The sequence below is a fragment of the Kribbella sp. CA-245084 genome (genome assembly GCF_050942355.1).
Taxonomy (GTDB): Bacteria; Actinomycetota; Actinomycetes; order Propionibacteriales; family Kribbellaceae; genus Kribbella.
Window position 1 is genome coordinate 2,197,754 of the sequence record NZ_CP192053.1, and the last position, 111,528, is coordinate 2,309,281.

The 111,528-nt window shown below is 67.4% G+C and carries 114 protein-coding genes (2 of these 114 only partly in view); 47 read left to right on the forward strand and 67 right to left on the reverse strand.

All coding sequences use genetic code 11. The features are described from left to right. From ACQPYH_RS10750 to ACQPYH_RS10770, 5 genes are all read left to right on the forward strand, one after another. A protein-coding gene (locus ACQPYH_RS10750; RefSeq protein ID WP_432889616.1) for a response regulator crosses the window boundary here: on the forward strand, positions 1–70 show its 3' end. Its footprint begins 563 nt before the window's first position; 70 of the gene's 633 nt are visible here — the last part of the coding sequence; its start codon lies off the left edge, out of view; the stop codon is at positions 68–70. 103 nt (positions 71–173) lie between these two features. After that, a complete protein-coding gene (locus ACQPYH_RS10755) occupies positions 174–1,226 on the forward strand; it encodes a HoxN/HupN/NixA family nickel/cobalt transporter (protein WP_432889618.1) in 1,053 nt (350 codons plus the stop codon). A gap of 121 nt (positions 1,227–1,347) precedes the next feature. Next, entirely contained in the window at positions 1,348–4,488 is a 3,141-nt protein-coding gene (locus tag ACQPYH_RS10760) for a sugar-binding protein (protein WP_432889620.1), read from the forward strand. Positions 4,489–4,524: 36 nt separating this feature from the next. Further along, positions 4,525–4,929 carry an ArsR/SmtB family transcription factor gene (locus ACQPYH_RS10765; protein ID WP_130445030.1) on the forward strand — a complete coding sequence of 135 codons (405 nt, stop codon included), beginning with the start codon at positions 4,525–4,527 and terminating at the stop codon, positions 4,927–4,929. A gap of 32 nt (positions 4,930–4,961) precedes the next feature. Then, the gene (locus ACQPYH_RS10770) at positions 4,962–5,909 is read left to right on the forward strand and encodes a cation diffusion facilitator family transporter (protein WP_432889622.1); all 948 of its coding nucleotides are present in this window, start codon (positions 4,962–4,964) and stop codon (positions 5,907–5,909) included. Here ACQPYH_RS10770 and ACQPYH_RS10775 read toward each other — a convergent pair. Beyond that, positions 5,860–6,369: a GNAT family N-acetyltransferase gene (locus ACQPYH_RS10775; RefSeq protein ID WP_432894374.1), complete on the reverse strand. Its 510-nt coding sequence runs from the start codon at positions 6,367–6,369 to the stop codon at positions 5,860–5,862. The two genes, ACQPYH_RS10770 and ACQPYH_RS10775, sit on opposite strands and share 50 nt — an antisense overlap. 85 nt (positions 6,370–6,454) lie before the next feature. Here ACQPYH_RS10775 and ACQPYH_RS10780 point away from each other — a divergent pair, with 85 nt between their 5' ends. Then, positions 6,455–6,742: a DUF1905 domain-containing protein gene (locus tag ACQPYH_RS10780; protein ID WP_130445032.1), complete on the forward strand. Its 288-nt coding sequence runs from the start codon at positions 6,455–6,457 to the stop codon at positions 6,740–6,742. Here the strand turns inward: ACQPYH_RS10780 and ACQPYH_RS10785 are convergent. From ACQPYH_RS10785 to ACQPYH_RS10810, 6 genes are all read right to left on the reverse strand, one after another. Further along, entirely contained in the window at positions 6,711–8,870 is a 2,160-nt protein-coding gene (locus tag ACQPYH_RS10785) for a TIM-barrel domain-containing protein (RefSeq protein WP_432889624.1), read from the reverse strand. The two genes, ACQPYH_RS10780 and ACQPYH_RS10785, sit on opposite strands and share 32 nt — an antisense overlap. Continuing rightward, complete coding sequence (locus ACQPYH_RS10790; RefSeq protein ID WP_432889626.1) at positions 8,871–9,962, reverse strand: glycoside hydrolase family 15 protein; 1,092 nt, start codon at positions 9,960–9,962, stop codon at positions 8,871–8,873. Between the two features lie 158 nt (positions 9,963–10,120). Then, positions 10,121–11,371: an ABC transporter substrate-binding protein gene (locus tag ACQPYH_RS10795; RefSeq protein WP_432889628.1), complete on the reverse strand. Its 1,251-nt coding sequence runs from the start codon at positions 11,369–11,371 to the stop codon at positions 10,121–10,123. Positions 11,372–11,387: 16 nt separating this feature from the next. After that, positions 11,388–12,191, reverse strand: a complete 804-nt coding sequence (locus ACQPYH_RS10800) for a carbohydrate ABC transporter permease (protein WP_432889630.1) — start codon at positions 12,189–12,191, stop codon at positions 11,388–11,390. After that, a complete protein-coding gene (locus ACQPYH_RS10805; protein ID WP_130445037.1) occupies positions 12,184–13,053 on the reverse strand; it encodes a carbohydrate ABC transporter permease in 870 nt (289 codons plus the stop codon). Before ACQPYH_RS10805 ends, ACQPYH_RS10800 begins: the two co-directional genes overlap by 8 nt. Continuing rightward, entirely contained in the window at positions 13,050–14,249 is a 1,200-nt protein-coding gene (locus ACQPYH_RS10810) for an ROK family protein (RefSeq protein WP_432889632.1), read from the reverse strand. The genes ACQPYH_RS10805 and ACQPYH_RS10810 overlap by 4 nt, the downstream gene beginning before the upstream one ends. Before the next feature lie 297 nt (positions 14,250–14,546). Between ACQPYH_RS10810 and ACQPYH_RS10815 the strand changes: the two genes are divergently transcribed. Then, positions 14,547–14,849 (forward strand): hypothetical protein, encoded by a 303-nt coding sequence (locus ACQPYH_RS10815; RefSeq protein ID WP_432889634.1) that lies wholly within the window; start codon positions 14,547–14,549, stop codon positions 14,847–14,849. A gap of 32 nt (positions 14,850–14,881) precedes the next feature. Continuing rightward, the gene (locus ACQPYH_RS10820; protein ID WP_432889636.1) at positions 14,882–16,000 is read left to right on the forward strand and encodes an epoxide hydrolase family protein; all 1,119 of its coding nucleotides are present in this window, start codon (positions 14,882–14,884) and stop codon (positions 15,998–16,000) included. Here the strand turns inward: ACQPYH_RS10820 and ACQPYH_RS10825 are convergent. Beyond that, a complete protein-coding gene (locus tag ACQPYH_RS10825; protein WP_432889638.1) occupies positions 15,990–16,937 on the reverse strand; it encodes a quinone oxidoreductase family protein in 948 nt (315 codons plus the stop codon). The genes ACQPYH_RS10820 and ACQPYH_RS10825 overlap by 11 nt on opposite strands. Positions 16,938–16,979: 42 nt before the next feature. Between ACQPYH_RS10825 and ACQPYH_RS10830 the strand changes: the two genes are divergently transcribed. From ACQPYH_RS10830 to ACQPYH_RS10840, 3 genes are all read left to right on the forward strand, one after another. Beyond that, the gene (locus tag ACQPYH_RS10830) at positions 16,980–17,606 is read left to right on the forward strand and encodes a DUF2461 domain-containing protein (RefSeq protein ID WP_432889640.1); all 627 of its coding nucleotides are present in this window, start codon (positions 16,980–16,982) and stop codon (positions 17,604–17,606) included. 93 nt (positions 17,607–17,699) lie between these two features. Continuing rightward, the gene (locus ACQPYH_RS10835; RefSeq protein ID WP_432889642.1) at positions 17,700–18,560 is read left to right on the forward strand and encodes a helix-turn-helix domain-containing protein; all 861 of its coding nucleotides are present in this window, start codon (positions 17,700–17,702) and stop codon (positions 18,558–18,560) included. Between the two features lie 129 nt (positions 18,561–18,689). After that, the gene (locus ACQPYH_RS10840; RefSeq protein WP_432889644.1) at positions 18,690–19,067 is read left to right on the forward strand and encodes a hypothetical protein; all 378 of its coding nucleotides are present in this window, start codon (positions 18,690–18,692) and stop codon (positions 19,065–19,067) included. Positions 19,068–19,218: 151 nt separating this feature from the next. On the opposite strand, the gene ACQPYH_RS10845 is transcribed toward ACQPYH_RS10840, so the two are convergent. Then, positions 19,219–20,091: a helix-turn-helix domain-containing protein gene (locus ACQPYH_RS10845; RefSeq protein ID WP_432889646.1), complete on the reverse strand. Its 873-nt coding sequence runs from the start codon at positions 20,089–20,091 to the stop codon at positions 19,219–19,221. Positions 20,092–20,553: 462 nt separating this feature from the next. Between ACQPYH_RS10845 and ACQPYH_RS10850 the strand changes: the two genes are divergently transcribed. Further along, entirely contained in the window at positions 20,554–20,748 is a 195-nt protein-coding gene (locus ACQPYH_RS10850; RefSeq protein ID WP_130445044.1) for a hypothetical protein, read from the forward strand. Positions 20,749–20,777: 29 nt separating this feature from the next. Further along, positions 20,778–20,963, forward strand: coding sequence for a hypothetical protein (locus ACQPYH_RS10855; protein ID WP_130383591.1), 186 nt, complete (start codon positions 20,778–20,780; stop codon positions 20,961–20,963). A 239-nt stretch (positions 20,964–21,202) separates the two neighbouring features. Here the strand turns inward: ACQPYH_RS10855 and ACQPYH_RS10860 are convergent, their stop codons facing one another. Continuing rightward, positions 21,203–21,436 (reverse strand): DUF397 domain-containing protein, encoded by a 234-nt coding sequence (locus tag ACQPYH_RS10860; protein WP_130445045.1) that lies wholly within the window; start codon positions 21,434–21,436, stop codon positions 21,203–21,205. Positions 21,437–21,706: 270 nt separating this feature from the next. On the opposite strand from ACQPYH_RS10860, the gene ACQPYH_RS10865 reads away from it, so the two are divergent. The 3 genes from ACQPYH_RS10865 to ACQPYH_RS10875 all read left to right on the forward strand — a co-directional run bounded on the left by ACQPYH_RS10865 (position 21,707) and on the right by ACQPYH_RS10875 (position 24,639). Continuing rightward, positions 21,707–22,528: a SigB/SigF/SigG family RNA polymerase sigma factor gene (locus ACQPYH_RS10865; RefSeq protein WP_432889649.1), complete on the forward strand. Its 822-nt coding sequence runs from the start codon at positions 21,707–21,709 to the stop codon at positions 22,526–22,528. 255 nt (positions 22,529–22,783) lie between these two features. Next, positions 22,784–23,515 carry a hypothetical protein gene (locus tag ACQPYH_RS10870; RefSeq protein ID WP_432889651.1) on the forward strand — a complete coding sequence of 244 codons (732 nt, stop codon included), beginning with the start codon at positions 22,784–22,786 and terminating at the stop codon, positions 23,513–23,515. 17 nt (positions 23,516–23,532) lie between these two features. Continuing rightward, complete coding sequence (locus tag ACQPYH_RS10875; protein WP_432889653.1) at positions 23,533–24,639, forward strand: NAD(P)/FAD-dependent oxidoreductase; 1,107 nt, start codon at positions 23,533–23,535, stop codon at positions 24,637–24,639. Here the strand turns inward: ACQPYH_RS10875 and ACQPYH_RS10880 are convergent. Continuing rightward, complete coding sequence (locus ACQPYH_RS10880) at positions 24,605–25,432, reverse strand: helix-turn-helix domain-containing protein (protein ID WP_432889655.1); 828 nt, start codon at positions 25,430–25,432, stop codon at positions 24,605–24,607. The genes ACQPYH_RS10875 and ACQPYH_RS10880 overlap by 35 nt on opposite strands. Before the next feature lie 154 nt (positions 25,433–25,586). On the opposite strand from ACQPYH_RS10880, the gene ACQPYH_RS10885 reads away from it, so the two are divergent. From ACQPYH_RS10885 to ACQPYH_RS10900, 4 genes are all read left to right on the forward strand, one after another. Further along, a complete protein-coding gene (locus tag ACQPYH_RS10885) occupies positions 25,587–26,312 on the forward strand; it encodes an ABC transporter ATP-binding protein (RefSeq protein WP_432889657.1) in 726 nt (241 codons plus the stop codon). Beyond that, on the forward strand, positions 26,309–27,139 hold the full coding sequence (locus ACQPYH_RS10890; RefSeq protein ID WP_432889659.1) for an ABC transporter permease: 831 nt from the start codon (positions 26,309–26,311) through the stop codon (positions 27,137–27,139). The genes ACQPYH_RS10885 and ACQPYH_RS10890 overlap by 4 nt, the downstream gene beginning before the upstream one ends. A gap of 7 nt (positions 27,140–27,146) precedes the next feature. Then, positions 27,147–28,340, forward strand: coding sequence for a zinc-binding alcohol dehydrogenase family protein (locus ACQPYH_RS10895; protein ID WP_432889661.1), 1,194 nt, complete (start codon positions 27,147–27,149; stop codon positions 28,338–28,340). A gap of 182 nt (positions 28,341–28,522) precedes the next feature. Next, positions 28,523–28,786, forward strand: a complete 264-nt coding sequence (locus ACQPYH_RS10900) for a hypothetical protein (protein ID WP_432889663.1) — start codon at positions 28,523–28,525, stop codon at positions 28,784–28,786. A 96-nt stretch (positions 28,787–28,882) separates the two neighbouring features. Here the strand turns inward: ACQPYH_RS10900 and ACQPYH_RS10905 are convergent, their stop codons facing one another. Continuing rightward, positions 28,883–30,241 (reverse strand): FAD-dependent oxidoreductase, encoded by a 1,359-nt coding sequence (locus ACQPYH_RS10905; RefSeq protein WP_432889665.1) that lies wholly within the window; start codon positions 30,239–30,241, stop codon positions 28,883–28,885. A 71-nt stretch (positions 30,242–30,312) separates the two neighbouring features. Here ACQPYH_RS10905 and ACQPYH_RS10910 point away from each other — a divergent pair, with 71 nt between their 5' ends. Both ACQPYH_RS10910 and ACQPYH_RS10915 read left to right on the forward strand, forming a co-directional pair. Further along, complete coding sequence (locus tag ACQPYH_RS10910) at positions 30,313–31,206, forward strand: AraC family transcriptional regulator (RefSeq protein ID WP_432889667.1); 894 nt, start codon at positions 30,313–30,315, stop codon at positions 31,204–31,206. Positions 31,207–31,239: 33 nt separating this feature from the next. Next, on the forward strand, positions 31,240–32,070 hold the full coding sequence (locus tag ACQPYH_RS10915) for a MerR family transcriptional regulator (protein WP_432889669.1): 831 nt from the start codon (positions 31,240–31,242) through the stop codon (positions 32,068–32,070). Here the strand turns inward: ACQPYH_RS10915 and ACQPYH_RS10920 are convergent. Genes ACQPYH_RS10920 through ACQPYH_RS10940 form a run of 5 tightly spaced genes read right to left on the reverse strand, consistent with a single transcriptional unit; the run spans position 32,054 to position 37,473 of the window. After that, positions 32,054–33,562, reverse strand: coding sequence for an alpha-N-arabinofuranosidase (locus tag ACQPYH_RS10920; RefSeq protein ID WP_432889671.1), 1,509 nt, complete (start codon positions 33,560–33,562; stop codon positions 32,054–32,056). The two genes, ACQPYH_RS10915 and ACQPYH_RS10920, sit on opposite strands and share 17 nt — an antisense overlap. Then, the gene (locus tag ACQPYH_RS10925; protein WP_432889673.1) at positions 33,553–34,467 is read right to left on the reverse strand and encodes a hypothetical protein; all 915 of its coding nucleotides are present in this window, start codon (positions 34,465–34,467) and stop codon (positions 33,553–33,555) included. The genes ACQPYH_RS10920 and ACQPYH_RS10925 overlap by 10 nt, the downstream gene beginning before the upstream one ends. Continuing rightward, complete coding sequence (locus ACQPYH_RS10930) at positions 34,464–35,282, reverse strand: carbohydrate ABC transporter permease (RefSeq protein WP_432889675.1); 819 nt, start codon at positions 35,280–35,282, stop codon at positions 34,464–34,466. Before ACQPYH_RS10930 ends, ACQPYH_RS10925 begins: the two co-directional genes overlap by 4 nt. Then, positions 35,279–36,232, reverse strand: a complete 954-nt coding sequence (locus ACQPYH_RS10935) for a carbohydrate ABC transporter permease (protein WP_432889677.1) — start codon at positions 36,230–36,232, stop codon at positions 35,279–35,281. Before ACQPYH_RS10935 ends, ACQPYH_RS10930 begins: the two co-directional genes overlap by 4 nt. Next, positions 36,229–37,473 (reverse strand): ABC transporter substrate-binding protein, encoded by a 1,245-nt coding sequence (locus ACQPYH_RS10940; protein WP_432889679.1) that lies wholly within the window; start codon positions 37,471–37,473, stop codon positions 36,229–36,231. The genes ACQPYH_RS10935 and ACQPYH_RS10940 overlap by 4 nt, the downstream gene beginning before the upstream one ends. Positions 37,474–37,503: 30 nt before the next feature. On the opposite strand from ACQPYH_RS10940, the gene ACQPYH_RS10945 reads away from it, so the two are divergent. After that, positions 37,504–38,529 carry a LacI family DNA-binding transcriptional regulator gene (locus tag ACQPYH_RS10945; protein WP_432889681.1) on the forward strand — a complete coding sequence of 342 codons (1,026 nt, stop codon included), beginning with the start codon at positions 37,504–37,506 and terminating at the stop codon, positions 38,527–38,529. Between the two features lie 126 nt (positions 38,530–38,655). Here ACQPYH_RS10945 and ACQPYH_RS10950 read toward each other — a convergent pair whose 3' ends face one another. Beyond that, positions 38,656–39,633 carry an aldo/keto reductase gene (locus tag ACQPYH_RS10950; protein WP_432889683.1) on the reverse strand — a complete coding sequence of 326 codons (978 nt, stop codon included), beginning with the start codon at positions 39,631–39,633 and terminating at the stop codon, positions 38,656–38,658. Positions 39,634–39,787: 154 nt separating this feature from the next. Here ACQPYH_RS10950 and ACQPYH_RS10955 point away from each other — a divergent pair, with 154 nt between their 5' ends. Genes ACQPYH_RS10955 through ACQPYH_RS10965 form a run of 3 tightly spaced genes read left to right on the forward strand, consistent with a single transcriptional unit; the run spans position 39,788 to position 43,553 of the window. After that, positions 39,788–41,374, forward strand: coding sequence for a discoidin domain-containing protein (locus tag ACQPYH_RS10955; protein ID WP_432889685.1), 1,587 nt, complete (start codon positions 39,788–39,790; stop codon positions 41,372–41,374). Next, positions 41,374–42,576, forward strand: a complete 1,203-nt coding sequence (locus ACQPYH_RS10960; protein WP_432889687.1) for an MFS transporter — start codon at positions 41,374–41,376, stop codon at positions 42,574–42,576. The genes ACQPYH_RS10955 and ACQPYH_RS10960 overlap by 1 nt, the downstream gene beginning before the upstream one ends. Beyond that, positions 42,573–43,553 carry a TolB family protein gene (locus tag ACQPYH_RS10965; RefSeq protein WP_432889689.1) on the forward strand — a complete coding sequence of 327 codons (981 nt, stop codon included), beginning with the start codon at positions 42,573–42,575 and terminating at the stop codon, positions 43,551–43,553. The genes ACQPYH_RS10960 and ACQPYH_RS10965 overlap by 4 nt, the downstream gene beginning before the upstream one ends. Here ACQPYH_RS10965 and ACQPYH_RS10970 read toward each other — a convergent pair. Beyond that, a complete protein-coding gene (locus ACQPYH_RS10970) occupies positions 43,550–44,059 on the reverse strand; it encodes an SRPBCC family protein (RefSeq protein WP_432889691.1) in 510 nt (169 codons plus the stop codon). The two genes, ACQPYH_RS10965 and ACQPYH_RS10970, sit on opposite strands and share 4 nt — an antisense overlap. Beyond that, a complete protein-coding gene (locus tag ACQPYH_RS10975) occupies positions 44,056–44,625 on the reverse strand; it encodes a TetR/AcrR family transcriptional regulator (protein WP_432889693.1) in 570 nt (189 codons plus the stop codon). Before ACQPYH_RS10975 ends, ACQPYH_RS10970 begins: the two co-directional genes overlap by 4 nt. Positions 44,626–44,752: 127 nt before the next feature. Here ACQPYH_RS10975 and ACQPYH_RS10980 point away from each other — a divergent pair, with 127 nt between their 5' ends. The 3 genes from ACQPYH_RS10980 to ACQPYH_RS10990 are packed head-to-tail and all read left to right on the forward strand — an operon-like array spanning position 44,753 to position 47,656. After that, positions 44,753–45,934 carry an MFS transporter gene (locus tag ACQPYH_RS10980; protein ID WP_432889695.1) on the forward strand — a complete coding sequence of 394 codons (1,182 nt, stop codon included), beginning with the start codon at positions 44,753–44,755 and terminating at the stop codon, positions 45,932–45,934. A gap of 19 nt (positions 45,935–45,953) precedes the next feature. Then, entirely contained in the window at positions 45,954–46,433 is a 480-nt protein-coding gene (locus ACQPYH_RS10985) for a MarR family winged helix-turn-helix transcriptional regulator (protein WP_432889697.1), read from the forward strand. Beyond that, positions 46,430–47,656, forward strand: a complete 1,227-nt coding sequence (locus ACQPYH_RS10990; protein WP_432889699.1) for an MFS transporter — start codon at positions 46,430–46,432, stop codon at positions 47,654–47,656. Before ACQPYH_RS10985 ends, ACQPYH_RS10990 begins: the two co-directional genes overlap by 4 nt. Here the strand turns inward: ACQPYH_RS10990 and ACQPYH_RS10995 are convergent. Continuing rightward, positions 47,640–48,584, reverse strand: coding sequence for a formylglycine-generating enzyme family protein (locus ACQPYH_RS10995; protein ID WP_432889701.1), 945 nt, complete (start codon positions 48,582–48,584; stop codon positions 47,640–47,642). The genes ACQPYH_RS10990 and ACQPYH_RS10995 overlap by 17 nt on opposite strands. A gap of 18 nt (positions 48,585–48,602) precedes the next feature. After that, complete coding sequence (locus ACQPYH_RS11000; RefSeq protein ID WP_432889703.1) at positions 48,603–48,992, reverse strand: hypothetical protein; 390 nt, start codon at positions 48,990–48,992, stop codon at positions 48,603–48,605. Positions 48,993–49,067: 75 nt separating this feature from the next. Between ACQPYH_RS11000 and ACQPYH_RS11005 the strand changes: the two genes are divergently transcribed. Then, a complete protein-coding gene (locus ACQPYH_RS11005; RefSeq protein WP_432889705.1) occupies positions 49,068–49,493 on the forward strand; it encodes a MarR family winged helix-turn-helix transcriptional regulator in 426 nt (141 codons plus the stop codon). Here the strand turns inward: ACQPYH_RS11005 and ACQPYH_RS11010 are convergent. Together ACQPYH_RS11010 and ACQPYH_RS11015 are read right to left on the reverse strand one after the other, a co-directional pair. Continuing rightward, positions 49,486–50,355, reverse strand: coding sequence for an LLM class flavin-dependent oxidoreductase (locus ACQPYH_RS11010; protein ID WP_432894376.1), 870 nt, complete (start codon positions 50,353–50,355; stop codon positions 49,486–49,488). The two genes, ACQPYH_RS11005 and ACQPYH_RS11010, sit on opposite strands and share 8 nt — an antisense overlap. Positions 50,356–50,357: 2 nt before the next feature. Then, complete coding sequence (locus ACQPYH_RS11015; protein WP_432889707.1) at positions 50,358–50,801, reverse strand: N-acetyltransferase family protein; 444 nt, start codon at positions 50,799–50,801, stop codon at positions 50,358–50,360. Positions 50,802–50,825: 24 nt separating this feature from the next. Here ACQPYH_RS11015 and ACQPYH_RS11020 point away from each other — a divergent pair, with 24 nt between their 5' ends. The 3 genes from ACQPYH_RS11020 (at position 50,826) to ACQPYH_RS11030 (ending at position 52,880) form a co-directional block, all read left to right on the forward strand. Next, on the forward strand, positions 50,826–51,458 hold the full coding sequence (locus tag ACQPYH_RS11020; RefSeq protein ID WP_432889709.1) for a hypothetical protein: 633 nt from the start codon (positions 50,826–50,828) through the stop codon (positions 51,456–51,458). Between the two features lie 158 nt (positions 51,459–51,616). Beyond that, positions 51,617–52,198, forward strand: a complete 582-nt coding sequence (locus tag ACQPYH_RS11025) for a dihydrofolate reductase family protein (protein ID WP_432889711.1) — start codon at positions 51,617–51,619, stop codon at positions 52,196–52,198. Positions 52,199–52,337: 139 nt separating this feature from the next. Beyond that, a complete protein-coding gene (locus ACQPYH_RS11030) occupies positions 52,338–52,880 on the forward strand; it encodes a hypothetical protein (protein ID WP_432889713.1) in 543 nt (180 codons plus the stop codon). 509 nt (positions 52,881–53,389) lie between these two features. Here ACQPYH_RS11030 and ACQPYH_RS11035 read toward each other — a convergent pair. The 6 genes from ACQPYH_RS11035 to ACQPYH_RS11060 are packed head-to-tail and all read right to left on the reverse strand — an operon-like array spanning position 53,390 to position 59,004. Continuing rightward, positions 53,390–54,100 carry a 2OG-Fe(II) oxygenase gene (locus tag ACQPYH_RS11035; RefSeq protein WP_432889715.1) on the reverse strand — a complete coding sequence of 237 codons (711 nt, stop codon included), beginning with the start codon at positions 54,098–54,100 and terminating at the stop codon, positions 53,390–53,392. 36 nt (positions 54,101–54,136) lie between these two features. Beyond that, entirely contained in the window at positions 54,137–55,162 is a 1,026-nt protein-coding gene (locus ACQPYH_RS11040; RefSeq protein ID WP_432889717.1) for a hypothetical protein, read from the reverse strand. Continuing rightward, complete coding sequence (locus tag ACQPYH_RS11045) at positions 55,159–55,971, reverse strand: Gfo/Idh/MocA family oxidoreductase (protein ID WP_432889719.1); 813 nt, start codon at positions 55,969–55,971, stop codon at positions 55,159–55,161. Before ACQPYH_RS11045 ends, ACQPYH_RS11040 begins: the two co-directional genes overlap by 4 nt. Then, a complete protein-coding gene (locus ACQPYH_RS11050; RefSeq protein ID WP_432889721.1) occupies positions 55,971–56,984 on the reverse strand; it encodes a Gfo/Idh/MocA family protein in 1,014 nt (337 codons plus the stop codon). Before ACQPYH_RS11050 ends, ACQPYH_RS11045 begins: the two co-directional genes overlap by 1 nt. A gap of 33 nt (positions 56,985–57,017) precedes the next feature. Beyond that, positions 57,018–57,980, reverse strand: a complete 963-nt coding sequence (locus ACQPYH_RS11055) for a Gfo/Idh/MocA family protein (protein WP_432889723.1) — start codon at positions 57,978–57,980, stop codon at positions 57,018–57,020. 31 nt (positions 57,981–58,011) lie between these two features. Continuing rightward, complete coding sequence (locus ACQPYH_RS11060; protein WP_432889725.1) at positions 58,012–59,004, reverse strand: LacI family DNA-binding transcriptional regulator; 993 nt, start codon at positions 59,002–59,004, stop codon at positions 58,012–58,014. 172 nt (positions 59,005–59,176) lie between these two features. Here ACQPYH_RS11060 and ACQPYH_RS11065 point away from each other — a divergent pair, with 172 nt between their 5' ends. Then, positions 59,177–59,905, forward strand: coding sequence for a hypothetical protein (locus tag ACQPYH_RS11065; RefSeq protein WP_432889727.1), 729 nt, complete (start codon positions 59,177–59,179; stop codon positions 59,903–59,905). A gap of 39 nt (positions 59,906–59,944) precedes the next feature. Further along, a complete protein-coding gene (locus ACQPYH_RS11070; protein WP_432889729.1) occupies positions 59,945–61,402 on the forward strand; it encodes a peptide MFS transporter in 1,458 nt (485 codons plus the stop codon). On the opposite strand, the gene ACQPYH_RS11075 is transcribed toward ACQPYH_RS11070, so the two are convergent. From ACQPYH_RS11075 to ACQPYH_RS11085, 3 genes are read right to left on the reverse strand one after another with little or no spacing between them, the layout of a single operon-like run. Continuing rightward, positions 61,383–62,291, reverse strand: a complete 909-nt coding sequence (locus ACQPYH_RS11075) for an alpha/beta hydrolase (RefSeq protein ID WP_432889731.1) — start codon at positions 62,289–62,291, stop codon at positions 61,383–61,385. The genes ACQPYH_RS11070 and ACQPYH_RS11075 overlap by 20 nt on opposite strands. Then, positions 62,288–62,815 (reverse strand): hypothetical protein, encoded by a 528-nt coding sequence (locus ACQPYH_RS11080; RefSeq protein WP_432889733.1) that lies wholly within the window; start codon positions 62,813–62,815, stop codon positions 62,288–62,290. The genes ACQPYH_RS11075 and ACQPYH_RS11080 overlap by 4 nt, the downstream gene beginning before the upstream one ends. 53 nt (positions 62,816–62,868) lie before the next feature. After that, positions 62,869–63,396, reverse strand: coding sequence for a CGNR zinc finger domain-containing protein (locus tag ACQPYH_RS11085; protein WP_432889735.1), 528 nt, complete (start codon positions 63,394–63,396; stop codon positions 62,869–62,871). A gap of 54 nt (positions 63,397–63,450) precedes the next feature. Here ACQPYH_RS11085 and ACQPYH_RS11090 point away from each other — a divergent pair, with 54 nt between their 5' ends. Continuing rightward, positions 63,451–64,368, forward strand: a complete 918-nt coding sequence (locus ACQPYH_RS11090) for a 2-dehydropantoate 2-reductase (RefSeq protein ID WP_432889737.1) — start codon at positions 63,451–63,453, stop codon at positions 64,366–64,368. A 111-nt stretch (positions 64,369–64,479) separates the two neighbouring features. On the opposite strand, the gene ACQPYH_RS11095 is transcribed toward ACQPYH_RS11090, so the two are convergent. Continuing rightward, a complete protein-coding gene (locus tag ACQPYH_RS11095) occupies positions 64,480–65,175 on the reverse strand; it encodes a TetR/AcrR family transcriptional regulator (protein ID WP_432889739.1) in 696 nt (231 codons plus the stop codon). A 104-nt stretch (positions 65,176–65,279) separates the two neighbouring features. Between ACQPYH_RS11095 and ACQPYH_RS11100 the strand changes: the two genes are divergently transcribed. Next, complete coding sequence (locus ACQPYH_RS11100; protein WP_432889741.1) at positions 65,280–66,260, forward strand: alpha/beta hydrolase; 981 nt, start codon at positions 65,280–65,282, stop codon at positions 66,258–66,260. Positions 66,261–66,306: 46 nt separating this feature from the next. Here ACQPYH_RS11100 and ACQPYH_RS11105 read toward each other — a convergent pair whose 3' ends face one another. Next, a complete protein-coding gene (locus tag ACQPYH_RS11105) occupies positions 66,307–66,732 on the reverse strand; it encodes a MarR family winged helix-turn-helix transcriptional regulator (RefSeq protein ID WP_432889743.1) in 426 nt (141 codons plus the stop codon). A gap of 177 nt (positions 66,733–66,909) precedes the next feature. Between ACQPYH_RS11105 and ACQPYH_RS11110 the strand changes: the two genes are divergently transcribed. Then, positions 66,910–68,751, forward strand: a complete 1,842-nt coding sequence (locus ACQPYH_RS11110) for an ABC transporter ATP-binding protein (protein ID WP_432889745.1) — start codon at positions 66,910–66,912, stop codon at positions 68,749–68,751. 66 nt (positions 68,752–68,817) lie between these two features. Next, positions 68,818–71,151: a glycosyl hydrolase family 95 catalytic domain-containing protein gene (locus tag ACQPYH_RS11115; RefSeq protein WP_432889747.1), complete on the forward strand. Its 2,334-nt coding sequence runs from the start codon at positions 68,818–68,820 to the stop codon at positions 71,149–71,151. Here the strand turns inward: ACQPYH_RS11115 and ACQPYH_RS11120 are convergent. Continuing rightward, positions 71,136–71,873, reverse strand: coding sequence for an SDR family NAD(P)-dependent oxidoreductase (locus tag ACQPYH_RS11120; RefSeq protein WP_432889749.1), 738 nt, complete (start codon positions 71,871–71,873; stop codon positions 71,136–71,138). The two genes, ACQPYH_RS11115 and ACQPYH_RS11120, sit on opposite strands and share 16 nt — an antisense overlap. 158 nt (positions 71,874–72,031) lie before the next feature. After that, positions 72,032–72,796 (reverse strand): maleate cis-trans isomerase family protein, encoded by a 765-nt coding sequence (locus tag ACQPYH_RS11125; protein ID WP_432889751.1) that lies wholly within the window; start codon positions 72,794–72,796, stop codon positions 72,032–72,034. A gap of 64 nt (positions 72,797–72,860) precedes the next feature. On the opposite strand from ACQPYH_RS11125, the gene ACQPYH_RS11130 reads away from it, so the two are divergent. Beyond that, positions 72,861–73,697, forward strand: coding sequence for a class I SAM-dependent methyltransferase (locus ACQPYH_RS11130; RefSeq protein WP_432889753.1), 837 nt, complete (start codon positions 72,861–72,863; stop codon positions 73,695–73,697). A 45-nt stretch (positions 73,698–73,742) separates the two neighbouring features. On the opposite strand, the gene ACQPYH_RS11135 is transcribed toward ACQPYH_RS11130, so the two are convergent. The 8 genes from ACQPYH_RS11135 to ACQPYH_RS11170 all read right to left on the reverse strand — a co-directional run bounded on the left by ACQPYH_RS11135 (position 73,743) and on the right by ACQPYH_RS11170 (position 80,453). Continuing rightward, on the reverse strand, positions 73,743–73,958 hold the full coding sequence (locus tag ACQPYH_RS11135; RefSeq protein ID WP_432889755.1) for an antitoxin: 216 nt from the start codon (positions 73,956–73,958) through the stop codon (positions 73,743–73,745). 83 nt (positions 73,959–74,041) lie between these two features. Continuing rightward, complete coding sequence (locus ACQPYH_RS11140) at positions 74,042–74,797, reverse strand: isocitrate lyase/PEP mutase family protein (protein ID WP_432889757.1); 756 nt, start codon at positions 74,795–74,797, stop codon at positions 74,042–74,044. Between the two features lie 5 nt (positions 74,798–74,802). Then, positions 74,803–75,750 (reverse strand): sigma-70 family RNA polymerase sigma factor, encoded by a 948-nt coding sequence (locus ACQPYH_RS11145; RefSeq protein WP_432889759.1) that lies wholly within the window; start codon positions 75,748–75,750, stop codon positions 74,803–74,805. Continuing rightward, positions 75,750–77,084 carry a DHA2 family efflux MFS transporter permease subunit gene (locus ACQPYH_RS11150; RefSeq protein WP_432889761.1) on the reverse strand — a complete coding sequence of 445 codons (1,335 nt, stop codon included), beginning with the start codon at positions 77,082–77,084 and terminating at the stop codon, positions 75,750–75,752. Before ACQPYH_RS11150 ends, ACQPYH_RS11145 begins: the two co-directional genes overlap by 1 nt. 127 nt (positions 77,085–77,211) lie before the next feature. Next, positions 77,212–77,652, reverse strand: coding sequence for a PaaI family thioesterase (locus ACQPYH_RS11155; protein ID WP_432889763.1), 441 nt, complete (start codon positions 77,650–77,652; stop codon positions 77,212–77,214). An 819-nt stretch (positions 77,653–78,471) separates the two neighbouring features. Then, the gene (locus ACQPYH_RS11160; protein ID WP_432889765.1) at positions 78,472–79,191 is read right to left on the reverse strand and encodes an anti-sigma factor; all 720 of its coding nucleotides are present in this window, start codon (positions 79,189–79,191) and stop codon (positions 78,472–78,474) included. Beyond that, complete coding sequence (gene sigK / locus ACQPYH_RS11165; protein ID WP_432889767.1) at positions 79,188–79,745, reverse strand: ECF RNA polymerase sigma factor SigK; 558 nt, start codon at positions 79,743–79,745, stop codon at positions 79,188–79,190. Before sigK ends, ACQPYH_RS11160 begins: the two co-directional genes overlap by 4 nt. Positions 79,746–79,790: 45 nt before the next feature. Then, positions 79,791–80,453 carry a fasciclin domain-containing protein gene (locus ACQPYH_RS11170; RefSeq protein ID WP_432889769.1) on the reverse strand — a complete coding sequence of 221 codons (663 nt, stop codon included), beginning with the start codon at positions 80,451–80,453 and terminating at the stop codon, positions 79,791–79,793. Between the two features lie 159 nt (positions 80,454–80,612). On the opposite strand from ACQPYH_RS11170, the gene aroQ reads away from it, so the two are divergent. After that, positions 80,613–81,233, forward strand: coding sequence for a gamma subclass chorismate mutase AroQ (aroQ, locus tag ACQPYH_RS11175; RefSeq protein ID WP_432889771.1), 621 nt, complete (start codon positions 80,613–80,615; stop codon positions 81,231–81,233). Here the strand turns inward: aroQ and ACQPYH_RS11180 are convergent. From ACQPYH_RS11180 to ACQPYH_RS11190, 3 genes are read right to left on the reverse strand one after another with little or no spacing between them, the layout of a single operon-like run. Continuing rightward, positions 81,230–82,225: a hydroxyacid dehydrogenase gene (locus ACQPYH_RS11180; RefSeq protein ID WP_432889773.1), complete on the reverse strand. Its 996-nt coding sequence runs from the start codon at positions 82,223–82,225 to the stop codon at positions 81,230–81,232. The two genes, aroQ and ACQPYH_RS11180, sit on opposite strands and share 4 nt — an antisense overlap. Before the next feature lie 9 nt (positions 82,226–82,234). Continuing rightward, complete coding sequence (locus ACQPYH_RS11185; RefSeq protein WP_432889775.1) at positions 82,235–84,124, reverse strand: putative Ig domain-containing protein; 1,890 nt, start codon at positions 84,122–84,124, stop codon at positions 82,235–82,237. Between the two features lie 25 nt (positions 84,125–84,149). Beyond that, positions 84,150–85,301, reverse strand: coding sequence for a WD40/YVTN/BNR-like repeat-containing protein (locus tag ACQPYH_RS11190; protein ID WP_432889777.1), 1,152 nt, complete (start codon positions 85,299–85,301; stop codon positions 84,150–84,152). A 109-nt stretch (positions 85,302–85,410) separates the two neighbouring features. Between ACQPYH_RS11190 and ACQPYH_RS11195 the strand changes: the two genes are divergently transcribed. After that, complete coding sequence (locus ACQPYH_RS11195; RefSeq protein ID WP_432889779.1) at positions 85,411–86,364, forward strand: MarR family transcriptional regulator; 954 nt, start codon at positions 85,411–85,413, stop codon at positions 86,362–86,364. A 194-nt stretch (positions 86,365–86,558) separates the two neighbouring features. Here ACQPYH_RS11195 and ACQPYH_RS11200 read toward each other — a convergent pair whose 3' ends face one another. The 3 genes from ACQPYH_RS11200 to ACQPYH_RS11210 all read right to left on the reverse strand — a co-directional run bounded on the left by ACQPYH_RS11200 (position 86,559) and on the right by ACQPYH_RS11210 (position 89,336). Further along, entirely contained in the window at positions 86,559–87,770 is a 1,212-nt protein-coding gene (locus ACQPYH_RS11200) for an MFS transporter (RefSeq protein WP_432889781.1), read from the reverse strand. Positions 87,771–87,858: 88 nt separating this feature from the next. Continuing rightward, on the reverse strand, positions 87,859–88,767 hold the full coding sequence (locus ACQPYH_RS11205; RefSeq protein ID WP_432889783.1) for a hypothetical protein: 909 nt from the start codon (positions 88,765–88,767) through the stop codon (positions 87,859–87,861). After that, a complete protein-coding gene (locus ACQPYH_RS11210) occupies positions 88,764–89,336 on the reverse strand; it encodes an RNA polymerase sigma factor (RefSeq protein WP_432889785.1) in 573 nt (190 codons plus the stop codon). The genes ACQPYH_RS11205 and ACQPYH_RS11210 overlap by 4 nt, the downstream gene beginning before the upstream one ends. A 143-nt stretch (positions 89,337–89,479) precedes the next feature. Here ACQPYH_RS11210 and ACQPYH_RS11215 point away from each other — a divergent pair, with 143 nt between their 5' ends. Beyond that, positions 89,480–89,623 (forward strand): GPGG-motif small membrane protein, encoded by a 144-nt coding sequence (locus tag ACQPYH_RS11215; RefSeq protein ID WP_170989620.1) that lies wholly within the window; start codon positions 89,480–89,482, stop codon positions 89,621–89,623. Between the two features lie 48 nt (positions 89,624–89,671). On the opposite strand, the gene groL is transcribed toward ACQPYH_RS11215, so the two are convergent. The 9 genes from groL to ACQPYH_RS11260 form a co-directional block, all read right to left on the reverse strand. Further along, positions 89,672–91,366 (reverse strand): chaperonin GroEL, encoded by a 1,695-nt coding sequence (gene groL, locus ACQPYH_RS11220; RefSeq protein WP_432894378.1) that lies wholly within the window; start codon positions 91,364–91,366, stop codon positions 89,672–89,674. An 83-nt stretch (positions 91,367–91,449) separates the two neighbouring features. Further along, entirely contained in the window at positions 91,450–92,475 is a 1,026-nt protein-coding gene (locus tag ACQPYH_RS11225) for an NAD(P)-dependent alcohol dehydrogenase (RefSeq protein ID WP_432889787.1), read from the reverse strand. Continuing rightward, positions 92,472–93,185, reverse strand: a complete 714-nt coding sequence (locus ACQPYH_RS11230) for an iron-sulfur cluster assembly protein (RefSeq protein WP_432889789.1) — start codon at positions 93,183–93,185, stop codon at positions 92,472–92,474. The genes ACQPYH_RS11225 and ACQPYH_RS11230 overlap by 4 nt, the downstream gene beginning before the upstream one ends. Continuing rightward, positions 93,185–94,228, reverse strand: coding sequence for an amidohydrolase family protein (locus ACQPYH_RS11235; protein WP_432889791.1), 1,044 nt, complete (start codon positions 94,226–94,228; stop codon positions 93,185–93,187). The genes ACQPYH_RS11230 and ACQPYH_RS11235 overlap by 1 nt, the downstream gene beginning before the upstream one ends. Before the next feature lie 16 nt (positions 94,229–94,244). Next, entirely contained in the window at positions 94,245–94,619 is a 375-nt protein-coding gene (mimD, locus tag ACQPYH_RS11240) for a propane 2-monooxygenase effector subunit MimD (RefSeq protein ID WP_432889793.1), read from the reverse strand. Beyond that, the gene (locus tag ACQPYH_RS11245) at positions 94,616–95,776 is read right to left on the reverse strand and encodes a hypothetical protein (protein ID WP_432889795.1); all 1,161 of its coding nucleotides are present in this window, start codon (positions 95,774–95,776) and stop codon (positions 94,616–94,618) included. The genes mimD and ACQPYH_RS11245 overlap by 4 nt, the downstream gene beginning before the upstream one ends. Before the next feature lie 23 nt (positions 95,777–95,799). Beyond that, positions 95,800–96,858, reverse strand: coding sequence for an FAD-binding oxidoreductase (locus tag ACQPYH_RS11250; RefSeq protein WP_432889797.1), 1,059 nt, complete (start codon positions 96,856–96,858; stop codon positions 95,800–95,802). Between the two features lie 23 nt (positions 96,859–96,881). Beyond that, complete coding sequence (locus ACQPYH_RS11255; RefSeq protein ID WP_432889799.1) at positions 96,882–98,534, reverse strand: hypothetical protein; 1,653 nt, start codon at positions 98,532–98,534, stop codon at positions 96,882–96,884. Between the two features lie 85 nt (positions 98,535–98,619). Further along, the gene (locus ACQPYH_RS11260; protein ID WP_363873024.1) at positions 98,620–98,868 is read right to left on the reverse strand and encodes a hypothetical protein; all 249 of its coding nucleotides are present in this window, start codon (positions 98,866–98,868) and stop codon (positions 98,620–98,622) included. Between the two features lie 128 nt (positions 98,869–98,996). Here ACQPYH_RS11260 and ACQPYH_RS11265 point away from each other — a divergent pair, with 128 nt between their 5' ends. Next, the gene (locus ACQPYH_RS11265; RefSeq protein ID WP_432889802.1) at positions 98,997–100,805 is read left to right on the forward strand and encodes a sigma-54-dependent Fis family transcriptional regulator; all 1,809 of its coding nucleotides are present in this window, start codon (positions 98,997–98,999) and stop codon (positions 100,803–100,805) included. Here the strand turns inward: ACQPYH_RS11265 and ACQPYH_RS11270 are convergent, their stop codons facing one another. Next, positions 100,806–101,270, reverse strand: coding sequence for a GNAT family N-acetyltransferase (locus ACQPYH_RS11270; RefSeq protein WP_432889804.1), 465 nt, complete (start codon positions 101,268–101,270; stop codon positions 100,806–100,808). It abuts the gene before it with no gap. Between the two features lie 132 nt (positions 101,271–101,402). Here ACQPYH_RS11270 and ACQPYH_RS11275 point away from each other — a divergent pair, with 132 nt between their 5' ends. After that, complete coding sequence (locus ACQPYH_RS11275) at positions 101,403–101,966, forward strand: DinB family protein (RefSeq protein WP_432889806.1); 564 nt, start codon at positions 101,403–101,405, stop codon at positions 101,964–101,966. On the opposite strand, the gene ACQPYH_RS11280 is transcribed toward ACQPYH_RS11275, so the two are convergent. From ACQPYH_RS11280 to ACQPYH_RS11300, 5 genes are all read right to left on the reverse strand, one after another. Further along, positions 101,957–103,711 (reverse strand): ABC transporter ATP-binding protein, encoded by a 1,755-nt coding sequence (locus ACQPYH_RS11280; RefSeq protein ID WP_432889808.1) that lies wholly within the window; start codon positions 103,709–103,711, stop codon positions 101,957–101,959. The two genes, ACQPYH_RS11275 and ACQPYH_RS11280, sit on opposite strands and share 10 nt — an antisense overlap. Continuing rightward, positions 103,704–105,437, reverse strand: coding sequence for an ABC transporter ATP-binding protein (locus ACQPYH_RS11285; RefSeq protein WP_432889810.1), 1,734 nt, complete (start codon positions 105,435–105,437; stop codon positions 103,704–103,706). Before ACQPYH_RS11285 ends, ACQPYH_RS11280 begins: the two co-directional genes overlap by 8 nt. Before the next feature lie 65 nt (positions 105,438–105,502). After that, positions 105,503–106,579, reverse strand: a complete 1,077-nt coding sequence (locus tag ACQPYH_RS11290; protein WP_432889812.1) for an RNA polymerase sigma factor — start codon at positions 106,577–106,579, stop codon at positions 105,503–105,505. Positions 106,580–106,630: 51 nt separating this feature from the next. Next, entirely contained in the window at positions 106,631–107,419 is a 789-nt protein-coding gene (locus ACQPYH_RS11295; protein ID WP_432889814.1) for a class I SAM-dependent methyltransferase, read from the reverse strand. Positions 107,420–107,517: 98 nt separating this feature from the next. Continuing rightward, positions 107,518–107,856 (reverse strand): hypothetical protein, encoded by a 339-nt coding sequence (locus tag ACQPYH_RS11300; RefSeq protein ID WP_130445114.1) that lies wholly within the window; start codon positions 107,854–107,856, stop codon positions 107,518–107,520. Positions 107,857–108,005: 149 nt separating this feature from the next. On the opposite strand from ACQPYH_RS11300, the gene ACQPYH_RS11305 reads away from it, so the two are divergent. Continuing rightward, a complete protein-coding gene (locus tag ACQPYH_RS11305; RefSeq protein WP_432889816.1) occupies positions 108,006–109,340 on the forward strand; it encodes an FAD-dependent oxidoreductase in 1,335 nt (444 codons plus the stop codon). Here the strand turns inward: ACQPYH_RS11305 and ACQPYH_RS11310 are convergent. Continuing rightward, the gene (locus ACQPYH_RS11310; protein ID WP_432889818.1) at positions 109,318–110,115 is read right to left on the reverse strand and encodes an ABC transporter substrate-binding protein; all 798 of its coding nucleotides are present in this window, start codon (positions 110,113–110,115) and stop codon (positions 109,318–109,320) included. The two genes, ACQPYH_RS11305 and ACQPYH_RS11310, sit on opposite strands and share 23 nt — an antisense overlap. A 925-nt stretch (positions 110,116–111,040) precedes the next feature. Here ACQPYH_RS11310 and ACQPYH_RS11315 point away from each other — a divergent pair. Next, positions 111,041–111,528, forward strand: partial view of a patatin-like protein gene (locus tag ACQPYH_RS11315; protein ID WP_432889820.1) — the 5' end (the start) only. 3,670 nt of this gene lie beyond the right edge of the window; the window shows 488 of its 4,158 coding nt (coding positions 1–488); it begins with the start codon at positions 111,041–111,043; its stop codon lies beyond the right edge, outside the window.

The following is a 111,528-nucleotide window of genomic DNA, read 5'->3' on the forward strand; positions in this document are numbered from 1 at the left end:
GTTCGCCAAAGCCAACCTCCGCGACCGAGCCCAGGCCGTCGCCTACGCCTACCGCCTCGGCCTCGCCTGACCCATCCGCTCGCCTTCACGGTCCGAACACCGGTTGTTCTTGCGACTGGGTTGCATCTGCTGAGCCCGGCGGCGTTTACTGGCGGATTGTGAGGCGATGGGAAGTGACTCGGCGGGAGTGGGTGTCGGTCCTGGGGATGGCAGCGTTCGTGCTGCTGTTGCATCTGGCCGGTTGGGGTGTGCTGGCGCTGATCGTGGCGCCGCGGCATTACCTGCTCGGATCGGCCGGCGTGTTCGGGGTCGGGCTCGGCGTGACGGCGTACACGCTCGGGATGCGGCATGCGTTCGACGCGGACCATATCGCCGCGATCGACAACACGACCCGGAAGCTGATGGCGGACGGGCGGCGGCCGTTGTCGGTCGGGTTCTGGTTCTCGCTCGGGCACTCGACCGTGGTGTTCGTGCTCTGCTTCCTGCTCGGGATCGGCGTCCGTACGCTCGCCGGACAGGTCGCCGACGACTCGTCCCGCCTGCAGCAGATCACCGGCGTCATCGGTACGGCGGTCTCGGGTGTCTTCCTGTACCTGATCGCCGCGCTCAACCTCGCCGTACTGGTAGCCGTCGTCAAGGTGTTCCGCCGGATGCGCACCGGCGAGTACGACGAGGCGTCGCTCGAGCAGCACCTCGACAAGCGCGGCCTGATGAACCGCATCCTGGCCGGCGTCACCAAGGCGGTCACCCGTCCGTGGCAGATGTACCCGATCGGCTTCCTGTTCGGTCTCGGCTTCGACACCGCGACCGAGGTCAGCCTGCTGGTGCTGGCCGGCGGCGCGGCCGCGTTCAGCCTGCCGTGGTACGCCGTCCTGACGCTGCCGATCCTGTTCGCGGCCGGGATGAGCCTGCTCGACACCATCGACGGCTGCCTGATGAACTTCGCCTACGGCTGGGCGTTCGCGAAACCGGTCCGCAAGGTCTACTACAACATCACGATCACCGGCCTGTCGGTCGCAGTCGCGCTGGTGATCGGCAGCATCGAGCTGATCTCGATCCTCACCGACAAACTGCACATCGATCACGGCCCGCTGGCCGCGATCGCCGGCGTCGACCTGAACTACGTCGGCTACGCGATCGTCGGCCTGTTCGTCCTCACCTGGATCACCGCCCAGGCGATCTGGAAGTACGCCCGGATCGAAGAGAAGTGGTCGGCCGCCCGCTGACTCTCGGTTGAGGCGTCGGTCGACTGTTCGGGCACCGAACCGTTGACAGCCGGCCGGGGTTCGGTGTGTGATCTGCGAAAGCGCTTTCGCCTACTCGTGTAGATTCGGAATGAGGCCGCCAATGCACGGTTCGATTCGGAAGCTCGTGGCAGGGCTGGCGGTCGGGCTGCTCGCCGCCACCCAGCTCGCCGTACCTGCGCAGGCCGCGGGTGATCCCGGGATCGTCTTCAGCAATCCGGTCGCCGCCGACGGCATCGCCGCCTGGCCCGGCGACGCGGACAAGACTCCGGAGCACGCCGCGTCGACCAGGCTCGGAGTGCCGTGCTGGCAGACGAGCAACGACCCCAAGGACCAGTACATCTACCTGAACATCGACGCGGCGCGGATCCCGGCCGGCGCAACGGACGCGGTGCTCACGGTCAACTACTTCGACACCCCGGGCCAGCAGCTGACAGCGCAGTACGACAGCGTCAGCGCCGCCTTCACCCCGCTGCCGTGGTTCACGTTTCCAGGCAGTGGGGCATGGGCGAGCACGCAGTTCCGGATGTCCAACGTCAACTTCCAGAACCGCGCGAACGGCGCCGACATCCGGCTGATGGCGAATGCGCCTGGTGGCGTCATCAACTCGGTCTGCATCAGTTCGGTGAGCATCTCGTTCGCGGACACGACCGGCATCACGGTGACCAACCAGAGCCTGGTCTTCCAGCAGGGGACCGGTAGCGTCGCGCTCACCTCGACCGCGTCGTCAGTTGCCTGGAGCATCACCGACGACCAGTACCTGCCCGTTGCCTCAGGCAACACCACGAACGGCTCGGTCAACGTCGCAAACCTCGGGCCGGGCTTCTACAACCTCCGCCTCACCGCGGGTGACACGGTCGTCGGTACGACGCTGGCCGTCATCCCACCGCTCCCGGCCGGAACCCAATCCCCACAGGGCAAGTGGGGTGTCAACACCCACATGAACCACTACTACAACCTCAGCAGCGCCCTGATCCGCACCCTCGCTCTCGCCGGCTTCTCGCACATCCGGGAAAGCCTCGAGTGGCCGCGGATCGAGTCCGGCTCACCGGGCAACTACGCGGTCGATCCGCAGGAGGACGCGGTGATCGCGGACGCCAAGGCGAACGGTCTGACTCCGCTGCTGGGCACCGGCTACCGCAACCCGCTCTACGACGGCGGTCACACGCCGAGCACACCGGAAGGCCTCGCGGCATACGGCCGCTACCAGAGCTGGTGGCTGAAGCACTTCGCAGGCACGACCAACGACATCGGGACGTACAACGAGTACTACCAGCCCGGCTTCAACGACAGCGCCTGCGGTATCACGGGTGCGTGCTTCGTCCAGCTGATGAAGGCGGCGTACGAACAGACCCATGCCGACAACCCGAACGCGAACGTCCTCGCGGACATCGGCCCGAACAAGGGCGACACGTCGTTCCGTGACCAGATCCTGTCGCTGGGCGGGCTGGCCTACGTGGACACGATCGACGCGCACATCTACACGTTCGGCGGCCCCGAAGGCGATCTGGACACCCAGATCCAGAGCCTGCGTACCCAGTCCGACGCGCACGGGGGCGCCGGCAAGCCGATCTGGATCAGCGAGGAGGGCTACCCGACCGCGGCGAGCTTCGGCGGCTCGATGCTCGACCAGGCCCGCAAGTCGATCCGCAACGACACGATCATGATCGCGAACAACGTCAGCCAGTTCTACTGGTACGACGCGCTCAACGACGGCACGAACCTCGACGACAAGGAGAGCACATTCGGCCTTCTGCAGGCACCGGCCGGACCGATCGCCGGCATGGCGCCGAAGCCGGGCCTGGTCGCGAAGGCGACCACGATCCGCGCCCTGACCGGCCTCGCCTACAGCGGCCGCGACACGTTGGCAGCGCCGCTCTACTCGTACCGCTTCGGCTCCGGTACGTCGACCACCCGCGTGCTCTGGTCGACCGGCACCGGAACGTCCACGGTGCAGCTCAATACCACCGTCCCGCTCGCGGTCACCGACATGTACGGCCACAAGACCACGCTGACGCCGACCGCGGGCGTGGTCACGATGACCGTCGACCAGGACCCGGTCTTCGTGAAGGGTGCGGCCACGGGCGTCGCCGTCACCGCGACGCCCCAGGCAACGGTCGCCGCCGCCGACCCGTCGAACTCCCAGGAGCCGACGGCGGTCACGGTGACGATCAAGGGCTCCGTACACAACGCCGGCCCGGCAACGGTGACGGTCGCTGGTCAGACCAAGCAGGCGCTGGTGCTGCCCGGGAAGAAGACCACCGTCACGATCCCGGTCCCGGCGAGCGACACGCTCGGTCTGCGGCATGTCGTCGCGACCGTCTCCCGGCTCGGCAAGACGACCGCTCGCCTGGTTGCCTGGACCAGTGTCGAACCGGCGACGAAGGTCCGGGTCGTCCCGCAGCTCACAGCCTCCGCGCCGACCGGTCTCGGCGTAGAGCTGACCAACACGAGAGCCAGTTCGTCGGCGACGATCCAGGACCTGAGCTGGACCATCGCCGGCCAGCACGGTACGGCGGGCGCGGGACAATCGATCGCACCGGGGCAGAAGGCAACGATCAGCATCCCGGTCACAGGACTCGCGCCGTGGAAGGCCTACGCGTACACGGTCGACCTGACCACGTCCGACGGCAACAAAGTCTCCGCGAAGGGCACCACGGCGTTCGACCCGATCGTGCCTTCGGCAACAACTCCGGCGAGCTCGATCAACCTCGCCACCGACGCCAGCTGGATCGCCTTCACCCGACCCTGGGGCGGCGCCGCCGACCTCTCCGGTTCGGCCAACTTCCAGTACGACGCAACTGGTCTGACCATCAACGCCGCCGTCACGGACGACGTCTTCTCGCAGACTGAAACCGCCCCGAACCTGTGGCGCGGCGACAGCCTGCAGTTCGCGATCAGCAACGGCCTGCCCGGCGAGAATGCGACCGCGACGGAGCTCGGCACCGCGTTGCTGCCAACCGGTCCCGCCGTCTATACGTTCGGTACGTCGGACGGCAGCCCGACCGGGACCACACCCGGCGCGACCGCGGCGATCACGCGCGCAGACGGCGTCACGTCGTACCGCGTGAAGGTGCCGTGGACGTCGCTCGGGTTCGCGAGTCAGCCGGCTGGCCCGGTCGCGCTCTCGCTTGCACTGAACGAGAACGACGGCGCCGGGCGGGTCGGGGCGCTCCAGTGGGCGAGCGGCATCGTCACCGGGAAGACCACGACCCTGTTCCTGCCCGGGACGTTCACCAGTTAGTTGTGCGGGGGGCGGTCGATCCTCTAATCTCGACGTATGAACAAGTCTGCAGATGTGCAGGGTATCGACGATTGTCGGGTTCGCCTGGTCAATCCTGAGCGCGTGGCCAGCGTCAACGCCAGGATGCCCGGCGAGGACGACATCGTCGATACCGCTGACGTCTTCGGGCTGCTCGGCGACCCGCGGCGGCTGAAGCTGCTGGTCGCCCTGCTCGACGGGGAGCTGTGCGTCTGCGATCTCGCCGCGATCACCGGTCTCAGCGAGTCCGCGACCTCGCATGCCCTGCGCCTGCTCCGCGCCCACCGAGTGGTCTCGGTACGGCGTGACGGCCGGAACGCGTTCTACCGCCTCGACGACGCGCACGTCCGGATGCTCGTCGACCTGGCCGTCGCGCACACCGAACACACGGACGCCATCCACCCGGAGAGGTCCGAGTCGTGAGCGCGGGCCACGGGCACGGACACGGACACTCGGTGGGCGCTGCCGCGGACAAGAAGCTGCTCGGCGGAGCGCTCGCGCTGATCCTCGGCTTCATGATCGCCGAGGTGATCGTCGGGTTCGCGGCCGGTTCGCTGGCCCTGGTCACCGACGCGGCGCACATGCTGACCGACGCGATCGCCATCGCGCTCGCACTGCTCGCGATCCGGCTGGCTGCGAAGCCGCCGGCGGGCGGATTCACGTACGGCTTCAAGCGGGTCGAGATCCTGTCCGCGCAGGCCAACGGCATCACGCTGCTGCTGCTCGCGGCGTACTTCGTGTACGAGGCCGTCAGCCGGATGATTCATCCGCCCGAGGTCAAGGGCGCGCTGGTGCTGATCACCGGCGTGGTCGGCATCGCGGTGAACCTGCTCGCCACCTGGCTGATCAGCAAGGCGAACCGGTCCAGCCTGAACGTCGAGGGCGCGTTCCAGCACATCCTCAACGACCTGTTCGCGTTCATCGCCACCGCGATCGCCGGTCTCGTCGTACTGCTGACCGGGTTTGCCCGGGCGGACGCGATCGCCGCGCTCGTGGTCGCCGTACTGATGCTGAAAGCCGGCATCGGGCTGGTCCGCGACTCCGGCCGGATCTTCCTCGAGGCAGCGCCGAGCGCGATCGATCCGCAGGCGCTCGGCACCGAGCTGTGCGCGATCGAGGGCGTCGTCGAGGTCCACGACCTGCACGTCTGGGAGATCACTTCCGGCGAGCCGGCCGCGTCCGCGCACATTTTGGTTGCCGAGGGCCTCGACTGTCACCAGATCAGGATCCAGATCGAGCAGGTGCTGGCCGAGCGGCACCACCTGACGCACTCCACGCTCCAGGTCGATCACGCGACCGCGGCCGCCGATGAGGCGCACTGCAGCGACGCGCACGGCGTCGTACATCGGTCGATCACAACCGCTGGGCGAGCACCTGGCCCCGCCATTCCTCCGACCCACTGACCTCGGTGAAGGGCTCGGTGCGGGTGAAGCCCTGCCGCTCGTAGTACCGGACCAGAGCGCCGTCGCCGCCCGCGAAACAGTCGACCCGGAGCAGGCCCACGCCGGACTCACGGGCCAGCTTCCGGGCATGGTCGAGCAGGATTCCGCCGATGTTCTGGCCCGCGGACGCGCGGTCGGACACCAGGAGCCGCACGTACAGCTCGGGCTCGTCGACCGGCGGGATGTGCGCGTGCGCCGTACCGACCGCAACGGCACCGACCACGCGGCCGTCGGTCTCGCCCACCCAGAGCCCGCCGTCGTCGGCGAACCCGGTGATCTGCGCGACCCGTCGCGGGCTGGTCGAATGCCGCCTCGTACCCCACTGGTCGGTTCGCCCGCGCGCGACCAACCACTCGGTCGCCCCGTCGAGGAGGGCCAGCACCGCCGGTACGTCGTCCCGCCCGGCCCGGCGGATCGTCATCTGCACAGTCCCCAGAATAGGTTGGCCGGTGGATGTCGAAAGCCCGTCCGCAGTCTCTACCAAGAGGTGTAGAGAGGAGCTCACCATGAGCCAGAAGACCGGAAAGCTGGACAAGACCTTCACCGCGCCGCTGCTCAAGAGCGACGCCAAGGGCGGCTGGACCTACGTGCAGATGCCGGGTTCGGCCGAGTACTTCGGGACGCGCGGCCTGGTCAAGGTCCGCGGAACCATGGATGGCCATCCGTTCGAGAGCTCGTTCATGGCCCTCGGCGACGGCACCCACAAACTGCCCGTCAAGGGCGACCTGCGCACCCTCCTCGGCAAGGAGCCGGGCGACGAGATCACGGTCTACCTGGAAGAACGCCTCGGCTGAGGTTCACTCCGGGTGTTCGCGTGTACACCGGCACGACATCGAGTGGCACGTCGCGGGTGACCAGTCCGCAGGCCACCGGCTCGCCGGTCCAGGCGTCGTACCAGCTGCCCTCGGGCAGGTACGTCGTCCAGGTAGTGACGCCCGGCTCCAGGACCGGGTTGACCAGCAGATCGTCACCCAGCCGGTATTGGTACGGGTGGTTCCAGATCTCCGGGTCGTCCGCGTGGTCGAAGAAGAGCGGACGGAGCAGCGGACGGTCGGTGGCGATGGTCCGTGCAGCCTGCTCGGCCAGATAGGGGACGAGCTGCTCGCGGAGTACGGCGTACTCGCGGAAGATCGGGATGACACGGTCGTCGCCGGTGGTCTCGGCGACGTGCCACGGCGTCCGATCGCGGAGAGGACGCTGGTGGTGGTTGAACTCCGAGTGGTATTGCATGATCGGCAGGAAGGTCGACGCGGCTGTCGCGCGGAGGTACAGCTCCGCGTCCGGGACCGGGCCGGAGAAGCCGGCCAGGTCCCAACCCCAGTAGACGATGCCGCACGACGCCGCGGTCAGACCGGCTGTGATCGACGACCGGAACGCCTCCCAGGTCGAGTCCTCGTCGCCGGCCCAGAAGATGCCGTGCGCCTGCGAACCGGTGAAACCGGCCCGCGAAAACGTCACCGGCGCCTTGCCCGCCGACCGCAGCAGGTCGCCGAAGGCACGGGCGTAGTGCACCGGGAACACATTGTTTCCCTCGCCGCCACGGCGACCGTCGGCGTATCTCAGGTCGTGACCCCAGGCGTGCTCGCCGCCGTCGGTCTTGAACCCGTCGACGTCGAACTCCTCGACCAGGTAGCGGCGCTTCTCGGTCCACCAGTCCCGGGTGCGTTGCACGGACAGGTCGGGCATCAGCGCCTTCGGGAACCACCATCCGCGGTTGTGGTACGGCGTACCGTCGGTCTCCAGGACCGCGTGCCCCGCACGCACCATCGCGGCGGCGTCGGCGGCGACCTGCCCGGTGTCGAACTCGCTCTTCTGCAACGGGATCTGCCAGAGCACGACCTTGATGCCCCGCCGGTGCAACTCGTCGATCATCGCCCCGGGATCCGGCCAGGCGCCGTCCTTCGGGTAGCTGAAGTCCGCGGCCTTGTGAGCGGTGCCGTCCGACGTGACGGCGTACTGCGCGTCGCGCCAGATCGTGATGCCTTCCTCGTCGCTCCAGGCCTCGATCACCACCGTGCCCACCGGGATCTCCAGCTCCCGGTGCGTGTCCATCCGGGCCATCACCAGGTCCTGGGTGTTCCACTCGTTGCCGGAGGCCCACAACCGGAAGATCCAGTCCGGCAGCTCCTCCGCCCGGCCGACCTCGTCCAGGAAAGCGGTCAGCACCTCGGTCGGCGATCCCTGGTAGATGCCGAGGTCAACCACCGGTTCGTCGCCCAGGGCAACCTCTACGGTGAGTCCCGAGTCGTCGGAGCTGAACCACGCCCGGCGGGAGGTCCTCAAGTGGAATCCCCAGCCGCCGTTGACGACGTGGGCGAACGGCATCGGCAGGTACGTTCGCCCGTGCACACCCTGGGCCTTGTACTGCTCGAACACCATCGCGTCGAGCTGCTTCCCGCGCTGATCCAGCTGGTCGTACCGCTCGCCGAAGCCGACCAGGTGATCGCCGGCGCTCAACGGCAGCCTGAACCGGGCCCGATGGACACCTTCCGCGGACACGAGCCACTCGACGCCGGTCACGCGACCCTCGCCGCCGCGCAGCTCGCCACCTTCGTGTGTCCACCGCGCCGGTGAGACCTCGAACCAGGCAGTCGTCCCGGCCGAGCTCCGGAACCGGTAGCGCACCGGTTCGGTCACCGGCGGAGTCACCACCGACCAACCGTCATCCGCGCCGAGCGACTTCGCCTGCGCCTCGCTGAGATGGCCTTCGCCACCGGCCAGCGCCGCCGCGTCGGCCGTCGCCGTCTCGGCTCGTGACATGTCGAGCGTCAGCGAACCCCACTCGCACACGACAGCGGTGACGTCAGGTGGAGCGACCACCCCCAGGCGGACCTGTTCCCCGACGAGCGGGAGCACCGGCACCCGCTGGTCGGGCGAGTTGGCGTAGGGATGTTCGATGCCGTACGGGCGATGGATGAGCATTCAGACCTTCTCGGGGAGCACGCCGAGCTCGTCGGCGAGGATCAAGTACATGCCATGGGACCAGAGCAGGGGAGTGGCGACAGTGCCCCAGCGGGCGATCCACTCGTCCCGGGAGCCGGGGTGGAGCAGGTGATGGGGGACCTGCTCGGGGAGCTCGCCGTCCGGCGTGGCCTGCTCGGCGATCCAGCGGAGGTGTCGCCACGCGCCGGCGGTGTCGCCGGCGGCAGCCAGATTCCAGCCGAGCAGTGCGGACAGCAAGATCCACTGGCCGCCGCCGTAGAAGACATCCGCCGTGAAGCGGTGCACACCGCCGTCCGCGTCGAGGTCGTCGGCCACCGCGGCCAGCGTTGCCGCGCCGACCTCGCCCTGGACCAGTCCGAACGGGACGACACAGGCCGGCAGCGAACCGTCGACCGCCGACGTCCCGAGCCACTTGGTCAGCCGACCGTCATAGATGCCTTCAGCAAGCACTAGTGAACGGATGCGCTCGGCAACATCCAGTACGGCGACGTCGGTGTACGGCGCAATGGCAACCAATCCGCCGTAGATCGCACCGAGTGTGGAGACGTGCCGCTGCTCGACGTGCTCCTCCCACCAGTCGTAACAAGGGCGGTCCCAGAACGCGACCAGGTAATCGACCGCGACATCGATGCCGCCCCGCCACCGGTCGAGCTCCAGCCCGTGCCGCGCCGCATGGTTGACCAGCGACCACAGCCAGATCCCGTAGCCGTCGGTCTGGAAGTCCCACCACGGATCCGACCCGTCGGCGCCGTCGAACGTGAACCGGGTCGGCAACATCGCGGCATCGTCCGGCCTCTCCCCGCGTGCGTGCGCCGCACACAGCACATCCACCTGGCGACGGCGGCTCCGCAGTACGCCGTCCACCCAGTCGTGGAAGCGCCCCGCCGACCTGACGTCGCCGTACCGCGAGATCCCCTCCGCGGTAAACGATCCGTCCCGCAACCACGCATACCCCCGGTACGCCGAGAAGGCAGGCGCAGCCGGGTACGCCCCACCAACATGCTGATGCTTGGTGATGACCGCGTGGCTGTACTCGGCCAACTCACGCAGCCTTTCCACATCCGCCGGCACCGCCCCTCCCTCGTGCAGGACGGGCTGGCGGCCTGGCATGCCCGCCCCCGAGCGGAGGGGCGCCGCCCCTCCCCCCGCCCCCGAGCGCAGGGGCGCCACCCCTCCCCCCGCCCCCGAGCGGAGCGAGGGGGCGGGGGCTTCTTTCCCTGTTCTTTCTTTCACTTCTTCAGTAGACCGTTCACCTTGGATTGCGCGTCAGCCAGAGCCTTCTCCACCGTCTTGCGACCAGCCGCGGCAGCGGTTAGTTCCTGGGTGACGGTGTCCTGCATCTCCTGCTGACGTTCGACGACCGGAGGCAGGATCGGCTGCTCGAGCGCGGTGAAGACCGCCTCGCGGTTGGCCGGCTTGGGCTGGTCGAGGTAGCTCTTCAGCTTGCTTTCGTCGGCGATCGGCGGCAGTTCCCACGACGACGCGAGCCGCGTCTTCGTGGTCTCGTCGGACGACGACAGATACGTGATCCACTTCTGCGCCGCGTCCGCGTTCTTCGATGCCGCGTTCACCACCAGGCCGTTCGCGAACATCGCTGACGCCTTCTGTGTGTTCCCGGGCTCGACCACCACATCCCAGTCGAACTTCGCGCCGGCCAGCCCGGAGAACATCCAGATCCCGGTGTGCCACATCGCGAGCTTCCCGGATGTGAACAGCTTCGTATCGAAGTCCGGCGTACCGGCGCCGTCGGCCTCGGTCGGCATCGTCTTGCCGACCTTGTCCACCAGGAACTTCGCCGCCTCGACGCCCTGCGGAGAGTTGAACGTCGCCTCGGTGCGATCGGAGTTCAGGAACGCGCCGCCGTTCTGCGCGAGCACCTTGTAGAACTCGTTGTACGACACAGGCTGGTAGTCGCCCCACACCTTGGTCGCCTTGTTGGTGAGCTTGGCAGCCGCGGCCTGTTCGTCCTTCCAGGTCCAGTCGGCCGTCGGCTCGGCCACCCCGGCCTGCTTGAACAGGGCCTTGTTGTAGAACAGGACCACGTTGGAGAACGACTCCGGTACGCCGTACTGCTTGCCGTCGGAGTTGAAGGCGTCGTACAGCGACTTCTTGTAGACCGACGCGTCGACGCTCTTCAGCTCGCCCAGCGAGCCGTTCTTCGCGTACGTCACGAAGTTCTCGTAGTTGAGCTCGAACGCGTCGGCCGCGGTGCCGCCGGCGACCGCCGTCTGCAGCTTGGTGAAGTAGTCGGCGTACGGCACAGTCTCGACCTGCACGGTGATGTTCGGGTTGGCTGCCTGGAAGGCGTTGACGATCGCGGTCAGGTCCTTCTCGTGACCGTCGTTCGACGAGAAGTTCATGTACCGCACGACCGACTTGCCCTCCGGCGCGGCGGCCTGCTTGGTCGCGGATCCCTGCCCGCAGGCGGTCAGCGCGAGCGCGGCGGTCAGTCCGACGGCCGCGAATTTGATGAGGCGCATGGTGGTGTTTCCCCTCCTACTTGATACCGGTGTGTGCGACACCGGCGATGATGTGGCGCTGCGCGAGCAGGTAGATGACGGCGATCGGCAGGATCGAGACGACCGACCCCGCCATCACGACGTTCCATTGCGTGGTGAATTGGCCTTGCAGCGTGGACAGACCGAGCGGCAGCGTCATGAACTCCGGTGACCGGATCACCACCAGCGGCCAGAGGAAGCTGTTCCAGCTGCCCATGAAGGCGAAGACCGCGACCGTCGCGAGAGCCGGCCGGATCAGCGGCAGCACGATCGTGGTGAAGATGCGCAGATGCCCAGCGCCGTCGATGGTGGCCGCCTCGTCCAGTTCGGCCGGTACGGCGCTGACGGCCTGCCGGAGCAGGAACACGCCGAACGCGGACGCGATGGTCGGCGCGAGCAGGGCGAAGTACGTGTCCTGCAGGTTCAGCGTCTTCATCTCGATGAACAGCGGTACGACGAGCACCTGCAGCGGGACCATCAACGTGGCCAGGTAGCAGCCGAAGACCACGTTCTTCAACGGGAAGTGCAGGCGGGCGAACCCGTACGCCGCCATCGATCCGGTGATCAGCTGGAACCCGGTCGAGGCGATCGCGATCAGCAGCGAGTTGACCAGGATCCGCCAGATCGGCATCGCGTCGAGCAGCGTCCGGTACGCGTCCACGGTCGGGTTGTGCACGATCAGCTTCGGCCCGTCGGCCAGGGAACCGTCCGGGGTGATCGAGGTGATCACGGTCCACAGGAACGGGAAGAGCATCACGGCGGCGCCGACCACGACCGCGGCGTACAGCCAGAACCTACGCATAGTGCACCCACTTCCGCTGGCCACGGACCTGGAGCACGGTGATCAGGAGGATCACCGCGAACAGGATCCAGGACAGCGCGGAGGCTTCACCCGCGCGTCCGTACCGGAACGTCAGGTCGTAGATGTGCCCGACGACCACCTGGCTGCTGCCCGACGGGCCGCCGCCGGTCATCACGTACACCTGGTCGAAGACCTGGAAGCCGTTGATCAGCGAGATGACCACGACGAAGAACGTCGACGGCGACAGCAGCGGCAGGGTGATCCGCCAGAACCGTTGCCACGCGTTCGCGCCGTCCACCAGCGCGGCCTCGTACACGTCGGACGGTATGGACTGCAGCCCGGCGAGCAGGATCACCATGACGAAGCCGAGATCCTTCCAGGCCGAGGACAGGATCACCGCCGGCAGCGCCCAGTGCGGGTCCGTCCACCAGCCGGGCCCGGGTACGCCGAAGAATCCGAGGATCTGGTTGACCAGTCCGTTCGCGGGGTTCAGCAGCCATTTCCAGACCAGTGCCACGACCACCCAACTGGTCACGACCGGCAGGAAGTACGTCGCCCGCAGGAAGGCGCGGCCCTTCAACCGCTGGTTCAGCACCAGCGCCAGCGCGAGCCCCCCGGCGTACACCAGGGGGAGGTAGCCGACGACGTAGACGAGCGTGTGCAGGAAGACCTGGCGCGTCGTCGGGTCGGTCAGCAGGTTGGTGTAGTTGTCGAGGCCGACCCACTGCATCGGTGAGATCAGGTTCCACTTGTGCAGGCTGACCCACAGGCTGGACACCATCGGCACCAACGTGAACGCGACCAGCGGGATCGCGCTCGGCAGCAGGAAGAACAGCACCCAACCCAGTTTCTTCGCCCTCACGAGGCTCCCAGCCGGGCGCGGACCAGTCGGCTCTGCTCGCCCCCGTTCCCGGCGGCGTCGAACGGTGACGCCAGTACCAGTGACGCCGCCCCGCGGGCCCACTGGTCCTCCGTCCACGGCTCGACCAGCACGGGCACGCTTTTGCGTGCCGGTAGCAACGACCGCCGGAAGGACGGCTCGAACCCGCTCTGCCAGAACTCCCATCCGTCCACCCCTTCACCGAGCAGTACGACGACCTCCGGGTCGACCGTGTGAATCACGCCGGCCAGTGCCCGGCCGAGCAGCTCGCCGGCCTCGGCGAAGACCGCCCGGGCCGGCCCGTCCCCAGTTGTTGCCGCGCGCAACAGTCCGGCGAGGGTTCCGCGTGGACCGATCACGCCGCGGTCGCGCGCCGTCCGGGCGAGACCGTCGGCGCCGATATAGGCCTCGAGGCAACCGGTCGAGCCGCAGGTGCAGACCGGTTCGTCGGCAGCGGCCCATACCGGGATGTGGCCGATCTCGCCGGCCCCGCCGTTGGCGCCGCGGTAGATCGCACCGTCGACGACGATCCCGCAGCCGATCCCGCGCCCGATCGTGACCACCAGGTACGACGAGTGCTCGCGACCGATCCCGTACAGGCGTTCGGCCGCGGCGAGCGTGTTCACGTCGTTGTCGACGAGCACCGGCGTACCGACGGCTTGTCGCAGGATCGGCCCGACCTGCATCGCTCGCCAGCCGAGGGTCGGCGCGTCGACGATCCCGGATGCCTGCGAGTCGACGGACCCGGGTACGCCGACGCCGACACCGAGCAGCTCGTCGTCGAGCCCGGCGACCTCCGAGGTCAGGATCCGGCCGAGCCGGTCGAGCGCGTCGGTGGCCGCCGGATCGTAGTCGTGCGACCGGCTCGACCGAACGGTGCCGTCGAGCTCGACGGTCACAACCGCGACGTGGTCCGCGGTGACCTTCGCGCCGAGTGCGACGCCGGCCCGGCTGGCCAGACCGAGAAGTCGCCTCGGCCGGCCGCCGTTCGACGGGACCGACTCGAGCTCCTCGACGACCCCACGTGCGATCAGATCCTTCGTCACCTGCGTGACGGTCGCCGGGCTCAGGTCCAGGCTGCGGGCGATCGCGGTCCGGGACGTGGGACCACGGGTGCCGAGCAGTACGACGATGCCGGACGGCACCAGCTCACCACCGCGAGGGCTCTGACCGCTCACCGAATCACTTCCTTCAGGACTAAATTTAGTCCGAAAGTAAGCCGCCCGGACGCGGCTGTCAAGAGTTCTCTGCGGCCGGCCGATGGAAGAAGATTCCGAGTGACAGTGACTTTCATTTGATCTGAGATCACCGTCACAGCCGGTCATGTTCTGAGTAAGGACTCTGTGAAGAATCGGTCCTGACGGCCTGCTCGGGTGGGGATCATCGCGGGCCTGACCGTAAGTTCGATTCTTGGGTGGTCCGTCGAAGTCAGGAGTGATCGAAGTGCTACGGGGCTCACGGGGCGTGCCGTCGGCATGCCCACAACCAGCGGATCCGGTCTGACCGTGATCACGCTGAACAAGATTCTCGGCGCGGCCGGGGTGGTGCTGCTGCTCGTCGGCGGCCTGCTCGGGTTCCGCTCGGTCTCGGCCAGTGGCACCCGCTGCGGTTCGGCGTTCCAGCCGGCCGGCGGGATCACGCCGATGGCCTGCGACAACGCGCTGAACGGTGCGAGCACGCTGGTCACGATCGTGATCAGCGTCGGCGTGCTGTGCCTGATCGCCGCCGTAGCGGTCAAGGTGGTCCGCGATCGGACTCACGCGAAGGTCGTCGCCTGAAGCAATCTGCTCGGCTGTGGCAGGGTGCCGGGATGACGATCGAACCGTTCCGGCTGGATGTGCCGGAGAGCGAGCTGGACGACCTCCGTCGGCGTTTGGACCTAGTGCGTTGGCCCGCTGAGCTGCCCGGCGCGGAGTGGTCTCGCGGCGTCCCGTTGGCGTATCTCCAAGACCTGGTTGCCTATTGGCGGGACGGGTACGACTGGCGCGCCGCTGAAGCGCGGTTGAACGAGTGGCCGCAGTACACGACTGTGATCGACGGGGCTCAGGTCCATTTCGCGCATGTTCCGTCGTCGGACCCGGCGGCGGTCCCGCTCGTTCTCACCCACGGGTGGCCGGGGTCGGTCGTCGAGTTCACCGAGGTCGCGAAGCTGCTGACCGACTTCCACCTGGTGATCCCGACGATCCCGGGGTTCACGCTGTCCGGGCCGGTGGGCGAGCCGGGATGGGAGTTCAAGCGCGTCGCCCGCGCGTGGACCGAGCTGATGACACGGCTCGGCTATGAGCGGTACGGCGTACAGGGCGGCGACTGGGGTGCGGCGATTTCGCGCGAGGTCGGGCGCATCGACCCCGAGCGCGTGATCGGCGTACACCTCAATCTCATCCCTGGTGCGGGCGCTACGTCAGAGCCGACGCCGGAGGAGCTTGCGCCGCTCGATCAGGCTGAGCAGGAACGCACGTGGGCGTCGTGGCGTCGTCAGCAAGCGTTCGCTTCGGAGCAGCAGGGGTACGCCGATCTGCAGTCGACGCGACCGCAGACGCTGGCTTATGCGTTGACGGATTCGCCGGTCGGGCAGCTGGCGTGGATCGCGGAGAAGTTCGCGACCTGGTCGGATCCGGCGTCACCGATCGACCGCGACGCGCTGCTCACCAACGTGATGCTCTACTGGCTCACCCGGACCGCGGGATCGGCGGGCGCGATCTACTACGAGCGCGCGCACGCGTCGTACTGGGGTCAGCCGGCCGAGCCATCCCGTACGCCGACGGCGCTGCTCGACCTCGCGCACGAGAACTTCATCCCGCTGCGGCACAAGGTCGCTCGCACCGACAACGTCGTCCGCTGGACAAGCCATCCGCACGGCGGCCACTTCGCTGCTCTCGAACAGCCCTCCGTGCTGGCCGCCGACATCGGGGCGTTCTTCAGGGCTTGAGGATCAGCTTGCCGGTGGTACGGCGGGCCAGGAGGTCCTCGTGGGACCGACGCGCCTCTTCGAGCGGGTACTCCGCGCCGACGAGCGGGCTGAGCTTCTTGGCAGCGGTCAGGGCGAGGAGCTCGGTCAGCGGTTCGGCGTACCCGCCGGGGAGATCCATCGCCGGGACGAGCCAGAAGCCGGCGACCGATAGGTTGCGCTGGGCAAGCGCACTGGGATCGACGGACGGTCGTCCTTCGCGGCCGGCGTTGCCGTAGTTCACCAATCGGCCGAACCCGTTGAGGCATTCGAGTCCGGCCAGCATCGTTGCCCCACCGGTCGAATCCAGTACGACGTCGACGCCATCGGTTGCCTTGAGCACTCTTTCGGCGTAACCGTCGGGGTTGTTGTCCACGGCAACATCCGCGCCGAGCTCCAGGGCGAGCTCCCGCTTGGCGTCGGTCGATGCCGTCGCGATGACGTGCCCGGCTCCGAAGTACTTCGCGAGCTGAACGGCCAGCGACCCGACGCCACCTGCGGCTGCGTTGACCAGGACAGTCTCGCCGGGGCTCAGCCGCGCGCTGTTCTTCAGCGCGTGCCAGGCGGTCAGTCCTTGGATAAGCAGCGCGAGCGCCTGCCCGTCGCTGACTGCATCCGGTACGTCGACTGCGCGATCGACCGGCGCGACGGCGTACTCGGCGTACCCGCCACCGGTCTCGAAGATGGGGGAGAGGATGCGGCGACCCGCGTCGGTGCGTCCGACGATCTCGACACCGGGGACGAACGGCAGCTTGACGCCGCCGCGGTACGAACCGTCCGTGCGATGCGTATCCGCGAAGTTCACGCCGGCGGCGGTCACCTCGACGAGGAGCTGGTCCGGTCCGGCGACCGGTGGGTCGAGCTCGGTCGGGACGAGGACCTCGGGACCGCCGAACTGGGTGACCTGGATCGCGCGCATGGGGGTGTCTGTCCGTTCTGTCGGGCGAACTATCGTTGCCGCATGAGTTTTACCGGTTTTCCGGCGGCGGCGCTGGATTTCTACGACGATCTCGAAATGGACAACACCAAGTCGTTCTGGACGGCGCACAAGCAGGTGTACGAGGAGTCGGTCCGCGCACCGATGACCGCGCTGCTCGCGGAGCTCGAGGAGGAGTTCGGTACGGCGAAGCTGTTCCGCCCGTACCGCGACGTCCGCTTCGCGAAGGACAAGACGCCGTACAAGACCCACCAGGGCGCGTTCATCGACCTGGCTCCCGCGACGGGCTGGTATGTCCAGGTCTCCGCCCCCGGCGTACGAGTAGCCGCCGGCTTCTACGACGCAACCTCCGAGCGCCTCGCGAGGGTCCGCACCGCCATCGACGACGACCGCCGAGGCAAACAACTCGAGAAACTCCTCGCCAAACTAACCCGAGCCGGCTGGACCGTAGGCGGCGACAAACTGAAAACCAGCCCCCGAGGCTACGACCCGGACCACCCCCGCATAGACCTACTCCGCCACAAGTCCCTCACAGTCTCCAAGTCCTACGGCTTCGAGCCCATCATCCACACCCCCGACCTAGCCACCCAGATCCGCACCGACTGGCAATCCACCAAACCCCTCCTAACCTGGCTAACCGACAACACCTGACGGAACGTGAGGGTGCTTGTACGGTGCGAATCCGACCAGCGATAATGGCGGTGATCTTGAATCCATGAGGTCGGAAACGCGAGGTTGTGGAAAATGCCGAGGGCTGCTGGTCCGCCGACTGTTCGGCTTCGTCGGCTTGCGGCTGAGTTGAAGAGCCTTCGCGCCGAGGCGCAGCTGACCCGCGAACAGGTGCAGGAACAGACCGGTGTCAACCAGGGCACCCTCTGGCGCATCGAGAAGGGCCAGGCCAAACCCCACACCGGCACCCTCGAAACCCTCTTCGACCTGTACGACGTCCCGGAAGCTCGCCGCGTCGAACTGCTCGAGCTGGCGCGTGGCGGGAAGCAACCCTGGTGGCTTCGCCAGCTCAAGGACCTGATGCCGCAGAGCTATGCGGCGTACATCAGCTTCGAGTCGGAGGCCAAGGTCGCGCACAACTACGAATCGCTGTTCGTGCCGGGTCTGCTGCAGACCGAGGAGTATGCCCGTGCGGCTCTCGTCGACGGCCTTCCGAGAGACTCGGGCAAGTTCGAGTTGAGCGTGCAGACCAGGATGGAGCGCCAGCGCGTTCTCGGTCGGCGGGAGGACGGACGCGATCCTCTGGAGCTCTGGGCGGTGCTCGACGAGGCCGCCTTGCGCAGAGAGGTAGGCGGTCGTTCAGTGATGCGCGCCCAACTCGGCCGACTGCTGGAAGTGAGCGAGCGCCCGAACGTCACGCTGCAGGTGATCCCGTTCGATCGCGGGACGCATCCCGGCATGCTCGGCGCCTTCGTCCAGCTGAAGTTCGGTTCGGTCGCACCCGACATCGTCTACGTGGAGAGCGTGGCCGGTGACATCTTCCTGGAGGCAGAAGCCGAGATCGACCGGCACAGCCTGGTCTTCGATCACCTGCGGGCGACAGCGCTCAGCCCGCGCGACACCAGCACGTTCATCGCCACGCTGATCGCCCAGTGAGGTTATCCACAACCTCGCATTTCAGCTTTCCGACGGTACTGCGCCACCCGGATCCGACCCCCGGCCCGCCCCTCCAGCCCGCAGAGATTCGGATGGTGCGACCCGTACCGGTCTCCGTACGGTCGTTGCATGACGACCGCAGCGACGAGCCTGGCCATCTCGGCCGGCAACTCGATGGGGCCGAGGTCGGGCGCACACCGCGTGCTCTATTGCTACGCCCACGAACGCCTCGCCCCTAAGCTGCGAGATCTCGTCGCAGTTCAGGAAGCCGCAGGCCGGGCGGCGATCGAACGCGGCTTCGTCCTCGGCGCGCTGTTCGTCGAGGAGGACAGCTCAGGTACGGCGATGCAGGCACTCATCGATGCCGTGTCGTCCCAGCCTGGCGGCACCGCGGTCGCGGTACCCCACCGCGGGCACCTGATCCCGCTCGGCCGCCCGTATGAATGGCAACTGTTCCTCGAAGAGATCACCCGTCATCCACTCGTCTTCACAGGACGCACTCCCTGAGCAGCGGGGCGGGCATGCCGGATCCCTGTCGCCCGTGCCCGTCCCGCTTTCCACACCTTGCAGATCGGAAGGACCGACTATGCCCAACAGGTCGACCGGGCGGCCGCAAGCGATCGTCGACCAGTCTCAGAGAGTCTGGGACTGGCGTTTGTCAGCGTTCGAAGTCTTTGCGGATGTCGGTGAGGATGTCGCGGGTTTTGTTCGGGGGCGGGGCTGCGACGCAGAGGGCTTCCATGGTGGCCGTGTACTGGTCGAGGTCTTCCAGCTTGTCCAGGTACAGGGCGCTGGTGAGGTGCTCGATGTAGACCATGTCGGGCAGGTCCTGCTCCGGGAAACGGAGGATGCTGTAGGCGCCGCCGGTGGCTGCGTGGCCGCCGACGCTGAACGGCATCACCTGGAGGGTGACGTTCGGCAGCTGGGAGGCGTCGATCAGGTGGTTGAGCTGCTCGATCATGCTCTTGACGCCACCGATCGGCCGGCGCAGGACAGCCTCGTCCACCACGGCCCACAGGCGAACCGGCTCCGGGCGGGTCAGGACGCCCTGGCGGTTGGTCCGCAGCGTCACGCGACGCTCGACCTCATCGCCCGGGATCATGCCGCGACCCAGCTGGACCACCGCACGGATGTAGTCGGGCGTCTGCAGCAATCCGGGAATGAACTGCAGCTCGTACACACGGATCAGCTGCGCCGCGGCTTCGAGGTCCAGATAAGAGTGGAACCAGCTCGGCAGCACGTCGCCGTACCGATGCCACCAGCCCGGGTTGTTCGCTTCGCGCGCGAGACGAAGGAGCCGCTCGCGCTCTTCCTCGTCGTCGAGCCCGTAAAGACTGAGCAGGTCGCCGACGTCGCGTTCCTTCAGGCCGACGCGGCCCAGCTCCATCCGGCTGATCTTGGACTCCGACGAGCGGATCTCCCAGCCGGCGTCGGACCGGCTGATACCGGCGGCCGCCCGCATGCGGCGAAGGTGCGCTCCGAGAATGACGCGCAGCGCGGTCGGTCCGCTTTGCGCGCCCGACTCCGTCACCCCAACCTCCCAGCGGCCCCAGCGGTCTCCATCAACATCAACCTCACCCGCAAGTGCACATCATCGCACGGCAGGGCTCTGATCTGCCGAAGTTCTTACAAAAGAGCGGCGAATCCGCAGCAGCGATCACGGAGCGTAAGAGTAGCCGATCCGCATCACGCCTGATTTGTCAGTACATAGTAGCCGTCAAGCGTGTCGTCGAACACCGTTCGGCGACGGTCGATCCAGCCTGGTTCAGGCGTAACAGGGGCCGAATGGGGTTCGTTGTGGTCTCGAATTGGAAAACGTGCGGATGCACGTGCATCGGGCGCTTGCATTCGTCGCGTGCCGACGCCATGATTGCTTCATGCACAGAAGGTGAGCTGAATCTCGCGAAAAGTGACATCGCGTGATCCGGCAGGCCGGTCCTTACAGAGCGCCAATGGCCCCCCGTTGGCTTGACTGGTTGGGGAACCCGAGTCGATGAACGACAACGACAGTGAAGTTGTGGAGCAGACCGCCGGCATGGTCGACGGCCGCGCGCCCGAGGAGCTGACGGAGCGGGAGATCCAGGATCTGGTTGCGCGTTGCCCCGAGCAACAGCGCTGGGCCTTCGAGGGCTGGTTGCGCGGCGTTCGCCAACTCGACGGCGACCCCATCGTGAGCCTGGCTCCATGACCACCGATAGAGCAGTAGGAGGACGGAAAATGGTGCGGATCTGGCTGGGCGACCACCTGATCGCCGAGTACGTCGCCGAGCCGGACCGTGCATCGCGGTACCAGCGGGTGATGACGCCGAAGTTCACCGGATTGCGAATCACCGTTGACAATGCGGCCACCGGGAAGGCATCCGAACTGCCGAGCGAACAGCTCTGGCCGCTCACCGTCCAGTAGTTCCGTACTCGCCCCTCAGACACGCCAGGGCTGACTCTCGCCGGAGAGTCGGCCCTGGCGTTTCCATGTCTTGTGCGGTCCGCGCAGAGCCGGATCTGCCGGCCGCCGATCGACCTTGCGTCCACACTCGCGTTACCGGCCTTCGAGGCCGATCTCAGGGCACACGAAAGGGCCCCTTCGTCACTCGCCTGGCGAAGGGGCCCTTGCTTTTCGTGTTGCCCTGTACTGCTGTGTGAAGCTCAGGCGAGGTAGTCGAACTCGCCGTCCTGAACGCCGCCGAGGAACGCCTCGATCTCGGCCTTGGTGAAGACCAGGGCCGGGCCGTCGGTGAAGCGCGAGTTGCGCACCGCCACACCGCCGTCCGAGAGCTTCGCAACCTCGACACAGTTGCCGTTAGGGCCGCTGCGCTGGCTCTTCTTCCAGATCAGCTCACTGTTCGAGTCGCCGGGCATGCCGTTGTAGATCGCAGTCATCAGCTGCACCTTCCATACGTCCTTGGCATATGCACGTGCATTTGGCCTTGCATCTGCATCGTACACACTTTTGGCACGCGTGTCCGCTCCCTTACTTCCAGTGATGGTGTCGGGGTCAAACGCCCGTTCTCCGGCGTGTCCGGTCGCGATCAGTGACGATTTCGGGGCCCATGCATGAGATCCCGGCAGCTGGGTACGACTTCTCTTGCAGGCATGACCGTGGTTCAGCGAAGTGCCACGCCGTGACTAGACAGTCGCGAGGTCATACCAATGGTTACGAGCATCATGGAGCGGGTTTCCACCCGCTGCGCCACTCCGGCCGATCGGGCCGCACGTGAAGCAGCCACCCGGGAGCTGATGGAACGCCGGGCTGCCAGTACCGCCGAAGGCGAACGGCAGGAACTTCTCGAACAGGTCGTCGAACTCAACCTGGAAATGGCACAGGGCATCGCGCGCCGTTTTCGCGGGCGAGGCGCCGAGGCGGACGATCTGGAGCAGGTCGCGTACCTGGGGCTGGTGAAAGCAGCCCACCACTACCGGCTCGAGGCGGAGACCCCGTTCATCGGGTTCGCCATCCCGACCATCCGCGGCGAGGTCAAGCGGTACTTCCGCGACTGCGCCTGGACGGTCCGGATCCCGCGCCGGCTGCAGGAGATGCAGGGCACGATCGCAACCAAGCTGCCGGAGCTCGAGCAGCAGCTGAACCGCGAGCCGACGCCGAGCGAGATCGCTGAGCACCTCCAGGTCGAGGTGGTCGAGGTCGAGCAGGCACTTGCGGCGAAGGGCTGTTTCAACGTGTTGTCGCTCGACCGTCCCGCCGAGGCCGACGCCGAACTGACGCTGGCCGACGTGGTCGCCGACGACGATGACGCGAGCATCGACCAGCTGGAAACGGTCGAGATGCTCGAGCCTGTGCTCGCCGATCTGGGCGAGCGTGACCGCCGGATCCTTCAACTGCGCTTCATCGAAGGCTGGACGCAGTCGGAGATCGGCAACGACATCGGCGTCAGCCAGATGCAGGTATCCCGGGTCCTGCGCCGGATCCTCGACGACCTGCGGGACAAACTCGCCCCGGTCCAGGCCGCGGCCTAAGAGTTGCCCGCAGCAACCGTGCCCTGGTGGTAGTAGAGACGCCAGGTGCCGTCGGTCCGTCGCCACAGAGAACTGCGGCGGACCGACGCACCACCTGTACGACGGGACACGTACGTCGGTCCCATCGCCCGCCCGACGCGCCCACCTCCACAGCGTCAACCCTAGACTCGCGGGTCGCTGGACCTCACCGTCGGTGGCGGGTGGCGGCACAATGGGGGAGGACGAGGGGATACGTAGTTGCTGTTGGCCTTGCGCATGTTCAAGACCGTGCCTGCGGACGCGGTCTCGGTAGTGCGCGCGTACCCGCCGATGATCGTGTGTTTCGCGGCCGCGCTGGCCGGCACCGCAGTCGTGTTCGACGTCTTCTATCTCGTCGCCAGCCCCGGCCTCACACTAGCGCTTGTTTATACGGTGCCGGTGCTCGCCGGTCTGATCGCGGGCCTCGTGGCCGCGGCCGACGATGTCGGCCTGGAGCGGCGAGTACTTCTTTGTACGGTCGGTCTGGCGATCGCACTCGGCATCACCAACTCGATCGTGGTCGCGATGATCGCCGCGATGTCCCGCACCGACCCGTCGAACTGGTCGTCCGGCGGCCAGTCCGTCCTCTTCGCCGGGTGCTCGGTGCTCGCCGTCGCGCTCTCGATCGTTGCCTGCAGCAAACTGATCGATGCGCTCGGCATCGAACTACGCACCGAGTTGCCGCATCGCCGCCGACCCGTTCCGGCTCCGACTGTCTTACTCGCACCGCGGCCGCGAGTGAGCAAGGAGTCGGCCGCGCGCGCCCGGCCCGCCCCACCGCCTCCTCCACCGGTGGTCCCGCAGGATGAGGAAGAGACCATCCCGGTCTTCGTCCCGCCACCCCTCAAGGTGGTGGATCCGGACGAGGCCCGCCCGGTGACCACGTCCGGCCAGATCGCACCCCACACCCCGCGCATGCGCCGTACTCCTCGCCGCAGCAACAAGCCGGGCCGTCGCCCCGGGACGTAAGCTGCGAGACTGGTCCTGTGTGGGATCTGGTGATTGTTGGGGCCGGCCCGGCGGGAGCCGCGGCCGCGCTCGGGGCGTTGGGGGCGGATCCGACTCTGTCGGTGCTGCTGGTCGATCGGCACGACTTTCCGCGGGACAAGGCATGTGGTGACGGGATCGCGCCGCACGTACTCGATCTGCTCGCGGACGTCGGCGTCAAGGGGATCCTCGACGACTGGACCCCGGTACGGCGGTTCGTGCTGAACCGCGGGTCCGCCGGCGTGGATCGGGAGATGTCTCGCCCGACCTGGGTGGTGCCGCGGATGGTGTTCGACCAGCGGCTCGTCGAGGCTGCGCAAGCGGCCGGGGCTCAGTTGATCCGGCGACGGGTCCGCGGCCTCGCGATCCAGCGGCAGTCCGTCACGGTCGACGACGACCTGCACGGCCGGTTCGTGGTCGGCGCGGACGGCGCCCATTCCGTCGTACGGCAGGAGCTCGGGACCAAGCCCGGTCCGGTCGCGCTCGCGATCCGCGGATATGCACCGACGCCGACTGCGCGGGCAGCGAGTCAGGTGATCGCGTACGGTCCGGGCCGGCAGCCGTCGTACGCGTGGTCCTTCGATCGCGGCGACGGCTGGTCGAACGTCGGGTACGGCGAACTCCTCGCCGGCACCCGTCCGACGCGAGCCGACCTGCTCAAGAACCTCGAGACACTCCTGCCGGGAGCGACCAACGGCGGCGAGTCGTGGTGGGGCCATCATCTGCCGCTCGCAGGCTGGTCCTGGCGACCGCAGAGCGGACCGGTGCTGCTCGCCGGCGACGCGGCCGGTCTCATCAACCCGATGACCGGTGAAGGCATCTACTACGCGGTCGCAACCGGGCTGCTCGCGGGCCGCTCGATCGCGGACGCACTGCGGACAGGCGACTCGGACGCGGGTACGCCGTACCGTCGCCGGACGTCCCGCCTGCTGTCGAGGCACCTGCGCCATACCGCAATCGTTGCCCAGCTCAGCCGCTCCGATCGGATCCTCGACGCGGGTATCCGCGCGGCCGACGCCGACCAGGGCATCTTCGACGACCTCGTCGAGCTGGGCCTCGCCGACGGCTACCTCACTCGCCGCCTGCTCCGGAAGCTGCTGCCTTGACGGCATAGTCGACCGCATCAGTCACGCGCTCGACAAGCCAGTCCAACTTGGTCGCCAGCTCGTCGGGGCTGAGTAGCCGATCGGCCTTCCAGAGGACGGCGAGAACAGAGAGGCAGTCCTGGAAGCCCGCGCCACCAGACATGTCCTCGCTGAGTCGCTGGAAGAACTCGGCCATCTGTGTCAGCCGCTCGCCCGCCGGGGTGTCGCGCCCGACCAGGTCGACGCCCTCGGCCGCGGTCTCGGCCCAGTTGAAGTTGGTCCGCGCGCTGATCTCCCACGCCTTCAGCCAGACGTCCTCGGCGATCACGTAGTGCTGGAGCCGGCGCTCCGGGTCGGGCTCGCGATGAACCATGCCCACCCGCTCGAGGTATCCGATCGCCTTCGAGATCGACGCCGGGCTTACCCACAACTCCCGGACGAGATCGGCGGCGGTGAGCGTGCGCGAGTCCGACGTATAGAGCAGTGCGAGCACGCGCGACGCCATCCGCGGCAACCCGCCGTCGACCATCATCTCCGCGAACCGCTCGACGTACGCCGCTCGCGGATCGCCGAGCCGGCTCGTGCCCGCCGTACGACGACCCTCGTCCGGCCGCCGTCGGCGTGCCCGCGAGGCCGTCGCGTAGTGCGCATGGTCCGCCCGATAGCCACCCGCGCCGCCGTTGCGCGCGACCTCGCGGCTGATCGTCGACGTCGGTCGCTGCAGTTGCCGCGCGATCTCGGCGTACCCGAATCCGTCGGCGAGTCCGGCCGCGATGTCGAGCCGGTCCTGATGGCTCAGCCTGCCTCCGGGCATCCGGCACCTCCGCGCGTTTATCGTCAGGTCATTGCAACGCATTGCATTCTCTTGCAGTCTCATTGCACAGAATGCCATGTATTACAGGGTTTTGCGAGCTGGGGTCTGTCAATGACGATTGCCGGTTCGGTGAACGCAACGTAGTTTCCAGGTCATGGTTCTAACAGTTGATGGCCTGCGGATGCGGTACGGCGACACCGAGGTCCTGCATGATGTTTCGTTCGACGCGGGCGCCGGCGAGGTGGTCGCCTTGCTCGGCCCCAACGGCGCGGGCAAGAGCACGACCATCGAGATCCTCGAAGGCTTCCGGCTTCGTTCGGCGGGCCGGGTCGAGGTGCTCGGCGTCGACCCAGCCGCGGGCGACGAACGGTGGCGGTCGCGGATCGGCATCGTGCTGCAGTCCTGGCGCGACCACGGCAACTGGCGGGTGCGCGAGCTGCTGCATCACCTCGGCTCGTACTACGCGCCGTACGCGACACCGTGGCCGGCGGACGAACTGCTCGACGCGGTCGGGCTCGCCGGGCAGGCGAAACAGAAGATCAGGACGCTGTCGGGAGGCCAGCGCCGGCGGCTCGACGTCGCGATCGGGATCGTTGGTCGCCCCGACGTACTGTTCCTCGACGAGCCGACGGCCGGGTTCGATCCGGAGGCGCGGTACGAGTTCCACGAGCTGGTCCGGGGGCTCGCGGTCGATCAGGGTACGACGATCCTGCTCACCACTCACGATCTCGACGAGGCGAGCAAGCTCGCGCACCGCATCCTCGTCCTCGCCGCGGGCCGCATCATCGCGTCCGGTACTGCCTCCCATCTGATCGCGGCGGCCGACGCGGGATCACTAGAAGACACCTATCTGGCCTTGGTTCGACAGGAGCACCGATGAGATTCCGACCCGGTTGGCAGCGCGGACTGATCGAACTACGGCAGTCGTTCACGAACCCGGCCGAGCTGACCAGCCATTTCCTCTGGCCGGTCCTGATGCTGATCGCGCTGTTCTTCCTCAGACATCGCGACTTCGGCTCGACCGGCCTGCTGCTCGGCGCGATCGCATTGCCGAGCATCCTCGGGATGAACGCCGCGATGGGCATGGTCAGCATGAGCCAACTCCTCACGGCCGATCGTGCCGATGGCACGCTGCTCCGCGCGAAGGCCATACCAAACGGTATGGTCTGCTACCTCATCGGCAAGGTCGTGTCGGTCGCGGGCGGGCTGCTGGTCGATCTGGCGATCCTGTTGATCCCCGGCCTGATCATCGTCGACGGAGTCGCGCTCGGGTCGGCCCACTGGTTCACGTTGCTGTGGGTCCTGCTGCTGGGCCTGGTCGCAACGCTGCCGATCGGCGCGGTTCTCGGCTCGCTGCTGACCACCGCGCGTTCCCAGGGCTTGATCCAACTGCCGATGCTGGCCCTGATCGCCATCTCCGGCATCTTCTACCCGATCACCGCCCTGCCCGCCTGGCTGCAGTCCATCGGCCAGCTCACCCCCATCTACTGGATGGGCCTCGGCATGCGCTCGGCACTCCTCCCGTCCGAAGCGGTCGTGGTCGAGGTCGGCGAGTCCTGGCGGCACCTCGAGACGGCCGCGGTCCTCGGCGTCTGGGCGGTCGTCGGTTTGCTGCTCGCCCCCGTCGTACTGCGGCGGATGGCGCGCCGCGAGTCCGGCTCGAAGGTCGCCGAACGCCGCGAGCAAGCCCTCCGCCGCGTCGCATGATGGACAGATGATGCAGGCGTGGGTCGTCGAACATCCCGGTCCGATCGACAGCGGTCCGCTCCGCCAGGTACGGCGTACCGTCCCGGAACCCGGACCAGGTGAGGTCCTCGTCAAGGTCGAGGCCTGCGGGATCTGCCGCACCGACCTGCACCTCGCCGAAGGCGACCTCCAGCCGAAACGCCCCGGCGTCATACCCGGCCACCAGGCCGTCGGCACAGTGGTCGCCCGAGGCACGACGGACCGCCGAGGCGCGACGGCCCACGACGCGATGACCGGCCAGGTCGCGGCGACCGACCGCCCCGCGACCGGCGACCGCTTCGCGACTGGCGAGGGCTTCGCGGGCGGTGAGCGCGTCGGGGCTGGTGGGCGGTTTGGAGTTGGGGAGCGGGTGGGGATCGCCTGGCTGCGGGGGACGTGTGGGGTTTGTGAGTTCTGTCGGGTAGGTAGGGAGAACCTCTGCGCTCGCTCGGCGTACACCGGGTGGGATGCCGATGGTGGGCTTGCGGAGTACGCCGTGGTGCCTGAGGAGTATGCGTACGCGCTGCCGACCGATCGGCCCGCGGAGGAGCTTGCGCCGTTTCTGTGCGCTGGGATTATCGGCTACCGGTCCCTGGTTCGTGCGAGTCTGCCGCCTGGCGGGCGGCTTGGGATCTACGGGTTTGGGTCCAGCGCGCACCTGACCGCGCAGCTCGCAATCGCGCAGGGTGCCGAGCTGTTCGTGGTGACACGTGGCGAGAGGAACCGCGCGCTTGCCCGCGAGCTGGGTGCGGCCTACGTCGGCGACCGCCCGCCGGTGCCGCTTGATTCGGCGATCGTGTTCGCGCCGGCCGGTGACGTAGTCCCGCAGGCACTCGAAGCGCTCAAGCCCGGCGGTACGGTCGCGGTCGCCGGCATCTACCTGTCCGACGTACCCGTGCTGAACTACGAGCGGCATCTCTTCCACGAGCGCGACCTCCGCAGCGTCACCTCCAACACCCGTCGCGACGGCGAAGAGCTGGCGGACAGCTCTTCGCCGTCGCGACGGCGAAGAGCTGTTCCGCCTAGTGGCCCGCCTGCCGGTCCGACCGCACACGACGGTCGTCCCGTTCGACCAGGTCGACCAAGCTCTCGCAGACGTCGCCCACGGTCGCGCGAGCGGCTCTCTGGTTGCTGTCCTCGACGGTTGAACCGGTTCGTCGCGTGGGACGTTTCAACTAGATAGGTGAGCGTTAGAACTGGGTGAAGATTCCACCAGGCGGGGCGGCTGAACTTCAGAGCTGACTGCTAGCTGCGTTAGATTTGATCAAATCTTACCGAGCTGTCAGGGAGCGTGAGCATGCATAGACAGGATCCGGCCAGGCAACAGTGGTCGATCCTTGCTGCCGCGACCCGAGAGGACGGCCGGTGCTGAGCAAGGTCCTCGGCGCGGTGGGTCTTCTCCTACTGGTCGTCGGGGCGGTGTTCGCTGTTCGGCCGGTGCACATCGGCGGGGACGGCTGCGGCTCGGTCTTCCAGCCCGACAAGGGCATCACGCCGATGCAGTGCGACGCCCGGCTGAGCAGCCGCGGCAACCTGGTCACCGGCTTCGGCGCCGGCGGCGCAGCCCTCATCGTCACGGCTGTCGCAGTCGCCGCCATCCGCGACCGCCGCACCGTCGCCCGCTCCTGAGCGACCGCCGCACCGTCGCCCGCTCCTGAGCCTCACGTTGAGCACCCACCAACCGTTTCCGACGCCGATCGATGGTTGATGGGTGCTCAAAGACGATCAGCGGACGATCGTCGCGAGGACCTCGTTGAAGGCCTCGGTCGAGGACGGGTGCGTGTAGATCGAGTCGCGGAGTTCGGTGGCGGTGATGCGGTGCCGCATGGCGAGCGTGACCACGTTGATCAGCTCCTGCGCGTCCACACTCAGCAGCGCCGCCCCGAGGATCTCGTCGGTCTCGGCGTCGATCACGAACTTCATCGCGCCGCGGGTCTCCTCGACGATGTACGCGCGCGGCATCGCGACGATGTCCGCGACGTTCTCCATCCCGATCCGGACCCGGTACCCGGCTTCGCGCGCGGCCTTCTCGGTCAACCCGACGGTCGCGAGCGGCGGCGACATGAACAGCGTCTGCGGTACGGCGACGCGATCGGCCGTCGACCGCTTCCCGCTCCCGAGCAACTGGTCCACCACGATCCGGCTGTCGTCCAGCGAGATGTAGGTGAACTGCGGTCCGCCGTTCACATCGCCCAGCGCGAAGATGTGCGGCTGGCTGGTCCGCAAATACGAGTCGACCTCGACCGCGCCGCCCGCCGTCGTACGGACGCCAGCGTTCTCGAGCTTCAACTCAGCGCTGGCAGGCGCCCGTCCGGTCGCGGCCAGGATCGCGTCGACCTTGAGCGTGTGCTCGCGCCCGCCCTTGCGATAGACGACGGTGTCTTCGTCACGGATCTCCAGTACTTCGGCGCCGGCAACGATCTCCACGCCCTCGCCGGTCAGGATGTCCGCCGCCACGGCCGCGACGTCGTCGTCCTCGCGGCCGAGGATCCGGTCCGACGACTCGAGCACGGTGACCTGCGTTCCGAACCGGCGGTAGATCGAGGCGAACTCGATGCCCTGGTACCCGCCGCCGATCACGGCCAGCCGACCGGGCAGGTGCGCGGTGTGGATCAGGTCCACGTTGGTCACGGTCCGCGGGCTCTCGCGCAGACCGGGGATGTTCGGGATCACCGACTCCGAACCGGTGTTGATCAGGATGGTCTCAGCGACGATCCGTACGTCGCCGACCGCGACGGTGTGCTCGTCGACGAAGGACGCGGTACCGGTGAGGACGGTGATGTTCTCGGCCTCGTTCAGCGCGTTGTAGTTGCCGGCCCGGAACGTCGACGTCAGGGCCTGCACCTCGGCGATCGACCGCTCGAACCACTCTTCGGCCGAGTCGTCCGGCCGCCGCTTGCTGGAGTGGTGGACCAGTTGCTTGGTCGGCACACAGCCGACGTTCGGGCAGGTCCCGCCGTACATCTGGTCGGAGCGTTCGATCAGGATCACCCGACGACCGGCCCGGCCGAGCGCGGCGGCCGTCACCTTCCCGCCCTTGCCGAAACCGATCACGACGACATCTGCCGTCAGGTTGGAAGTCATGTCTTTGAGTCTGCGACCTACTCTTGAGACGGAACAGTCGATAAGAGCTCAATTTCCTGCTGAGGCGTCTCATGGATCTGATCAGCCATCTCGTCGGCCTGGCCCGTATCGGGGCAAGGGTCGACAAGCGCTGTCTGTTCGCGGCCGACACCGAGATGAAGGTTCCCGCGTACGCCGACGACGAGGCCGCGTTCCACTTCATTCTCGACGGCGAGTGCACGCTGGAGTTGCCCGACCGCTCGATCCAGCTGACCGCAGGCGACGCGGTCCTGCTGTCCGACAGCCCGGCGCACATCATCCGTACGCCGGGCGCGGACCAGCCGCGGGCGTCCGTCGAGACACCGGGTACGGCGTTCGACACCGTGAACAGCCCGTCCGGAGACGTGACCACCGACATCTTCTGCGGCCACTACACGGTCGGATCCGGCTCCGGCGTACTGCTCCTGCGCAGCCTGCCCGATCCACTGCTCGTGTCCTTCGGCACCGATGAGTCGGTCCGGACGGTCGCCGAGCTGCTGCGCGCCGAGGCCCGCGAAGAAGGCCCGGGTACGGCGGCGATCCTGGATTCACTGTGTGCCGCGCTGCTCGCGATGATGCTCCGCCGCGGCGGCCTGCCCGGCGCAGCGCCCTGGACCGCACTGGCCGACCCGCGCATCGCGACCGCGGTCGAAGCCGTACTGCGGGATCCCGGCGCCGACTGGACCCTGGAGCGGCTGGCCGCGACCGCGTCGATGTCCAGGGCAACCTTCGTCAGGCACTTCGCCCGACTGACCCCGACCAGCGTCGCTGCTTTCGTGACGCAGTTGCGGATGATGGTGGCCGCCGATCTGCTGACCGACGCCGACCAGACGGTGGCAACGGTCGCCGGCCGGGTCGGGTACCGCTCGGAGTCGGCGTTCAGCAAGGCGTTCCGGTCGGCCACGGGCAGCACGCCCGGGAGGTACCGCCGTACGCTCGGGGCTTGACCTTGACACTGTGTCAAGCCGGAAGGTCGTGGCATGTTCACTATCGGAGACTTCGCCGCGTTCGGTCAGGTGTCGGCGCGGATGCTTCGGCACTACGACGCGCTCGGGCTGTTGCGCCCGGCCGTCGTCGACGAGGTGACCGGCTACCGGTTCTACTCGGCCGAGCAGTTCGGCCGGCTGAACCGGATCGTCGCGCTCAAGGACCTCGGGTTCACCCTGCAGCAGGTCGGCGAGATCGTCGACGCCAAGCTGTCGGCCGAGGAACTGCGCGGCATGCTGCGGTTGCGGCAGGCCCAGCTCGAGGACGAGCTCGCCCGCAGCACCGCCCGGTTGACCAGCGTCGAGGCGAGGCTCCGACTCATCGAGAGGGAAGGTCACATGCCTACCGACGACGTCGTCCTCAAACGCATCGCCCCGACACAGGTCGCCGAGCTGTCCGCGATCTCACCGAGCTACGACGGTGAGGACATCGGTCCCGTCCTGCAACCGCTGTTCGGCCAGCTCTTCGAGCGCCTCGGCGCAGCTGGTCTGAATCCGTGCGGCTCACCGGTTGCGTACTACGAAGCCGCCGACGGCGAGGCGGTTCGGGTCCACGCCGCCGTACCGGTCGACGCCGGCACCAGCTCAGGGACTGGTGCCGACGTCGACGTCCTCGAGCTGCCCGAGATCACGCAGGCGGCCACCATCGTCCACAAGGGCGACATGATGGAGGCCGAGCGCAGCATGCAGACGCTGGCGCAATGGATCGAGGACAACGGCTATCGCAGCCAGGGGTACGCGCGCGAGGTCACGCTCCAGTTCGACCCGGACAACCCGGCGAACTGGGTGCACGAGTTCCAGATCCCGGTCACAAAGCCAAGCTGACCGTCGCGAAGGAATGCGGCGGCAGCGTCACCCGTAGCCCGCGGGGCTCCGGTTCCACAGTGAGCGGAGCCGGAGCCACCGCGTCCGGATCGCTGACCGTGTTGTACGACTGCGGCTTCGATGCCGTCAGCAACCGTCCGACCGACTCCCGCACGTCGGCACCGCGCAGATCCAGTACGACGTCCAGCGGCCCGCTCGGATCGAGATTGCTGACCGAAACCAGCGCCCGGCCGTCCTTCACCGACGCGGACGCCGACACCAGCTCCATCGACTCGTACGTCGGCTGCTCGACCACATGCACCGGTACGGCGGTCGCGTCGTGATGCCCCTTGTTCATCTCGAACACGTGGTACGTCGGCGTCCGCACCAGCCCGCCTTCGTCGTCGGTGAGCAGCATCGCCTGCAGGACATTCACGGTCTGCGCGATGTTCGCCATCACCAACCGCTCCGCGTGCTTGTGGAACACGTCGAAATGCAGGCTGGCGACCAGCGCGTCCCGCATCGCGTTCTGCTGGTACAGGAAGCCCGGGTTCGTGCCCGGCTCGACGTCCCACCACGTGCCCCACTCGTCCAGCACCAGACCGAGCTTGCGTTCCGGGTCGTACGCGTCCATCAGCGCGGAGTGCCCGCGGATGACCCGGTCGATGTCCTGCGCCTTGCGGATCGTGTCGTAGTACTCGTCGAGACCGAAGTCGGTCGCGCTGCCCTTCTGATCCCACGTTCCCGCGACCGTGTAGTAGTGGAACGAGATCGCCTGGAACAGGTTCTTCGGACCACGCTCGCAGCCGAGGCAGCTGACCGCCTTGAGCAGCGCCTCGGTCCACGCCAGGTCGTCGTCGGACGCACCGGCCGCGATCCGGTACAGCTTGTTGTCGCCGTGGTCCCGCAGGAACGTCGCGTACTGCCGGGCCAGATCGGCGTACGCGTCGGCCCGCATGTTGCCGCCGCAGCCCCAGGTCTCGTTGCCGATACCCCAGAACGGGACCTTCCACGGCTCGTCCCGGCCGTTCGCCTTGCGCTCGCGGACCATCGGGCTGTCGCCGTTGCGGGTCAGGTACTCGACCCACTCGCTCATCTCCCGCACGGTCCCGCTGCCGACGTTCCCGTTCACGTACGGCTCCGCGCCGAGCAGGTCGCACAACGCCATGAACTCGTGGGTGCCGAAGTGGTTGTTCTCCTCGACGTTGCCCCAATGCGTGTTGACCATCGACGGCCGGTCCGCCTTCGGCCCGATCCCGTCCTTCCAGTGGTACTCGTCCGCGAAACACCCGCCCGGCCAGCGCAGGTTCGGGATGTCGAGCGCCCGCAGCGCGTCGACCACGTCGAGCCGGATACCGCCCTCGTTCGGGATCGGGGAGTCCTCGCCGACGTAGAAACCGCCGTAGATACATCGCCCGAGATGCTCGGCGAAGTGCCCGTACAGGTGCCGGCTGATGGTCGGACCGGGTACGTCGAGATCGATGACGACCCGGGCAGTAGATGCTATGGACAACGGATTTCTCCTTGAGCTAGATAGTTCGGTGCGACCGGAGCGTTGCGGTCGCACACGAGTTGGTTGCCTTCAGCCCGCAGTACGGCGACGTGGACGTCGGTCAGCCGGTGCGGATCCACCACACCGTCGGCGAATCCGAAGCGCCGATGGGTGAAGTAGAAGATCCATCCCTCGTCCCGCCCCACGACGACATCGGCATGGTGGCCGAAGCCGAGGGCGGTCTCGTCAAGAATCCGCCCGGCCCGCTCCCAGTTCGTCAGGTCCAGCGACCGATGCACCGCCTGTCCACGCCAGTCGTCGGTGATCATCCAGTAGAACTCACCGAGCCGGAACACGTTCGGTCCTTCATGCGGGTCCCCGGCGATCGCCTGCACCGGCGCCGACCAGTGGGTCAGATCAGGCGAGTCGACAGACCAGGTGGTCGAGCCGGCCGCCTCGTCCTTGTACCAGAGCCGCCAGCCACCCTCGGGCAGTTCATACGCACACGCATCGATGACCCGGTCCGACGACAGCGGCAGCACACCGTCGTACCGCCAGTCGGTCAGGTCCGTCGAGGTGTGATGCAGGATCGTCCGTGAATGGCCTGCCCATTGGTCCGGTACGCCGGGGATGTAGCTGGTGAACATGTGGAACCGATCGCCGGCGCGGATCACCTCGGGCGCCCAGAGCGTGTTCCGTCCCGGATGCGGATCGATGCCCTCGGCAACGCCGGCGTACTCCCAGGTCAGGCCTCCGTCGTACGAGCGCGCGACGCCGATATCGGTGCCGTGCACCCAGCGGTTGCCACCGTCGGGCTCGCGGGCCCGGCGCTGGGTGTAGAACATCCACCAGAACCCGTCCGGCCCGGCGATCAACGTCGGATCTGTCGGCGCGAGATGCACCGGGTCGGTGTAGAGAAGGGTCACGATTTCACGCTTCCTGCCAGCAGGCCGCTGACGATATGGCGTTGGGTGAGGACGAAGAACACGACCATCGGGACCAGCACGAGCACGCTCATCGTCATGAAGGCCGGCCAGTCGGTGGAGAACTCGCCGACCGAGCGGTAGACCTGCAGGACGAGCGTGGACTTCTCCGGCGAGCTGAGGAAGACGTTCGGGGTGATGAAGTCGTTCCAGATCCCCATCGTCTGGAAGATCCCGACCGTGACCAGGATCGGCCGGATCAACGGCAGCACGATCCGCCAGTAGATCTGGAACGGCCCGGCGCCGTCGATCCGGGCAGCCTCGATGATCTCGAACGGCAGCCGGCTGATGTACGCCTGGATCAGGAAGTAGCAGAAGATCGCGCCGCCGGAGTAGATGATGACCAGACCGCGCAGGGTGTCGACCAGTTCGGCGCCGACGAGCAGCCGGTACAGCGGGATCAACGTCGACTGTCCGGGCACGATGAACCCGAGCAGCAGCAGTGCGCCGAAGATCCGGTTGAAGCGACTCGCCCGCATCGCCATCGCGTACGCCGCAGTCGAGCCGACGAACAGCTGCACCAGCAGCGCGGCGATCGTAACGGCCAGCGTGTTCAGGAAGCTGCGCCCGAGCGGCACGGTCTCGAAGATCCGCTGGTAGTTGTCCAGGAACAGGCTCGTTGGCAGCGCCAACGGAGACTTAGCCATCTCCTGCTGCGTCTTGAACGTGTTGACGACGATGTAGTACAGCGGCACGCCGACCAGACACGCGAGCGCGATCATCACCACACTCGTGACCGGGGAACGTCGTTGCTTCACAACACCCTCCGTTCGATTCGGCGTGAGGCCCACAGTTGCGCGACGGCCACCAGCGCGACCGCGAAGGTGAACAGCACCGCCAGTGCCGAGGCCAATCCGTACCGGCCCTGCGCGACACCGCTGGTGATGATCGACTGGGTGATCGTGTACGTCGAGTACCCCGGCCCGCCCTTGGTCAGCGTGAACGGGAGATCGAACACCTTGAGACCGCCGGTCATCAGCAAGAAGTTGCTGATGACAATGGCCGGGGTGAGCAACGGCAGCGTCAGATGGAAGAACTGTTGCCGTGCCGACGCACCGTCGATGGTTGCCACCTCGTAGTAATCCGCCGGTATCGACTGCAGATAAGCGAGATACAACATCGCGTGCCATCCCGCGCCGCCCCAGACCGCGACCACGATCACCGACAGCCGCGCGAGCGTGTCGTCCGACAGCCACGGGTACGGCCCGGCGTGGAACAGACTCTGCAACACCGAGTTCAGTACGCCGGAGCCGAGCGGCGACAGGATGTAGCCCCAGACCAGACCGAGGATCGCGATACTCGGGATCGCCGGGAAGAAGAACACCGACCGGACGAAGTTCCGGCCGAAGAACTTCTTGTTCAGTACGACGGCCAGCGGGATCGCGCAGGCCGTGATGAGCACCGCCGTACCGATCGTGTACGCCAGCGTGAACCCGAGACCCGCCAGCATCGACGGGTCCGTGAGCACCTTGTGGTAATTGGACAGCCCGACGAACTTCACGTCCGCGGAGTAGCCGGTGAAGTCGGTGAAACTCCAGTAGAACGTCTGCGTCAGCGGGATCACCAGGAGCACGATGAACACCAGTGCGACCGGCACGAGGAACAGCTGGTTCGCGGACGTATCGCGCGCCCGCGCCCAGGTCGAGCGTTCAGCTCGGACCGGAGCCGGTGAGGCGGCCTCGGTCCGAGTGAGCAGGGGAGTGCTCACGACGTACTCGCGAGCTTGGTGTCGAGGGCGTTCGCGACCTGCTCAGGGGTCGCCTTGCCCTGGACCAGCAGCTGCAGCTGCGCGGTCGCTTCGACGTTCAGGATGTCCTCCGCCCGTTTCCAGGCGATCTGCGGCAGGTAGATGTTTCCGGCCCGGACGTCCTTCACGATCGGCTGCAGCGCCGGGTCGAGTGCGGGCTGGAAGTCGGTCGTCACCGTGATCGCGCCGGTGGCCTTCTGGTACAGGGCCATCGCCTCCGGCGTGTCGAGGAACGCGAGGAACTTCTCCGCGGCCGCCGGGTTCTTCGCCTTCGAGTTGATCGCGTAGCCCGGGCTGGCCGCACCCGCCAGGTACGCCGGACGACCGGCGATCCCGGGGATCGGCGCCATCTCGATCTTCAGCTTCGGCGCGGCCTTGCGTACGCCGGGGATGTCCCACGGGCCGGCGATCATCATCGCGACCTTGCCGTTGGCGAACTCGGTCCGGACCTGGTCACCGGTCAGGCCGACGACCGCGGGGGTCACCAGGCCCTCGGTCCACAGCCGCGACCACTGCGTCAGCGGCTCGACCCAGTAGTCCTTGAACTTCGCGGACCCGTCGAAGATCTTGCTGTCCATGGAGTTGCCGTCCGCCGCGCTCTCGGCGCCGAGGAAGGCGGACAGCGGCGTCGACATCGCCTGAACGGACTCGAGGTACGGCGTGACGCCGGCGTTCTTCAGCTTGTGGCACAGGGCAAGGAACTCGTCCCAGGTCTGCGGGATCGTGGTCGCACCGGCCTTGGCCAGCAGGTCCTTGTTGTAAAGGACTCCCGCGCCCCACGACGCAACCGACAGGCCGTACACCGCGCCGTCCTGACCGCCGTACGTGGTCTGGTTGAACTTCGGCACGTTCTTCAGGAACGGCTTGTCCTTCAGATCCACGACATGCTTGCCGTTGATCAGGTTGGTCTTGTTCTCGGCCGCGATCGCGAACACGTCGGCCGCCGTACCGGACAGGATCCGGGACTGCAGCGTGGAGATGTACTCCGCGACCGGGGGAGCGTTGGAGAACTCGATCTTGATGCCCGGGTTCTCCTGCTGGAACTTGTCGATCACCGGTTTCATCGTGTCTTCTCCGTCCCAGGAGAAGAACGTCAGCTTCCCGTCGCTGCTGCCGCTGCTCCCGGAGGATCCGCCGCAGGCGGCGAGCGGAAGGGCGAGCGCGACCGCCGCCAGAGCGGCTAAGGTACGGCGCAGTCTCATCGCAGACTCCTTTTACGTAAGGTGGATGGCATGAAGAAGGGCACGACTGCGGTGACGATGGCCGATGTCGCGCGGTCCGCGGGGGTGTCCACGATGACCGTTTCGAACGTGATCAACGGGCGGCCGCGGGTCGGCGCCGCGACGCGCGAGCGGGTCCTGGCCGCGATCAGCGACCTCGGGTACCAGGTCAATCTGGCCGCCCGGCACCTGCGCGCCGGCCGGACCGGAGTGGTCGGTCTCGCCGTCCCGGAGCTCGAGCGCCCGTACTTCGCCCAGCTGGCCGGCCGGCTCGCGGACCGGTTCGAGGCCCACGGGCTGCGCATCGTGATGGAGCGCACCGGTGCCAGCCGCGAGGGGGAGGCGGACGCGGTCGCGTTCTCCCGCCTGCGGATGTACGACGGGCTGGTCCTGAGCGTGGTCGACAGCGACCCGGCCGAGCTGACCCAGCTCCGCAACGACGCGCCTGTGGTGATGATCGGTGAGCGGGCGCTGCCGTCGAAGTACGACCACGTGATGATGGACAACGTCGACGGCGCCCGGCAGGCGACCGCCCACCTGCTCGCCACCGGCGCCCGGCGCATCGCGATGCTCGGCGGCAACCCCGACAGTGTCGCGACCATGCCGGGCCTGCGGGCCGAGGGCTATGCGCTCGCGCACGCCGACGCCGGCGTACCGATGGATCCCGCGCTGACCGTCCGGTCCAGCTTCCGACTGCAGGACGGGTACGACGGGGTCCGGTCGCTGCTCGATGCCGGCATCGCCTTCGACGCGGTGTTCGCGCTCACCGATGTGGTTGCCCTGGGCGCGCTTCGGGCGCTGGCCGATGCGGATCTGCGGGTGCCGGAGGACGTGCAGGTGATCGGCTTCGACGACATCGACGAGGCGCCGTACCTGGTCCCGGCGCTGTCCAGCATCAACCCTGGCAACGAGGAGATGGCGGACTCGATCGTCGCGCTGCTGATGGCGCAGATCAACGGCGGTCCCGGCGGCGAACCACAGGAACTGATCGCGCCGGCACGGCTGATCCAGCGCGGCACCACCAAGCCTGTCGTCTGACACCACGGTCCACCTCGTCACGCAGCGGGAAGTTGTTGCGCAGAGGTATATCGATAAACCTCGCTCGTGACAAGACCTCGGCCCGGAACCGTCGCTGAGCGGCTACCGGGCCGAGGCTATGAGTGACTAGTTCTCGATCAGGGCGGCGATCTCCGTCAATTTGTCACTCCCGAGCGGGCCGAACGCCATCGCGCCGGCGTTCTCCTCGGCCTGCGCGACCGTCCGGAAGCCGGGGATCGGCACCGTCTTCGGGCTCCGCGCCCACAGCCACGCGAGGGCGCCTTGGGCCAGCGTCCGGCCGTCGCTCTGCAGGAGTTCGCGGATCGCGGACACCTTGTCCCACCACTCGGGAGCCGGTACGCCGCCTTCCGCGAAGTACCGCAGCCAGGACGGCGGCAGCGTACGAATGTCGGCGCCGGTCGCCGGCCTGCTCGCATCGCGGCGGCCGAGGATGCCCATCCCGAGCGGAGTCCGGTTGATGCTCGCCAGATCCTCGCGCTCGCACAGCGCGAAGAAGTCCGGCGCGTCGTGCAGAACGCTCGCCTCGTGCTGTACGGCGGCGCAGTGCTTGCCCTGGGCAAAGAGCTCCGCGCTGTGCAGCGTGTCGGTGCTCCACGCGTAGCTGCGGATCAGCCCTTCGCGCACGAGTTCCTCACACGCCGCACGCAGCGGCAACGCGATCTCGTCGGTCGTGTCGAAGTGCAGCTGGTACAGGTCGAGATAGTCGGTCCCGAGCCGGTCGAGCGAAGCCCGCACGGCTTTGTGTACGTATTCAGGTGTCGTGTCCTGGTGGTGCATGACCCTGGTCGACTCGTCGAACGTGTTGCCCCACTTGGTCCCGATGACCACCTGGTCGCGCATCCCGGCGAGAGCCTTGCCGAGCACGCGCTCGCTGTGGCCCGCGCCGTACACGTCGGCCGTGTCGAAGAAGGTCACTCCGAGCTCGACCGCCCGCCGGATCGCCCGCACCGACTCGTCGTCATCGACCTCACCCCAGCCCAGCGGTTCGCCGGCCGGGTTGCTGAACGGACCGCCGATCGCCCAGCACCCGAATCCGACCGGGCTGACCTCGATCCGTGCTCGTCCCAATCCGCGCATATCCATGCCGTCGACTCAACCAGTCGACGGTTCATCCGTCCAATGAATCTTCTGCCATCAGTTGATGCGCTCAGTGCATAACAGACTCCAAGGGTTTACCTCCTGGCAACTGTTAGGTAACCTTCCTAACAATTCTGCTCCGCGCCCCCGGAGGTACATCATGAGACTGCGCCTGCTTGCGCTGGTGCTCCCGATCGGTCTGCTCGCCGCTCTCGGCGGATCCGCGGCCGATGCCCGCACGAACGCCGATACCCTGCTCTCGCAGGGCAAACCGGTCATTGCCTCAAGCACCGAAGGCGACACACTCGCCGCATCCAAGGCGGTCGACGGGAGCACGTCGACCCGCTGGGCCAGTGCCGAAGGTTCCGATCCGCAATGGATCCGGATCGATCTCGGCCAGCCGGCCGCCATCGGCCGGGTGAAGCTCAGCTGGGAGGCCGCGTACGCGAAGGCGTACCGGCTCGAGGTCTCCGACGACGGGACCACGTTCAGTTCGGTCAAGGAGGTTGCGAATGGCAACGGCGCGACCGACGACCTGACCGGCCTGCAGGCACACGGCCGCTATCTCCGCCTGGTCGGCACACAACGCGCGACGTCGTACGGCTATTCGCTGTGGGAGTTGGAGGTCTACGGAACCTCGGATTCGAGCGGCGACACGCAGGCGCCTTCGGTGCCGACCGGTTTGAAGAGCACCGGCGCCACAGCGAGCTCGGTCGCGCTGAGTTGGTCCGCCTCGACCGACAACGTGGGAGTGAGCGGGTACGACGTACTGCGTGATGGTGTCGTGGTCGCGTCGACGCCGGGTACGTCGTACAACGACACCGGCCTGACCGCGAACACGTCGTACCGCTACTCGGTGCGGGCGAAGGACCTGGCCGGCAATGTGTCCGCGGCAAGTGCAGCGATCACCGTCACGACGAGTGCGGGCGGGACGGGCGGTTTCGTGCTCGCGGCGGCCGGTGACATCGCGGATCGGTGTACGGCGTCCGACTCGAGTTGCATCCATCCGAAGACGGCGAAACTGGTCGAGGCGATCAAGCCCGCCGCGGTGCTGACGATCGGCGACAACCAGTACGACGACGCGCATCTGACGGACTTCCAGAAGTACTACGCGAAGACGTGGGGGAAGTTCAAGGACATCACGCATCCGATCCCGGGCAACCACGAGACGTACGACGATGTGCCGTACGAGGGGTACCACAAGTACTTCGGGTCGATCGCCACGCCGCAGGGCAAGAACTACTACAGCTGGGACCTCGGCAACTGGCACTTCATCGCGCTCGACTCGAACGACTTCGTGAAGGAAGAGGATCTCCGCGAGCCGGCGCAGCTGACCTGGCTGAAGCAGGACCTCGCGAAGAACACGAAGGGCTGCATCGCGGCGTACTACCACCATCCGCGCTTCAGCTCGGGCGACCACGGTGACAACCCCGACGCCGCGCCGCTGTGGCAGACGCTGGTGTCCGCGAAGGCCGACCTGGTGCTGAATGGGCACGACCATCACTACGAACGGTTCCTGCCGCAGAACGCGAACGGCAACCTGGATCCGAACGGGCCGGTGCAGATCATCGGCGGGATGGGCGGAGCGCCGCTGTATCCGGTGCACGCCGCGCATCCCGCGACCGCGAAGATCATCTCGGACTTCGGCGTGCTGAAGCTGTCGATGACCGACACCACGTTCACCAGCCAGCTGATCGGTCTGGACGGGAAGGTCCTGGACAGCAGCCCGACGTACACCTGCCACTGATGTACCTCGCGTCCGTCGGCCCGCTGCGGACACCACTCCGGCGAGTTCCCGGGAATGTTGTTGCCCTCGGCATCGTCAGCTTGGTGACCGACGTGTCGGCCGAGATGGTGACCGCGATCCTTCCGCTGTACTTGGTCTTCGGGCTCGGGCTGAACCCACTGCAGTTCGGCCTGCTCGACGGCCTGTACGCCGGAGCGACCGCGGTACTGCGACTGGTCGGCGGACATGTGGCCGATCGCTGGCGACGGTTGAAGACCGTCGCCGGCATCGGCTACGCGCTCTCCGCGATCTCGAAACTCGGATTCCTGGCGGCCGGTTCCACCGTGCCCGCAATCGGCGCGGTTCTGGCAATCGACCGGGCCGGCAAGGGAATCCGCACTGCGCCTAGAGATGCACTGATCTCGTTGAGCGGCCCGCCTGAAACGATGGGCCGCTCCTTCGGCGTCCATCGAGCCCTCGACACAGTCGGCGCCTTCCTGGGCCCGCTAGTAGCCACGGCGGTGTTATGGGCCAGCCTCAACGACTACAACTCAGTCTTCGTCACCAGCTTCTGCCTGGCAGCCTGCGCTGTCATCCTCCTCACCACGTTTGTCCGCGACCGCACCCCACCACCCTCACCTGCACCAACTCAGCTGCCGGTCTTCGGATTGCTGCGTGATCGCGACTTCCGGCGGTGCTGCTTCTGGGCGGCGGCACTCGGTCTGTTCACGATCACCGACTCGTTCGTCTATCTCGCCGTACAGCGCCGTTGGGACATCACCACCAGCCTGTTCCCGCTCCTCCCACTCGGCACCGCCGGCACGTTCCTGCTCCTCGCCGTCCCGCTCGGCCGCCTCGGCGACCGCATCGGCCGCTGGAAGGTCTTCCTCGCCGGCCACCTGACCCTGGTCCTCGCCCTACTGCTCATCTGTGGCCCGACAGGCGCTTGGTGGCTCGTCCTCGCCCTCCACGGCACCTTCTACGCCGCGACCGACGGCGTACTCCCAGCAGCAGTCGGGCCGCTCCTCCCCGAACACCTCCGCGCCAGCGGCCTGGCAGTCCTGCAAACCGGCCAAGCCCTAGCCCGCATGGCCGCCGCCGTCACCGTCGGTCTCCTCTGGACCCTCTGGGACCTCCGCCCCGCAATCCTCGCCATCACCCTCGCCCTTCTTACAGTCACCATCGCCGCCGCCATCCTCAAGCCCCTGGAGGTACGCCGATGAACCGCCGACTCCTCCTCGCCGCGATCGCTGTCGTCACGCTCATCGGTGGCGCGATCACGTACGTCGTCCACGCCCGCACCGGCGGCGCGACCGAGAACGCCGTACCGGTCGTCACGGGTCAACCGATGACGCTCGACGCGAGAACGCTCTTCTTCCGCAACCTCGCCGAAGGACCGGACGCCGGCAAACTGGCCGCCGTGCCCGTGAGTATTCCGGGCGCTGCCCGGCGCGTGGGGGAGTTGCACTGCGACCGGTTCGCCGCGGCGCGCAGTACGGCGATCTGCTTGCGCTTGAAGCCCGGTTCGCTACCGCCGCTGACGGACATGATCGTCCTCGACGCAAACCTGCACGAGCGCCATCGCGAAACGTTGCCTGGGACACCGAGTCGAGCCCGCGTGTCGCCGGACGGCCGGATCGTGAACTGGACGTTGTTCGTCACCGGCGACTCGTACGCCGCCACCGGCTTCTCGACCCGGACCGGTCTGTACGAAGCGGACACCGGGCGGCTGGTCAAGACGATCGAGGAGCTCGCGGTCTTCGTTCACGGCAAGCGGTACTTCGCCTCGGACGTGAACTATTGGGGGATCACGTTCGGTGCTGACAGCAACCGTTTCTACCTGACCCTCGGCAGCAAGGGGAGGACGTACCTGATCGAGGCCGACTTCCGCGCGTACCGCGGAACTGCGGTCGCCGAGAACGTCGAGTGCCCGTCCCTCTCACCCGACGGCCGCCGGATCGCCTTCAAGCAGAAGGTTGCCGCCGGCACCTGGCGTCTCGCCGTACTCGATCTTGCCACTCACCAGATCACCCACCCGCTGGAGACCCGTTCCATCGACGACCAACCCGTCTGGCAGGGCAACTCCACGATCATCTACCCGGTCCGCAATGAGGTCGGCACCCTGGATATCTGGTCCGTCGGCCTCACCACGGCTCCCAAGCTATTGGTGCCGCAGGCAACCACTCCGTCGTTCGGTTAGGAAGCAGTCGCCCGTGCGGCGATGGCACGGTTCATGGCGTCGAACTGCGGCTTGATGGTGTTCTTCAGCATTGACTGGGTGAACGGGATTGCCGCGCCGGTGAACTTCTCCTGCTGGACCAGGTGCGTGCGGCCGCCCGGCAGTGCGGTCAACCGGAACGAGTGCTCGCCGGTGAACAATGCGCCCGGCGGAACCTTGCCGATCCAGCGCAGCTCCTGGTCGGGGACGACAGCGAGCAGCGTCGGGGTGAACTTCGTTTCGCCGCCCTTGGTGTCGCGAAGCACGTTGGTGATCTTGTCCCCGACCTTCAGGTCGCCGGTCGAGGAGATGATGAACGGGTTCCACTCCGGGTAGGTCTGGCGATCCGTGAGCACCTTCCAGACCTGCTCGGGTGACGCGTCGATATCGAGCTCGGTGTGCAGGGTGAACGGCTTGACGACCGTGTAGACGGTGTAGCCGGCCAGCAGGACGAGAACGCTGCCGAGGGCAACGAGGAACTTCTTCATGACGTCTTCTCCGGTCCGAGAGTGCTGTGCACCAGCGCCCTCACGTAGGTGGGATCGATCGGCTCACCCGTGATGAGGAGCCGGTAGTACAGCGGTCCGACGAGCTGGTCGACGACGACGCCGGGATCGGCGTGCGCGAGCAGCAGCCCTTCGGACTGGGCTTGGGCGATGACTGCGGTGACGGCCGCGTGGCGCTCGGCCCAGAGGGCGCGGACGCTGTCGCCGACGCGCGGTTCGCGGGCGGCCGCGGCGGCGAGATCCGCGACCAGCGTGGTCGGGATGACCTCGAGGGTGGCGGCGATGCCGGTGACGAGCTCGGTGAGATCACGTCGCGCATCCCCGCTCGGCTCGAACGCTACGGCGCTGCGCAGGCCGGCGATCATCGCGACCACCAGCTCCGCCTTGCTCGGCCAGCGCCGGTAGATCGTGGTCTTCGCGACCCCGGCCCGCTCGGCGACGCGGTCGACCGACATGCCGTCGTACCCACGGGCTCGCATCTCGGTCATGGCGGCCTCGAGCACCCGCCCCTCGACGCCGGCGTCCCGCGGTCGGCCTCGTCCCACCATCGCCATCCTCTTTTCGCTACTGCGGTGTCGAAATGAGAGTAGCTCGCTGCCGGAGATTTACGCAACCGGCGTAGCGTAAAAGAATCACTGCCAGAGAATGGCAGGTTTTGCTGACACCGTGGATGCCGTGACTTCGAGAACCCGCCTGCTGCTGCCCGCAGCGTTCATCACGTCCCTCGGCAACAACATCCAGCTCCTCGGCGCCGCGCTGCTGCTCGTCCGCGCGCAAGGCTCGATGCTCGACGTCGGCTGGCTGTTCATCGCCGTCGCAGTACCGCAGGCAGTCCTCTCGCCGTACTTCGGCCGCCTGGCCGACCGCTTCGACCGGCGCCGCCTGTGGGTCACCTGTGACGTGGTCAGCGCCGTAGCCGCTCTGGCACTTCCCGTCGGCCTCGCCTTAGGCGTCGCGCAACAACCGCTCGTCTACGCCACCAACTTCGCTTTGGCGATCGTCGCCGCCCAGTTCACCCCCGCCAGCGCCGCCCTGATCCGCGAACGCGTCCCCGCCGCGGATCTCCGGCCCTTCAACGCCCACTACGAAATAGCCCTCCAATCCGGCATGCTCCTCTCGGCGTCCCTGGGCGGCGTAGCCCTCCAATACTTCGGCCCCCAACCCCTCTTCACCTTCAACGCCTTAACCTTCGCGCTCTCAGCCACCCTGGTCCTCGCAGTCGGTTCGAAACGCCGGCCCGTAACTGAGTTGCCGCAGGCAATCAAGCATGAGGTGAGACTGAACGGTCTGCCGCTTGCGCCGCTCGCCTTGCTCTTCGGGCAGGGGCTTGTTGTGGTGACTGTGTTCAACGCCTTGCTTCCGGTGCTGCTGATCGGGGAGTGGCATCGCGGGCCGGCTGTTCTTGGCGTGGTTGATGCAGTCGGCGGCGTCGGGTTCCTGCTTGCTGCCGCGGTATACCGGCGGTCGGCGGCGCGGCTGGGTGATCTGAGGCTGGCGACCGGCGGGTTCCTGGTGTGTAGCGGTCTGCTGGTGCTTCAGCCGTTGTTCGGTGTGCCCGCGTTGATGGCTCTGGTGCTGCTCGGCGCGTTCCTCTTCGGTCAGGCGCGGATCGCGACCCGCTCGTTGCTGATGACCTCGGTCGACGAATCCCGTGTCGGCCAGGCGTTCGGGATCGCCAACGGCTACGGGCTCGCTGCGACGATCGTCGTCATGCTGATCGCGTCCCTCGTCACCGGCCACACCGACACCCGCTACGGCTTCGCAGTACTCGCGTTGATCAGCGTCCTCTCCGCCGCCTTCGCCGCCCTCCGGCTGTCGACGTCCCACCGACGGTCAAAAACAACAGTGCTTATATAAGTACTGTTATGATCGCCGCATGGACGACCCCACCGAGCAGAGTCAGTGGCGGCCGCTGCACGAGTTGCTGGGCCGGATGGATGCCGAGATCGGGCGGATCTACACCGATCGGCAGATCAAGGGCCTGAAGCCGAGCTACGTGCGCGAGCTGATCCAGCTGCACCTCAAGGGCCCGATGACGATCACCGAGCTGGCCGACACGATCGGCCGGACCCACTCGGCGCTCAGTCAGAAGGTCTCCGCGATGCGCACCGCCGGCCTGGTCCGGACCGTGCCCGGCGCCGACGCGCGCAGCAAGAAGGTCACGCTCACCGCCAAGTCGAAGAAGCTCGTCGAGCTCCTGACGGCCGAGTGGCAGGCGACCGAGGCCGCGATCGCCGAGCTCGAGGCCGAGCTGCCGTATCCGATGACGCAGGTGGTCCGCGACATCGAGCAGGCCCTGGCCCGCAAGAGCTTCCACGACCGCATCACCGAGAAGCTGCCGGAGTCCGGCCGGTGAAGCACGCGCTCATCGACCTCGGCCCGCTGCGGGTCACGGCGTACCGGCGCCTGTGGATCGGGCAGGTGCTGTCCGGATTCGGCGGGCAGTTGACGTTCGTCGCGGTCATGTTCCAGGTCTGGGACCAGACGTCGAGCCCGGCCTGGACCGGTGCCGTCGGCCTCGCGCAGGCGCTGCCGATGATCGTGCTCGGCCTGTTCGCCGGCACCCTCGTCGATCGGCTCGAACGCCGCCGGATCTACCTGATCACGACCTGCGGACAGTTGCTGACAGCGACCGTCATGGCGAGTCAATTGCTGTTCGGCCACGTGCCCGTCGGCGTGCTTCTCGCGCTCATCGCCGTACAGGCATCGTTCGGCGCGACCGCCGGCCCGGTCGCGCGGACCGTCCTGCCGCAGCTGCTGTCCCGCGACCAGCTCGCCGCCGGCATCGCACTCAACCGGATCGGGTTCCAGGGCGCGATGTTGCTCGGTCCGGCGCTCGGCGGCGTGATCATCGGCGTGTGGGGCGTCGGCGTCTGCTACTCCATCGACGCGCTCAGCTTCCTCGCGGCGCTGTACGGCGTACTCGGCCTTCCCCGGATGCGGATCGCGGGGACCACCGCCAAGCCGGGGCTGCGCGGGGTGTGGGACGGGTTGACGTTCATCTCATCGACGCCGGTGATCCGCGGGGCGTTGATCACCGATCTGGCGGCGACCGTCCTGTCGATGCCGATCAGCCTGTTCCCGGTGATCAATGCCGAGCGGTTCGGCAACAATCCGCGGACGTTGGGGTTGTTCCTGACCGCGATTGCCGTCGGTGGGGTCGCCGCGTCTCTGTTCTCGGGGTCGTTCACGCGCCTGCCGCGGCATGGCGTCGTGATGCTGTGCGGTTCGGCGGCCTGGGGGATCGCGTTGCTGCTGTTCGCGTTCTCGCCAATCCCGTGGTTGGCCTTGGTCTGTCTGGCATTCGCTGGTGCCGCGGACACGGTCGCCGTCGTCTCGCGCAGCACGATCGTTCAGCTGCACACGCCGTCCGAGTTGCTCGGACGGGTCAGCGCCGCCGAGCAGATCGTCGGCCAGGCCGGTCCCGACCTCGGCAATCTCCGCGGCGGCGTGGTCGCACAACTCACCTCGCCGGTCGCGTCCCTCGCATCCGGTGCGTTGCTCTGCGTCGCAGCTGTGGCGGCAGTTGCCGCGGGTACGCCGGGATTGCGCAAGCCCGCGGTCACTCAGGACGCGTGAGACCGACCGTACGGAAGCCGGCGTTCCCCATCGAGGACTCGGGCGTGTTCGACGAGCGGGCCGCGTTGCGGTAGCGGTTGCAGTACGAGTCGTGGCACAAGTACGAGCCGCCGCGGATCACCCGCGCCGCGCCGAGCGACGGTCCGGTCGGGTTCTCGGCGGGGGAGAACTTGTAGTACCGCGGGCCGAACCAGTCGCCGCACCACTCCCACACGTTCCCGACCATCTGCCAGATCCCGTAGCCGTTCGGCTGGAATGTGTGGACCGGGGCTGTGGTGAGGAAGCCGTCCTCCTCGGTGTTCGTCCGTGGGAAGTCGCCCTGCCAGATGTTGCAGCGCCACTCGTCGTCGATCAGGTCGTCGCCCCACGGGTACCGCGCACCGTCAAGGCCGCCGCGGGACGCGTGCTCCCACTCAGCCTCCGTCGGCAGTCGCCGTCCCGCCCATTTGCAGTACGCGACCGCGTCGTTCCAACTCACATGTACGACGGGGTGCTCGTCGAGGCCGTCCAGGTCGGACCGCGAGCCGCCCGGGTGCTTCCAGTCGGCGGCGCGGACGCCGGCCCACCACGGCGTACCGGACGCAGGCCCCATCACCTCATCCGGCGCGGCGGCGAGGGCGAGATGGAACACGGCGGAGTACCCGAAGATCTCGGCTTCAGTCCGGTAGTCGGTCGCGTCGACGAACCGGGCGAAGTCCGCGTTCGTCACGCTCGTCGCGTCGATGCTGTACGGCGAAAGCTCGACCGTGTGGACCGGCGTCTCGCCGTCGCCGTCGTTCTCGTCACCGTTCGTGTTCCCCATCGCGAACGAGCCGCCCTCGAGCACCACCTGCTCGATCCTGTGCTCACCGCGCCCCACCGGAGCCGGCGGAGGCGGAGACGCCTCATCACGAGAGGGCGCGCAGCAGGACGGGTGCTCGTCGTTCATACCACCAAGCTTCTCAACTCACGCCGAAACGAGCGTCCTCAGGTCCTGATGATTGAGATAGACCACGATCTGCCACTCGCCGTCGACCCTACGGAGCAGGTACGTCGACGTGAAGATCGTGCCCGCCGGGATGCTCGACGATGGGGTGCGCTCGAGCCGCCAGGTCGACCGCACCAGCGTGTGCTGCTCGTCGACAGGCGACTCGTCGAGCGAGTCCAGGGTCATTCCGGTGATGCCCAGCCCGGCGAAGAACTCCTTGCGTCTGGGCAGACTGGCAACAACTTGCTCGCGGGTCACCGGTGTCACCGACACCGGATCCAGTGTGAGCACGGTGGGATGGAACCCTGCTCCGTCGCTCGCAGTGGCGAACCGGTCGAAGAACTCGGCCACGTCATCGCGTACCTTCATCGAACCCCCTTGATCAGGTCGGGGTAGCAGTCTAGACAGTAGCTGTCGCGACAGCAATGCTGAAGGAGGCCGGACATGCCGGGTCCACGGCTCGTGCTGACCAGTTTGGTGACCCAGGTGGCTCGCGGGGTCCGGACGGCACTCGACCAGCGCTTCGGCGAGCTGGGTCTGACGTCGCAACAGGCCGGAGTACTCCTGCACGTCTCCGGCGGTACGACGAGTCCGCGCAAGCTTGCCGATCTGCTCGGGACCGACACCGCCGGGATGACGCGTCTGGTCGACCGCCTCGTGGAGAAGGGCTACCTCGACCGCCTGCCGGCCGCGGACGACCGGCGTACCATCACGGTCGCCCTGACGTCTGCCGGTCGCAAGCTCGTTCCCGCGATCAAGCCGATCTTCGACGAGGTCGCCGACGCGATCACCGCGGACATCCCGGCGGAGGTGCTGCCCGACGTACTGAAGGCGCTCGAGGCGATGCAGGCCGCCGTACGGATCAGCTGAGACTCGGCGGGCCTTGCTCGATCCGGCGCAGGACCGGCTCGAGGCGGTAGAACTCCTTGCCGCGGATCAGCTGCCGCTCGTCCCACCAGGTCGCGCCCGCCTCGGCGAGCGGCTCGATGATCGCGCGGGACCGGGCCGCGTCGGCCGGGCTGATCCCGCCGACGATCACGTCGTACGGCGTCTTCCGGTCTTCGCGCTGCTCCTCGATGAAGGCGACCAGCTCGCGCAGCTCGTCGACCGGCGGGGCCTCGCCGTGGTTGGCGCTCGAGAACAGCGGTACGGCGCCGTCCCAGCGTGCGGCACGCCGCATCGGGGCCTTCTTCGGCCAGTAGCCCGCGATCCAGACCGGCGGGCGCGGACTCTGAACCGTTGCCGGCAGCATCTCCACATCATCAACCTGGTAATGCTTGCCGGTGTGGTTGACCCGCTCGCCGGCCCAGTACGCCGCCAGCAGGTCGAGTCCCTCGTCGAGTCGCTCGGCCAGCACCTTCGCATCGGTCGTGTCGCCGAAGCTGCCGAACTCGTCCGCGATCGGCCCGCCGAGCCCCGCGCCGAAGATCACGCGTCCATTGCTCATCAGGTCCAGCGTGGCCACCTGCCGCGCGAGCTGCTCGGGTCGCCGCCGTGCCACCGGTGTGACCAGCGGGCCGAGCTTGATCCGCGACGTCGCCAGCGCGGCCGCCGTCATCAGCATCCACGGATCGCCGAACGGCTGCCCGCGCCGCTGCTCCTTGCTGTGCACGACGTGGTCCCACAGGAAGAGCCCGTCCCAGCCGGCCTCCTCCGCAGCAGCCGCCACTCGCGCGACCGTGTGGGCGTCGGCGAAGTCCCCGAAGTTCGGAATATTGATCGAAAAGCGCATCGTCACTCGCCCAACCGTAGTTCGACAAAAGGAATCGTGTCGCCGGGCAGCAGGTACGTCTCGACTTCGACGAACCCGTGCGCCTTCGCGAACCGCAGCCCGTCCTCGTTGCTCGCCAGGATGTGCGTCTCGAAGGTGTCGCCCAGCCGTTGCCCTCGCTGCAGACAGTGCTGATAGATCGCGTCACCGAATCCACGCCGTCGGTACGCCGGGAGCACCCGCGCGATCACCGTCACCGCCGCGGTCTCCTCCGACGGCGGCCGGACGGTCGAGCAGCCGACCAGCACGTCACCGTCGTACGCGACCTCGAGGACGTTCCGCGTCAGCCGCTCGCGGATGTCGTCGACCGACAACGGCGCTGTCGGGATGATCTCGTTGTGCACCCGCTGCCAGTCCAGCAGCGTGGCGTCGTCGGTCACCCGCACGATCCGCAGCCCAGCCGTCATCCGGGCATAGTAACGTCACGTCGTGTGCGGATTCTCTTTGTGGGTAACAGCTTCACGTCGCGGAACAACCTGCCCGGGTTGATCAAGGGCCTGGCCGCGGCGCGGGGGATCGAGGTCGAGCACAAGCTGATCTCCGCAGGCGGCGCCTCGCTGCGGCAACATCTCAACGCGGGCAAGGCCCTCGAGGAGATCGCGGGCGGCAGGTTCGACACCGTCGTACTGCAGGAGCAGAGCACGCTCCCGATCAAGAGCCCGGCCCGCTTCCGCGACAGCGCCCGCGACTTCGATGCCGCGATCACCGCGGCAGGCGCGCGTACGGCGTTCTACCTGACTTGGGCGCGGCGCAATGCTCCGGAGACCCAGAAGGCTCTCACCGACGCGTACGGCGGGGCCGCGGTGGAGCTCGGGGCCGCGTTGATCCCGGTCGGCCTGGTTTGGGAGCGTTTCTTAGCCACCCACGACGAGCCGGTCCTCCACGACGCAGACAACAGCCACCCAGCCCTGGCCGGCAGCTATCTCGCCGGCTGCGTATTTCTCATCGCCCTCCTGCAGGAGGACCCGGTGGGCATCGACACGCCGGTCAAGGGCCTCGCCCCGGACACCGCCGCACTCCTCCGTCAGGCGGCGTGGGACATCTGCACCGAACTAACCACCTGATGCCTCCCGCCCAGAGTCGTTAGCGATCGGCTTTTCGACGTGGGCTGCAAGGGTGGTTCTGACTTGCCTGGGTGGTGTCGAATCAGGGGCTCTGTGTTCGACGCACGGGTGAATGGCTGCCCGTGGGGGTTGCCGAGAGGTTTCAAGGGGAGAACGAGATGACCGCGACCTACACCTTCGACGTCTTCGCCAGCCTCGACGGATTCGCGTCGTACGACAACGCCGACTGGGGTCCGTACTGGGGCAAGCAGGGCCCCGAGTTCCTGCAGCGGCGGATCGCGCAGTACGACGAGCCACAGCGGATGGTGTTCGGAGCCGACACGTTCCGGCTGATGATGCAGATGATCGGCCCGAGCGTGATCGGGGCCGACGCGCTCGACCCGGTGAACGGGCTGATGCGGCCGATGCCGACCACGGTGGTTTCGTCAACCCTCGAAGGCCCATTCGACTGGCCGGACGCAACCGTCGTAACCGGCGACGCCGTAGAGCTGATCACCCGCCTCAAGGAGGAGTCCGACGTACCCCTCCGCTCCCACGGCAGCCTCTCCCTCAACCGAGCCCTGATGGCCGCCGGCCTGGTAGACCGCGTCCAGCTCACGGTCTTCCCAGTAATCGCCGGCCAAACCGGCGTAGAACCCGTCTTCGGCGGCGCCGCCGACTTCGACCTAGAACTCCTCGAATCCCACACCTTCGACAACCGCACCCAAGAACTCACCTACCACCCCACCCTGCACGCCTGACCCGTCGTCCGTAGGCGCTGACGAACAGCTCGACAGGACGTATACGTCCACTGCCGCCAAGTTCCCGCGTACCTACGCGGGAGCGCAGCCCCTAAGACCCGACACCTCCTGTCGAGATGCACACCCGGAGACTGACCCGGTGCGTTTGCATCGCGTTGGTGGAAGAGTGCTGAAGGTGATGGCCAAGGACGGAGCGGACAGCCGCGGGCATCGCGATCCGAAGGCGATCTCGGGTTCGGTGCCAGCGGAGCTGATGCCGACGCCTACGTCGACCGCGGCCCGCAGTCTGCGCGACTGGATCGCGGAGAACCCGAATGCGAACGTGGGCGGCGTTGCGATTCTGCGAGACCGCGAGGCGGTGGCGGTCTACTGGAAGGGCACGCCGCCCGCCGAACTGCAGAGCCTCGCCGCTGCGCAGCCGGTGCCAGTGATCTTCCACGCCACCAGGTACTCGCTGGCGGATCTCGATCCGGTTGCACGCCAAGTCCTCGCCGATCACCGAGACGTCGTCAGTTCGACCGGCCCGAACCACGACTACTCCGGAATCAGCGTCTCGCTGTGGTCAACGGCCCCCGTAGACACCACGATGACGAACCTCAACGCCGAGTCCGACATCCCGATCACCTTCTGGAAGATCGCCGACCCCGTAGACCTGACTGGCACCATCAGTCCGACAAGCTGAGCGCGGTGAGCCCCGAGAGTTGCCCTCACCGCGCTGGGGCCCCGTACCGCCGCGTACTTCCGGGTGAGCTGAGCGTGGTTACCGCCGCAGGCGGCCAATTGAACAGCCGCGGGGAGACGGTGCCGGATCGCGCTCCACGGCTTGTTCTGGCCGGTGCAGGGATCCGCTCGCCGAGTACACCCGGGCTCGCCGACGATCCGCGCCCGCCGCCGAAGGCGGCTAATAGAACGGCCGCCGCGAAGCGGTGTCCGATGAGCACGCGGCGATTGGCTCCGGCGATGACGGGGGATCCCGCTCGCCGGATGGGTCCGGGCGTGGTGATGGCTCGCGCTCGCCGCCGAAGGCGGCCAATAGGACAGCCGCCGCGAAGCGGTCTCCTATTGAGTGCGCGGGGTTCGCCTCCGGCGGTCACGGAGTTCTCGTTCGCCGAGTACGTCCGGGCGTGCTGACGATTCGCGCCCCGCCGCCGGAGGCGGCCAATTGGACAGCCGCCGCGGAGCGGTGGCCTTTTACTTGGCGTCGTGGAAGACGAGGCCGAGGGTGTGGCGTTGGCCGGATTTGATGGGGGAGACGCCGTGGCGGACGGGGGAGGCGGACCAGCCTCGGGCGGATTTCACTGGGCGGTCTCGGGTGGTGAAGAGGAGGCCGTGGCCTTGGGGGATGAGGGTGGCGGTGCCTCGCGATTGGGCCCGAGGCCGCTGTTCAACCAGGAGGAACTCGCCGCCGGTGTGGTCGACGCCGGGGTCGTTCAGGTTGATGACGACCTGCAGCGGAAACACCTTGTCGCCGTACAGGTCCCGATGCAGCGCATTCCAATCCGCAGCGCCATATCGCAAGAGGATCGGCGTAGGCCGCGTCTGCCCGGCTGCATGGCAGACCTCGAGCCACTCGTCGAGCGTGTCCGGCCACTCCGCAACCCGGCCCAACCTCGAATACCAATCGCGCGCGATCGGCAGAAGCCGCGGATAGAGCGCCTGCCGCAACGCCTCGACCGGGTCAGGAAACGGATGGTCGAAGTACCGGTACTGCCCCTCGCCGAACCGGTGCCGCGCCATGTCAACCGTCGCGCGGAAGCGCGAAACGTCGTCGTACAGCGCCGCGATCCGGCCGGCTTCGATTGGCGTCAGCAACTGGGGAAGCAACGCACAGCCGAGATCGTTCACCTCAGCCGTCACCGCGTCCCAGTCCGCTCCGGCCACTCGTCGCTCGTACTTGTTCATACAGATGGAACGCCGCAGCCCGCGACCGTGTGAGGGCTACGACGGGTAGTACACCCCGCCGGCACCCCAAACCGAAGGCAGCAGAAGCAGGCTCCCGTAGTGGTGCATCGCGATCCCAGCAAACGCGGAAGAGCCGGCCTCGGCGGCGTAAACCTTGTCCAGCTCCGCCTCCATATACGTGCGACCTTCCTCGTAGAACGTGACCGTCTCCGGATCGCTCGTGCCGGACAGATCCTTGCTCTCGACACCGATCACCACCGATTGCGGCTTGCCGATCGACGCCGCGTACGCAATCTCGTGCTCGGCCCGCGACACAATCCCGGTCGCGGTCTCGGTGTAGTCCATCAGCGCGACGTAGTCGGTGAGGTCCTGCACATGATCGCTCAGCGGCGCAGTCTTCCCATGCCACGTGATCGCCGTACAGCACTCTGAGCTGTCGAACCAGAACGGAATCGCCGGCCCGACCAGCAGCTTCTGCCGCGACGCATCCCGCAGCTGGATGAACTTCGCCAGCAGATCGAGCCAGATCGTCGGCAGCGTCGTTCCCGGCTCCTTCCACTCCGGCAGCAGATACGGCTCGATATCCACGTTGACCCCGTCGAACCGGGCATCCGACGGTACGGCGCGGTTGTAGTCGAGCACCTTCGTGAACTCACCGATCGCAAGATGCTGGTACTGCGGAAGCACCCCGAGGTACGGCGGATTCGTACCACCCGCGATCACCGCCTGCACGTGGTACCCGCGGCCCCGCGCCCACCGCACGAACGACGCCACCTGACGCCGCGAGTCCCGCAGCATGTCCCGCCCGTTGTACGCCGCGACGCCGATGTACAGCGTCTTCACCGGATCCGACCCGAACGTCGTCGTGTCGTCCATCATCCGCCCGAGCTTGTCCCGCGCCGCCCGGTCGAACACGGCCGGGTACGAGTCCTGCTCCCACACCCACATCGCCCGATCCTGGTTGTACCTGTGCTGCTGCACCGGCCGGCCAGGCCCAGCCTCGGCCGGCACAGCAGGAACGACCGCGAACAACAGCACGAGCGCCGCAATGAGCCGCTTCACAACTGCTCGAGGACCGTGATCGGCGCCAGCAAGGTCGCATCGTCAAGCGGCCGCTCGCCGCTCTCGAGCATCTTCAAGAAAACCTTCAGACCGGGTACGACGTACTCCGCGTCCAACTCCACCGCCTGGCTCACCAACCCGGTCCGCCCGACGACCGCCGCGTGGAACGGCACCCGCCCGTCATCCGTCGGCTTCACAAACTGCAGTGTCACCAGAACGCCGTTGCACAGATAACGCGCAACGACAGTCGAACCGACGCGCTCGACCGAGACCGGACCCGGTTCACCAGGCGCCAGCCGCTGCGCGAGGTCGGCGATGTGGATGCCGTAAAAGAAGATCCCGCTGTACTCACTGTCCGGATCAGCCGGTCCCGTCACCGTAACCGTTTGCACCTCGCCAACCTGAGCCGCCGCAAGAGCATCAGCATCCGCGACCCACCGCACAGCCGAGTACGACGTCACGAGTGCGCCGCCCAGCCGCGCCGCGTCGAGGATCGCCCGGGCATCCGCCGTACTGGCCGCGAGCGGCTTGTCCACCCAGACCGGGGTGCCGGCCTCGAGGAACGGTACGGCGAGCTCGCGGTGCACCGCGCCGTCGCGGTTGGTCACGATCAGCGCGTCGACCGAGCCGATCAGCTCGCCGGATGTGGAGACGACGTCAGCGATTCCGCCAAGAGCCGCGAGCTTGCGGGTCTCCTCGTCGTCGCCGACCAGGGCGACCACCCGCGCGTCCGAGATCTGGTCCACGTTCAAGGCACGGACGATGTGGTCCGCGTGGCTGTTCTCCGTCCCGACCAGGGCGATGCGCATCAGTTCTCCTTCAGCTCGACGGGACGCCCGAGGCGGGCGGATTCGTACACGGCGAGCACAGTCGCCAACGACCGACGCCCGGCCTCCAACGACACGGCCGGATCGCGCCCGTCACGAACGGCGGCGATGAAGTCGCGGTACTGCGCTAGATGCGCGAGCTCGACGGGACCCCAATCGGCCGGTCCTTCCAGCACAGGCGCCTCAGGCTCACCGCGCTCAGCCGACGCGAAGTACGCGAGCTGATCGTCGTCGAGCACCGCCGTACCTTGATCGCCGTGGATCGTCAGCCGCACCGGACGACCCGGGTACGCCGCAGTGCTGGCGAGCAGCAAGCCGATCGCCCCGCTCTCGAACAGGATCGAAGCGCCGGCCAGATCCTCGACCTCGATCCCTGAGTGGGCGAGCATGCCGGTCTGTGCGCTGACCTGGACCGGGCGTCCGAGCATCCACACCAGCAGATCGAGCGCGTGAATGCCCTGGTTCATGAGCGCGCCGCCGCCGTCGATCGCGAGCGTGCCGCGCCAGTCGTCGCCGTCGTAGTACGACTGCGGCCGGAAGAACGCCGACTCGGAGATCCCTGACGTCACGCGGCCGAGCGCGCCGGACTCGATCGCCGCGCGGATCTGCGCGACCGGCGGCTGGAAGCGACGCTGGCTGATGACCGAGACGGTGAGGCCCGTCGCACGCTGCGCCTCGATCAGGCGGTCCGCGGCCTCGAGCGTGATGTCCACGGGCTTCTCGACGATCACGTGCTTGCCGGCGTGCAACGCTTCGATGGCATTGTCCGCGTGCAGCGCACTCGGCAGACAGATCGCCACGGCGTCGACGGAAGAAGCGGCGTACGCCTCGGCCTGGGTGGCGTACGCCTGGCCGCCGTACTGCTCGATGAGCTTGCCGGCGCGGTCGAGGTTCTGGTCGACGACCGCGATCAGTTCGGCTTCGTTACCGAGGGCTTCGATGAGGCGAGCGTGCACAGTGCCGATCGCGCCGGCACCGATCAGGGCGAAACGCATGAGACCTCTCTCTTCGATCAAGGGATCTGGGGATCAGGGAGTCGTCCAAGGGAGCGGTACGCCGCCGGTCTCGGCGGACTGTTGTGCGAGCAGGGCCAAGCGGGTCGCGAGCAGACCGCGCGACGTGGTGATGTCCGGTTCGTTGCCCGCGGCAAGCGCCTGCAGGGGGAGCTCGGCGGGGCGATGACCGGCCGGCAGCGGTACGTCGTGGGGTGCGAGGTTGGTCGTGGTGACGACGAGACGGTTGCGCGCCCAGAGCAGCTCGGCCGTGCCGTCGGTGCCGACGAGCTTCATCCGGTAGTCGCCGTGCATCGGGGAGCCGGCCGGATTCATCCAGTCCACGCCGGCGGTGATCAGCGCACCGGGTCCGCTCAGCGTCGCCACGCCGTACGAAGCGTCCACCACGAAGCCGCTCACGGTCCCACTGGTCAGGCCGGTGAAGAGCAGTCCGGCGTCGATGTCGTGGACGGCAAGATCGTTCAGCAAACCGCCGTACTGCGCTCGGTCGAAGAACCAGTCCGGGCGGGTCGGGCGGTTGAGCTTGTGCGGACCGGATGCGGTCACACCGTGGATCGTGCCGAGCTGACTGGAGATCTCCAGCGCCGCGACCGTGACGGGGTAGTAGCGCTTCTCCAGCAGCAGCGTGACGTGGCGGCCAGTGCGTTGCGCGGCTTCGGTGATCGCGTCGAGGTCTTCGAGGGTCGTGCAGAGCGGCTTGTCGGCGATGACGTGGCAACCGGCGTTCAAGGCATCGACAACTGCCCGACCGCGGTCGCCGTAGATGCCGGCGACCATGACGATGTCGGGCTCGACCTCGCGCAGCATCTCCTGGTGATCCGTGAACACCTTCGCGTCGTACGGCGCAGCCCATCGCTCGGCGATCTCCCGGCTCGGATCCGCTACCGCGACCAGTTCGAGGGCGTCGACAGCGTCGACCTCGGCGGTCGCATAGGCCACGTGCGGATGGGCAGCTCCGGCGATGGCGATCCGAGTCATCTCGTGATTCCAGCATGCAACCGGTTGCACGTCAACGTGTCACCGCGGCCGTCGTCGCTCTGATCACCAGGTGGGTCGCGATCGTGATGCACTCCGCCGTCGGGTCCTCCAGCAGCTGGATCAGGAGCTTCGCGGCCGCCGTACCAGCGGTCGCCGCGCCCGCTGAGACGCTGGTGAGCGCCGGCGTCGTGAGCGCGGCGAGGGTGTCGTCGCAGCCGACCAGGCTGAAGTCCGAGGGCACCGAGATGCCGCGCAGTTCGAGCCCGGCCAGCACGCCCTGTGAGACCACGTCGTCGAATGCGATCGCAGCGGTCGCACCCGACCGCACGATGGCCGACACGGAGTCCCGCCCAGCCGCATAGGTCGGGCGGCCGACCTCGATCACCTCAACGGTCAAACCCGAGGCGGCAGAGGTCAGAACCTCCCGGCGCTGCTGGTCGGACCATGAGTCACGCGGGCCGGCCAGGTACGCGATCCGCTCGTGACCGAGCTTCTTCAGCAGCATCACCGCCTCGGTCATCCCGCCGGAAGAGTCGATCAGCACGCGGGGAATGCCCTCCAGATCGCGATTCACCAGGACGACCGGACGAGTGGCGGCGAGCTCGCGGATCAGCTCCTCGGACAGCCGCGGCGACGCCAGCACGAACCCCTCGACCTGCGGTGCAAGCCGGGCGATCAGCTTCGCCTCCCGCTCCGCGGACTCGTCCGAGTCGCCCAGGAACACCGCCAGGTCGGCAGTCTCCGCGGCCGACTGCAGGCTACGGACCAGCGGCGGGAAGAACGGGTTCGCGATATCCGGTACGACGACCGCGATGTTCCCGAACCGCCCGGTCGACAGCGCCCGCGCCGCCTGGTTCCCGACGTATCCGAGCCGGACCGCGACCTCGCGGACGTGATCGACGGTCTCCGGACTGAGCAACTGCGGCCGGGTGAACGCCCGCGACACCGTCGACCGCGAGACCTGAGCTGCGGCAGCGATATCGCCGATGGTGACCCCCGGCGCCCGCTGCAGACGTGGCGACATGCACCCACGATAGTGCAACCGGTTGCAGAACTACCTGAGCGTCCACGCCCTGCCGGGGCTCGGGCGACACGTCCGCTGTCTTACCGGTCACGGTGTCTTCATTGATGGCCACTGGCGAGTGACACTGGGGAGTGGAACGCCTGGTTGGACGATCGGGCGATGGGGCACTGGGATGAACATGGTGGACGTCGAGCTGCGGTATTCGCGCATCTGGCGGGCAGCCGTGGGCCTGCTGGCCGCGATCGGAGTCGTCGCGTCGCTGGTTTTCGTCTCCCCGTCGACGAACCTGGTCGCGTTCATGGTCGCCGCGTTCACAGCGGGAGCGGTCTGCCTGAGTATCGGCTTGGGCCGCGACCTGCCGTCCGCCGACTTGGTCTACCTCCTCCCGCGCTGGGCCGTGCTCGGCGGACTGTTCGTGCTCGCGGTCTGCGGGTACGCCGCCGCCGTCGGAGCCCGGACGGTCGCGCTGATGCTCCTCATCGTCGGCGCCTCCCCGCCCGTCGTCAGCTGGCTCCGCTCCGGGACGCCCGACCGGTCGCCTCGTGAGGTACGGCGACGCCGGCCGATCAAGTTGCCCACGGCATCGTCCGAGCTGCTGCAGGTGGTCCAGTCGGACGGCCGTACGGCAGAGGACTGGCCGATGCCGAAGTACCTCGCGGCTGTCGTACGCAGCGTCGGCGAGCTGAGCGACGAGGAGCTGTGCCTGGCCTGGCGGCGGAGCTTCACCCAGCTCCAGCGGGCCAGCGGCGCGGACCGTCGGCAGGCCATGGTCGACGTACGGCGTGCTTATCTCGACGAACTCGAGCGCCGCCACCCCGACTCGTTCGCGACCTGGATCGCGTCGAACCCACGGGCCGCCGGCAACCCCGCGCGCTTCTTCACCCACCGCGCCGAGCACTGAAGTTGATCATCTGAGCCAATCACCGAGGAGAGTCTTGTCGTGACCAGCCCGGAGACCGAACAACCGCAACGCACGTTCTTCGGCCAACCGCCCGTCCTGGCCAACCTCTTCGGCGTCGAACTCTGGGAACGCTTCTCGTTCTACGGCATGCAGGGAATCCTGCTCATCTACCTGTACTACCCCGCCGATCGCGGGGGCCTCGGCATCGACGAAGCTACGGCGACCAGCATCGTCGGCGCGTACGGCGGACTCGTCTACCTCTCCACGATCCTCGGCGCCTGGCTGGCCGATCGCCTGCTCGGTCCGGAGCGCACGCTGTTCTACGCCGCGGTCGTGGTGATGGCCGGTCATATCGCGCTGGCGTTGATCCCCGGCATGGCCGGGGTCGCGGTCGGTCTGGTGCTGATCGCCGTGGGCAGCGGCGGCGTGAAGGCGAACGCCACCTCGCTGGTCGGGACGCTGTACAGCGAGGACGACGACCGCCGGGACGCCGGATTCTCCCTGTTCTACCTCGGCATCAATCTCGGGGCCTTCGCCGGACCGTTGCTGACCGGCCTGTTGCAGAAGAACGTCGGCTTCCACTACGGCTTCGGCCTGGCTGCGGTGGGGATGTTCCTCGGCCTGGTCCAGTACGGCGCCGGGCGTCATCGACTGAGCGACGAGGCCCGCCGGGTGCCGAACCCGCTGACCGCCGATGCGCTGCGCCGGGTGGGTGTCGGCGCCGCGGTGGCGCTGGTGGTCGTCGTCGGGATCCTGATCTCCGGCATTCTGCCGGCCGCGCGGTACGCGCTCGCGGTCGCGGTGATCAGCGCGCTCGCGGCGATCGCCTATTTCGTCATCATTCTCGGCAGTGGCCGGTTGACCGAGGTCGAACGGAGCCGGGTGCTCGCGTTCATCCCGTTGTTCATCGCGAGTGCGGCGTTCTGGTCGCTCTACCAGCAGCAGTTCACCGTCGTGACCGTCTACTCCGACCAGCGCCTCGACCGGAACATCTTCGGCTGGGAGATGCCGGTGTCGTTCGTGCAGTCGATCAACCCGGTGATGATCATCATCCTGTCCGGGGTGTTCGCCGCGCTGTGGACGAAACTCGGGTCCCGGCAGCCGTCGACGCCGATCAAGTTCAGCGCCGGGCTGGCGATCATGGGCGTTGCCTTCCTGCTGTTCCTGACCATGGCCGGCGGCGGTCCGAACAGCGCGCCGCTGCTCGGACTCACCGGCATCCTGCTGGTGTTCACGATCGCTGAACTGCTGCTCTCGCCGGTCGGTCTCTCCTTGTCGACAAAGCTCGCACCCGAGGCGTTCCGCACCCAGATGGTCGCCCTGTTCTTCCTCTCGGTCGCGCTCGGTACGGCGATGTCCGGCGTACTCGCGAAGCTCTACAGCACCGCCCACGAGACGCCGTACTTCGGTGTGCTCGGCGGGGTCGCGCTGGTACTGGGTGGGCTGCTCGCGCTGGCGACGCCTGCGATCCGGCGACTCATGCGCGGGGTGCACTGAACGTCGAGCGGAGATCCGCGCCGATCAACTCGACCGCATGACGTCCGGCCGACAACGCGGCGGGGAAGTTGAGGAACGCGTGCATGGTGTCGGCGTACTCGACCAGCCTGGTTGGTATACCGGCCTCTGCGAGACGGCCGGCGTAGGCGAGGGCGTCCGGTCGCAGGGAATCCCGGCCGGCGGCCAGCATGAGGGTCGGCGGGAGACCTGCGAGCGAGTCTGCTTGGAGCGGTACGGCGGTCGCGGGGATCTCGTCCAGGTTCTCGGTCGTGGCGAAGTACCACTCGTGCCAGTCTGCGTCCGGGTGCAGGTCCAGGGTCGGGTAGCAGAGGATTTGGCGATCGGGGAGTGGGGTGCCTTCGTCCCGTGCCAGTAGGCAGGTGCCTGCGGCAAGCGCCGCGCCCGCACTTTGACCGCCGATGACGATCCGGCCGTCGCCGTTGAGCTCGGCTGCGTGTTCGCGGATCCACTGCAGGGTCTCGTAGGTGTCGTGAAGACCTGCTGGATAAGGGTTTTCGGGTGCCGGGCGATAGTTGAGCGAGACAACGGTGACGTTGCCGTTGGCAGCGATCCCGGAGGTCGCGTACTCGATGTCACGTAGGTGACCGCCGATGAAACCGCCGCCGTGCAGCCAGAGCACGATCGGCCGGGGCTGCGTCGCGTACCGGTAGACCCGCGCTTCCAGCGTGCGTCCCGGTAGTTCGATCGTCAGGTCGTCCAACGAAACGCGGGGATCGGGCCGGCCGGCCAACGCGGGATCCGGCAGATCTTCCCGATCCAGAAGCAACGCCTCGTAGGAACCGTCGATCTCGGGCGCATCGGCCAGCACTTTCAGGAGCGCGTCGGTTTCCGAGCCGTACTCCGGGCTATCGATCAGCTCCCGGTTCACGCGGCGACCGGCTGCAGGTGGCGGGCCGCGTGGGCGAACAGAAATCCGTCCGGCGTTGTGGATACGTATTCAGCCAAGGCCCCGATGCCGCCGTCGAACCCGGCACCGGTCGTTGGATCGGCCCACGCCTGGTCGTCGTACTGCTCGATCTCGGCCAGGAGCGCGGCGCCGACGCTGTTGAATCGGTGGAGAACCAGCTCGGACGGGATCCGCCGTCCCGCTTCGACGCCGCCCAGGTTGAGCGCTCGCCCGATCTCGGCGGTCTCCCAGCGCGGGTCGAGGCTCCAGTGCAGCCGACCCGCTTTGGCATCCCGCAGTACGGCGAGGTTGATCTCGTCCCACATCAGCACGTGGGCGACCAGGTCGTGCAAGGAGTCGCAGAAGTCCCCGAGCGGACCGGCGGTCACGTCGTACGGCGCCTGCAGCTCGTCCTCGCTCTTTCCTTCGACCCGGCTCAACAGGAGTTCTTGGTCCCGGCGGATCATTCCGGCCGCCTGCGCCGGAGTAGTAGTCGGTGTACGCATGCCGACAATCAATCAGCCGGACTACCCACGCCCTGGTGGATTGCGCGAACTTCTCAATCCGTCGTGCGGTAGGTCGCCATCTTGGCGCGGGCGCCGCAGGTGTTCATCGAGCACCATCGCCGTTGGCCGGGGCGGCTTGCGTCGACGAAGAGCAGGGAACAGTCGTCCGACGCGCAGACCCGGATCCGCTCGGCCAGCGGTCCGGTGAGCAGGTCGACGGCGTCCCGCGCCAACCTGCTGAGCAGCTCCGGGACGTCTGTCAGGACAGTGGCGACGCGACGATCCGGGGTCAGGCGCGGGCCGGCCAATGGGCGGCTGCTCCACTGGTTGACGACATCGAGGTCGGCAGGGAGTGTCACGCCGGTGAAGAGCCGGTAGAGCGCCTCCCGGAGCTGGACCGCCTGACCGTACGTGCGACGCGAGACCGGCACCTCGTCCCGGGTGAGGCCCGCCTCGCGGAACCAGCGAGCGAGATCTGCCGGCTCCAGCATGCGCTCGAACGGCGCCTGCTCCCGCTTGCCGACGGTCGCGGTGAAGTCGACCGACGGGCGGCTGGCGACCCAGGTGAAGCGCGTGTTCATGGCCGTAGCCTATCATTTGTGTTACCAGTTAAACCGGTAACAAAGGAGCGGCTTGTGAGGATCGGGATCGTCGGCGCGGGCGGCGTCGGTGGGTACTTCGGTGCGCGGCTGGCGGCGGCCGGGCAGGACGTCGGGTTCGTGGCGCGGGGCAAGCACCTTGAGGCGCTGAGGTCGGACGGGTTGGTGGTGCGTAGCCCTGTCGGCGATCTCCAGTTGCCGGTGCAGGCCACGAGCGAGCCTGCCGAGCTCGGCGTGGTCGACTACGTTCTGGTCAGCGTGAAGACCTGGCAGTTGTCCGAGGCGATCGACTCGATCCAGCCGCTCGTCGGTCCGGACACCGCGATCGTCACGGTGCAGAACGGAGTAGAGGCGCCGGACCAGGTCGCCGAGTCGTTCGGTCGGGACGCCGTACTGCCCGGTGCGGCCGAGGTGATCGCGTATGTCGACGGCCCGGGGATCATCCGGCATCTCGGCAGCGGCAAGCTGACGTTCGCCGAGTGGGACAACCGGCAGTCGTCGCGCGCTGACTCGCTCCGGGAGGCCTTCGTCGCCGCCGGGCTGCAAGCTGTTGTCTCGGAGGATATCTGGGCCGCGCTGTGGGCCAAGTTCCTCTCGGTCGTTCCGAGCGGCGGCCTCGGCACAGCGACAGGCGCCGGGTACGGCGTACTCCGCACGCACACAGCCACCCGGCGACTCCTCACCGACGCCACCACCGAGATCCGCGACGTCGCCGTTGCCCGAGGCATCCACCTCGCCGAGGACGTCGTACCCCGCACCCTCGCCTGGATCGACAGCCTCCCCGCCGACGGCACCACGTCCCTCCAGCGCGACCTCATCGCCGGCCGCCCCTCCGAGCTCGACGCCTGGACCGGCGCGGTAGTCCGCCTGGGCAACGAGGCAGGCGTCGCCACGCCGGTCAACACGTTCCTCTACGACCTGGCCACCGCCAGAGCCATTGCTGCGGGCAACTAGTCCCTGCGCGCGCTGTCGAGCTGCAGCCCTGCGGTCGATCCCGCGTCGCACGTGGGTACGGTTACCTGGTGAAGGATCGCGTGCGCGACGTGGCCGAGTTCCTCGGCGCGGCTACTCCAGACCGAGGTCGGTGAGCACGTCCATCACCGAGCGGTTCGGCGGCGCCGAGGCGACCAGGCCGCGGATGCAGCCGGTCATCACCATCCGGAAGTACGCCTCGGAGCTGATCTGCGGGAGCTCCTGGTGCGCCGCGAGGAGGAGCTCGTCGGTGGCGAGCAGGACGTACACCTTCTCGAGTTCGCGGCGATGCGGACCCTCGAAGTACGGGCGATGCCGCTCCTCAGCTGCCGTCAGGTTGATCGCGAGCGAGGCCACAGTGCCTGACATCAGTACGGCGCCTGCCGGGCTGTACCCGCGCTGGCCGAGCGCCTCGATCGCCTCGCGCTGCAGCCGTACGCCGGATTCGCCGCGCGGGAACAGGGCCTGCATGTACGCCGCGAGCCCCGGGTGATCGAGCACGAACGTGTGCAGCTGCTGCGCGAACGACAAGAGGTGCTTCTCGACGTCGTCGGACGGGTCGTCGGCGATGTGCAGCTCCCGCAGTACCGCCTCGCCGACCACTGCCTCGAGCCCGAGCTTGCCGTCGACATGCCGGTACAGCGCGGTCGGTGACACGCCGAGCGCGGTCGCGACGCCGTTCACAGTGAGGTTGGTCAGGCCGAGCCGCACACCCTCGCGCTCGATGTCCGCGAGGGTGATCTGCGCCTGCCGGCCGCCGGTCTTGCGGCGGGGCGGATTGGCTGTCACAAGTCTCCTCTGCCGGGGCTGACCCCAAAGTTATGCTACTAACTTAGATCGACACCGTTACCGACGGTGAGTAGATCCGTCCCTAACCTCCTCAGGAGATCATGGTGAGCGCACCACGCCCCAGTCGGCGCACGATTCTTAAGGCCGCCGGCGGGCTGACCGTCGCGGCCGGCCTCGGCGCCGGCACGATTCTGGCCACCTCCCTGGCCGCCAACGCGGCCGGCGACGGCTTCGGCCTGCACATCACCGAGCGGAACGAAGACGATCCGCGGATGTGGTACTACCGCTTCCAGACCGACCAGATCGGCTGGGCGCCGGCCGTCAACGTGCTGCTGCCGAGCGACTACCACACCAGCGGCCGCACGTACCCCGTGTTGTACCTGCTGCACGGCGGCAACCAGGACTTCATTGCCTTCGACAACCTCGGCGTCCGCGACTGGACCGCGGACAAGCCGCTCATCGTGGTGATGCCCGACGGCGGCAAGGCCGGCTGGTACTCGAACCCGGTCAGCACGAACGTCGGCCCGCGCAACTGGGAGAGTTTCCACCTCAACCAGTTGGTCCCGTGGGTCGACGCGAACTTCCGCACGTACGCCGAGTTCGCCGGCCGCGCCGTGTCAGGCTTCTCGATGGGCGGCTTCGGCGCGCTCAAGTACACCGCGAAGTACTACGGCCACTTCGCCTCGGTCAGCGCGCACTCCGGGCCTGCGAGCGTACGACGGGACAACGGGCTGGTCGTGCACTGGGCGAACGTGTCCTCCGCTGCTGTCGACCTGGCCGGCGGCACCATCTACGGCGCTCCCGCGTGGGACGAGGCCCGCGTCACCGCCGACAACCCGATGGAGAACCTCGAGCGCTACCGCGGCAAGCGCATCTTCCTGGTCGCCGGCACCAGCCCGAGCCCCGACCCCTTCGACTACGCCAACGAAACCCAGGTCCTGGCCGGCCAACGCGAATTCCGCGCCGCCCTCGACAACGCCAACATCCCTTACACCGCCCACGAGGACGAAGGCGGCCACATGGTCCGCCCCAACCGCATGCTCGAAGACCTCGAAGGCATCATCGCCCACCTCAAGAAGGCCTGACCTTCCTTCTCCGCGGCGCCGCTCCTCTTCGGGGGGCGGCGCCGTTTCAGTCTTCGGCGAGGCGTTGGAGGAGGTGGGCGAGGGTTTGTTGTTCGGTGTCGCTCAGGCGGGAGAGTTGGCTGACCATCACGTCGCGGCGCTTCTCGCGGAGGGTGTTGAGGATCTGGCGGCCGTTGGGGGTGAGGTCGACGAGGGTGGCACGGCGGTCGTGGGGGTCTGGTTGGCGTTCGACCAGGCCGGCTGCCTCGAGGTCGTCGACGACGGAGGTGGCTGAGCGCGGGACGATGCCGAGTTGGGCGGCCAGCTCGCTCAGGCGGAGGGCCCGGTCCGCGCGGTCGAGCGTCCGCAGTACGCGGAACTGCCCGTGCGTGACGCTCTCCCCGAAACCCTCCCGCGAAGCCCGCCGCTGCCGCCGGACAATCCCGTCCAGCAACGCAGCGATCTGTTCCGCAGCATCATCCGGCCCGTGCATGAGCAGAGCCTAGTGGCGCGCGGCCCGTAGGACCGTCGCGCACGCGAGGGAACAAATGGGGATCTTGTGAGGTTGTCTCATAGTGAGTTAACCTCAGTATAACTGTTCCCTGCCGAAAGGGTCTGTATGTCACAGATTTCTGGACTTCCTGGCGGGGGAGGCGGAGGCGGGCGTGCGATGCGCTCGCTGATGAAAGACTCCTCCGTTCGTCACCACAAGCTTTCCGCCGGCACGCTCCGGCGGATTCTCGGGTTTGCCCGTCCGTACCGCGGCTACCTTGCCTTCTTCCTCGTACTCGTCGCGTTCGACGCCGGGACCGGCGCGGTCACGCCGCTGCTGTTCCGCGCGATCATCGACAAGGGGATCGTCCCGGGCCACGCCCAGGTCGTCGTCTGGCTCGCGTTCGTCGTCGCCATGCTGGCGGTCGCGAACAGCGCGATCACCCTCGGCGAGCGCTGGTTCTCCGCGCGCATCGGTGAAGGTCTCGTCTACGACCTCCGCACCGCCGTCTTCGACCACGTGCAGCAACTGCCCGTTGCCTTCTTCAGCCGGACGCAGACCGGCGCCCTGATCCAGCGGCTCAACGGCGACGTCCTCGGCGCCCAGCAGGCGTTCACCTCGACACTGTCGAACGTCGTCAGCAACCTGCTCAGCGTCGCCCTCGTCCTCGGCGCGATGTTCGTGATGTCGTGGCAGATCACCCTGCTCGCCCTCGTCGTCATGCCGCTGTTCGTCATCCCGGCCCGGCTCCTCGCCGGCAAGTTGCGTGAGGCAACCGCCGAGACGTACAAGCTGAACGCCACGATGGCCCAGACCATGACCGAGCGCTTCAACGTCGCCGGTGCGGTGCTGGCCAAGGTCTTCGGCCGGACCCAGGACTCGTCGCGTGACTTCGCGGGCAAGGCCGCCCGCGTCCGCGACATCGGCGTCACCACCGCCATGTACGGCAGCATCTTCCGCGTCTCGCTGACACTGGTCGCCGCGCTCGCAGTCGCCCTGGTGTACGGCGTCGGCGGTGTCTTCGCGGTAGAAGGTGCCCTCGGCATCGGTACGGTCGTTGCCCTGACGGCGTACCTGAACCGCCTGTACGGCCCGCTGACCGCCCTGTCCAACATCCAGGTCGACGTGATGACCACGCTGGTCAGCTTCGAGCGCGTGCTCGAGGTCCTCGACCTCCCGCCGATGGTTGCCGACCGCAAGGATGCGCGCGAGCTGCCGCGGACCGTGGAGCCGTCGATCGAGTTCGACCACGTGTCGTTCCACTACCCGTCGGCCCAAGAGGTCTCGCTCGCCTCGCTCGAGTCGGTCGCGACGCTGTCGGCCGAGACCGGTGAAGAGGTCCTCAAGGACGTCACGTTCACCGTCGAGCCCGGCCAGCTGGTCGCCGTCGTAGGCCCGTCCGGCGCCGGCAAGTCGACGCTGTCCTCGCTCGTCTCCCGCATGTACGACGCAACCGGCGGAGCCGTCCTCGTCGGCGGCCACGACGTACGTGAAGTCACGCAGAGCTCTCTCCGCGCGGCGATCGGCGTCGTCACCCAGGACTCGCACATGTACCACGACACGATCCGCGCCAACCTGCTCCTGGCTCGCCCGGATGCCAGCGACGACGATCTGCAGAAAGCGCTCGAAGGCGCCCAGATCGCGACGCTCGTCAACAGCCTGCCCGACGGCCTCGACACTGTGGTCGGCGATCGCGGCTACCGGTTGTCCGGTGGTGAGCGCCAGCGCCTTGCGATCGCCCGGCTCCTGCTCAAGTCCCCGTCGATCGTCATCCTCGACGAGGCGACCGCCCACCTCGACTCCGAGTCCGAGGCCGCGGTCCAGGCGGCACTAGCCAACGCGCTGGTCGGTCGTACGTCGCTCGTCATCGCGCACCGGCTGTCGACCATCCGCAACGCCGACGTCATCCTCGTCCTCGACGAGGGCCGCATCCGCGAACGCGGCACCCACGACGAACTCCTCGCCGCGGGCGGCCTGTACGCCGACCTGTACGCGACCCAGTTCGCCAAGGCAGCTTAGGCAGGCCCTGACCGCCAGCTGGACCCCCGGTCGCGTGGCGGCACGCGCTCGGGGGAGGATCAGCGCATGAGAGATCGGATGACTGCGGCGGCCACCGAACTGACGTACGACGCCCCGGCGGCGAACTGGCTGGAGGCGTTGCCGCTCGGCAACGGCCGGATCGGCGCGATGGCGTTCGGCGGCCCCGGCCAGGACCGGATCGCGCTGAACGACGAGACCCTCTGGTCCGGCAGCCCCGAGACCACCCGACGCCTGGCCACGCCGGTCGGCGAGGTCGGCGCCGCCGCGGTGGATCGGATCCGCGCCGCGCTGGCCGCGGGCGACGTACGCACGGCCGAGGAGCTCGCGCACGGGTTCCACAGCGGGCACTCGCAGGCGTATCTCCCGCTCGGCGATCTGCTGCTCGATTTCCGGGTCGACGGCGAGGTCACGAAGTACCGACGCCGGCTTGATCTGGACACCGCGGTCGCGCGATCCGAGTACGAGGTCGCGGGAGTCGACGTCTGGCAGGAGGTCTTCGTCAGCGCGCCGGCGCAGGCATTGATCCTACGTCTGGGCGCCTCGCAGCCACTCGACGTGACGATCAGCCTGACCTCGCAACTCCGCGCAACGACGGAGGCAGTCGGCGACAACGGGCTCGCGCTGCTCGCCACCTGCCCGTCGTCCGTCCCGCCGCCGCACGGCCGGGCCGGCATGGAGATCGAGTACTCCGACGGCGACGACCGCGGGATGAACGCCGCCGTCGTACTCCGCGCCCGTACCGACGGATCCATCACGTCGACCGACGAGGCGCTGACGATCAGTAACTCGACGCAACTGCTGCTCGTGCTCTCGACCGCCACCGGCTACGAAGGCCCGCACACTCCGCCGACCCGCACGGCACCCGAATGCCGAGAGGCCGCCGACGCCGCCGTTCTCAACGCGCTGGACCGATCGGAAGAGCTGCACGATGAACACGTCGCCGACTATCAGAGTCTCTTCCGGCGTTCGATCCTCACGCTGCCGTCGACCGCGGACCTGACCACCGACCGTCGGCTGGCGGATGCGTCCGACGATCCCGGCCTGGCCGCGCTGATCTACAACTTCGGCCGCTACCTGATGATCGCCAGCTCCCGCGCCGGCGGCCTGCCGACCAACCTGCAGGGCATCTGGAACGAGCACCTCCAGCCGCCGTGGAGCAGCAACTACACGGTCAACATCAACACCGAGATGAACTACTGGCCGGCCGAGACCACATCCCTGTCCGAGTGCCACGAGCCGCTGCTCACGTACGTCAAGAACCTCGCCGAAGCAGGACGTCGTACGGCCGAGGACCTGTACGGCGCCAAGGGCTGGGCCGCGCATCACAACGCCGACGCGTGGTGCTGGACCGCGCCCGTCGACGGCAACCCGAAGTGGGCGAACTGGCCGATGGCCGGCGTCTGGATGTGCCGCCACCTCTGGGACCACTTCGCCTTCACCGGCGACCGCGAGTACCTCCAAGACGTCTGGCCGGTACTGCGGGGCGCCGCCGAGTTCTGCCTCGACTGGCTGATCGAACTCCCGGACGGCACCCTCGGCACCGCGCCGTCCACCTCACCGGAGAACGAATACATCGCCGCGGACGGCAGCCCCGCCTCGGTCACGACCTCCTCGACGATGGACCTGTCGCTGATCGCCGATCTGTTCGACCGCTGCACGCAAACGGCCAACGAGCTCGATCTGACCGACCCGCTCATCGACGACCTGGCTAAAGCCCGCAAGCGGATTCCCAACCCGCAAATTGGTGGCCGAGGGCAACTACAGGAGTGGCTCGAGGACCTGCCCGAAGCCGAGCCGCACCACCGGCACACCTCCCACCTCATCGGCCTGCACCCCGGCGACCAGATCACCCCGGACGGTACGCCGGAACTCGCGCGAGCCGCAGCCCGAACGCTCGAACTCCGCGGCGACAAGAGCACCGGCTGGTCGCTCGCCTGGCGGATCTCGCTGTGGGCCAGACTGCGCGACGGCGCAGCCGCACACCGCCTCGTCCGCGAGCTGCTCAAGCCCGCGGGCGACTCCGGGACGGACTATGTCGGCGACGGTTCCGGCCTGTACCCGAACCTCTTCTGCGCGCACCCGCCGTTCCAGATCGACGGGAACTTCGGCGCCACCGCCGGGATCGCGGAGATGCTGCTGCAGAGCCACACGGACGAGCTCGAGATCTTCCCCGCGCTTCCGGCCGAGTGGCCCGAAGGCGCGATCACCGGCCTGCGTGCGCGTGGCGGCGTCGGCGTCGACCTGGAGTGGTCTCCGGCCGGTGCAAACGCCGTACTGACAGCGGATCGGGACACGACGGTTGTGATTCGGCATGGCGATCAGCGTCAGGAGTTGTCGCTGAGTGCAGGTGTCCCGCTGAGCTGTCAGATCAGGTCGTGAACGTGTAGGACTGCGCCGCTCTCCAGGTCGCGGTCGAGAAGCGACCAGATGATGCGGGCAACGTTCTCGGGTTTCGAGAGTTGGCCGAGTGCGTCCATCTCGCGGAAGCGGGTCGACTCCGGGACTTCGGCGGGACTGGAGGCCCGGAGCTCGGCCTGCATATCGGTGTCGAGTGCGCCGGGTGACACGGAGATCACCCGGCAGCCGGGACTTCGGCGCCGCTGCTCCAGCCCGACCGTACGCACCCACTGGTCGATCCCGGCCTTGCCCGCGCAGTAGCTCGCCTCACCTTCGTGCGGCCGCATCGCGGCGCCGGACGAGATCATGATCAGGTGCTGCTCGCACTGCCGGCCTGACACGGCGCGCAGGAACGAGTGCCCGAGCACCTGGGCGGCAGCCGAGTTGAGCAGCACGTTGCGCGTGTACTGCGCGGTGTCGACGTGATCGGCCGATCCGAGTGGCGTCAACGTCCCGGCGTTGTGGATGAAGATCACCACTTCCGGATCGTTGGTCGCGATCCGTTGCTGGAAGTCGTCGTCCACCACCGGCCACGACGCCGGCTCGGCCAGATCGACGGCGACGTGATGTGCCCCCGCCGTACCACCACGACGCGAGATGTCGATCAGCTCCGCGTTCTCGAACGGAATCGTCGCCGCCAACGCAGCCCCCAGCCCTGCGGAGGCTCCTGAAATCCAGATCAGGATCCGCCGCAGCGAAGTCACTTTCCCATCCCCGAGCCCAGGCAAAAATCCAGCATCGCGCAGTACCCCCTGCCGTGCCCCACATCCCCTTGGGCATGCAGCCTACGACGCAAATCCCTTTAAATGCACCCCTTCCGGCGTTTCTGATCAGCAGCTGAGTGTCCGCTGAGTGTCGTTGCCTACCGCACGCCGAAGAGTTGGCCGTAGGTGGTCGGGCGGGCCGCGCTACGGGCAGCCTGGAGCAAGCCCCAGAGCAATGCGGAGTTCGCCGTCACCACCGGAACCCGCAGATCCTCTTCCAGGGCGCCGATTACACCGACTGCGCGGAAGCCGTTGCCTCCGATGAAGACCGCATGTGCGTCTGCCGGGGTGTGCCCAACGATCCAGGCGAAGAGTTCTGAAGGGTTGACGCTGCGTTGGTTGCTCGGTAGTTCGCAGGACGCGTGGACGACGACTTCCAGGCCTTGGGACCGGAAGTACTCCGCGCCGTAGCGGTCCAGTTCGGAATCGAACCAAGGCGGGTTGAACAACGCAATGCGATCGATGCCTAGCGCACCGAATCCGGCGACCGCAGCTGCACACGGTGCGACCACCGGCAGACCGGCGCGTTCAGTCAAGCGATCGACTACCTTGCGTTCGCCGTCCGGGCCGCCGACGTACGACGAGCTGGTGAAGCCGATGCCGATGGCATTGATCGGTGCGGCGGCCAGCAGGGCCGTGGCTTCGTCGATCGCGGGCGGTTCGACGAAGGCCTGTACGGGTGCCAGCGGGATCGTCGGATCCATCAATCCGCCGGCCGCCATCGCGCCGAACGGAACGCGGGCCGAGTGGATGCAGATACCGTCCGGTGCCATGGCCTGTAGTTCTGACTCGGGGCCCACGTCGCCGTGCGGTATCAGTACTCCGAGTCGGGTGCGCACATCCCATCCGTCCGATGACCACATGAGCCCCCTCCTTCCCCCACAAAAGAGTGTGCGCCTCGTTCGGCGCGGTCGGTAGCCTCGCTCGGTGACCAACGACTGGGACTGGCAGTGGGATGCGAGCTTGTATGCCGGGAGTGCTCGGCACTACGCGGTGGGGCGGATGGCTTACCCAGTGGCGTTGGGGGAGGCGATCAGGGACGCGCTGGGTTTGGACGGTCTCGGACGGTTGCTGGACGTCGGCTGTGGTCCCGGTTCGCTGACGTTGCTGTTGGCGCCGTACTTCGCGGAAGCGGTCGGGGTGGATGCGGACGGTGAGATGGTCGAGGTTGCCGCATCGCGGGCCGCTGAGCAGAAGTTGAGCAATGTGAAATGGCGGCAGATGCGGGCGGAGGAGTTGCCGGGGGAGCTCGGGACGTTCCAGGTCGTGTCGTTCGCGCAGTCGTTCCACTGGATGGATCAGGCGCTGGTCGCGGACCGGGTGCGCGGCATGCTCGAGTCCGACGGTGCCTGGGTACATGTGGGTGCGACCACCCATCGCGGGCTCGACGGCGCGGACGATCTGCCGCATCCGCGCCCGCCGTGGAAGGCGATCGAGGGACTTGTGGCGCGCTACCTCGGTCCGGTACGGCGTGCCGGTCAGAGCGTGCTGCCCGCTGGAACGCGTCCGGGGGAGGAGACGGTGATGCGCGCCGCCGGGTACCGCGGACCGACGCGGGTAGTCGTCGGTGGCAACGAAATCGAGGAGCGCACCGTGGGCGATGTCGTCGCTGCGGTGTTCTCGCTGTCGAGCTCGACGCCGCATCAGCTCGGCGCGCAGCTGCCCGCCTTCGAGGCGGACCTACGCGAGCTGTTGACGAAGGCCGCCGACAACGGCCTGTTCTCCGAGCAGCGCCGCGAGGTCGAAGCCGTCATCTGGCGCTGACCCGCCGTTCGAGGGGGCGAATCCCCCCTCGAACGGCCGGGATTGTCAGGACTGGTCGTCCGGGATGTCGTCGTTCTCGCCGTCGAGGTTGTCCAGCTGGTCCTTGGCGGCGTCGGTGCCCTGGTCGATCTTGTCGCCGTACTTGCCGCCGGTCTTCTCGTCGACGAAGTCGCCGGCCTTGTCGAGGCCCTCGCCGACCTGCTCACCGTGCTCGTTGACGAGATCGGTGGCCTTGTCCTTCATGTTGTCGAACATGCCCATCGTCTTTCCCCGTTCTATCGATGGTTGCCTTGCTCTACCAACGCCGTTATTACCCGATCGCGGTCATTCCACACAAGGGGTGATCAACCGGCAAACGGATTCCGGTCCGCTTGCAGGGCCGGCAGTACGGCGCCCGCGAACACGCCGTACAGGTGGCGCTGGAACATCGGGCCGAAGCTGATCCGGGCGACTCCTCGCGCTGTGTAGTCGGCGACCGAGTGCGCGCCCTGCCCGTACGCGACGTTCACCGGGCCGTCGATCTGCGTCGTCAGTGTGCCGATCAGGTCGAGTTCGCCGGCCCCGATCGGGTACACGCAGTCGGCGCCGGCGGCGAAGTAGCGGTCCGCGCGATCGAGAGCGGTCTGTAACTGTTCCTCCGCCGAACCGGCCTTGCGGATGAAGGCGTCGATGCGAGCGTTGATGACGAGTGCATCCCCGGCTGCGGCGCGAACCGCGGCGAGGAAGTCCGCCTGCTCGGCCGGATCGACCATCTCTCCGGTCGCCGGATCGGAGTCCTCGAGGTTCAGGCCGACGGCGCCGGTGGCGAGGAAGCGTTCGACCAGTTCGGCCGGTGCCAGCCGGTATCCGCGTTCGAAGTCGACTGTGACCGGCACGGACACCGAGCGCGCGATATGCGTCGCAGCGGCGAGTACGTCGTCGACCGGCACGTGCTCGCCGTCGTCGTACCCGAGGATTGCCGCCGTGGCGTTACTGCTGGTGGCGACCGCGCCGAAGCCGGCCGCCTCGATGACCCGCGCCGACGCCGCATCCCAGGCGTTCGGTACGACGAGCGGAGTACCGGGAACGTGCAGCTCCCGCAGAGTAGTTGCCAATGACATCGAAATCAGCTCCTGTGGATCAGAGGCAGCCCGAAGGCCGGAAACAAAGCAGGTTGGTGGAAACCGAGCACCGACGAGATGCCCGCGGAAGTCAGCGTCAGCGCCTTGATCGAGTGCGCGTGGTACTGGTCGTCGGTGCCCCGGATGTAGAGCGCGAAGGCCGGCTGACCGTTCGCCGACGTCTCGACGAGCGCCCGTTGATCCGGACCGGGCCGCAGCTTGGAGTCGAGCAGCCGCAGTACGTCGGGACGACCGCTGAACCAGGTCGGGATCGGCGGCATCTCCCACCGCGCGTCCTCGGTGAACAGCCCTTCCAGTACGACGAGGTCCTTGCTCTCCATCGCCGCCTGGAACTGGTCGAGCAGAGCCCGCCGCAACGGCTCGGGCGGTTCGCGCAGCTCGTCCTCACGCGGCTTCAGCCGGGCGAGCTCGGCCCGCGCCCGCTGCAGCGAGCTGTTGACGGCCGCAGTCGTTGTGTCGAGCAACGATGCAACGTCGGCGGCCGGCCAGGTGAGCACCTCGCGCAGGATCAGTACCGCGCGTTGCCGCGGCGGAAGATGTTGCATCGCGGCAACCATTGCCAGACGCAAGCTCTGCCGGTCGCCGACCACCGTGGCCGGATCCGCCCCGAGCAACTGATCCGGGAACGGTTCCAGCCACGGCACCTCGAGCGTTTGCGCGTGCAGGTCCTCGGGGTCGTTGCCCGGGGCACCCAGCGCCGACGGGACGACCCGGCGGCTGCTGTGCTGCAGGAGGTTCAGGCACACGTTGGTGGCGATCCGGTACAGCCAGGTGCGGATCGTCGAACGGTGCTCGAAGTCCGCATGACCCCGCCACGCGCGCAGGTACGTCTCCTGGACCGCGTCCTCGGCGTCGTGCAGCGAGCCGAGCATCCGGTAGCAGTGCGCCACCAGCCCGCCCCGGTGCTCTGCGAACTTCTCCTCGAGGTTCATCAGACTCCTTCCACCACCAACTCGTCGACCCGGTCACCGGTTCCGGTACGACGTCGCCGCGCCGCGATCGCCAAGCCCGAGAGCGCCCCGAGCAACGACAGTACGCCGCCACCCGCGAGCGCCCGCTCGAATCCGTTACCCGTGTAGCCACCGGCCGCCGTGAAGACGGATCCGAGTACGGCGACCCCGGCCGCGCCGCCGAGCTGACGGTTCATGCTGTAGATGCCGGACGCGATCCCGACGGCTTCCCGCGGTAGCGAAGACATCGCCGCGCTTTGCGCCGCGGGCATCGCCAACGAGATCCCGCAGCCGCAGATCACCAGCGGTGCGACGAGTTCGTAGTACTGATCGGCGCCTCGGCTCAGCCACAGCATGCCGATCGCCTGCAACGCCATACCGACGACGACGAGCGGACGCTCACCGATGCGATCGACCAGCCGGCCCGCGATCGGCCCCACGATGAATAACGTCGCCGTCCACGGCAGCAGTTGGAGTCCGGCCTTGAACGGCGCCGACCCGAGCTCTGCCTGCATGTACTGCGAGAGGAAGAAGACTGCGCTGATCAGCGCAGCGGTGAGGAAGAAGCCGGCCGAGTTCGACGCCGTGAACGTCCTGTTGCGGAAGAATGCCAGCGGCACCATCGCGTGGTCGGTCCGCCGTTCCCACAGCCCGAACGCCACCAGCATCACGACCCCGATCGCGAACGCCGTGAGTACTTCGGCACTTGTCCAGCCGGCCGACTCGCCGCGGACCGTGCCCCAGACCAGCCCCAGTACGGCGAGACTGATCAGCACCGCGCCGATCAGGTCCAGCCGCCTCGCGGGTCCGGTGCTTTCCGGGATCTTCGCGAGCACCAACGCGATCGCGACCACGCCGATCGGCACGTTGATCCAGAAGATCCACTGCCACGACAGCCCTTCGGTCACCGCGCCGCCGATCAGCGGTCCACCGAGTACGGCGATACCGGTCACGCCGCTGAACACGCCGATCGCCTGACCGCGTCGCTCCGGCGGGAACGCCGCGCCGAGCAGGCCCATCGCCAACGGCATCACCATCGCCGCGCCGACGCCCTGCACGGCCCGGGCCGCGATCAGGAACGGCAGCGTGGTGGCCAGCGCACACGCGATGGAGGCCGCGGTGAACAGAGCCAGCCCGGCCGCATAAGTACGTCGCCGGCCCAGACGGTCGCCGATCGCGGCGGCCGTCATCAGAAGCATCGCGAAACTCAACCCATAGGCGTTGACCGTCCATTCGAGCTGCTCGGCCGACGCGCCGAGGTCGCTCCGGATCGTGGTCAGGGCAGCAGCGACCACGAGGGTGTCCAACGCGACCATGACCGACCCCAAGGAGGTCAGCCCTAGAACCCATCGTTGTTGACCTGTCATTCGTGCAGAAGATTGCTTCACACCAATACAGACCGGCGGCGAGGGCCGAACTCATCGCTGCGATGAGAACAAGTTTTCAGCGCTCAGGCCGGGCCTCGACCTGGATCAGCGTCTGCTGACCGACAGCAACCAGCGTCCGGCGGTCACCCGCGACCGCGAACACCTCAAGCTTGCAGATCGTCAGCGTCCGCCCCGCCTTGATCACCGTGCCGACAGCCTCGAGCCGCTCACCCTCCGCCGGCGCAAGCAGATTGATCTTGAACTCAACCGTGAGCACGGTCGTCCCCTCGGGGAACAGGGTGAAGGCCGCGTACCCACCCGCACTATCCGCGATCGAGCTGGTAGCCCCCGCATGAAAATACCCATGCTGCTGCGTAACCTCAGGCCGGCTAGGCAACTCGATCCGCACCTCACCAGCCCCGACATACGAGACCCGCGCCCCCAGGTGCTCCATCAACCCCTGCCGCCCAAAACTCTCCTGCACCCGAGCCCGTACCTCAGCACCCGCCTCCACCATCCCGCGAGACTACTAGCCCAACAGTCCGCCCAGAAAGCCAAACTCCAGAACAAAAGAAGAGAAAAGGAAAGAAAGATGTAGTGGTGGTTGGCTTCAGCGGTTGGCGCCGCACACCTCTTTCAACCTCCGCAACGCATGCTTGCGCGCACGCGTCCAAGTCCCTCTCCATTTCTGTCGTGCCAACAAACCTACGGCTAATCTCCGAAGCCAGCCACCACTCTATTTCTCTTCTTTGAGGACTATTCAGAAGTCCTGGGTCAGTCCGCGCCGCGGAAGCGCGGTGGGACCGTGGGAAGAGCTTGAAGATCAGAGAAGAAGAGATGCTTCGATGTCCGGTCCGGGGTTGGCTTGCACCGCCAAGTCGTGCCTGTGCTCGAAGTAGGCCCCGCTCACACACCAGGCGGATCCGGTGTCGGGTTCGTCGAGTCGTGGGTTCTGGCGATTTTTTGCAGCCGCTGTCCACGACTCGGCGTACCGGCCCGGGACCCTTCTCCACGACTCGGCGAACTAGCCGACCGGGTGGCCGCCGGCGTCGGGTCTGAGCCACGTTCTGCCGCAGATACATCACCACCGGCACCACCTGCCGATACAAGCCGAGCGCCGGCGGACCACCAAAGGCTCGCACTTGGTCCTCGATCGCGATGGGTCGATGTCTGCTTCGACACGCCAAGCGGGCGCTGTCAAACTCGCTGTCGATCACCGAGGTCGACCCCCCTCAGTATCTCTTCTTTTCTCTGTTCCTTTCTTTAACCTCTTCCTTGCAGGCTCACCCAAGGCTTCTGAATAACCCTCTTTCTTTTCTTTTCTTTTGTTTCTTCTTTAGGTTAGTGGGACTACGGCTGCGGCTGGGAGGGTTGGGGTGGGGGAGCCGCCGTCGGGTTCGATGGTTAGGCCGAAGGTTGCCATTCCGGTGGTGGAGCCGTTGACGAGTTGGGTGATGTCGCCGGTGGAGAGGCCGATTGAGGTGGCCTTGTTGGCTGGGTCCATCATCCAGAGTTGCCAGATGTGGTTCTTGGGGAGCTTCGGGAGATCGCGGAGTACGACGACTGATTTGTCGGCCTTTGTGGACAGGACGACTGTGGCTTGGCCGCCGCCCTCGACGGTGCCGTGGACGGTGCGGGCGTCGGGCTGGGCCAGTACTGCGGCCATCTGCTGGTTGGCGCGCTCCGCGGCAGAACGGTCCTGGTACTGATCGATCGCGACTCCGCCGGCAGCCGCGACCGCGAGTGCCGCTGCGGCAAGGGCGAGCACCGAGCGCCGGGTGAAGCGTTGAGGCTTCGGCGTCGAGGCGGCGACTGGTACCTGCGGGGGCAGTTGGCGAACGTCCTCGATCGCCGCCATCACGTTCGCCTTCAGCCCGGGGGGCGGTGGGGTCGAGACCTGAGTGGCGAGCTTGACTGCGGCCTGTCGCAGTTCGGCGACCTCCGTGGTGCAGAACGTGCACTCGGTGAGGTGCGCCTCGAAACGCGTGCGTTCGTCGGACGGCAGTGCGTCGAGAACGTACGGGCCGGTCAGGGTGTGTACGTCGGGATCCGTCATGACCTTTGCCCCTCCGTGGTGCCGAGGCAGTCGCGGAGGCGGATCAGGCCGTCGCGCATTCTCGCCTTGATGGTCGGAAGCTTGGCCCCGAGCTGCTGGGCCACTTCCGGGTACGTGTAACCGTTGTAATACGCCATCTCGATCGACTCGCGCTGCAGATCGGTCAGCGCCCCGAGGCAGCGCCGTACCTGCTCTGCCTCGAGGCGCGTGCTGACAGTGTCCGCGACCTGGTCGAAGTCGACCTCGACGGACCGGGCGCCGGCCAGGTCGGTCCGATCCGCCGAGGCCTGCTCGGAGCGCACCCGGTCGACCGCCCGGCGGTGCGCGATCGTGAGGATCCACGAGTGCGCCGAACCGCGGTCGGCGTCGTACCTGGTGGCCGTCCGCCAGACGTCGATCATGACCTCCTGCGTGACCTCCTCAGACTGGGCCGGGTTGCGCAGGATCCGGCGTACCAGGCCGAACACCCAGGGGGCGACCCGGTCGTAGAGGGCGCTGAACGCGGCCGTGTCACCGGTCGCGGTGAGCGCGAGGAGGTCACCGTCGGATCGCACAGGCGATCCGACGGGCCAGGGAAGCGCGGTGGGTTCGTTCACGGGTCAGCTTGCCGGGGGCATCAGTACGGAGTCGATCAGGTACACCGTAGCGTTCGCGGTCCGTACGCCGCCGCAGATCACGTTCGCGCCGTTCACCTTCAGGCTGTCGCCCGAGCCGGTGACCGTGACGGTCTGCTTCTCCACGGTCGGGTGGGTGCCGACGACCGCGGACGGGTCGAGCTGACCGGCGACCACGTGGTACGTGAGGATCTTGGTCAGCAGCGCATCGTTGGTCTTGAGCGTGTTCACGGTCGCGGCCGGGATCTTCGCGAAGGCCGTGTCGACCGGGGCGAAGACGGTGAACTCGCCGCCGTTGAGCGTGGAGACCAGGTCGACCTTCGGGTTGAGCTTGCCGGAGACGGCCGCGACCAGGGTCGTCAGCAGCGGGTTGCCCGAGGCTGCGGTTGCTACCGGGGCGGCCGCCATCCCGTCGATCGAGCCGGCGCCGCTCGGGTTGGCCTTCGCGTAGGCGGCGCAGCCCGGGCCGACCATGGCGGACGCCGCTTCGCTCATCGACGGGGTCGTGCTCGCGGACGGCGTACTGGCGGAGCTGGCCGGCGCACCGGCGGAGCTGCTGTTGTCGTCGGAACCACCACAGGCGGACGCGGTCACGGCGAGTGCCAGCGCGCTGAGGGCGAGACCGGCGCGGGTGAGGTGCTTGGACATGACGTCATCTCTTTCCTGACGAGGTTGGCTGACACCGGTACTTCGGAGCCGCTCGCAGGCCGGATGGGTTCGAGATTCTTGAAAGTGAACAGGCGTGCACCCGGTGCGGCGTACAGTCGCGAGCCGTCCTGGACTGTCACTGGAGAGGGTGGAACAAACGTGCTGCGAAAGCTGATCACCGGAGCCGTGGCCGCGAGCACGGTCGGCGGATTCGCGCTGCTTTCACCGACCGCTAACGCGACGACCGTGCTGACTGCGCCGACTGAGTCGACTGCGCCGGTCGGCGTTCACGAGACCCGGGCGGCGACGTTCGACGGGCTCACCGAGCTGATGATCCAGCGGATCGTGATCGGTGACGACGTCGCGGCGTCGAAGTACTTCAGCGGGAAGCCGGTCGACGACCCGGTCCGCGAGCAGCAGATCCTCGACTCGGTTCGTCAGTCCGCGGTTCAGCTGGGTATCGACCCGGACTCCACCGCTGCGTTCTTCCAGGCGCAGATCGATGCGAGCAAGGTCGTCCAGCGGGGTCTGCTGGCGTACTGGGCCGCCCACCCGGACAAGGCTCCTACCAGCGGGCCCGACCTCAACGTCATCCGCGAGAAGCTCGACGCGCTGACCACCCAACTGCTGGCCGAGCTGGTCCGCGTCGACCACCTCCGTCAGACCGGTCTCCGCTGCGACATCTCGCTCGTCGTGTCCACCGCGACCGGCGAGATCCGCCACCACCTCGACGCCCTGCACCGCCAGGCCGTGCGGACGGCCTCAGCGACCGTCTGTTAGCCCATACGAGCGAGCGCCGCTTCGGTGAGCTCGTACTCGAGCGGCTCGCCCACTGCGAAGCGCTCGACCTCGGCGGCGGTGATCTCGCCCATCTCGAGGTAGCACTCGACGGTCGCCGCCGCCTGGTGCGGGGTCAGCAGGACGTTGGCGAGGGTCCGGTACGGGCTGTCGGCCGGCAGCGGCTCCTCGTCGAACACATCCAGCGCTGCGTCGAGCCGGCCCGTTCGAAGTTCGGCGAGGAGTGCGGGGGAGTCGATCAGCCAAGAGCGGGCGGTGTTGACCAGGGACGAGCCGTCGGGCATCAGTGCGAGCTCGCGCGCGCCGATCATGTGGTGGGTCTCGGGCAGGGTCGGCGCGTGCAGAGCGACGACCCTGCTGGTTCGGAGCAGGTCGTCGAGCGTGGTCCGGCGTACGCCGAGTTGGTCCGCGCGATCGTCGGTCAGATACGGGTCGTAGACAACCACCTCCGCGCCGAGTGCGACCAGCATCCGGATGTACTCGACGCCGGTCCGCGATGCCCCGACGACGCCGATCCGCGACGACGTGAGCCCGTGCTGCGGCGGCGCGGCGACCCGCCAGGCGCCGTCGTGCATCTGGTGGTCGAAGCGCTGGATCCGGTGCAGGAGGCTCAACGTGAACGCAAGCGACACCTCGGCCACCGGCTCCGCCATCGCCTGACCCGCCTGCGTGATCCGCAGTCCACGCCGGAACACCTCGTCGGTGACGAAATGCTTCACCGACGAGGCGCTGTGCGCGATCAACCGCAACCGATCCGCGTAATCCAGAACCTCCGCGGTCAGCGGCGTCGCACCCCACGACGTGATCAGTACGTCGGCCCCGGGCAACGCCGCCGTCAACGCCGCCGCGTCCCCGGGATCATCGAGTACGACGACGTCCCCGAGCGCCTCCAACCGCGCGACGCTCGCCGCCCCGAACACCATGTCGCGGAACGACGGCGTCGCCGCCAGCACCGTCCGTAGCTTTTCGGCCATAGCCGAATTCTAGTTCACCGAGACGTCGTCGAGCAGGAATGTCGTCGGCGCACCTTCGTTCTCCGTGCTGGTCCAGTCCAGCGTGACGGTCTTGCCCCGGTACGGCGTGAGGTCGACCGACTGCATCGCGTACGACGCCGTAGTTCGGCTGAAGGTCTTCACCGCGTGACCGTCCACGGTCAACTGGAGCACGTCATCACCACCGGCAACCCGCAACGCGAACCGCAGCGTCGGATGCCCGAACGAGGGGAGGCTCACCCGCTGGCTCAGCGAGTCGGTGTGCGTCGTACCGGTGCCGCCGAGCCAGGCGTATCCCAGCCCGCTGTGGCTGTACTGACCGTCGGCCCGGATCACGTCCGGAGTCTCGGTCCAGCCGCCTGCGCCGGACTCGAAGTCCCCGTTGACCACGGCATTCTTCCGGGTGCTCACCACCCAGCTCATCACGGTGTTGCCGCGCGCCTTGGTGGAGTCGGTTCCTGTGACCGTCACCGAATAGGTCCCGGGCGTGGTCGGTCGTCCGTAGATGATCCCGCTCAGCGCGTCGATCTTGAGCCCGGCGGGCAGACCGGTCGCCGAGAACCTGACCAGGCCGTGGCCCGAGTCCGTCGCACGTGCCCGCAGTACGACGACATCGCCGGACGCGTTGAACTGCTGGGTCGGTGCGGTGACCGTGATCCGGTTGGCCTTGGTCGGTGAGGTCAGGGCGCGGGTGCCGATCGGCGTACCGAGGCCGGTGGGGCCGTCCCAGCCGGGCTGCGCCGTGCACAGCGGAGCCGGGGTGCACTCGCCGTTGTTGCCTTCGACAACATCGTTGAGATTGCCGGTGGCCCCGTACGGGTATCCGGCCGGACGGGAGTCCGGAGCGGGGTCACCGGCAAGTGCGTAGGTGGCGGCGATGACCGGTGCAGCCGCGCTAGTTCCGCCGTACACGGCCCAGCCGGAGCCTCCGGTGGTTTGGTATACCGCGACACCGTTGGCCGGGTCGGCGACCGCGGAGACGTCCGCGATCGCACGCTTCGCGCAGGTCGTTGCCGGGATCACCGACTGCCAGCTCGGCTTGGCGATCGTGCTCGAGCAGCCCGAGCCGGTGCCCTGGCCGGGTCCGTTGTTCCAGACCGTCTCGGTCCAGCCGCGGGACGAGTCGTCCTTGGTGAGCGTCGTACCGCCGATCGCGGTCGTGGCCGGGGAGCTGGCGGGGTAGGAGACGCCGGCGTCGTAGTCGTAGTCACCGGTGGACGCCGCGTACACGACACCGCGCGGGTTGAAGTACGTCTTGTCGAGCTCGGCCAGGTCGGACGACTCCGGTCCGCCCCAGCTCAGCGAGACGAACTTCGCGCCCAGCTCGTTCGCGGTCTTCACGGCCTTGAGCAGGTCGTCGCTGGGAGAGTCTGACTCGATCAGCGTGATCCCGCAGTTCGGGCAGATCGCGGACACCATGTCGAGGTCGAGCGAGATCTCACCGGACCACGAACGCGACGGAGCGGGCAGCGGACTGGGCAGCCCGTCCTGGTTGAGCTTCTGGAAGCAGCCGTTCGCGGTCGTGCACTCTGGTATACCAAATTGCTTCCGGTAGACCGCGAGGTCGGCCTCGGCGGTCGGGTCGTCGTACGCATCGACGATGTAGATCCGTTGCCCTTGGCCCGCCGTTGCTGAGGGCAACTTGTACGCCGACTGCAGGTCGGACGGACCGTACCCGGCCGGCGCACCGCCCAGCGCCTTGGCGCGGAACCCCAGGTCGGCCCGCCGCTGCGCGAAGCAGGTGTACTCGCCCGGCTTGACGTTCTGGTCGCAGCTCGCGACAACCTTCGGTGGTTCCTGGGTATCCGCGGCTGCCGCCGTCGTCGAACCGGCGACGAGGAGCAGCGCGAGCGGGACCGCGAACCGGCGCAAAGAGATCACAGTTGTACTCCTGAGTGGATCGGCGTCACGCCGGGACGAGAGTGGTCTGCTGCCAGCTCGCGCCGGCGTCATGGCTCACCCAGAGCTGCGTGTTCTGGGTGTACGCCGCATCGCGCTCGACGACCCACGCCGTCGTATCGTTCTGCTGGACCAGGTCGTGGATGTGCTCGCTGTTCTCGAGCCATTCCTGGTCGATGCGCCACGACTTCGACAGCGTCGGGCGGTTGTAGACCAGGCTCGCGGTGAGCGTGGAGAGCATGACCGCGCCGTCCGGCTCGACCGACAGCTGGCCGGCCAGACCGAGCCCGCCGGGAATGGCGTCGTACCGGAAGGTCTTGCCGCCGTCGCCGGAGACCAGGAGGGTCTTGTCGGAGTGGCCGCGGCCGAAGTTCGCCATGCAGAGGACGTAGACGCGACCGGGACCATTCGTCGCGAGGTCGGTCATCGTGGCGTCCTCGGCGTCGGCACAGGTGACTGTGCTCGTCGGTCCGACCGAGCCGTTGCGGATCGTCGACAGGCGGCCGGAGCCGACGAACGGCGCGGCCAGGAAGTAGACCGTCGAGCCTTCGGCGTCCATGGCGACGTGATCGTCGGCTGCGACCTGGACGTCGAGCTGCTTCCAGCCGGTGGACTTGCCGGCGGGCGCGCGCCAGACCTTCAGTGGGCGGTCGTCGCAGATGCCGGTGCCGATCTCGCACCCTGACGTGATGACGTAGGTGCCGTCGGGGGCGGCGAGCAGGTTGAGGATCTTGGCGTCACCGCCGGGCACCGGGACCTGCGTCCAGGTCTTGCCGCCGTCCTTGGTGACCTCGAGGTACGGGTCGTACGCCCAGCCGAACTTCGCGTTCGCGAACTGCAGGCTGGTCAGGCCCGGCTCGCCGCTCTTCGCGAGCCCGTTGTGGGTGCGGCCGGCGGTGGTCCAGGTCTTGCCGCCGTTGTGCGTGGCGAGCACCTCGGCCGGACAGGTCGCAGCACCGGTTTCAGTGCCGGTTTTGGTACCGCAGGTGACGCCGCCGAGCACGTAGCCGTCGGTCTGGGTCGGCCAGACGATCGACTGCGGAGCGAAAGCGGGCTCGGTCGGATCGGCGGTCGCGATGTCGGCTCCGGAGCCGACCAGAAGCGCGCTGACGACGGCGCCGACCAGCGCGATCGTCTTGCGGCCAGCATGCAGACGCACAGTTCACTCCTCGGACAGGCGACGTTTCCTGGGACACGCTAAGCCCAGATCTCGCGATTGCGCCGCCCATTCCGGCCAAACGCCGATCCCGGCCAACTACCCTCGACGAGTGGCTGATTGGGAAGCAGTTGGGCTGTCAGGAATCGATGCCCAGGTCTATCGGCAGCTCCTGCGCGATCCGGGTGCGCCGGTGGGTCAACTGGGTGAGCTCCTCGAGTTACCGGATAAAGCGGTAACGCAGGCTGTTGACCGGCTCGTCGCGGCCGGGCTGGTGCGGAGTGGGTCGGAAGCCTCGCCGGCGCCGGTCGATCCGCGGTCCGGGTTGGGCATGCTCGTCCGCGAACGGCGGGCCGCCCTGGACGGGGTCGCGGCGATGACCGATCAGCTCGCCCGTGAGTTCAGTGCCGGTCAGTTGCAGGCCGAGCCGAGCCGGCTGATCGAGATCGCGGTCGGCCGGGACGCGATCGAGGCGCGGATCGATGACATGCTGCGCGGTGCCACTCAGCAGGCCGTCGGCACGGACACCCCGCCGTACGTCGCTGATGGGAGCGCGCAGGTATCGGGCGCGGAGCTGGCGCTGCTCGATCGCGGAGTGCGGTTCCGGTCGATCTACGCGGCCGAGGTGCTCGACCATCCGGGCTGGGTCGATCGGTTGCGGTCGATGGCCGAGCGGGGCGAGCAGTCCCGGGTGCTGCCGCAGGTGCCGGTCAAGCTGCTGATCGTCGATGGCACCACCGCGATCTTGCCGCTGGCCGGCGGGCCGTCGACTCCGGGGCAACCGCGAGCCGTGGTCGTGTCCGACTCGGCGTTGACGAGTGCGCTGCAGGTCCTGTTCGACCAGCTGTGGGGTCAGGCCACGCCGCTGCGGTTGTCCGAGAACGCGGATCCCAACCAGACGCTGGTGAATCTGCTGGCGAGCGGGATGAAGGACGAGGCGATCGCCCGTCAGCTCGGCGTGAGCGGCCGAACGCTGCGTCGGCGCATCGCTCAGGTCCAGGAGGAGCTAGGCGCCACGAGCCGCTTCCAGGCCGGCCTCCAGGCCGCCCGCCGCGGCTGGCGCTAGGTCCGGCTGACGCCAGACCGGGAGTGCGCTAGACCCGGGAGTGCGCTAGACCGGGAGTGCGCTAGACCGGGAGTGCGCTAGACCCGGGAGTGCGCTAGACCCGGGAGTGCGCTAGACCGGGAGTGCGCTAGACCCGGGACTGCGCTAGACCCGGGACTGCGCTAGACCCGGGAGTGCGCTGGACCGGGGGTGCGCTAGGCCACGGTGGCGCGGCGGGTTGCGCGGGTGACCAGGAGGTGCAGGGTGACGGTGATCGCGAGGATGACGCCGGCGACGCCGAGGAGGCCGTCCGGCGAGGAGCCAGCTGTCAGGGCGACGCCGCCGAGGGCGCTGCCGAGGGCCGAGCCGAGCGAGATCGCGCTGCCGTTCAGAGCGATCACGATTGTCGCCGAGTCCGGTGCCATGGTTGCGAGGCGAGCCTGCTGAGGTACGGCGCCACCGCCGTTGCCGACGCCCGCGGAGAAGAACCAGACCAGGCCCCAGACCGCGGCCACGACAGCCGGGGCGAACATCAGCGCGACCATGCCGAGGATCGAGTTCAGCAGCAGGCCGATGAGGACCACGGTCAGCACGCGGATCGCGCTGAAGCGGTCGACGAGCCGGCCGGTGATCGCATTGCCCGCCATGCTCGAGACGCCGTACCCGAACATGATCAGGATGATCGCCCAGTGGGCCTTGAAATGTGGGCCGAGGATCAGGGTCGCGTAGGTGAAGCAGGTGTAGCTGCTGCAGAGGATGCCGGTGGTGACGAGCAGCCCGGCGAGGAGCCGCGGCTGCTTCAAGGGCCGGAGACGGTCGACGAGCGATCCGCCGGGCAGGTGCAGCTGGGGGAGCCGGAGCAGGATGCCGACGAGTGCGATCGTGCCGACCACCGCGACCATGATCATCGGGAACCGCCAGCTCGACTGCCCGATCACCAGGCCGATCGGTACGCCGAGGGCGGTCGCGGTCATCCAGCCGCCGAGGACGAACGACAGCGCCTTGCCGTGGTGCTCAGGCGGCGTCAGCGCGATCACGTACCCGGTGACGGCCGCGTTCAGCAGACAGCCGCCGAGCGCCGCGATCACCCGGCCGCCGAGTGCGATCGGGTAGTTCGTCGCGATCCCGACGATCAGGTTGCCCAGCACGAACACGGCCAGCGCGAGTGCGATCGTCGTACGGCGTTCCCAGCGTGACGTCAGCGTGCCGAGCACCGGACCGGCCAGCGCGGCGGTGAACGCGAACACCGACATCAGCTGCCCGGCGGCCGCGGCCGTGACGTTCAGGTCGCCGGCGATCTGCGGGAGCAGACCGGCCAGCACGTACCCGTCGATCCCCATCGAGAACGTCGCGACCGCCAGCCAGATGAACGGACGGTACGAGAACCCCTGTCCGTCCACCGCGCCCGCGGCCCGCGTCTGCGTCATGTAGATATCTCACCCCGAGCGGCCGACTCACGGCAAGACTAAAACTGATCAAACCTGCCAAAAAGTCTGCAAGTGTGATCACCGACGGTCAGGACGGCCAACGGTACTCGCGGCATTCCGGCGGCGTCGGAGTCTTCGGGACCGTGTCGTCCTTCCCGTTCGGCAGCGTGATGACCACCACCGGACAGGTCACCGGCGCGGCGGTCGGGTCGATGCCACGATCGGTGACGATCAGCTTGCCCACGGCGTCGTACCCGCGGACCACGAAGTCGTTGAACCCGTTGTCGTCGGCGTCGTACGGTCCCCAGTTGGTGCGGCCAACGGTCGGCGCGAACCAGAACCCGTCCTGCAGGAACGCCTCGACCGGCGCCTGCCCCTTCGGCTGCACGGTGACCCGGGCGACCGACTTGGTGTAGACGCCCGCGTTGCGGGCGATCCGCATCATCGGGTCTCCGGTCAGGCGGGCTCCGGGGCTGAAGCGGATGCTGGGCTCGCTGACCACCCCACCGGCGGTGCGACTACACAGCCAGTACGCCGGATGGCTCTCGCGCTGAAAGCCCTTCGGTCCCGTCGGGTACGTCTGCAGGCCGGACCCGATCAGCCAGGTGTTCACCACGTTCGGATCCTTCACGCCGGTGAACTCGAACGCGCTGATCACCTTGTAGTCCGTGAACGGATGCGGCAGCGACTTGCTGGTGATCCGGTTCGCCTCGGCCAGGCACTGCGTGCGAAGGGTCGCGGTCTCCTCGGCGGTCAACGTCCTCGTCTTCGCCGGACCGGTCGCAGGCGGTGCACTGTCGGTCTTAAACGCCCGTACGGCGACCACCAGGCCGACAACCACGATCAGGACGGAGGCGGCCGCGAGCGCCGGGGCGAGGATCCGTCGCGGCCGGCGGACCGGCTCGGTCTCGATCGCCGCGAGCAGTTCGGCGCGCAGCTTCTCGTGTGCGCCGGGCGGCAGCGGCCGGTCGGTGCGGCGGGTGAGTAGCTCGTTCATGGCAGTCTCTCCAAAGCCTCGTCCTCCGGTACGTCGACGCTGAGATCGCGCAGGCGCTTGCGGGCCCGCGACAGCCGGGATTTCACGGTGCCGAGCGGTACGTCGAGCGCGACGGCGGCGGACTGGGCATCGAGTCCGCTCCAGAAGCACAGTTCGACGATCTCCTGCTCGTGCCGCGGCAACTTCCGCAGCAACGCCCGCAGCCGCCTCGCCTCCCGTTCGTCGTCGACCTGCGCCGCGACCTGATCCGCATGATCGGGTTCGTCCGTCGCGGGCGTCTGCCGGGCGAGGTTGAGCCACCGGAACCGCTGCCGGCGACGCTCGTTGCGGACCACGAAGTCCGCCGTACGGAACAACCACGGCAACGCCGAGTCGTGCACGAGCACCACGTCGGCGCGGCGGCGCCAGGCGTGCAGGAACACCAGCGAGGTCAGGTCCTCGGCGTCACTCCACGACCCGATCCGCCGGAACACGAAGTTGTACACCGCCTTGGCATGCCGATCGAACAGCTCGCCGAACACCTCCGGCTCCCCGTCCATCGCCCGCCGCCACAACTCCCCGTCACCCACCGCCACCTCCAGATCGTCCCCGTCACAGGGCCTTCACCGGATATATGTCCCGACCCCGACGTGGGGGTCCCAGGGTTTTGCGGGGCGACGGCCCGGGCACCGGAGCGCGACACGGGGATCACAACGGACGAAGGGAAGGAAGCATGGTATTCATCCTGTGGATCATCGCGGTGATCCTCGTCGTGTCCGGCATTGTCTCGCTGTTCCGCGGCCAGGTGATGTGGGGCGCAGCCCTGATCATCATCGGTCTGCTGGTCGGCCCGGGTGGCGTCAGTATCTTCACGTGACTCAATGGCTGGGGGTCTCCGAACGACCCCCAGCCATTCCACGCACTGCTAGCCGACCGACGGCCCGAGGCCGAGGGACTGCGGCGTGCTGGAGTCGGGGCTCGGCTGGTGCAGCCCTTCGTCCAGTGCGCCGTACTCCGTCATCAGGGCGGCACTGCCGCCCCACGGCGTCTGCTCCTCCGCGATGAGGGTGTTGGTCGTCAACAGAAGACCGGCCACCGACGCGCCGTTCTGCAAGGCCGAGCGCGCCACTCGGAGCGGGTCGATGATGCCCATCGCGAGCATGTTTCCGTAGACGCCGTCCAGAGCGTCGAAGCCCTCGTCGACTCCCATCTGCGACGTACGTTCCAGCACCTCAGCGCCGTTGTAGCCGGCGTTCGCGGCGATCAGGTACGCCGGTTCGCGCAGCGCCCGGCGCACGATATCGACGCCGGTCTTGTAATCGCCCTTGACGTCCAGACCATCGAGGGCTGATGCGGCATGCAGGAGGGCCATGCCGCCGCCCGCGACGATCCCTTCGGCCATCGCGGCCCGCGTCGCAGACAGCGCGTCCTCGACCCGGTGCTGGAGCTCCTTGAGCTCTGCCGGGGTCGGCGCGCCGACGCGGATCACCGCGACCTTGCCTGACAACGAGCCGATCCGCTCGGTCAGGACGTCCTCGTCGACGCCGAACGTCGCCCGCTCGAGCTCCGACCTCAGCTGCGCGATCCGGAAGGCCACGTCCTTGTCGTGCCCGGTGCCCGCGACGATCGCCGTACGGTCGGCCGTCACCCGCACCTGATCCGCGCGGCCCAGCTGGTCGATCGTCATCGTCTCGAGGGTGAACCCCGAGTGCCGGCTGTACACCGCGCCGCCGGTGATCGCCGCGATGTCCTCCAGCTTGTGCAGCCGCCGGTCGCCGAACCCGGGCGCCTTCACCGCCACGCACTGGAACAGCCCGTTGACGTGGTTGTGCACCAGCATGCTGAGCGCCGTACCTTCGAGGCTCTCGGCGATGATCACCAGCGGACGCGGCTCGCGCATGATCTTGTCGAGCAGCGGCATGATCTCCTGGACCTTGGTGATCTTCTCGCTGCACAACAGGATGTACGGGTTGTCCAGGACGGCCTGCAGGCTGCCCGGATCGGTCACCATGTACGGCGATAGGTACCCGTTGTCGAACTCGAACCCCTCGACGAAGTTCACGCCCATCCCGTTGATCGAGGACTCCTCGACCGTCACGATGCCGCCGTCGCCGACGGTGTGCAGAGCGTTCGCGATCACCGCGCCGACGATGTCGTCGTCGTTCGCCGAGATCGCCGCCACCCGCGCGTAGTCCTGCTCGGTCACGACCGGGTGCGCGACCTCGCGCAGCCGGTCGACCAGCTTGCCGACGGCCAGGTCGATGCCCCGTTTCACCAGAACGGGGTTCCCGCCGGAGCCGATCGCGTGCATACCCTCGCGGATGATGGCCTGCGCGATCACGGTCGCCGTGGTGGTGCCGTCGCCGACGATGTCGTTGGTCTTGATCGCGGCTTCCTTGACCAGCTGGGCGCCCATGTTCTCGAACTGGTTCTTGAGGAAGATCTCCCGTGCGATCGTCACGCCGTCGTTGGTGACGACGGGCGACCCGGTGATCTTCTCCAGGATGACGTTGCGGCCCTTCGGCCCCAGCGTCGACTTCACCGCATCGGCCAGCTGATCTACGCCGGCCAGCAGAAGATCGCGGGCTGTCTCACCGAATCTGAGTTCCTTGGCCATGATGACCCTCCGGTCATGGTCTTGGTGGATGGAATAGAGGAAGGAAGGAAAGAAAGACGGTGGTGGGAAGGGCCGGAATGGTCTTGTTACGGAACGAGGATCGCGCGGCCGCGGACCCGGCCGGCGTCGAGATCGGCGACCGCGTCAACGGCCGCGTCGAGGGGATAGGTCCGGGTGTGCAGCGTGACCTTGCCGGCCTGTGCGAGCGCCATCAGCTCGGCCAGCTCGTTGAACGTGCCGACGATGTTGCCGACGATGTTCCGCTCGGTCGAGATGATGTCGAGCGTCGGGATCTGCACCTGGCCGCCGTACCCGATCACGAAGTACGAACCGCCCCGGCCGGTCATCGCGAAGCCGTCCTGCTCCGCGCCCTGCTCGGCGACGAAGTCCAGGACGACGTGTGCGCCGGCGCCGTCGGTCAGCTCCAGCACTTTCTCCACCTGCTTGCCATCAGCAACGACCGTCTGGTCGGCGCCGAGCTGCTCGGCCAGCTTGAGCGCGTCCGGGTTGCGGTCGACGACGATGATCCGCGCCGCCGTCAACGCGGCCAGGCACTGTACGCCGATGTGCCCCAGGCCGCCCGCGCCGATCACCACGGCCGTCGTGCCGGGAGGCAACAGTGGCAGCGCCTTCCGGACCGCGTGGTACGCCGTGATGCCGGCGTCGGCGAGCGCCGCGACATCCTGTGGTCGCGTGCTCGGGTCGAGTTTCACGCAGGCGCGGGCGGAGGTGAGGAGGTACTCCGCCATCCCCCCGTCGCTGTCCAGACCCGGGAACGAGCTGTTCTCGCAGTGCATGTCGTCCCCGGCCCGACACGCATGGCACAGACCGCACGTCGGGGTCGGGTGCAGGATGACGGTGTCGCCGACCTGCACGTTGGTGACGGCCGAGCCGACCTCGTGCACCCAGCCGGCGTTCTCGTGGCCGATCGTGTACGGGAGCGACGGATGCATCGCCGCGTCCCACTGTCCCTCGATGATGTGCAGATCGGTACGGCACACGCCGGCGCCGCCGATCTTGACGATGACGTCCAGCGGGCCCTTGACGACCGGTTCCGGTACGTCCTCGACCACTGGTTGCTGGTGGTACCCGTGCAGTCGAACGGCCTTCATCCCTGCTCCTCCTCGCCCGCACCGGATTCGGTGTACCGGTGCCTCAGCATTCCCCTGCAGATACCGGTGTTGGCCTCGATGCCGGTCCGGGTCAGCCGGGCCAGCCCGAGGTGTCTCGCCGCCGCGGGCGCGGCGATGGCTTCGCCGGTCGCGACGTCGATGAGCAGCGGTGCGTCCGGTCCGGTCGGCAGCCCGAGTTCGGCCCGGCGACGCAGCAGCCGGTCGAGCTCGGCCGACGGCGGTACGTCGGCGATCGTCAGCCGCGCGACGTCCGCCGGATCGGTGCCAGAAGCAACAAAAGGCCGGCAGACCTGATCGGTCCCGGCCAGCACCGCCTTGGCGACGAACGTACGGCGTAACTCGTCGAGCTCCGCCGCCGCCTCGCCGTCGAACGAGGCGACGAACCCCGCTCGCGCCGCCACCCCCGCATTGATCTGGGCCGCGGCGAAATGATCCTCCAGCGCGACGTCGACCGACCGCAGGGCGGGTAGCGCCGACACCACGTCGTACGCGTCGGCGACCATCAGGAACGCGAAGTTCGGCGCACAGAAGTACGTCGGCAGCCGTAACCGCACGACCGCGTCACCGGCGGCCGACACGACGCAGGTCGAGACGAATCCCAGCGTCGTGATCGGCTCGTCCAGCTCCGGGTCCCGGACCGCACTCAGTGCGTCCAGGACCCGGTCCTTCTCCGTGAAGACTGCCGTCATTACGACGCAACCAGCTTCGAGTCGTCCTGTGCGGCGGGTGTCTCCTCCTTCAGTTGCAGCTCGTCCGGCACCTTGATGTCGTAGAGCTTGGCCGCGTTCAGCCCGAGGATCTTCTTCTTCCCCTCCACCCCGAGCCGCGGGTAGTCCGCGAACTCCGGCTGGTCGGGGAACTCCCAGTCCACGAAGCCCTCGATCTGCCACTTCGGCTCCCAGATGCCGTAGTCGCTGCCGAACGTCATCTTGTCCTCGCCGACCCAGAACAGCAGCTCGCCCATCACCTTGGCGAAGAACTGCGGCCGCGCGTGCATCAGACCGCCGATGACGACCGACAGACCGGCGTACACGTTGGGTTCCTGGGTGGCCATGAAGCAGAAGTCCTCGATCCGCGGCAGACCGACGTGCTCGACGATGAAGTTGAGCTCGGGGAAGTCGGTCGCGGCGTGGTCGACATCGGAGACGTCGAACGCGTCCTTGTCCAGCGGCCAGATCGTGGGGCCCTTGTGGACATGGATGTTCTTGATCCCGAGCTCCTGCGCTTTCGCGAGGTAGGTGTAGGCCGCCGGGTCGGTCAGCTTGTAACCGCGGGAGCCGGCGTTCCACTCGGCCGTGTAGAGCTTGACGCCCCGCGAGCCGTACCGCTCGACGTTCGCCGCCAGCTCCACCAGGCCGGCATCACCGTCGCGCGGGTCGAAGCGGGTGTTCAGAACGAACATCCCCGGGTGCTTCTCGCCGAGGTTGGCGTTCTGCTCGGTGGTGTTGAAACCCTCTGTGTACCACTCCTTCAGGTACGTCGGCTGGAACACCGCGACGTCCACGTAGCCGTCCTCGAAGACGTCCTTCATCAGGTCGTCCTCGGTGTAGCTCATGAACTTCTCGATCGTCCAGTGGGTCTCCTTCGGGCCGAGGCTCTGGTACGCGTGGAAGCACTCGATCCAGCCCTTCGCGTACTGCTCCGCACCCTTCACCCAGTTGTCGGGGCCGGCCTTCCACATGTGCATGTGGCTGTCGACCACGAAGTACTTCTCACCATTCTTCTCGTACACGGAAGACCCCCTTGTGTCAGCTGGATGCGGTCAGGTCGAAGCCGATGTACTCGGCGGCGTCCTCGGGGTTGGCGAACATGATCGTCCGGTCGTCGAGGTGGACCATCCGCCCGTAGTGGGTCGACATGTTCTCCTCGAACTCGGCCTGGTCGAAGTACCCGGGCTCCTCGCCGAGGGCCTCGGAGATGTCGTCGTAGACGAAGTCCATCCGGCCGACCGCGTCGACCCGGATCATCGACGGCAGCGGCGTGACGGTGACGTTGTCGTACGCCTTCATCACTTCCGCGACGACCGCGCCGACCTGGTTGTTCATCAGCGTGACGCCGCACTTGTTGGACGCCGTGCTGTCGGACTTGAACGGGCTCTCGGCAACTGTCCTCAGCGTGGTCACAGTCCCAGCTCCTTCGGTGCGTCGAGGCTCAGCGTGCCGAGGATGCCGCCGAACCGGCTCTTGACCCGGTCGAGGCCGTCCTCGAACCGTGGCGGTTTCGCGTCCGGCTGCGACCAGAGCGGCTGCAGCGTGCGGGCCGCGGACAGCGACAGCGCGGTCCACTTCGACGCCCAGTCCTGCAGGATCGACTTGTTGTGATCCGCGAACTCCTTGTCGTTGGTGAGCAGCTCGAACATCGCCGTCGTGTAGCGCAGATCGCGCTCGGCGAAGTCGTACTCCGCTGCGCCGACCACCGTCGGCGTGACGAAGTCGCCGTTGCGCGGGGCCGCCTGCTGCACCAGTTGGCTGCGGAACAGTTCGCCGACGAGCGGCTCGAAGACCACATTCGCGGCGAAGATCGCCTCGCACCAGTCGTCGATCGCGGTCAGCTGCTCGGCCACCTCACGCACGCCCTGCCAGGCCGGGTCGTTGTTCCAGGTCTCCAGGTGCGCACTGCCGTCGAAGCTTTCGACCTCTTCGGACAGCGTGAGGTTGTAGAGCGCGAGGTCCTGCGCCGCGCGGATCCGGTGCATGCTGTTCACCGAGATCGCGTTGTTGTGCATGTTCGTCGGCGCGCGCCGGTTCGCGTTCGCGTACAGGTACAGACCGAGGCCGTGGTCGACGTGCATCCAGGCGCCGACGTGCTGCTCGACGAAGCGGACCCAGTTCGTGTTCCACTGCTCGAACGCCTTGGAGGCCTTGGCCGCCTCGACGTTCTGGGTGACCTGGCGGACCACGTTCGAGTTGTACCGGTAGAGGGTGAGCTCCCACTCCTCGTTCGGGTCGCGGAACTCGTGCCAGCCGGTAGCCGGCCATTCCTTCACGAACATTCCGCCGGTGCCCGGTCCACGCTGCGGGCTGGGCTTGTCCGAGCCCCACGCCTTCAGCACGGTCCAGTCCAGCGGGTAGCCGCCGCGTCCGTCGGAGAAGCCGTACAGCCAGCCCTGGCTGAGGTAGTGCCGCGGGTCGGGCTGTACGTCGACCGTGACGTCCTCGTAGTGGCTCTGCTTGCGCTTCTGCGGCGTGTAGTAGTTGTACCGTCGCGAGTTCGAGTCCGGGAACTCGCGCGCGCCCGCCTCCGCATCGGTGAAGACCGGCTTGGGGACACTGCGTTCCATCTTTGGTGAGTCCTGTGTGGTGGTCATCGGCTTCCTGCCTCCAGCACTTCCGAGTCACCGGCGTCGCCGGTCGTGGTGAACTTGTCGTAGTAGATGTGTTTCGTCGCGACCCCGATCCGTTCGAGCAGCGGGATCGCCGCCTCGACCATCGGCGGCGGACCGCACACGTACGCGTCGGCTCCGGTCAGGTCCGGCTCGAGCCGGCGGACCACGTCGGTGATCAGTCCGCTCTCGCCGTCCCACTCTCCGTCCTCAGACGACGCAGCCGACAGCGCCGGCACGTACCGGAACCGCGGCAGCCGCTGCTCCAGCTCGCGCAACTCCTCCTCGAAACACAGATCCAGCTGCGTCCGGGATCCGTAGTAGAACGTCGTCGGCCGGTCGATGCCGCGTTCGGCCATCGATCGCAGCAGGGCCAGGATCGGCGCCATCCCGGCCCCGCCACCGAGAAAGACCAGCCGGGCGTCCGGGTTGTCCCGGAGGGTGAACACCCCGAACGGCCCGGTCAGGTCCAACCGGTCACCGACCCGGAGCCGCTGGTCCAGGAACTCCGAGAACATCCCGCCCGGGTACACCTTGATCACGAACTCGAGCTGACCGCTCTCCCGGCTCGATATGTTCGCCATCGAGAAGGAGCGCGTGGCCTCGGTGTCCGGTACCGAGATGTCGACGTACTGTCCGGGAAAGAACTTCAGCTCGCCGGGCTCGGACAGCTTCAGCACCAGGTGCCGGAGGTCGTGCGTCACCGGAGTGATCGCGACGACCTCCGCCGTCCGTTCCTGGATCGGCAGACCCGAGCGGATCATGTCCTCGTCGTAGTTGAGCAGCTCGATCGTGAGGTCCTCGAAGGGATGCGCCCGGCACAGCAGCGTGTACCCCTCGTCCAGTTCGTACTCCGGAAGCGCGAAGGTGCTGTAGCGGTCCAGGTCGATGTCCTCACCCTCGAGGACGAACGACTTGCAGGACGCGCACTGGCCCTCCTTGCAGCCGTGCATGAGCATCACGCCCTGCTCGGCCGCTGCGCGCAGGATCGTCTGGTCCTCGTCGACCTCGATCTCGATGCCGACGGGTTCGAACCTCACGACGTGCTTGTCGCCCATCTGAATCAGGCGTCAGCAGGAGCGGGTCGTCCGGCCGGGCCGCCCTTGACGTAGCGCGCCGCGAACGCGGTCCGCTCGTCGTCGGACATCTCGTTCAGCAGTACGTTCGGGCTCGCCAGCGGCGGGCACTTGCGCAGGTGATCGAGGGTCCACATCTTGTCCGGGTTCAGGTCGAGGTGCGGCTGCGCGACCATGGTCTTGCCGTCGTCGCGGACGAAGCCCATGTCGGAGACGACGTCGGCCCAGTTCCAGCCGTGGTACAGCGTCTCCCACTCGCGGTGGCCGATCAGCTTGCCCATGTTCGGCGTCTGCCGGCCCTGGTACGTCGGCCGGAAGGCGGTCTCGTCGGTCCACTTGCACATCTCGTGGCAGTACGTCCGCCACTGGCCGTCGACCTTGGCCATCACCATGTCCTCACGGACCAGACACGGCACCATGCACGTCCAGCAACGGTGCGGGTACTCGTAGTCGACGTCCTCGAAGACGATCGGCTTGTGCCCGTTCGGCGTGGCGAGCCGGTTGTAGTTCTCCCACCAGGCGCCGTACTTGTCGTACCAGCCCGGGTACTTGTACTCGAACCACTCGAAGTCCTTGTCCGTCATCGGGTCGATCCGCCAGTAGTTGGCGAGCCAGCCGGTGGCGAAGAACTGGGCGACCTCGTGCACGTAGCCCTTGTTCCAGATCTGGTTCCAGGACTCCTCGATCAGGTCGTGCGGGATCTCGAGTCCGTACTTCTCCAGCGGCACCAGGTAGCTGCGGTAGTAGTCGTCGTAGATCCAGCGGCGCCACATCTCCGCGTAGGACTCGCGGTCCTTGCGGCGGTCCTTGGTGCCGTACTCGATGAAGGTGCCGATCGCGGCGTCGACGACGCGGTGGTTGTTCCACCAGGCATACCGCAGGTCGCGGGCGAGCAGTTGGTGGTTGTCCTCGTCGGCGAGCGCCATCAGCAGCGTCGCGTACCCGTTGCTGATGTGCCGGGACTCGTCGGACTGGACCGAGTGGAACACCGTCGGCAGCAGGTAGTCGCCGTTCGCGGCGGCCTCGGCCGGCATCGCGACGAACAGCGTGTTGGTGAAGGCGGTCTCGGCCACGATCGTCAGGTAGATGCTGGCCGCGGTGATCGCGTCACCGGTGATGAACCCCTCGGCGAACTGGCGGCCGATGGTGCCGCAGTAGTCGCTCTGGAAGTTCCGCAGGCTCGAGTTGAAGCCCGCTGGGTCGATGTAGTTGTTCATGTACAGGCGCTTGAGGTTCTGCTGGATGGTCGAGTGCCTGACCTCGTCGATCATCTGGATGGCCTGCCCGTTGTGCAGCTCGGGGTTCGGCACGGTCCGGAACAGCAGCGGCATTGCCCGCGCGGCCGAGATCTCCGGCAGCGGGATGATGCTCAGGAACAGCTTCTGCCATTCCAGCCAGCGTTCCTGGACCTGGCGGAACATGTTGCCGCGGATCGCGCCGTCCGAGGCGCCGTACACCCGGTGGTCCTTCTCTTCCTGCATCGGGAAGTACGACCGCAGCACCTGCTTCAGGGGGTCTTTCTTCTGTGCCTTACGGAACGTGTAGTCCGTCCCGTACTGGGAGACCGGCTCGTGGTACGCCGGTTCCCATGACAACTCCTGGATCTTCTGGTGGGCCTTCGCCACGCTTTGGCGACTCATGGCTTTCCTCCCGCTCATGTGGCCGGCTGTGTGCTTGAAGTACATCGCCGCCACGAGCGGGGTGAGGTCTCAAATTGAGAAGGGTTCAGGACTCGCCGAAGAAGGCCTCGCGAAGCTCTGCGAGCTGCTCCTGCTTCTGCTCCACGAGCCTGTGATCACCCTGCGGATCGGGCTGGATACCCAGGCAGCGCAGGAGTTCGGCGGCCGGTTCGCCGGGGTGGCCGGTGGCTCCGAGAACGGGATGCAGACCGGCGTCGGCGAGGTGTTCGAAGACCAGATGTACGACGGTCCACGGGTTGTAGGACTCCTGCTGGGGCGAGACATCGTTGTCCATGGAACCTCCAGTCGTTTGATCTCCATCGCATGCCCGCAGAGGCCTGGCGGTTGTCTCATTCTGAGACGCCACTTGTGTCCGGCTGGACTACGCTCGGGGTAACGGGACATGACCTGGTGGGAGGCCCCGTGGACGAACTCGCCCCCTCAACAGAGGACAACCGGCGGGCAGCTACGGCCCGGTTGAACTTCCTCACCCTCGATCCGGTCAAGCCGCAGGATGTCCGGCCGCCGATCCTTGCCTCCTGGGTACGGTCGCGGCGGTGGAATCTGCCGGCCGACCGGATCACGCTGCCGTACGTCGCCGATCCGGACCTCGACATCCCGTTGACCCGCAGCGCCGCGCCCGTACTGCGGCAACTGCACCAGAACCTCGACGGCCAGCCGATCAGCGTGATCCTCACCGACCGGACCGGCATGGTCCTGGAGCGGCTGACCGCCGACACCAACCTGGCCCGGTACCTGGACAAGGTTTTCCTGGCGCCGGGATTCAGCTACGCCGAGGAGTTCGCCGGCACGAACGGCATCGGCACCGCGCTCGAGGGCGGCGGGCCGATGCACGTGTTCGGTCACGAGCACTACGCCGAGGATCTCGAGGATCTCGCGTGTGCCGGCGTACCGATCAAGCATCCGGTCAACGGCAAGACGATCGGCGCGATCGATCTGACCTGCTGGCGCAAGGACGCCGGGTCGCTGCTGATGGCGCTCGCCAAGACGACGGCGGAGAACATCCGGGCCGCGCTGCTCAAGGACAGCTCCGCGCGGGAGCTCTCGCTGCTGCAGGCGTATCTGCAGAGTTCACGCCGGCTCGGCGACATGGTGATCGCGGTCGACGACGACCTGCTGCTGATGAACGCGAAGGCCGGTCTGTCGCTTGATGCGTCGGACCAGCGAGCCGTGATCGGCTATGCGGGCGAGATGCTGGCCCGCGGTACGACCGAGGCGATCGTGGCCGAGCTGCCGACCGGTTCCTGGGTCCGGATCATGTGCCGCCCGGTCTCTTCCGGCGGTCGTGGCGGCGGCGGAATCATTCAGGTCAGCCCGCACTCGCCAGGCGTCGGCGTTCGTACGCCGGCCACCGGGCATCGCCCGCCGCCGCGTCCTGTTCTTCCTGGGCTGGTGGGGCGTAGCGCGCCGTGGTTGGGCAGTAGCCGTGAAGTGGATAACGCGTGCCGGGCCGGCCAATGGGTCGTGCTGAGCGGCGAGCGGGGGACCGGCAAGGTCATGTTGGCGCGCGCCGCGCATCATCAGAACAACCCGGCCGGCTTGTTCCACGTTGTCGACGCTGCTCGGGTGGGCGACGGCTTCGTCGCCGAGCTGGAGTCCGAGCTGGCCGACGATTCGGTGCAGGCGTTGGTGATCCGGCACGTCGAGCGCCTGGACGCGAGCGGTGTCGATGCGACGATCGCGGCGCTGTACGACGTACTCGAACGCCGGCCGGCCGATCCGCCGTGGATCGCGCTTACCCTCACGTCCGACGACGCCGACACACCTGACCTTGGTGAGCTGCTGTCGCTCTTCCCGCTGACCGTCGAGGTGCCACCGCTGCGGCACCACATCGAGGATGTTCGCGAGCTGGTTCCGTACTTCCTCAACCAGTTGAGCCACGGCGAGCTGACGTGCGGGCCGGACGCCATGCAGCAACTGATGCGCTCCGCGTGGCCCGGCAACACCGCCGAGCTGTGCCAGATGCTCAAGCAGGTCGTCGTACGGCGTCGTCGTACCGGAGTGATCACGCCCGCGGACCTGCCGGCTCGCGCGCAGGCGATCAGCCGCCGCAGCCTCAGCCAGCTGGAAGCGCTCGAACGCGACGCGATCATTCGCAGCCTGATCGCGAACGACGGCCACAAGGGTCACGCCGCGAAGTCGCTCGGCATGTCCCGCGCCACCATCTACCGCAAGATCCACGACTACGGGATCCAGCCGCCGTCGACCTGATCACACGGTGCGGGTGACGACCCAGCGGTGCGGCGAGATCGGCCTCGTGCGTGTGAAACCGTGGTTCTCGAAGGCGGACATCGGGCCGGTGTGCAGGAATGAGCCGGACACTTTGCGGTCGTCGGTCTCCTCGGGGTAGCCCTCGACCACGCCTCCGCCGTACTGCGCGATCTGCGCCAGCGCGCCGCCGAGTGCAGCATCTGCGACGCCGCGGCCGCGCAATCCCTTGCCAGTGAAGAAGCAGGTGATCCGCCAGTCGGGCAGCGTTGTCAGGCCCTTCTCGTACAGCCGACGACTCTTCACTTCCGGCAACTCTTCAGGCGACCCGAACTGGCACCACCCCAAACATTTCTCACCCTCGAACACGAGTGCCGCATGCGTGTCCCCGCTATGAACCCGCGCTTCCTTCTCCTCACGATTCTGCTGCGCAGTCCGGCCCTTCCCGAGCTTCACATGAAACCCCATACACCAGCACCCACCCCACACCCCGTTGTTAGCCTCAACCAACTCAGCAAACGCCGCCCAGCTATCTGTGTCTAACGCCCGCACAGAAAACCCCATGTACACCCACCTCCGCTCACACCGTACTGTCCTGGGATGGCCATTGACTGGAACGCCGAGGTCGTCGACCAAATCGACACGCACTGGCAGGAGCGACTCCGCCCACGCCTCGAAGGCCTGAACGACGACGAGTACTTCTGGCAGCCGGTACCCAACTGCTGGACGCTCAGCCGCCGAGGCGAAAGCTCCGCGCCGATCTCGTTCGGCGCAGGCGAGTTCACCATGGACTACGCCGAGCCGCCCCACGACCCGGAACCCGTCACCACCATCGCCTGGCGCCTCGCCCACCTGATCGGCAGCTACGCCTCCACCAACGGCAAACGCTTCGGCCGCCCACCCACCACCATCTCAACCTACGAGTACCCCGGCACCGCCCAGGAAGCCCTCAACCAACTCGACGACCAGTACAACCACTGGCTGACCGGCGTCCGCAACCTAGGCACCGCCGGCCTCACCCAACCCCAAGGCGAACCCCCAGCCTTCGCCCAAGCCCCCGTAGCCAAACTCTTCCTCTACTCAAACGTAGAACTAATCCACCACGGCGCCGAAATCTCTCTCCTGCGCGATCTCTACCTACACAAGGGGTTTGGTCAGCGGTAGGCGGTGGCTTGTAGGTGGTAGAGGGCGGCGTAGGTTCCGTTGGATTTGATCAGTTGTTGGTGGGTGCCGGTTTCGAGGATTTTGCCGTTGGACAGTACGACGATCAGGTCGGCCATCGTGACGGTGGAGAAGCGGTGGGAGATGAGCAGGGTTACGGTTCCCGCGCGCTTCGCTTGCCCGGCGATCTGCTCGAAGAGTGCATGTTCGGTGGGTGGATCGAGTGCTGCGGTCGGCTCGTCGAAGATGATCAGTGAGGGATGGTCGCGCATCAGCCCGCGAGCTAGCGCGAGTTTCTGCCACTGTCCGCCGGAGAGATCGACGCCGTCGTCCCAGACCGAACCCAGTTGGGTGTCCAACCCGCGAGGAAGGATCGTGGGTACGTCGGTGGCGCCGGCTCGCTCCAGCGCCGCCAGCACGTTCTCATCGGTGATCCGGCTGAGGTCGGCGACGCCGACGGTCTCGCGGGCGAGGAACTCGAAAGTCGCGTAGTCCTGGTACGTACCGCTGACTCGTTGCCACCACGCTGGGATGTCAGCCAGGTCGATCCCATCGACGCTGATCGTTCCGCTGTCAGGCCGATAGAAGCCGCTGAGAAGCTTGACCAGGCTGGTCTTTCCGGCACCGTTTTCACCGACCAACGCGACGACCGAACCAGCCGGCAACTGCAGCGAAACGTTGTCGATCACCAGCCGATCGCTGCCCGGATAGGCAAACGACACGTTCTCGAGCTGAATGCCCCGCGACAAAGCGGCGGCAGTTTCGATTGTCGGTTGGTCGACAATTCGGGTTCGGTCCTGCAATGCGACCAGCCGGGTCGCGACCCGAAGTACCCAGAAGAACTGGCCGAGATAGGCGACGCCGTTGACGACAGCACCGCCCACAGACCCGGCAAGTCCGATCACCAGAACCACATCACCAGGCGTCGCAGTGCCGCGAACCGCATGCCAGATGATCAGCACAATCGCGCCCACAAACGCTGCAGCAGAGACCAGCGCGTCGAACGACTCCAGTACGGCGGCCTTGCGATCCGCGGTCTTGTGTACGCCGATGATCCGATCCGACACGCGGTGATGACGCGCCCGAAGCTCCGCGCCGAGGCCGAAGATCCGCAGTTCCTTGCCCGAGTTCGCGCTCGTCGCCACGTCGAAGAGATGGCGCCGCAGCCGCTCCGGTTCGCTCGTGGCCTCCTGCGCGGCGACCCGGAGATCTCTCGCGCGCCGGCTGATCACCAATGACACGAGCGCAACCGCGACGAGAATCAGCAGAATCGGATCCACCCGAGCCAGCAACACCGAGGTGACAACTAGTACGGCGGCCGCGCGGAGCAGACCGGCAACCGCGTTGACCATGCTCCCCAGGCCGTCGCGTTCCTCGCGGACCCGCTGCACCTCGTCCAGGTACTCCGGCTGCTCCCGCTGCGCGAGATCCGCCGTACCAAGCAACTCCATCAGCCGCTTGTCGGCGAGCGCCTGCGCTCGTTCGATCACCGAGAACACGCAGTCCACATAGAAGAACAGCGCCACGATGAAGGTGCCTACGGCAACCGCCAGCAGCCCGGCCGCGAGCAGACCGGTTTGCAGATCACCGTCGATCGCCGCATCCACGAGCACCTTCGCGCCGTACGCACCGACCGGTCCGCTCAGCTCGAAAACGACGCCAGTGATCAACTGCCAGATCGCCGCCCGCGGCGCGGCACTGAACCCGAACCCGAGGGCGACCCGGACGGCCCGCCACGTCCTACGCATCCGCGAACCGTTCCGCCTGCAGCCGGAACATGTACGCATACCGGCCGTCCGTGGCGAGCAATTCGTCGTGACTGCCGTCCTCGACGATGCCGCCGTCCGCCAGTACGACGATCCGCTCGGCCCGCCGTACGGTCGAGAACCGGTGCGAGATCACCACCGTTGTCAGCCCGGCAGTGAGCTCGAGGAACCGCTGGTACAGGTCAGCCTCTGCCCGTACGTCGAGGGCCGCGGTCGGCTCGTCCAGGATCAGCACCTGGGCACCGGTCTCGACGGCGTACAGCGCCCGGGCGAGCGCGATCCGTTGCCACTGTCCGCCCGAGAGGTCGACGCCACCCTCGTACTCGCGGGACAGAATCGTGTCCCACCCGTGGGGGAGCGACTCCACCAGCTCGATAGCGCCGGCCTTGACCGCCGCACGCAGCATCAGCTCGTCGGCATCGGACGCACCGAGCGCGACGTTGTCGCGAACCGACAGGTGATAGCGGGTGAAGTCCTGGAACAGCACCGCCACCTTCGACCGCCAGGCCGCCGGATCGAGTCCGTCCAGCGGCTGGCCGTCGACGGTGATGCTGCCCGCGGTTGGCTCGTAGAGGCGGCACAGCAGCTTGACCAGAGTCGTCTTGCCGCTGCCGTTGTCCCCGACGATCGCCAGCGACTGTCCGGCCGCGATCGTGAGATCTATCGGGCCAAGGGCATTCCGCTGGGTGCCCGGATAGCGGAACCCGACGCCGGAGAAACAGATCTCGCCCCGTGGAGCGTGCGCATCCTTTCCCGATGAGCCGTCGGCGATCAATCGCCCGTCGAGCTCCAACACCTTAGGTACCGAGACCGCGGCAAAGGCAAGGTGAGCATTGGCGTCACTGAAGGCCGGGTACCCGTTGGCCGTCGACAGCGCCTGCAGATAGACCGCGAGAGCACCCAGAGCGATATCGCCACGCGCGCCGGCGAAGGCGAGCAGCCCGTACGAGCCGAGGTTCAGCAGAACAATCGTCGTGGTGATCACGGACACCAGGAGCAGTCGCGGCCGACGTACCCGCCAGACCGGAATCATCGAGGCCTGCCACGTGGAATCGAACCGGTCGATGAGCCAGTCGAGCATTCCCCACAGCCGCAGTTCCTTCGCCGTCCCCGGGGCAAAGGCAAGATCACGCAGGTACTCCGCGCGACGCAGCGCCTGACTCTGGCCGTAGCCAAGCTGCCCGACCCGCACGTACTCGCGCTGCATCAGGTAGAACAACACCGGCCACGCAAGCAGCCATGCCACCCCGAGCCACCAATGGAAAGCGGACAGTACTGCGGCCGCGCCAAGGGCCTGCAGCGACGGCGCCAAGACCTCGGGCAACGCCTCCACGGCCCGACTCGGCCTGCTCGACTCCAGGCCGAGTCCGCGGGCGATGCGGATATCTGCCTGTACTGACGGGTCGTCCAGATGACCGATGCCCGGCGGCCTCGCCACAGCGGCCATCACGACTTCCTGCAGATGGCGATCGAGGTCGCGCCCCAGACCGGTCATCAGCAGACGCAGCAGCGGCTGCACGATCCGTTGCAGCAGGATCAGCCCGGCGACCACGCCGAGCAGCGTCAACGTACGTCGGCCGGACCCGGAGCTGAACCCGCCCTCAGCAGCCGCCGGGATCGACCCGATCAGCATCCCGGTGCAGACGGCGATCAGCACCGGCACAACCGCGGCGACCAACACCGCCGTACCCGCCACTCCTGACCGCACCGGCCCGAGCCTTACCACCAACCGGATCACGCCGGCGATACCGCGGAGTGCAGGAAAGTCCCTGGTCACGAGCGATCGGCGCGGACAAGGCGCCACTCGTCGCAGGTCAGCACCGCGTCGAAGCGCGCGTGCGACGTCATGCTCTCGTACGTCGTGTGCACCGCCGGGACGCCGTCGACCTCGATCTCGACGTACCCGCTGCGGCGGATCCTGGGATGGTCTTTCCAGAACTGCATACCTTCGGGCGAGAAGAGAGCCTGTGCCTCAAGGCTCGAGCTCATCAGGAACCCGCGTTGCGGGCAGTCCACTCGTCGCGTGTGCGTCCCGACTGGCGATCGCCCGCGCTCGAACGACACTGTGTGCTGATGCTCGGCGAGATGTTCGAAGACGTCAGTCCACAGCTCGTAGGCGTTGGCTGCCGTCCTTCGATACAGGCCGCGGAATCCGGTGACGCCGTACGCGCGCGTGACCTGCACCGTTTCGTCGACCCCGTAATGCCATGCCTGGCAGTGCGCGCAGCGAAGGTCGAGCCGGCGCTCCGGCCCGGTGAATCTCCCCAGCCACCTGCTCGACCCGCAGCCCGGGCACCAGATCGGAGTCTGTTGCCAGCCTCCGTCGTCCTCGGCGATCAGTCCGTGCGCGATCGCGTCGTCCTGGTACGTCGTGGTCAGAATCTTCCGCAGTGCCAGCTTGCCGCGCTGCAACCGCATTTGGACCGCGCCTTCGCTCAGCCCGAGCCGACCGGCCAGCTCGGCGATCGGCGTCTCCTCGACGAACCTGCGCACCAGCGCCTCACGCGTTTCATCGGGCAGCTCGCCGAGAGCGCGATCGAGCAGCTCGACCAGCTCCCGGCGTTCGAGCTCGGCCTCGATGTCGACGCTGCTCTCGGTCGCCTCGTCCTCGACCAACGCCAGATGCTCATGTGCACTCAGCCATCGCTTGCACAGGTTGCCGAGGATGACGAACACCCAACGGTCGACACCGGCCGGATCGTAGATTCGGCTCCGCAGCCGCCACGCTTCGTACAGCGCCTGCTGGGCGAGATCCTCGGCAGCCTCGGCGTCAACCCCGAGCCGCCGGGCACGCCCGACCAGCCGGCCCCGGAGACCCGGCAGCAGTTCGTCCCACGACAGCGATGTCATACCCCTTCATCATGGAACAGCCGCCGGACCTCACGCACTTTCCGGGATTTCTCAGGTCGACACGATCAGGACGAGGGAGCCGTCGAAGTGGGATTGGTTGCGGAGGGTGCCGTGGTTGGTGTCCCAGGTGCCGTTGGCCAGGTCTTGGGTCAGGTGGGATTCGAAGCGGGTGTGGACTTCCGGGGGTACGAAGCTCCAGGCGGAGTTGGCTTTGCGGGCGCCGGGATCGAGTAGGCGTTCGGGGCGGCCGTAGTACGCCTCGCCGAAGCCGTCGGTGCAGAGGAGGGGGATGGGCAGCGACATGACCATGCCGCCGCCGAGGGCGGACACGATCGTGTCGACGGGTGGGTAGCGGCCGGCCTCGACGTCGATGGCTTCGGGCGCGTACTCGTACAGCCAGAACTTCTGCAGGAGCGTCGGATCGCAGGTCAGTACGACGACGGGGCCGCGGGTGACCCGGCGTACCTCGGCCAGGCCGGCGCTCAGATCGGGCCACTGGTGCACGGTGAACGTCGCCATCGCGGCATCGAAAGTGTTGTCGTCGAAGGGCAGGTCCTCCGCCGTCGCGTCGACCGCCTCGACCCGGTCGGCCGGTCGCTGCGCACGCATCTGCGCCGACGGCTCGACCGCGGTCACCTCGAGATCACGCGGCTCGTACGACCCCGCCCCGGCGCCGACGTTGAGGACGGTCCGTACGTCGCCGAGCGCGTCCCGAATAGCCGCCTCGATCTGCGGCTCAGGCTGCCGGTACGACGTGTAGCCGCCACCGATCCGCCCGTAATCCGCGTCCCCCGCACTCCCGTCCGCCGACCGCCCTGCCGTTCCCTGGTGGCTGCTCATCAGGCTCCTTTGCAGGTGAGTTCCTAGCAAAGACCCTACGGCAGAACCAGGGATACCAGTGGTCTACAAATCAGACCACTGGTATCGCTGGTCACCCCTCACACGCGGCGGGAGTGTTTTCTTGACCGGTGGAGTTGCCAGGTGGGGAGGAGCAGTAGTTCGTCCTGGTTCGACCGGTCGTCGGGGTTACTTCGGAGGTAGCGGGTGATGCCGTCGGAGTTCACCCGGACGCGGGGGCCTCGGGTGCCGTCGCTGCGGCGGACGAAGGCGCGGCCGGCGCCTCGGTCGAGCCACTGGACGAAGTCGGCGAGCGACGACTCCTCCGGGTCGAGGCTGCCGGGGTCCCACCGCACGGCAGCGATGTGCTTGAGGTCGGGGTCGCCATTCAGCCCGACCGCGGTCACGTACAGGGTCGTGTAACTCGCCAAGCTGGCCATCGAACGGTTCCTTCGGCGTACGCGGAGAAGTCAGGGTTTCTCCACCTCGGAGGCTAGCCGTCGGTCATCGCCTTGTGAAGTGAGTCTCAAAGTATGTCAAAATCCGTCATTTTGACTAGGTTAGGCTTACCTAACTTATGGAGTGAATCGTGACGGACCCTCGGGTCGCCGTGGTCGGTGCCGGCCCGGCTGGAATCTATGCCGCTGACATTCTCGCCCAGGAGCATCCCCGGGTGCTGGTCGATCTCATCGAGCGGCTGCCGGCGCCGTTCGGACTGGTGCGGTACGGCGTTGCGCCGGACCATCCCCGGATCAAGGAGATCATCAAGGCGCTGCACAGGGTCGTGAACCGCGATCGGATCCGGTTTGTCGGAAACGTTGCCTACGGCACCGATCTGAAGCTCGACGATCTGCGCCGGCACTACGACGCCGTCATCTTTGCCACCGGCGCGATGGCGGACCGATCGCTCGACATCCCGGGGGTCGAGCTGCCGGGCAGCCACGGCGCCGCGGACTTCGTCAGCTGGTACGCCGGGCATCCCGACGTACCGCGTGATTGGCCGCTGGATGCTCGCGAGGTCGCGGTCATCGGTGCGGGCAACGTCGCGCTCGACATCGCCCGGATGCTCGCCAAGCCGGCCGACGAGCAGCTGAGTACCGAGATCGCGGACAACGTCTACCAGGGCCTCAAGCTCAATCAAGCGACCGACGTCCACGTCTTCGCGCGGCGCGGTCCGGCGCAGATCAAGTTCACGCCGATGGAGTTGCGGGAGCTGTCCCACTCACCGTCGGTCGACGTGATCGTGCATCCCGAGGGCTTCGAGATTGACGACGCGAGCCAGGCCGCGATCAGCTCGAGCAAGAGCACCCGGCTCGTCGTCGACACGCTGCTCAAGCATCTCGACGCCGAACCGACGGGCGCGCCGCACCGGATCCACATCCACCTGTGCCAGTCGCCGATCGAGATCCTCGGCACCGACCGGGTCGAAGGTCTACGCACCGAGCGGATGCAGCTCCAAGGCGACGGCACGGTCAAGGGCACGGGCGAGTACGTCGATACTCCCGTTCAGGCCGTGTACCGCGCGGTCGGCTATCTCTCCTCGCACCTGCCGGAGATCCCGTTCGACCACCACGCCGGCGTGATCGCCAACGACCGCGGCCGGGTGCTCGACCTGGACGGCGTACCGCTGCCGGGGCTGTATGTGACCGGCTGGATCAAGCGCGGGCCGGTCGGTCTCATCGGTCACACGAAGTCGGATGCCGCGGAGACGATCGCCAGTCTGCTGCAGGACCTCGACCAGTTGCCGGCGCCGGAGATCAGCGACCCGGCCGCGATCCTCGAGCATCTCCCCGGGCCCGTCGTCGATGTGGCCGGCTGGGCCCGGCTCGATGCCCACGAGATCGCGCTGGGTCAGGCCCAGGGTCGCGAGCGGGTGAAGGTCGTGCCTCGCGACGAGATGCTCAACGCTGCGCGAGGCCGTTGATGAAGGACGCTGCCGCTCCGTAGGTCAGCGGCGGCTCCGGGTTCCACGGCAGCACGTTGCCCGCGCGTACGCCGGGCACCTCGGACCAGCCCGGGATCGTGGCCAGACGATCTGCGCCGAGCGAGTTCGGGCGCTGGTCGTACAGGACGATGTCGGCGGGGTGCTTGGCCGCGAGCTCGTCCCACTTGACGACCTCCCAGCCGCCCGCGGTGGTGGTCGGGGTGAACTGCACTCCGGCGTCGGCGAGCATGCGAAGGCTTGGCCAGTACGCAGGGTTCGCCACGTACGCGTCGGTGTCGGTGCCGCCGGACATGGCGACCACCCGCAGCTCGGTCGGCGCCGATGCCAGGTCCGTGGCGGGATCCTGTACGTCGGCCCCGAGCGCCCCGGCCAGTTCATGGAAGCGCTGGATGACGGAGTCGAGCGTCCGGTCCCCGGCGATGCCGATCGCGAGGATCGGCGCGAGCTCGGCGACCTTGGCGGCAACGCCTTCCGAGAGGCCGTACACCTCGCCGCCGTACGTAACGCTCACCACGAGATCGGGATCGAGGGACTTGACTAGATCCTCGTCGACGGCGTCACCGCCACCGACGTACGGCAGGTCCAGCCCGACCGTCGCGCCGCTGTCCGCGTGATGCTGCGAGCCGAAGTAGCCCACGACCGGTACGCCGAGACTCACGAGCGTCTGCGCTGCCTGGGCGTAGGCCAGCACCCGGGCCGGCCGACTCCCCGTCTCGATGTGCTGCTCACGATCGTCGTCGAACGACCAAGTCATCCGGGCACCATCCCTCTCGTCGAGCCGATCCGCAGTCCCATCATCGCCACGCCGTCACGCACCGAAACCTCGAGACGAATCCGCGACAGCCACCAGACACTAAAGAAAGAGCAAAGAAGAGGAAAGAAAGAAAAGAGATCTGAGGTAGTGGATAGATTTGGTGGTCAGCCGCAAGTTTGACTGTGCACACCAGGGAGGGGCCGACGCCGTGTAGACAATCCTCCGGCGGCCCATCGAAGCTCGCCACTACTCTAAATCTTTCTTTGAGGGCTATTCAGAAGTGCTGGGTGAGTCCGCGTGGTGGAGGCGCGGTGGGATGCCGGGAAGAGCTTGAAGACCAAGCCTGCCCCGACACCAGCCGGATCCGGTGTCGGGTTCGTCGAGTCGTGGGTTCTGGCGATATTTTGCAGCCACTGTCCACGACTCGGCGTACCGGCTTAGGGCCCTTCTCCACGACTCGGCGAACCAGCGCCGGTCGGGCATCTGCCAGGTCTGTGCGATCCGGCTGGTTGGTCTGCATCTGGACAGGACGTGTGCCTCTAACGGCGGGCCCCGGGCCCTCGGGTACGCCTGAGACCGAGCCCGACACCATTACACCTCCTGACGAGTTGCAGATCTGAGGGGCCAAACCCAACGCGCCCTGAGTTCAGGGGAAGTCGGAGATTTCGGTCGCCGGACGGCCGGATGGCACCTGCCGACTGACACTGGACCGCCGGACCCAGCCGTGCACCCAACTGCCACTCTATCTTTCGTCTTTCCGTTTCTTTCTTGTACTTTCTCTTCAGAGCTTCTGAATAACCCTCTTTTCTTTCTCTAATTCTATTTTCTTCTGTGCTCTACTGTGCCGGAGGCGCCGGGGCGTACCATCCCGGCAGGGGCCGGTGAGCGATCCAGGGGTGGGCGCGGGGACCGGTGGGGGGAAGTCATGGTGCAAGAGAACGAGGCACCGGAGGAGATCCGGTTCGCCGTCGTGATGAACGGTGGCGTCAGCCTCGCGGTCTGGATGGGCGGCGTTGTACGCGAGATCGACCGCCTGACCCACGGCAAGGGGCCGTACGGGCGATTGCTCGGGCTGCTCGACGTCAAGGCGCGGGCCGACGTCATCGCCGGTACGTCGGCCGGCGGGATCAACGGCGCGGCGCTCGCGCTCGGCCAGGTGAACAAGCACGCCGACGTCGGCCTGATGCGGGATCTGTGGTCGGAGCAGGGGCGGATGGAAGCTCTGCTGCAGCGGCCGTTCAAGGGATCGCCGGCGTCGTTGCTGCGGGGTGACGAGTACTTCTTGCCCAAGCTGTACGAGGCGATGAAGCAACTGTGCGCCGGGTGGGAGGCGACCGAGCCGGCCGATCATCCGATCGAGCTCATCCTGACCACGACGTTGTTGCATGGTGCCAGGATCGTGACGGTCGATGC

What these genes read in the sequence shown, in the direction of transcription:
- ACQPYH_RS10760 (WP_432889620.1), top strand. Translation starts at nt 1,348, where the DNA reads ATGCACGGTTCGATTCGGAAGCTCGTGGCAGGGCTGGCGGTCGGGCTG.
- ACQPYH_RS10765 (WP_130445030.1), top strand. Translation starts at nt 4,525, where the DNA reads ATGAACAAGTCTGCAGATGTGCAGGGTATCGACGATTGTCGGGTTCGC.
- ACQPYH_RS10775 (WP_432894374.1), bottom strand. Translation starts at nt 6,369, where the DNA reads ATGACGATCCGCCGGGCCGGGCGGGACGACGTACCGGCGGTGCTGGCC.
- ACQPYH_RS10780 (WP_130445032.1), top strand. Translation starts at nt 6,455, where the DNA reads ATGAGCCAGAAGACCGGAAAGCTGGACAAGACCTTCACCGCGCCGCTG.
- ACQPYH_RS10785 (WP_432889624.1), bottom strand. Translation starts at nt 8,870, where the DNA reads ATGCTCATCCATCGCCCGTACGGCATCGAACATCCCTACGCCAACTCG.
- ACQPYH_RS10795 (WP_432889628.1), bottom strand. Translation starts at nt 11,371, where the DNA reads ATGCGCCTCATCAAATTCGCGGCCGTCGGACTGACCGCCGCGCTCGCG.
- ACQPYH_RS10800 (WP_432889630.1), bottom strand. Translation starts at nt 12,191, where the DNA reads ATGCGTAGGTTCTGGCTGTACGCCGCGGTCGTGGTCGGCGCCGCCGTG.
- ACQPYH_RS10815 (WP_432889634.1), top strand. Translation starts at nt 14,547, where the DNA reads ATGCCCACAACCAGCGGATCCGGTCTGACCGTGATCACGCTGAACAAG.
- ACQPYH_RS10820 (WP_432889636.1), top strand. Translation starts at nt 14,882, where the DNA reads ATGACGATCGAACCGTTCCGGCTGGATGTGCCGGAGAGCGAGCTGGAC.
- ACQPYH_RS10825 (WP_432889638.1), bottom strand. Translation starts at nt 16,937, where the DNA reads ATGCGCGCGATCCAGGTCACCCAGTTCGGCGGTCCCGAGGTCCTCGTC.
- ACQPYH_RS10830 (WP_432889640.1), top strand. Translation starts at nt 16,980, where the DNA reads ATGAGTTTTACCGGTTTTCCGGCGGCGGCGCTGGATTTCTACGACGAT.
- ACQPYH_RS10835 (WP_432889642.1), top strand. Translation starts at nt 17,700, where the DNA reads ATGCCGAGGGCTGCTGGTCCGCCGACTGTTCGGCTTCGTCGGCTTGCG.
- ACQPYH_RS10840 (WP_432889644.1), top strand. Translation starts at nt 18,690, where the DNA reads ATGACGACCGCAGCGACGAGCCTGGCCATCTCGGCCGGCAACTCGATG.
- ACQPYH_RS10850 (WP_130445044.1), top strand. Translation starts at nt 20,554, where the DNA reads ATGAACGACAACGACAGTGAAGTTGTGGAGCAGACCGCCGGCATGGTC.
- ACQPYH_RS10855 (WP_130383591.1), top strand. Translation starts at nt 20,778, where the DNA reads ATGGTGCGGATCTGGCTGGGCGACCACCTGATCGCCGAGTACGTCGCC.
- ACQPYH_RS10860 (WP_130445045.1), bottom strand. Translation starts at nt 21,436, where the DNA reads ATGACTGCGATCTACAACGGCATGCCCGGCGACTCGAACAGTGAGCTG.
- ACQPYH_RS10865 (WP_432889649.1), top strand. Translation starts at nt 21,707, where the DNA reads ATGGTTACGAGCATCATGGAGCGGGTTTCCACCCGCTGCGCCACTCCG.
- ACQPYH_RS10870 (WP_432889651.1), top strand. Translation starts at nt 22,784, where the DNA reads ATGTTCAAGACCGTGCCTGCGGACGCGGTCTCGGTAGTGCGCGCGTAC.
- ACQPYH_RS10880 (WP_432889655.1), bottom strand. Translation starts at nt 25,432, where the DNA reads ATGCCCGGAGGCAGGCTGAGCCATCAGGACCGGCTCGACATCGCGGCC.
- ACQPYH_RS10885 (WP_432889657.1), top strand. Translation starts at nt 25,587, where the DNA reads ATGGTTCTAACAGTTGATGGCCTGCGGATGCGGTACGGCGACACCGAG.
- ACQPYH_RS10890 (WP_432889659.1), top strand. Translation starts at nt 26,309, where the DNA reads ATGAGATTCCGACCCGGTTGGCAGCGCGGACTGATCGAACTACGGCAG.
- ACQPYH_RS10895 (WP_432889661.1), top strand. Translation starts at nt 27,147, where the DNA reads ATGATGCAGGCGTGGGTCGTCGAACATCCCGGTCCGATCGACAGCGGT.
- ACQPYH_RS10905 (WP_432889665.1), bottom strand. Translation starts at nt 30,241, where the DNA reads ATGACTTCCAACCTGACGGCAGATGTCGTCGTGATCGGTTTCGGCAAG.
- ACQPYH_RS10910 (WP_432889667.1), top strand. Translation starts at nt 30,313, where the DNA reads ATGGATCTGATCAGCCATCTCGTCGGCCTGGCCCGTATCGGGGCAAGG.
- ACQPYH_RS10915 (WP_432889669.1), top strand. Translation starts at nt 31,240, where the DNA reads ATGTTCACTATCGGAGACTTCGCCGCGTTCGGTCAGGTGTCGGCGCGG.
- ACQPYH_RS10940 (WP_432889679.1), bottom strand. Translation starts at nt 37,473, where the DNA reads ATGAGACTGCGCCGTACCTTAGCCGCTCTGGCGGCGGTCGCGCTCGCC.
- ACQPYH_RS10945 (WP_432889681.1), top strand. Translation starts at nt 37,504, where the DNA reads ATGAAGAAGGGCACGACTGCGGTGACGATGGCCGATGTCGCGCGGTCC.
- ACQPYH_RS10950 (WP_432889683.1), bottom strand. Translation starts at nt 39,633, where the DNA reads ATGGATATGCGCGGATTGGGACGAGCACGGATCGAGGTCAGCCCGGTC.
- ACQPYH_RS10955 (WP_432889685.1), top strand. Translation starts at nt 39,788, where the DNA reads ATGAGACTGCGCCTGCTTGCGCTGGTGCTCCCGATCGGTCTGCTCGCC.
- ACQPYH_RS10960 (WP_432889687.1), top strand. Translation starts at nt 41,374, where the DNA reads ATGTACCTCGCGTCCGTCGGCCCGCTGCGGACACCACTCCGGCGAGTT.
- ACQPYH_RS10965 (WP_432889689.1), top strand. Translation starts at nt 42,573, where the DNA reads ATGAACCGCCGACTCCTCCTCGCCGCGATCGCTGTCGTCACGCTCATC.
- ACQPYH_RS10970 (WP_432889691.1), bottom strand. Translation starts at nt 44,059, where the DNA reads ATGAAGAAGTTCCTCGTTGCCCTCGGCAGCGTTCTCGTCCTGCTGGCC.
- ACQPYH_RS10975 (WP_432889693.1), bottom strand. Translation starts at nt 44,625, where the DNA reads ATGGTGGGACGAGGCCGACCGCGGGACGCCGGCGTCGAGGGGCGGGTG.
- ACQPYH_RS10985 (WP_432889697.1), top strand. Translation starts at nt 45,954, where the DNA reads ATGGACGACCCCACCGAGCAGAGTCAGTGGCGGCCGCTGCACGAGTTG.
- ACQPYH_RS10995 (WP_432889701.1), bottom strand. Translation starts at nt 48,584, where the DNA reads ATGAACGACGAGCACCCGTCCTGCTGCGCGCCCTCTCGTGATGAGGCG.
- ACQPYH_RS11000 (WP_432889703.1), bottom strand. Translation starts at nt 48,992, where the DNA reads ATGAAGGTACGCGATGACGTGGCCGAGTTCTTCGACCGGTTCGCCACT.
- ACQPYH_RS11005 (WP_432889705.1), top strand. Translation starts at nt 49,068, where the DNA reads ATGCCGGGTCCACGGCTCGTGCTGACCAGTTTGGTGACCCAGGTGGCT.
- ACQPYH_RS11010 (WP_432894376.1), bottom strand. Translation starts at nt 50,355, where the DNA reads ATGCGCTTTTCGATCAATATTCCGAACTTCGGGGACTTCGCCGACGCC.
- ACQPYH_RS11015 (WP_432889707.1), bottom strand. Translation starts at nt 50,801, where the DNA reads ATGACGGCTGGGCTGCGGATCGTGCGGGTGACCGACGACGCCACGCTG.
- ACQPYH_RS11025 (WP_432889711.1), top strand. Translation starts at nt 51,617, where the DNA reads ATGACCGCGACCTACACCTTCGACGTCTTCGCCAGCCTCGACGGATTC.
- ACQPYH_RS11035 (WP_432889715.1), bottom strand. Translation starts at nt 54,100, where the DNA reads ATGAACAAGTACGAGCGACGAGTGGCCGGAGCGGACTGGGACGCGGTG.
- ACQPYH_RS11045 (WP_432889719.1), bottom strand. Translation starts at nt 55,971, where the DNA reads ATGCGCATCGCCCTGGTCGGGACGGAGAACAGCCACGCGGACCACATC.
- ACQPYH_RS11050 (WP_432889721.1), bottom strand. Translation starts at nt 56,984, where the DNA reads ATGCGTTTCGCCCTGATCGGTGCCGGCGCGATCGGCACTGTGCACGCT.
- ACQPYH_RS11055 (WP_432889723.1), bottom strand. Translation starts at nt 57,980, where the DNA reads ATGACTCGGATCGCCATCGCCGGAGCTGCCCATCCGCACGTGGCCTAT.
- ACQPYH_RS11060 (WP_432889725.1), bottom strand. Translation starts at nt 59,004, where the DNA reads ATGTCGCCACGTCTGCAGCGGGCGCCGGGGGTCACCATCGGCGATATC.
- ACQPYH_RS11065 (WP_432889727.1), top strand. Translation starts at nt 59,177, where the DNA reads ATGAACATGGTGGACGTCGAGCTGCGGTATTCGCGCATCTGGCGGGCA.
- ACQPYH_RS11080 (WP_432889733.1), bottom strand. Translation starts at nt 62,815, where the DNA reads ATGCGTACACCGACTACTACTCCGGCGCAGGCGGCCGGAATGATCCGC.
- ACQPYH_RS11085 (WP_432889735.1), bottom strand. Translation starts at nt 63,396, where the DNA reads ATGAACACGCGCTTCACCTGGGTCGCCAGCCGCCCGTCGGTCGACTTC.
- ACQPYH_RS11105 (WP_432889743.1), bottom strand. Translation starts at nt 66,732, where the DNA reads ATGCACGGGCCGGATGATGCTGCGGAACAGATCGCTGCGTTGCTGGAC.
- ACQPYH_RS11110 (WP_432889745.1), top strand. Translation starts at nt 66,910, where the DNA reads ATGCGCTCGCTGATGAAAGACTCCTCCGTTCGTCACCACAAGCTTTCC.
- ACQPYH_RS11115 (WP_432889747.1), top strand. Translation starts at nt 68,818, where the DNA reads ATGAGAGATCGGATGACTGCGGCGGCCACCGAACTGACGTACGACGCC.
- ACQPYH_RS11125 (WP_432889751.1), bottom strand. Translation starts at nt 72,796, where the DNA reads ATGTGGTCATCGGACGGATGGGATGTGCGCACCCGACTCGGAGTACTG.
- ACQPYH_RS11135 (WP_432889755.1), bottom strand. Translation starts at nt 73,958, where the DNA reads ATGGGCATGTTCGACAACATGAAGGACAAGGCCACCGATCTCGTCAAC.
- ACQPYH_RS11140 (WP_432889757.1), bottom strand. Translation starts at nt 74,797, where the DNA reads ATGTCATTGGCAACTACTCTGCGGGAGCTGCACGTTCCCGGTACTCCG.
- ACQPYH_RS11145 (WP_432889759.1), bottom strand. Translation starts at nt 75,750, where the DNA reads ATGAACCTCGAGGAGAAGTTCGCAGAGCACCGGGGCGGGCTGGTGGCG.
- ACQPYH_RS11150 (WP_432889761.1), bottom strand. Translation starts at nt 77,084, where the DNA reads ATGGTCGCGTTGGACACCCTCGTGGTCGCTGCTGCCCTGACCACGATC.
- ACQPYH_RS11155 (WP_432889763.1), bottom strand. Translation starts at nt 77,652, where the DNA reads ATGGTGGAGGCGGGTGCTGAGGTACGGGCTCGGGTGCAGGAGAGTTTT.
- ACQPYH_RS11160 (WP_432889765.1), bottom strand. Translation starts at nt 79,191, where the DNA reads ATGACGGATCCCGACGTACACACCCTGACCGGCCCGTACGTTCTCGAC.
- ACQPYH_RS11170 (WP_432889769.1), bottom strand. Translation starts at nt 80,453, where the DNA reads ATGTCCAAGCACCTCACCCGCGCCGGTCTCGCCCTCAGCGCGCTGGCA.
- ACQPYH_RS11180 (WP_432889773.1), bottom strand. Translation starts at nt 82,225, where the DNA reads ATGGCCGAAAAGCTACGGACGGTGCTGGCGGCGACGCCGTCGTTCCGC.
- ACQPYH_RS11200 (WP_432889781.1), bottom strand. Translation starts at nt 87,770, where the DNA reads ATGACGCAGACGCGGGCCGCGGGCGCGGTGGACGGACAGGGGTTCTCG.
- ACQPYH_RS11205 (WP_432889783.1), bottom strand. Translation starts at nt 88,767, where the DNA reads ATGAACGAGCTACTCACCCGCCGCACCGACCGGCCGCTGCCGCCCGGC.
- ACQPYH_RS11215 (WP_170989620.1), top strand. Translation starts at nt 89,480, where the DNA reads ATGGTATTCATCCTGTGGATCATCGCGGTGATCCTCGTCGTGTCCGGC.
- ACQPYH_RS11225 (WP_432889787.1), bottom strand. Translation starts at nt 92,475, where the DNA reads ATGAAGGCCGTTCGACTGCACGGGTACCACCAGCAACCAGTGGTCGAG.
- ACQPYH_RS11230 (WP_432889789.1), bottom strand. Translation starts at nt 93,185, where the DNA reads ATGACGGCAGTCTTCACGGAGAAGGACCGGGTCCTGGACGCACTGAGT.
- ACQPYH_RS11245 (WP_432889795.1), bottom strand. Translation starts at nt 95,776, where the DNA reads ATGGAACGCAGTGTCCCCAAGCCGGTCTTCACCGATGCGGAGGCGGGC.
- ACQPYH_RS11255 (WP_432889799.1), bottom strand. Translation starts at nt 98,534, where the DNA reads ATGAGTCGCCAAAGCGTGGCGAAGGCCCACCAGAAGATCCAGGAGTTG.
- ACQPYH_RS11260 (WP_363873024.1), bottom strand. Translation starts at nt 98,868, where the DNA reads ATGGACAACGATGTCTCGCCCCAGCAGGAGTCCTACAACCCGTGGACC.
- ACQPYH_RS11270 (WP_432889804.1), bottom strand. Translation starts at nt 101,270, where the DNA reads ATGGGGTTTCATGTGAAGCTCGGGAAGGGCCGGACTGCGCAGCAGAAT.
- ACQPYH_RS11275 (WP_432889806.1), top strand. Translation starts at nt 101,403, where the DNA reads ATGGCCATTGACTGGAACGCCGAGGTCGTCGACCAAATCGACACGCAC.
- ACQPYH_RS11280 (WP_432889808.1), bottom strand. Translation starts at nt 103,711, where the DNA reads ATGCGTAGGACGTGGCGGGCCGTCCGGGTCGCCCTCGGGTTCGGGTTC.
- ACQPYH_RS11290 (WP_432889812.1), bottom strand. Translation starts at nt 106,579, where the DNA reads ATGACATCGCTGTCGTGGGACGAACTGCTGCCGGGTCTCCGGGGCCGG.
- ACQPYH_RS11295 (WP_432889814.1), bottom strand. Translation starts at nt 107,419, where the DNA reads ATGAGCAGCCACCAGGGAACGGCAGGGCGGTCGGCGGACGGGAGTGCG.
- ACQPYH_RS11300 (WP_130445114.1), bottom strand. Translation starts at nt 107,856, where the DNA reads ATGGCCAGCTTGGCGAGTTACACGACCCTGTACGTGACCGCGGTCGGG.
- ACQPYH_RS11310 (WP_432889818.1), bottom strand. Translation starts at nt 110,115, where the DNA reads ATGACTTGGTCGTTCGACGACGATCGTGAGCAGCACATCGAGACGGGG.